Here is a 115,343-nt window from a genome sequence, read left to right on the forward strand (position 1 = left end):
ACCAAGGGGAAATAAAAATTTGCAACCAGAAAATGAAGTTATTTTGTCATCCTCGCGAAGCGATTACTCAAGGTCTGGTTTATCTTTCCGAAGACCGAAAGCAAGAAGGCCTCATCCTCCTTTTATCAGTGAGAGAAAATATCTCCCTTCCAATAATAAAGAAAATATCTCAAAATCTTTTTGTCAAGAGGAAAGAAGAGCAAAATATTGTTGATTCATTGATCGAAAAACTAAAAATTAAAGTATTTAGCCGAGATCAGGTGGTTGAAACCCTATCGGGGGGAAATCAACAAAAAGTAGTTATTTCCAAATTGCTACTCACCAATGCCCAGGTATTCATCTTTGATGAGCCTACCCGTGGTATTGATGTTGGGGCTAAATACGAGATTTACAAAATTATGAACGACTTGACTGCTGATGGGAAGGGAATAGTATTTATTTCCTCAGAACTTCCAGAAATTATAGGCATTTCGGATCGAATTTATTGTATGCGGGAAGGGTCAATTGTCAAGGAATATACTCGGGAAAAAGCAAATCCTGAGAACGTGATGTCAGCTCTTACAGGGGGTTCATCGATATGAATATGCCATTGGAGCAGAAAATACAGGAAAAACGGAGTCCACTTCGTAATTTTCGTGAGCTACCCATTTTTCTTTATATAGTTGGTATGTTAGTTGTATTTTCTATTGTTATTCCAGGATTTTTCTCGGCACGGAATTTCGTCAATATTTCTCGTCAGATAGCGGTAGTAGGAATCTTATCCATGGGTATGACTTTAGCAATTTTAACCGCTGGCATTGATCTATCGGTTGGTTCAATTTTATCCTTTGCTATAAGCATTGGAGGAATGGGAATACCCGATGGGAGATCAATTTGGGTTGTCTATCCTCTGGTTCTTGGATTGGGATTGATTCTGGGGTTAGCGAATGGATTCTTGATCACTCGGGTTGCAGTACCGGCGATTATTATCACCTTGGGGACCATGAATATTTACCGTGGAATAACCATGATCGTTACTCAGGGGAGATATATTACTCCCATACCTTCCCAGTTTTTATATATTGGCCGAGGATTAACACCATTTTTGTTTTTGCTTGGAACGGTTATTCTTTTCATTTATATCACTCTTTTTACTCGTTTTGGACGAAATATTTATGCCATTGGCGGCAGCGAACAGTCGGCGGTCTATTCGGGGGTACCGGTGCAAAAATATAAGGTCGCTGTTTATGCAATTAGTGGTATTCTTTCAGCTTTTGCTGGTTTAATTTTTGTTGGGAGAAGCGGTTTCATCCAACCTCAAGCTGGCATTGGTTACGAGATGAATGCCATAGCCGCAGTTGTTATTGGTGGTACCAGTATTACCGGTGGGGTAGGGAGTATTTTAGGGTCTTTCCTTGGATCAGTTTTAATGGGTTTAATTTTAGCTGGTTTGACCATGCTTTCAGTTGATCCATATTGGCAGGGTTTAGTTACCGGAATACTCATTATCTTAGCCATTTCTATGGACTCTTTCCGGCAACTCCGTAACGATAGGAGGACCCCATGAAACCGGGAAGTGAACAATTTCGATCGATCCTCATTCTCATTCTAGTTAATGTTGGCATCATTGTTGTTCTTTCTTTGTTGTCACCAACATTTTTAACCTATGAAAATTTACTTTCGGTTCTCAAGCGTATGAGCGAGTTGGGCATGCTCGCTATTGCTGAAACTATTGTTTTTATTAGTGGTGGTTTTGATCTATCCATTGGGACAATAATGGCTATATCCGGTTTAATTGCTGGCCAAATGTACATACTCGGACTTCCGTTTTTCCTCTGTATTTTGCTTGCTTTATTAGGAGGGATGGCTGCCGGATTGATGAACGCACTTTTTATCGTTAAATTACGGTTACAACCCTTTATCGTGACTCTGGCGACCATGTCTATCCTTCGGAGTATTGTTTATGGTGTGCTTCGAGGGAAAACTCTCAGCCATTTCCCCGAATCCTATCTAGCTTATGGTGATATGACAATTTTGGGTTTCCCTTTCCTATTTATTGTTTTAGTTATTTTTGCGGTATTCGCTACACTTTTCCTGCAAAGAACCTATGTGGGGAGGCAAATCTATGCTGTAGGTGGAAATGAACGCTCAGCATATCTTTCTGGGATATCGGTCAATCGAATAAAATATACCGTTTATATTTTAAGTGGTTTTATTTGTGCATGTGCCGGTCTTCTCTTTTCGATTCGAATACGAGCAGTTATCCCCGATGCCGGATTAAACTCACCTCTCGAAGTGGTGACTGCGGTAGTCATCGGTGGAACAGCTATTACCGGCGGTAAGGGTACAATTGCCGGTTCTCTTTTAGGTGTCCTTGCACTTTTTCTTTTAACAAATGGATTTAGCTTATTAAATTTAAATCCTTTTTGGCAGTTAGTCGTTTTAGGTTTGCTGCTCATTTATGTTGTTGGCAGGGAGGGAATATCAAAGGCATTGATTGGAAAGAGATTAAAAAAGAAATCACATCAGTCTGTTGGTATTAAATAGACTCCCATGACACTTTCGCAGCGCCAGATGATGATGAAAATAGGTATCCAGGAATCGTTTCCCCCTTTAGCAAAGGGGGTAAAGGGGATTAAATTTTTTCCTGTTCCGTCATTCAGACTGTGTCACAATTATCGGTTTTTTTGAACAAAAATAATAACTAAAAACTCAATAAAATCCTTATTCTACAAGGCATTTAGCCCATAATATGGTACAATAAAAGGGTAAGATAAAAGTATGAGAGTCAAGAAAGGATACCCCGATCATGGCATATCGATATGCGAATAGAAACCAACTCCAACTCTTCCCGTCGAGTATCGAAGACTACATTCCTCTCGATGATCCGGTCAGAGCCTATGATGCCTTTGTCGAAGCACTCGATCTTGAAAAGTTGGGATTGAACCTGGATCCCCACCAAGCCGGGAACCCCCAATACCACCCCAAGGTGATGTTGAAACTTGTGGTCTATGGCTATGCCTATGGGATCCGGAGTTCCCGAAAATTGGAACGAGCGAACCATCATAACCTCTCCTTTATCTGGCTGACCTCAGGGCTCACACCCGACCATAAGACCATTGCTGAATTCAGAAGAAAAAACCGCTCTCAGTTAGCTGACATCTTAAAACAGTGTGCGAAGATGTGTATCCAGCTCAATCTGATCGAAGGCAACACCCTCTTTGTCGATGGCAGCAAATTCAAAGCCAATGCCTCCATCAAAAAGAGCTGGGATAAGAAAAAAGCCCACAAAGTCCTCAAAGCGATCGATCAGCGGATTGCTGATATCCTCAACCAGTGTGAGACGGTCGATGAGGCTGAAAAGGGGTGTGGCTCTTTGGTCAAAATGGATCAGGAATTACAAGACCAAGACGTCTTAAAGACCAAAGTCCAGGGTATCTTAAAAGAACTGGAAACCAAAAAGCAAACATCCCTGAACACCACTGATCCGGACTGTACCCGGATCAATAGTCTTGCTGGAACTCACGCCGGCTACAGCGTCCAAAGTGTCGTTGATGAAAAGCACGGTCTGATTCTCTCCGCTGATGTCGTCAGTGAGAATAACGATCTCAATCAGTTCAGCCGACAGATCAACCAAGCCAATGCACTCTTAGAGCATAAGTGCCAGGTCGCCTGTGCTGATTCCGGTTATGCCTCGACCACGGAATTAGCGAAAATTGACCAGCAAGGGATCAAAGTCGTCGTTCCCTCCCAAAGACAGGCCTCAGAAAAAATACCGTCTCCTTTTGCCAAAGACCAGTTTAGCTATGATAAGATCCATGATTGCTATATCTGCCCCGAAGGACACACACTCACCTTTTCTTCTCTCAATAAGAATAAAAAAAACGGTCATAAACACTATCTGATCTCAGCCAAGAAAATCTGTTTAGCTTGTCCCCATTATGGGGTTTGTACTTCCTCTCAACACGGGAGGAAAGTCATCCGACTGGTCAATGAAGAACTCAGAGAAAAGTTCGAGGCCCAGTATAAAGAGCCTGAGTCCCAAGCCATCTACCGAAAAAGAAAAGCCAAAGTCGAGCTTCCCTTTGGACATATCAAACGTAACTTAGGTGTGAATGCCTTCCTCTTAAGAGGCCTGCCAGGAGTCAAAGCCGAAGCGTCACTCTTTGGGACCTGTTTTAACCTGGTTCGGATGATCACCCTCCTCGGGGTAACCACCTTAGTGAGTCTCTTGAAAGAGATAGGAGGGAAATATCCCACCTCTTTAGGGGGTATCGGATAAAAACCAACCAGAATTAGCTAAGATCGAGTCTAATACCAGCCGAGATCTATTCTTAGCTTAACTTTTATCTGAAATTTTTTGAATCTACGAAAGATTACGGCTAAATAGTGACAGATGTGACACAGCCTGATTGCGAGGAGCGTCCTTTGCGACGTGGCAATCTCATCCACTCACTCCGTAATTCTGCGGAGCGTATTATGCGACATGAGAATCTCATCCCTTATAATTATTGAATTCATTCCCCCATTGAGGGGGGGGGGTTCAGGGGGGTGTGCCTTTATCTTATTTTAATTCCTTTTTACTCATTTCTATATTTTCAGGATAGACTTTCATGCTGCTTTCGCAGCGCCAGATGATGATGAAAATAGGTATCCAGGAATCGTTTCCCCCTTTAGCAAAGGGGGTTAGGGGGATTTGAATTTATTCTTGCTCCGTCATTGCGAGGAGCGTCCTATGCGACGTGGCAATCTCATTTAGTAACTTTTTTTGAATAATTAAAAGATGAGATTCTCACTCGGGAAAGCACTAATCCGGAAGACTTTAACGTAAAACGATGTTATATTTTCAGGACAGAATTCATGTGAAAGGTTAAGATTAAAATGGTGAATGTCAAGGGTCAGTTAGTTGGAAAAAAAGCATTAATTACCGGTGCTGGAGTTGGTATTGGGAAAGCCATTGCTTTACGTTTTGTTCAAGAGGGGGCAGAAGTTGCCGTTCATGTGAACCGGAGCTGGGAAAATGGTTTGCAAGTCGTTCAGGAAATCACACAAAATGAAGGAAAGGCTATACTGGTTCAAGGAGACCTAACTAAGAAACAGGAAATTGAAGCCGTGGTTAAAAAGGCTACTTCAGAATTGGGTAGTATTGATATCTTAGTTTATAACAGTGGGGTTGGAACACAGCATTCATCTGATATGGTTCATACTATTACCGAAGAAGATTGGGATAACGTACTCTCAGTTAACCTCAAAGCTTTTGTTTTTCTCTCCCAACTTCTTCTTCCTGCTATGATGCAGGCAGGTAAGGGTTCAGTTATTACCATATCTTCTATCCGGGGTTTATTAGGGAATCCGGTATTAGCTTCTTACTGCGCTTCAAAAGGCGGGATGGTGCTTTTGACCAAACAAATGGCACTTGATTATGCAAAGTACAACATCCGGGTAAATTGTATTTGCCCTGGTTTTGTCGATACTGAGATGTTTCGATTTTATCTGGGGAAACAATCGGATCCAGAAGCTTCTCGGAGAGTTTTTGCGGGTATGGCGGCAATGAACCGGATTGGACGTCCAGAAGAAATTGCAGCTCCAACAGTCTTTTTTGCTTCCGATGTATCTTCTTTTGTAACTGGAGTCGCACTCCCTGTCGATGGAGGATATACGGCTAATGGAGTGAGGGAAATACAATGATGAAATTTGCCGATAAAAAGGTCTTTATTTCAGGAGGAGCAACTGGTATTGGGGAAGCGGCAGCATTATTATTTGCTCAACAAGGGGCTATCGTAACCATTTTCGATCGAGATATTGAAAATGGCGAGAGATGCCTCCAGAGAATCTTGAATGAAGGAGGAAGGGGAATCTTTATTTCCGGAAACCTGATTTACCCTGATGAGGTTGAAAAAGCCGTCGAGGAATCTTTAAATGCTTTCGGAGGCATCGATATTTTAATCAATAATGCCGGAGTGGAATCTCCTTATTCGGTTCATGAAATGCCTGTAGAAGAATGGGACCGGGTGATGGCAGTTAACCTGCGAGGTATGTATCTAATGGCCAAAGCCGTTATTCCTATTATGAAAAAATCCGGTGGCGGAGCTATTGTCAATACCGCTTCTATTTCTGGCCTATTAGGTTGGCCAGTCTCGGCTGCTTATTGTGTCTCCAAGGGAGGGGTTATTCAGCTCACCAAACAAATGGCGATTGATTATGCTCAGGATAACATTCGGGTAAATTGTATCGCTCCTGGGACAACGTTGACTCCATTAATCGAGCGGATTTTCCAACAAGAACCCGAACCGGAGAAGGCGAAACAACAAATTTCTCAGATGCATCCTTTGGGAAGATTTGCTCAACCAGAAGAAATCGCCCAGGCGATTCTTTTCTTAGCATCGGAGGATGCTTCCTTTATAACCGGGGCCGTACTGCCGGTTGACGGCGGATATACAGCCAAATAATTTTTAAAAGATGATTGTATTGGTTTTTTTATTGCTTCCCACCTTGATCTTTTTGCTCCTTCTCCCTTGATGGGAGAAGGTTGGGATGAGGGTGAGAACCATGTTCCGAGTCGAGGTTTAGTGTTTTTATAAATAAGCTTGATTAAAATTCCAAGCATCCCCCTCACCTTAATCCTCTCCCACCAGGGGCGAGGAAAACAAGGTAAAGTCAGAAGGTGAGGTTGAGGGTGAATATCTTGTTAAGGATGGTGAATGGATTCTGGATTTAAAGAAAAAAATCTTAGCAAGAAAACTTAGAAGAAATATTACCGAAACCGAATTATTTCTTTGGAAAAGAATTAAAGACAGACAACTCTTTGGTTTGAAATTTCGAAGACAAGTCCCAATGGGACCCTATATTGTCGATTTTGTATGTTTTGAGCAAAAAATCATTATTGAACTAGACGGTGGACAGCATCAAGAACAAATTGAAAAAGATCAAAAACGAGACCAATTTTTCCAGAATCAGGGCTATAAAGTACTTCGGTTCTGGGATAACGAGGTTTTCCAAAATATCAACGGAGTTCTCGAAGTTATTCGAATGAGTTGCAAAAATAAATCTCATGTTTCATCCTGATCTTTTTGCTCCTTCTCCCTTGATGGGAGAAGGTTGGGATGAGGGTGAGAACCAGGATTTTGATTCCAAGTTAGGTGTTTTAAATTAACCTTGAAGTTTAACCAAGCATCCCCCTCACCTTAATCCTCTCCCGCCAGGGGAGAAGAGAAAAAAGAAAAGATCTCTCCCACCAAGGGAGAGGAAATATTGAGAGTTGATTCTTCTGCCAGGGGAGGGATAAAAAGAAAATGTGGGAAAGTTAAGATAAGGGTGAAATTTTATTGTTTACTACTTGCAACTCACTCCTCACCTTATTTTCAAAATAGAAAGGAGAAATGGTTATGGAAAATCCAATATCATTTTTTAAGAACCGAAAAATCATCGATATAACCGGAGAATTAGAAAATAACCTTTGGGGTTATTATTCTTTGCCCGGCATGGAAAAGGTTGTTCCACCGGTAGAAATCAGTACCGTTGCCACAGTTGAAAACCAGGGATTTTTTGCTTCAAAAATATTGGTCAGCACTATATCGGGGACCTATTTGGAAGCCGGGTCTCATGTACTTACCAAGGGAAACAATCTTGACCGGCATTCTCTGAATCAATGCATTCTTCCTGCCAAGGTTATTCAACTCCCCAACCAGAAACCAAAAGCCCTGATCTCCGTCGATTTATTGGCTCAATTTGCTCCAGAGATAAACCCAGGTGATGCCCTGTTGATAGGCACCGGTTGGGATCACCAGTGGAATAAGCCAGGTTTTGTCCTTGACTCACCAAATTTGGAAAGAAAAGCTCTTCAATGGATTATCGATAAAAAAATTGCTTTATTGGGGGTTGATTTAACTTGTATTGAAGCTTCTTGGTCTGAAGATGATGAGGAAACCAAGGGCAGTCTTCTGAGTTCTCTCTTTGAATCAGGTGCTCTTTTGTTGGCTCCCATTGTCAATGTTCGAAGCATCTCTCAAAAAGAAGGTATTCTTCTTGCTCTTCCTATGAAGGTAAAAGGGACATCAGGGGCGCCAGTAAGAGCAATTTTCTTAGAATGAGACTGGTGTTTGTTAAAGATTAAGTCTTAAATACCGATAACAAAACTAATGAAATATTTATTCGTTCTTCACTTAACTCTGGTAGGAGGGGTTATCTTTGAGACTGGATATAAATCTATTTAGAAATTATTCTGAATTTCGCAAAATACTGGTTTACATCCTATTCTTAATTAGCGTTATACTGTCAATTATTCCCGGTCCAATCGCCCAACTCATACAAATTGCAGCCATTATTCTTTTGGGTTGGTTTATTCTTCAAATCTTCTTTGAAATTTTAAATCCACCAACCGTTTTAGAGCGCCCTCGACAGTATGATAATTTTTATAATGCCTGGCCAGATATTAAAGATTATTTAATGAATACTTTAAAAAAAGGTTCCCCTTTTACAATTTGCTGGTTAGATAGTTCGTTGGAACATGCCTCGGTTTTGATTAGCGATGTACTCAAACCAATTTTACTAGATAGCTCAAAAAACCCTCTGAAGATTGAATTGGCAATGTTAGATCCAAATTGGGCAGAAATAGATAAAATAAATCCTTCTTGGGCATCTTTGGCTAAGTCTAACTATGAGAGCTTAAAAGTCTTCTTGGATGTATACCAAGAAGAAATTCGCAAACATGAATGGTCAATCGATTTGTTACTTTATCGTTTTTTGCCTAATATTCAAGGGATATTGATAAATTTTGAACATCTTTTTATTAGTTCTTGTACTTGGAGAAATGGTCAGATGAACCACGATAATTTTTATGAGCTCTACCATTTTAATGACAACTTTGCCGGAAAAGAAAAAATCGATCAATTTAGAAGTTGGTTTGAACATTGTCAGAAGGAAAATCAAAACCTTGCTCAACCAACACCATCGAGTCAAGGTGTTACTTTTTTCATTACCACCGAGGATGATAAGAAGTAAATAAATTCTTAGTTATTAATTTAACCAATCCTGGCTTTTAATGGCGCATACAAAAACCGTTCATTTACAAAGTGATCAGTATCAGCTACTTTCAAAGATAGTGAATAATTGTAGTGATGAGTCGAAGAAAGGCTTGAGTTTTTAGAATTTTAATAGAAGTATCTATCATATTCACTTTCAAATGTGCCAATAACTTTAAAAACTGGTATATTAATGGGAGTAAATGAAGAAAAAGGATTGGATAAAAAAACAAAATTTTACTTTTATTAAAAAAATAATATAAAAATAGGGTAATTTATTGAATTATTTTCCTATCATTCTTCAGACAACAGGCATCATAGTTTTTACTTTTGGTTTGATAATATGGGACCGTAAATCACTACTCAGCAGTAACTTAGCCTTACTAGCCTTTGCTTTAGCTCTTTGGTCGATTACTGATAGTTTTTTATATGTCAGTCCTCCTCTAAAGCACAAAATCTATTGGGCAGTTATTGGATATCCTGGTTCTCAATTTTCTCCAGTCTTACTATTCTTTTTTTTCTTTAATTTTACTGGTCTGGAAAAATTACTCACTCGAAAAAGAATTATTCTTCTCTGTATATTACCGTTAATTTCAGTGGTTATGGCTGCAACCAATAGTTGGCATCATTGGCTTTGGGCTAGTATAAAAGAAACAGAAGGATGGTTTGGGTCAGGAACATTATTCGTTCACGGACCATGGTTTTGGGTGGAAGTAATTTATAGTTATACATTAATTGGGGTTGGGGTATTCCTTTATCTACGTTTTCTAATAAAATCTTCGAAAGAACTTTCTTTAAAAGCTCGACAAATTCTGACACTATCAATTTTTCCTTTCTTTGGGCACCTTTTGTATATATTTTATCCAGAGGCTTTTTCTGGGTGCGATTTGACTCCCTTAATATTTGGTGCTGTGGTCTTAATTTTTATCTGGTTTTCCTTCCGCTATCAATATATCGATCTGGTTCCAATTGCTCGATCAACTTTGATTGATAATCTTGAAGTCGGATTTTTATTTCTTGATATTTTTAATCGAATCGTTGATATTAATCCAAAAGCAAAAAATTTTTTAAATCTCACCAATTCAGTTATTGGAAAATCAGCTGAAAATTCTATTCCTATTTGGTCAAAATTGGAAAAAATATCCAATGATCCAATAATTGTTGACCTGGGGAATAATAAAAAACATATTTATCTGAGTGTTTATAGTTCTCCAGTTATAAATAAAAACAAAAGTTGTATCGGAAAAGTTATCGTTTTCAATGAAATAACTGAACAGCTGATGATCAAGGAGGCGTGGTTAAAGACTGAACAAGAAAAATCTCTCATCCTTCAAGCGATGAACGATATGGTTGCTTTTTACAACAGTCCAGACCTCACCATCAGTTGGGCAAATCCTGCGGCAGCTATTTCAGTCAATCGGAAATTAGATGAAATTACAGGACTTCATTGCTATGAAATCTGGAATCAAAGATCAGAACCTTGCGAAGGTTGTCCAGTTTTAAAAACTTTTGCTACAGGTGAAAAGCAAACTATTGAAAAAGAAACTCCGGATGGTCGAGCATGGGAGTTACGTTCTTACCCAGTTTTTGATAAACAAAAAAATATTTTAGGGGTAGTAGAATTAGGTTATGATATAACAATTCGGAAGAATTTTGAAAAAAGAATGAGATACTTCAGTTTTCATGATGCCTTAACTGGCCTCTATAATCGAGCCTATTTTGAGGAAGAGCTCAAAAGGCTTTTCGGAAGTAGAGAAATTCAGATTGGAATACTTCTTGCCGATGTGAATGGCTTAAAATTGGTTAATGATGCCTTTGGACATCAAGCAGGGGACTTGCTGTTAAAACGAGTTGCTGACATATTGAGACTAGCTTGCAGGAAAGAAGACTTAATTGCTCGATGGGGAGGAGATGAATTTATTGTTCTTCTCACGAATGTCAATATAGAAAATTTAAAAGAACTGGAAATAAGGATCCAGGAGGCATGTTTAAAAGATAATAACGAACCGGTTCCCCTGAGTATTTCAGTTGGATACGCAATCAAAGAAAAAAGAGGAACTATAGAAGAGCTTTTAAAAATCACTGAAGAAAGAATGTACCGAAAAAAGCTGGATGAGGGTCCATTCAACCGCCATAGAATTCTTGACTATTTAGAAGATGTTCTGGAAAAGATATCCAGTGAAAATGGAAAACAAATGGAGAATCTAACCAGTTTATCCAATGCTTTTGCTCAAGAACTTGGTTTATCCGAGCATGAAAAAAAGCAGTTAGATTTATTGATTCGCTTTCATGATTTAGGGAAAATAACCATTCCTCAAGATATAATTAATAAAACTATCGAGCTAACTCCCGAAGAATGGGAGAGCATTAAGAAACATTCTGAAATCGGATATCGGATTGCCAATTCATCTCCCGAATTAGCTCCAATAGCTGAAGCGATTCTTGCCCATCATGAGCATTGGAACGGTCGAGGTTATCCCCAAAACCTCGAAGGTGAAAAAATACCCTTATTAGCTCGAATTCTTGCCATTGTTGAAGCCTACGATGTGATGCTAAGGGGTAGTTCGTATAAAGCTCCGATGACCGAAATACAGGCTTGCAGAGAAATCCAAAATCAAGCGGGAAAACAGTTTGACCCTCGCTTGGTTGAGGTTTTTCTCAAATTAGTTCATCAAACTAGGCTAAAGAAGGTAGCTGAGTAATCTCAAAATGACTTTAAACCGCGCCTGTTAAAGCAAAAACGAGAGGTTAAGGGAGGGGTATATTTTATTTTTTCTCAAGTCGATAGAGAAGAAAATGTGCTAATTCAAAGACTTCGATTCGAGAAAATCCAGTTTGATCAGCCAAACGATTTATTTCATCTCTGTCAACTCGATGAGCAATCGGTGGACCAGACTCTTGGATACGGTATGGCCACTCCAGGATAGCTAACCGAAACCGAGTCACTCGATAAGCTTCTTGTAAAGCTTTAAGTCGGTTATCAGTTTCATGGAAGACTAAACCCATAAAAACTAGATCGAAGGATTCATCTGGGAAAGGAAGCGCTTCTGCCAGTCCTTCTATAAATTGAACCTGGGGTGCGATTTTTTTGGCAAGAGGGATAAATTCTGGATTAGCATCGACTCCAACAATTTCATAACCATACTGATAAAAAGCTTCGGCAAAAACCCCACTTCCAGTTCCAACATCTAAAATGCTGTGAAATAAAGTTCCTTCGGTGGCAATGTTAACCACCCGATTCAGTTCAAGGCGCTCCAGTCGTTCAGGATAGCGAAGACGATTGATATCACCTTGAAATCGGCGTTCGTGCATCTTTAGTCCCCCAATTTTGAAGAAATCACATTAGATTACTCAACGATTTTAACCGAAATAGCTGATATCTTCAAATAAATTAAAAAATATTGACAAGGTATAAATATTAAACTATTCTTAATTTATACTCATTCCAAAGATGATAAATATTCAAGTTAGTAAATCAATAAAGATAATAAGAATTTTAAAAATTCGTTTGATTTATTCCTTTTAATGAAGGGTATACTATGGATAAACCACTACAAGAAATTGTCAATGAATTAAAAAAAAGAAATATTCGACCTTCTTATCAGAGACTTAAAATCTTAGAATACCTAATGAAAGAACGATACCACCCAACTGTTGAAGATATATACTTTGACCTTCTTAAAAAAATTCCAACTCTTTCTAAATCCACCATATATAACACCTTAAAACTCTTTATTGAAAAGAAATTGATAAAAGAAGTATCCATAGAGAACAACGAAACCAGGTATGACATCATCCTCACCAATCATGGGCACTTTAAGTGTAATAAATGCGGTGTGATTATTGATTTTAAGGTAAATATCGATGATTTCATCGCCGAAAATTTAAATGATTACAAAATTCAAGAAAAGAATGTTACCTTTAAGGGCATTTGCCCCAAATGTTTTAAGGAGAAGTAAATTTTTCAACACGCTTTCTTGCTCCTTCTCCCTTGATGGGAGAAGGTTGGGTTGAGGGTGGGTGAAAAAAATTTTTAAAAGGCCAAAGGTGTTTTAGTTATAAGTGAAACTCAAAAAATCCCATTTCTAAAAATTTAGGTCGATAATAGGCAAATATTAGTAAATTAAAAGATTGGGGGGTAAAAAATGAAAGAAAAGAAAAAGAAATTAACCACTGCTGCCGGAGCTCCTGTGGTTGACAATCAAAATGTCATAACCGCTGGACCTCGAGGGCCAATGCTTATGCAGGATGTCTGGTTTTTGGAAAAAATGGCCAATTTTGACCGGGAAGTTATCCCGGAAAGACGTATGCACGCTAAAGGATCTGGTGCTTTTGGGAACTTCACGGTAACCCATGATATTACTCGATATACTAAAGCGAAAATATTCTCTGCGATTGGGAAAAAAACCGATGTTTTTGCTCGTTTTTCCACGGTTGCCGGAGAAAGGGGAGCAGCTGATGCCGAACGAGATATCCGGGGATTTGCTATTAAGTTTTATACTGAAGAAGGAAACTGGGACCTGGTGGGGAACAATACTCCGGTTTTCTTTTTACGAGATCCTTTGAAGTTTCCTGATTTAAACCATGTTGTGAAGCGAGATCCACGAACCAACTTAAGAAGTCCAAAAAATAATTGGGATTTTTGGACACTCCTTCCAGAAGCACTTCATCAGGTTACTATCACAATGAGTGATCGGGGTATACCTTTATCCTACCGACATATGCATGGCTTTGGGAGCCATACTTTTAGTATGATTAATGCGAAGAATGAACGTTTCTGGGTGAAATTTCATTTCCATACTCATCAGGGTATTAAAAACTTAACCGACCAGGAAGCCGAAGCTCTTATTGGCAAAGATCGAGAAAGCCACCAGCGAGACCTCTTAGAAAGCATTGATCGAGGTGATTTCCCTCGCTGGACCATGTTCATCCAAGTTATGCCGGAAAAGGATGCCGCAAAAATGTCCTATAATCCCTTTGACCTCACCAAAGTATGGTTTAAGAAAGACTTTCCTCTCATCGAAGTTGGAATTTTAGAGTTAAATCGAAATCCGGAGAACTATTTTGCCGATGTTGAACAAGCCGCTTTTAATCCGGCAAATGTTGTCCCAGGTATCGGTTTTTCACCAGATAAAATGTTACAAGCTCGGCTTTTCTCCTATGGAGATGCTCAGCGATATCGATTGGGCGTTAACCTCCATCAGATCCCGGTCAATGCATCCCGCTGTCCGTTTCATAGTTATCATCGTGATGGGGCAATCCGGGCGGATGGCAACTATGGAAGCACTCTGAGTTATGAACCCAACAGCTATGGAGAATGGCAGGAACAGCCGGAGTACAAAGAACCGCCTCTGACTATAGATGGTGCCGCTGACCACTGGAATTTCCGAGAGGACGACGATGATTATTATACCCAACCGGGGATTCTCTTCCGGTTAATGACACCTCAACAACAACAGGTGTTGTTTGAGAACACTGCCCGTCATATGGGTGATTGTCCAAAAGAAATAAAAATAAGACACATCGGGAATTGCTTAAAAGCTGATCCAGCCTATGGAAAAGGGGTGGCTAAAGCAATGGGGATTCCCCTCAGTGAAGTGAAATAAAAGTAACTATGAAAAGACCAGGAGGAGGAACTTTCCTCCTGGTCCATTTTTTACTTGGAGGAATCATGTGACAATGAAACCGGTGGTTCGATATTTATACATCATATTGGGGGTAATATTCCTCAGTTTAGGGGTTATTGGTGTTTTCCTGCCAATACTTCCAACTACACCATTCTTACTACTCACTTCTTTCTGCTTTCTTCGCAGTTCCAAACGACTGTATAATTGGTTGATTAATCATCGTATATTTGGAGTTTTTATTTATAATTATCTGACTTATAAGTCGGCTACCAAAAACACTAAAATAGGAACTATCATCTTTCTATGGGCTTCACTATTTATTTCATCTCTTTTTATATCTCAGTTCGCAATAAAATTAGTATTATTAGCGGTTGGCATTGGGGTCACCATTCATATCTGTACTTTAAGGACCTTTGTCCAAAAAAGAGAAACTCAATCAATTCCCCAATTCGAAACGGCCAGAAGGAATACCGGATAAATTATTTATCTTATAGAACAACGGTTTGATAAATCAAGCTTTTATAAAAGAATTAAAACTATAGGGATGCAATTTGTTGCACGCTATCTTCATATAATGTAGTGACATGCCATGGCATGTCGAATCCCGGGTTCTACCTTTATCCTATTTTTTTTCCTCTCCCCTGGTGGGAGAGGATTAAGGTGAGGGGGAAACTTAATGTTACCCTTAAATTTAAATTCGAAGTACCAAACTCTAGACCTAAATCCAAGCTTTCACCCTCATCCTCACTTTCTCCCATCCAGGGAGAAGGAACTCTGAATCGTCATTGCGAGGAACGAAGTGACGTGGCAATCTCTCATGCTCAATCTTTATTATTTTCTCTCTTTGTATAAAGGGAAATTAAGAAGGATTCAATAAGTTACTAAAAAACTCAAATCCCCCTCACTCCCTTTGCTAAAGGGGGAAACGATTCCTGGGTAAGTATTTTCATCACCATCTAGTGCTACGAAAGCAGCATGAGAGTCTATCCTGAAAATACCATCAAATGAATTCTTTAATCGGTCATCCTGAGGCTTCGTATTTAGAAGCCGTGAGGATCTCATCTTTTAATTACTTAAAGAATGGCTAAATGAGATTGCCACGTCGCCTAGGACGCTCCTCGCATTGAAGGAGCAGGAAAAAACTCAAATCCACTTTTTATCTCATTTTCATCCTTATCTTGTACAACGAAATTGGCATAAAGGTCTATTCTAATTATTGAATAAATAGGCTTAAAATTTCCTCATTGTAGTTTGATAATAAAACTGTTAGGATTATTGGTAATAAAAAAGAGGAGGAGACCTTAAATGGATCTCATAGATTTGATTAAACAATTGAATAATGACGATGTTTTAGGTCAAGTCAGTCAATCGATGGGCGTTGAGCCTCAACAGGTAAAGAAAGTTACCCAATTAGGATTGCCAACTTTAGTTGAAGCCATGAATCGAAATGCCAAAACTCAGGAAGGAGCTCGGTCTTTGGAAAGAGCTTTGGAACAACATCAGGATGATGAAGTCGATGATTTATCGAAGTATATCCGCCATGCTGATGCTCACGACGGCGAAAAAATCCTTCGCCACGTTTTTTCTGATAAAAGCGAGAGAGTTGAAAGCAAGATTGCTAAACAAACCGGATTGGATATGAGTCAGGTTATGGGAATTCTGGCTCAATTTGCACCGCTGGTCCTTGGCCTTTTGGGCAAAGAAAAGAAGGAGAAAAATATAGATTATAACGGTGTTGCCAATATGACTTCCTCTATAGCCAATCAACTGGGAGGAGAATCTGGTTCTGGACTAATGGGAATGGTGTCTCAATTTTTAGATTCCGATCAAGATGGAGACATCATGGATGATTTAGGTGGATTGTTTGGCGGTTTGTTTGGATAAATATTTTTTAAAAAAAAGGGCGCATTAAATTTGCGCCTTTTTTTTTAAATTTGGTCTTATTTGCTCCTTACGATAAGATAAAAACTAAAAAATCTCATCTATTTCAATCCCATAACATTTAACAAATGAGATCCAATTTTCTTCAAAAAGTCCTAATGATAACATTTTGGTATTCGCTACATGAGGATGGAAATTCAATCCCCCTCACCCTAATGTAATTCCTCTCTAATGCCGCAAATCTTTTGCCCCTTCTCCCTTGATGGGAGAAGGTTGGGATGAGGGTGAAACCCGAGATTCAGATCCAAGCTTGGTGTTATGAACCGAGATTAAGGTTGAAATGAATATCCATTGCTCGTTAATGCCTTTTCCCAGAAGAGACCCAGCAAATACCCATGGCATCAACAATAATGTCCGATTTTCGGGGTCGAACGATACTGGGATGCAAATCCAATGACATTGGATCAACATCGATGTGAAGAGGAGCTAACGCTTCGTCAAACTGCTCTTGAAGCGCTTTGAGTTGTTCTTGCAATTCTTCCAATCTTTCTTGAGCACGTTGAACTTCAGCTTTTTCTTTTCCAATTCTACTCATACTTTTAGCCGCGGTAGCAGCTCGGCCGACCGTCCCAACGCTGGAGCTTCTTCCTAACAAAGCTCCTAATAGTGTGGCTCCCACAGAAACATAAGTGCTGACTTTTTGTTGACTGGCTTGTGATTTTTCCCTCTCAATCCGCTCTTCGGAGACACGAATTTTGTTTTCAAGGGTTTTAAATTTTGGTGCAAATTTAGCCTTAATTTTTGCCACTTCCAAATCACGTTTTTCTCGCAAAGCTTGAGCAACTCGAGCGCGAAAATCGCCTTCACTCTCTTCTGGTTTTGAAATTAATTTCAACTCGGGATAGTTCATTAGTGTGAGTGTGTCATGCTGATACAAATGGGTTGATAATATCTTTTTCCAGCTTTCAACCACTCCTGAATTGGTTACGCCAGTTGGCAATGGAGAGAACTGTCCTTCAGCTGTTGGTTCGGAGGTCAATTCATTGGTTAAATCGCCGTGTAATTCTGCTTCTTCCCATAATGCATCACGACCATCTTCAGATAGCGGGGCAATTAAAGTACGGGTAATCCAGGTATCGACTTTAGCCCTAGCGCTCACGAAATGCATTTTGGCAACACCGATTGCAGTTGGGCGATATACTACCGATCCTGTAACTCCTTGAGGATGTAGGTAATATTCTTGAACATCGGGAGGCAGGATAGGATGTGGAACTGGAACAGCTTCATAAGCTGGTGTATCAAATCGAGATGGTGTAGGGGAAGGCGCAACTGCTGCCATTCCAGCAGAAAGAGCCTGAATTTGAGGAAGTGTTAGAGGACCACGGAGATAACTCATTACCCAACGAGTTTGAAAGACTACGGGATTTTGCTCATGAACATTCCGCATGAGAAATACCCGATTTCCTAATCCGGCAAGAATTTTTTCCATTTGTGGCCGATCAAAACCCCCAGTAGCGCTCACCGCAGCACCTTCCAACCCTTCGATTACCCGCAATTTATCACGTTCGGTTTGTAGCCGCCCGATAAACCAGGTTCCACAGTTAGCAAGTCCCTTGTAATCAAGGTCCACCGGATTTTGAGTAGCAAGGACAACTCCTAGCCCGAAGGCACGAGCTTGCTTGAGCAAAGTCAACATTGGTAGCTTCGATGGTGGATTGGCAGTAGGTGGAAAGTAACCGAATATTTCATCCATATAGAGTAAGGCACGTAGACTGCTGGTACCTGATTGGTTCCGCATCCAGGCTACTATTTCATTAAGAAGCAAGGTTACAAAAAACATTCGCTCGGGATCAGAAAGGTGGGCGATAGAGACGATAGAAACCCGGGGTTTCCCTTCTGGTGTATAGAGAAGACGTTGGATATCGAGTGGTTCGCCTTCAAGCCAAGTTGTAAATCCCGGAGAAGCTAACAAGTTATTTAGACTGATTGCCAGTTTAAACCGTTCCTTAGCTGGATAGAAGGACTCTAAATCAAAAACTCCAATTTTTTTAAAAGACGGTTTTTGAATTTCATGAATCATACCAGCAATATCCAGGCTTCTTCCATCCCTCCAAGCTTGATCGAGGATATTGGATAGAAGAATGTGATCACGACTTTGAACTGGGTCAGCATCAATTCCTAGTAGGCTAAGCAATCCAGATATAGTTGATATAATGCGGTCGCGAAGGGCTGAAGTATCCTGCAGGATACTGGCTGAGGGAGGAGCGAAAGAGCGAAGGATCTGTAAAGGCCGACCGGCAGTATTCCCTGGTGTATAAATTGTCATAGAAACAGTATCCTTCAAACGTTGAATACGCTCTGGTTCTTGTCCCCACTGTGCTAAGCCATTTTTCCAGCTTTCGGCGGTTTTTGCGGCAAAAGCATCAGGATCCATTCCCTTGCGAGCAGCTTCAGCCTCGTCGATCCAAGGTCGGAAATCTTCCGGTTGAAGACCAGGAAATTGCAAGAGGAGATTTCCTAAATCACCCTTGGGATCGATAAGAATAGAGGGGATACCATCAATGGCAGCTTCTTCAAGAAGGCCGATAGCCAAACCGGTTTTTCCACTACCAGTCATACCCACTATCATGGCGTGGGTAGTTAAATCTTTAGCATCATAAAGAATTAAGTCGTCTTTCAGCTCATTATTGGTTAAGTCATATTCTTTCCCTAAATAGAACACCCCAAGTTTTTCAAAATCCTGCATGACAATATCCCCCCAATGAGATTCGGTAATAAACAATTTCAATTTAATTCTACCGCATTACGAAGCCGTGTACAATCAAATAAAGAGTAAGGCCATTATCCAGTATATAAATCCAAAAATTGTGTCATCCGGATTGGTACTTTTCCGGGTAAGAATCTCATCTTTTTATATGTTTTTCTTTATCCTTTTCTCAGAATAATCAGTAAGAAATGGAACCCTCCCCACCGCAAAAGCAGCACCCCTCCAAGGAGGGGAATTGTTGAATTTATTCTTTCTCATTTCGTTTAAATCCCTTTTCACTTATTCCGATATTTTCAGGATAAACCTTCATGCTACTTAGCGGCACCAGATGAGGATATAAAAAAACTGAGGAGGAGAATGGGTGAGGGGGTGCGAAATTTTTAGGAAAGTATTGTGCAACGTGGCAATCTTTTTCACTCAACTGTCGTTGTGTAATTGTTTTATAAAGGTGTTGATTCGAATAAAGGTGAAAAAATGAGATCCTCACACGGGAAAGTACCGCTCAGAATGAAACTTTCGACGTCAAATGAGATTTTTACAGTTTCTAAAAGTGAAACATCAGGATGGCGTCATTTTTAATCATTAATGTATCATCAGGCAGGATAAATTATCTTTTGGAGGGGAATAAAATGAATGATTCTATTACTCGTGTTGAAATTGACAACTCAGTTTGGAAGAGTCTTTATAAAATCGCTGCTATAGCTTCCCTGACCGTGTTGTTGCTCATGTCAATCCAGATTGTTGTCTTCACATCCTCTGGCCATCACCGAACACCGTGATCGACTGGTTCAATCTTTTTCAGATTAATAAGTTTGTAGGGTTGCTCGACATGGACTTACTTCTAATTGTCGATTATGCCTTATTGGGTTTGGTGTTCCTCGCTCTCTGGGCTGCCCTTAAACGATTCAATCAATCTTTCATGGCAATTGCTTTGATCCTCGAGCTCGTCGCGATCACGACCTACTTCGCATCGACTGCAGCTTTCGAGATGCTTTCCCTGAGCAACCAATATTTGATTGCAACCACCGATGCAGAGAGATCTGTTTTATTGGCCGCAGGTCAGACCATACTTGTGATCTGGGTAGGTACAGCGTTCAATGTGAGCTATATTCTTAGTGCTATTGCCCTTTTGATCGTCTCGATTATCATGGTACGCAATCCAATCTTCAGTAAGACTACCGCTTATATGGGAATCTTGGCGAGTTTATTGATGTTCGTACCACCGACCGCCGGGTCAATGGGTGTTTTTCTTTCCCTCATATCTCTCATTCCTACGGCAATTTGGTTAATTTTGATTGCTCGAAAATTCTTCCAATTAGGTCGGAGAGAATAAAAGAAGAGATGAATAAATTATCAAATTCCTGGGAAAACTTTAAACCATTATTAGTTTTTTTAAAAAGTCGTTCATTCAGTGTTTTCAGCTACGGTATTGGAAAAACTTAATAATACCACTTAGAAATTCTTCTATAACAATTCCAAGTTGGATAGGTTCCTCAAAGATAAATAAAAGAGTAAGGTGAAAGTCAGTATTAAGGCGGATCTATGAGTTCGTTTTTTTGTTTATTAAATGAGTAAAGGGGAAAGTTAAAGAGGATTTAAAAGTTCTGAGTTTTGATACATTTAGAAAAGATAAACTACTGCGCCATAAATAAAATTGTATCAGAGAAAAATTTAGGTAAAAAAATAAATTTAAACCAATAGATTTGGTGTTTATAAATTATTTATAGACCAACTTGCATTACTATTTGACAATTAAAACGTTGATGTGTTATCGTTATCACATTATGTGATAACGATAACACATCAATTAAATACTTTTATCTTTATTGAGGGAGGAATAGGGAATGGAAAAATTTGGGACTTCTTTTTTAGATGATTTAACAAAATTACGGAATTTTAAAAGTAAAAGAATTTCCAGCTGGGATAGAACAGGCAAGAACTATGACTGGCTCCACATGAAGCCACATTCAACATATACGATTGCCGAAATTGAAGGACCAGGTTGCATCAAACATTTCTATATGATTCCATTTTCTTTAGAATTGTTTTATTACCGGAAAACTATATTAAGAATATTTTGGGACGGAGAAAGCCAGCCGAGTGTTGAAGTGCCCCTTGGAGATTTTTTTGGAATTGGGAATTGTTTACCTCGGTATTTCACATCGCTTTTATTGACGGTTAATCCAGGTGATCCCAACCTTGGTACTCAAGGAATAAATAGTTATTTTCCTATGCCTTTTAGAAAGTCAGCCCGTATTGAAATAATTAACGAATCAGACATACCCTTTGATTGTATTTGGTATCATATCGACTATCAATTGTATGAAGAGATTGATGATGTAGCATATTTCCACGCTCAATTTCGTAGAGAAAGTCCAACAATTACAAAAGGTGAAGCGGAGTTTAGTAAAAATGAACCATTATGGGAAGGGATAAATGATACAGGGAAAGATAACTATGTTTTTTTGGATACCGAGGGAAATGGGCAAATAGTCGGCGTATTTTTTAATGTTGATAATATAGCAGGAAAATGGTGGGGTGAAGGTGATGATATGATTTTTATTGACGGTGAAGTATGGCCTCCCTCATTCCACGGAACTGGAACTGAAGAGATATTTGGCGGTGGAGCCTGTCCAGCAGACGAATATGCCGGTCCATACACGGGGTTCCCACTAATTAGTAATAAAAATTTCTCCCGAAAAAGTTCCATGTATCGGTGGTATATACCCGATCCAATTCGATTCTATAAATCTATCCGTATGACAATTGAACATGGCCATGCAAATAACTACGAAAATGATTATTCAAGTGTTGTTTATTGGTATCAAGAAGAACCACACAAAAACTTTCCAACTTTCCCATCGGCAAATGAAAGGATTCCTTTTTTAATTCCAGGCGAACAAGAAGTAGCCGAAAAACACATGAATATGTGTATCGATTTTTATAAAAAAGCTAAAACTCTTCAAGGAGAACCCCAAGGAAGTTTTCCACAAAAACAATGTACGATTTACATACTTCCAAAAATTGGGATGGTTCGTGATGCCTTTTTCCAAGGGAAATATGATTATGCCCTCAAAGAATTGAAAGAGCTACATGATTATGTAAGGCAATTATAAAAATATTCATTATGAGAAGGGAGGTGTTGAGCGAATCTTTCTCGGAGCTAAATTTAATGAATATAAGTTGTCAAAAAAGAATTAATGCATATGAAAAAGGGGGATACTTCAGTGAAGCTTACTATTAAACTATTCGTAATTATTATGATGTTGATTGCAGTAATTGGTGTTAGTTATGCTCAGGAAAAGGTGACCATCGATGTTTATGGTGTTCAATGGTTGCCTGGTCATTTAGAAGAAATGCCCAAAATTATTGCTAAATTTAATGAAACCCATCCTAATATCAGAATAAATTACATCCAAGGACAGTGGGCAGCTCTTAAAACTATGATGACTACTGGAGCAGCGGCTGGAAATTTACCAGACCTTATTAACTTAGAGACTTCGACAGCTATGGAATTTGGAGAAAGAGGAGCTCTGGTTGATTTGAATGAATTTTTAACCGACGAAATAAGAGCTCAACTTCTTCCAACTGCTATTGAAGGAGGTTTGGATTTTAACGAAGAACATGTTTGGTATCTTGGTGATGAATGGGAAGTAAATAGTTTAGTTTATTACAATGCTGGTCTTCTTAAAGATTCTGGTATTGAACCACCGGCACGAGATCAAATTTGGAGTTACGAACAGGGCCGAGAAGCCATGAAAAAAGTTACAGATCCAGCCTTTGATCGTTGGGGACTTATGCAAAATGTAACTATGGATGTTCAAGAATGGTTCATTCCAGCCCTTTGGTGTTGGGGATCGGATATTTTTGTTAAGGAAGGTGACAATTGGCGAGTAAAATTTGGACAAGAGGCTGTAGATGTTTTGAAATTCTTTAATGATCTTGTTGTTGTTGATAAAAGTCTTTCTTCTGAAACTGCCGGAATATCTACTGAAGGAATGGTATCCCGATTCATTGATGGTAAACTGGGATTTGTTAGTTGGGGTCCATGGTTTTGGGATTTAGTTGACCGTGCAGCTGGTGAAGACCTTGAATGGGGTGTTATGCATCCTTGGAATGAAAAGAAAACCGTAACCCAGGTTGAAGCAACTGGATATGCTATGGCAGCCAATACTAAACATAAAAAAGAAGCTTGGGAAGTTCTTTGGTTTTTAATGACTGATGAAACCAAGAAACCATACAATAAAAAAGGCAGAATGTTCCCAACCAGTAAAGTGCTCATTGAAGACCCAATGTTCCAAACTCAAGATGATTTTATGGATGTTCAATTGTTAGCCGCACAAAGTGGGAGACAACAGACAAAACACCCAGTGTTCGAAGGTCTTCATAAAGAGGTTATGATTCCGTTTGTCGGCATGATGTTCAATGGTGAAATGACACCTGAACAAGTAGCACAAGTAATTGAAAATGAAGGGAATTATCTCATTCAAGAAATGCAAGGAAGATAACTGAAAATTAATCAAATCTGGATAGAAGAATTAGTTACTAGTTCTTCTATCCAGATTGCATGATTGAAAGGAGAAAAAATGCCTCATTATGGGAGATAAAAAAACAGTTTCTTTAGCGCAAAGTAATGTTAGATTTTGTTGGTATGCATTAACACCTGCAATGATTGTCATTTTAGCAGTGATCGCCTTTCCACTTTTATATGCACTTTATATTAGTTTTACTGACATGAATTTTATGAGAGTTGAATACAGTTGGATAGGTCTTAGCAACTATCAAAGATTATTTTTTGGGGATTTATTTTTTTGGCCCTCAGTATTTACAACTATTAAGTGGGTAATTGGTACTACATTTATTCCTTATGTTATTGGATTAGTCATCGCTCTTTTATTGAATCAGAAATTCCATGGAAATACTTTTTTTAGAGTGGTCATTATTATTCCATGGGTAGTCCCTAACGTTATTGCAGCTTATATGTGGGAAAGGCTCTATGATACTTCTTATGGCGCGGTGAATTATATTTTAAGTGTTTTTTCTGGGAAAGAGGTTACCCTTCCCTGGCTATCATCTCCAAGTTTGGCTCTTTACGCCCTTATGGGTATCATGATCTGGAGAAACATTCCCTTTATGTCAGTTATGTTATTAGCAGCCTTAAAAACTATACCAAAAGAACTCTATGAAGCATCCACAATTGATGGTGCTGGAATTTTACAACAGTTTCGCTATATTACTCTCCCCCAAATAAAAAGTGTCAGTGGTGTAAGTCTTCTTTTGATGTTAATCTGGATGTTCAATCATTTTGATATTCCATATGTTCTTTTGAAAGGGGGACCTGGAACAACTTCTAGATTATTACCCATTAATACTTATGTAACCGCACTGAATCAACTCCGGCTTGGGTATGGAAGTGCTTCAGGAGTAATTTTAATGCTCATTATCTTAGTTTTGTGCGGTTTGTATTTAAGAACAATTTTACGACAGGATGGGTGATAAAAAATGCGTAAAAGAAAATGGCTTAGGGAGTTATTAATTATTATTGCAATTAGCTTGATTTCTTTTTATATTCTCCTTCCCATAGCAGAGATGGTATCCTTATCATTTAGACCCCCTGAAGAGATGAGGTTGTATAAAGGTTTAGTAAAAATACCAGAGAATCCGACATTATCGAATTATAAATGGGTGTTTACTTATAGTATCTTCCCCCGAAATATATTTAATACGATCTTAGTGGGTGGAATTGTAGCCTTAGTTGGAATAGGAATAACGGTTTTTACTGCTTATAGCATATCTCGATTTAAGTATAAAGCTTTAGGTCCAATATCAATTTTTTTGTTGGTCCTCCAGATGTTTCCCGCTGTTTTATTACTTATCCCAATTTATCTTATTTGGTCACGGCTTCAATTAACCGATTCCTATATTGCGCTAGTTCTTACCTATTGTACTTTTGTAATTCCCTTTTGTGTTTGGATGCTCAAGTCTTATTTTCAAGGAATTCCACAAGACCTTGAAGAGGCGGCAATGATTGATGGTTGCACGAGGATGCAAGCCATTACGAAAATAATTTTACCTGTTCTTTCTCCAGGAATCATAGCAGTTGCATTATTTTCTTTTGTTCTTGCTTGGCAAGAGTTTCTTTATGCCTCAGTATTAATTCGAACCAACGAAATGGCAACGGTTGTTCCGGCAATTTATATGTATGCTGGAACCAGCCGAACAGAATGGTCGATCATTGCTGCTGAATCGGTATTAGCTATTATTCCAGTGGCAATTCTTTTTGTTTATCTTCAGAAACATTTAGTTGCCGGATTAACAGCAGGTGCTGTTAAAGGATGATAAATTTGTGTTTTTTAACTCTTAATCTTAATGGATTTAATCTATAAAAAAAGAACGATTTTGCTGTATTAAACCCAAATTTTCTAAATTGAGTTTGTTTTAGGAGGAAAAAATGCTGGGATCTTCCCTTCGTGATTTGCCAAAATTAAGGAATTGCATTAGAAAGAGAGAGTCGAGTTGGGATAGAACAGGAGGAAATGATGACCGAGTATATATAAAACCCGGCGAAAAGAAATTGATTACTGATATAACCGGTATTGGTTGCATAACTCACATTTGGATGACTGCTCAATGTGAGGAGCAATATTTCCTAAGAAAAATTTTGCTGCGAGCCTGGTGGGATCAAGAAGAGAGCCCGAGTATAGAAGTTCCACTTGGTGATTTTTTTGGAATGGGGCACGCTAAAACCAAAAATTATGTTTCTTTGCCATTGAGCATGGGGCCGCAAAATGGTAAAGCCTTTAATTGTTTTTTTCCAATGCCATTTTTCAAAGAAGCAAAAATTGAAATAGATAACGGATGTTCTCAAAATGAACTCATCCTTTATTATTTTGTTGATTATGAGATTTATTCTACTCAAGAAGAATTAGGTGAAGTTGGTTTATTTCATGCTTGTTGGCATCGAGATAATCCATGTCAAGGTATCAAGCATTCTCCAGAAACTTGGCATAAACCTGGTTTTACTGGCTATAACTTAGATGGGAAAAACAATTATATCATTCTTGATGCTGCAGGTAGGGGTCAATATGTAGGATGTAATTTAAATATAGAGAATCTTGGGAAGCCTCTCGAGTGGAATTATTACGGCGAGGGGGACGACATGATCTTTATTGACGGTGAAAAATGGCCGCCCTCTCTTCATGGTACCGGAACTGAAGATTATTTCAATCTGGCTTGGAGTCCAAATCAAGAATATTACGCTCCCAATCACGGAATATTATTAAAAGGTGGTAACAATTGGTCGGGGAAGATTACTTATTATCGATTTCATATTGAAGATCCAATTTGTTTCCAGAAATCAATTCGAGTTACGATTGAGCATGGCCATGCCAACGATCGATCTGATGATTATTCCAGTACCGCTTACTGGTATCAAACCGAACCACATCAACCTTTTTCTCCCATGTTATCAGTTGTACAAAGACTTCCGATGGAAATTGAAGAATTATAGTCAAAAAATTAGTTAAAAAATAAATAATTGGTGGTGTAATCAATGTTGAACAATCAAGTTGATACTAAGAAAGTTAAAGAAAATATTCATCCCTTCAATTTTTCAGGGGTACAACTCAAGCAAGGACGATTTAAAAAGCAGTTCGATGATATGAAAGAGTATTATCTCAATATTCCAAATGATAATATTTTAAAAGGATTTCGTGAAAGAGCAAAGATAGACGCACCAGGAGAAGATCTTGGTGGTTGGTACACAGGAGACTCAACATTTCTACGGGTACACCCTGAAATTGATAAACCATCAAATGTTTTCAGTGCTTTCGGCCAATGGTTGGGGGCATTTGCCCGCATGTATAAAGTAACTCAAGATCAAAGAATCAAATCTAAACTTGAATACTTACTTCATGAATGGGGTAAAGCAATTGCTCCAGACGGTTATTTTTATTATGGAAACAATCCGAATGGTCCTCATTATGAATTTGATAAGACTGTTGGCGGTTTAGTAGATATCTATGAATATGTAGGGTTTGATGTGGCTATGGATTATTTAAAAAAGATAACTAAATGGGCTGAAAAGGGATTAAATCGCAGAAGAATTCCACCAACACCGGATAATTTTACCGGGGGAGGATATACTGGTGGATTTGATAGTGATAACGAGTGGTACACGCTCTCTGAAAATCTTTACCGAGCCTATTTACTTACTCATGACGAATTTTATAAAAATTTCGGCGAAACATGGCATTATAATACCTATTGGAACGACCTTGCTTCAAACCAACATTGTATGACAGCTCTTCATGCTTATAGTCATGTAAATACTTTAAGCAGTGCTGCCATGGCTTACAAAGTAACCGGTAATGAACTCTTTTTAAATGCTATACTTAACGCTTATGAAATTTTTAAAAATAAGCTAACTTTTGCAACTGGTGGGTATGGACCTTGGGAACGTTTATCGAACCAATATGGTTCTCTGGGTAACTCTTTATGGTTAGAAGAAAGGTCTTTCGAAGCACCCTGTGGGTCATGGGCTGTATTTAAGATTACCAGATATTTGCTTTCTCTCACCGGAAAAGCTTTTTATGGTGACTGGACTGAAAAAATTCTATTTAACGGCATAGGCGCTTGTCTTCCCATGGCTGAAAATGGAAAAACGTTTTATTATTCAGATTACCGAGTAACTGGTGGTCTGAAAAAATATTATTCCGATACTTGGCCTTGCTGTTCTGGTACTTATCCTTTAGCAGTTACTGATTATCATAATATAATATATTTTTATGATGATGAAGGAATATATATTAATTTATTTGTTCCTTCTCAAGTAGATTGGGAGACCAAAGGCACTTCAGTTAGAGTAGTTCAGGAAACTGATTTTCCCGAACAAAATAAGATTCATTTAAAAATTCAAACTGCTAATCCTGTAGAATTTTCGATAAAATTCCGAATTCCTGGATGGATTAAGGAAGATGTCTCAATAAAGGTAAACGGTAAAGAAAGAATACATAACTTTAAAATTGGTGATTGGGGTAATATATCTCAGACATGGGAAAACGGAGATACTATTGATATTAAACTACCAATGCAGCTTGAAATGTTACCAGTTGATTCACAGCATTTACAATTAGTTGCATTATGTTATGGCCCAGTGGTTTTAGCATCAAATCAACCAGGACCCCTCAAGGCAGAGATTAAAAACCCATCGAAACGGATTCAGAGAATAGCTCAAGACAAATTAGTATTCCAAGCAAATGATAATTTAAATTTTAAACCATATTATTCTTATCAAGAAGGAGAAGTATATTATCTCTATAATTTAATTAATAAAGACTAAGAGAATTGAAATGAAGATTGATAAAAAGAACATTACCCTAAAAGATGTAGCATTACGGGCTGGTGTTTCAGTTGCGACCGCCAGCCGTTCTCTGGGTAATTATGGATATGTGGATAAAGAAACCAAAAAAAAGGTTCTGAAAGCAGCCAAAGACCTGAATTATCATTTTAATTCTATTGCAAAGGGACTAAGAACCAAAAGAACTCATACTATAGGATTTTTGCTTCCAGATATTACCAATCCTTTTTATACAAGAATTGCGAAGGGCATTCAAGATTATGCCTATGAAAAAGGGTATAGTGTAGTTATTGCTTATGATGATAGTATGAGTAATAAAACCATTAAATTTTTTGAAATGTTTTTTCAAGATCGGATGGAAGGCTTGATTTTTTCAACACCTTATAATGAAGTATTAGAAGAAATGTGCCGGAATACTTTAAAAAAAGGAATACCAGTTGTGAGTTGTTATGGAACGAAAAAAGTTCGATTTTCAGATCTAATTCAAAGCGATGCTATTGGTGGTTGTTATAAAGCAACAAAATTTTTATTTGATTCAGGTTTTCCAAATTTTTTTGTTATTAAAGTAAAAGATAGTTCTATTAGCCAAAGGCGATTTGAAGGAATTGAAAAGTTTTATGAGGAAATTGGAAAAAAATTGAATAAAGATTTTGTGTTGGAAGTGAAGGACTATTCAGATAGATGTGGATATGAAGCAGCAAAGGAAGTTTTTATTCTTGGAAAAAAGCCGACGGCAATATTTTGTTTTGGTGAGCAATTAGCTATTGGAGTTATGCGGGCAGCGAAAGATTGCAATATTTCAATTCCCGATGAGCTATCATTGGTAAGCGTTGATGATGTAATTGCATCTCAACTTACCCCATCTATAACGAGTGTATCGTTACCGGTTTATCACGCAGGACAGGTTGCTGCAAATCTAATAATTGAAAGAATAGAAGGAAAAAAACGCATTAAAAGCCGAGAAATTTACTTAGAGGAGAGATTTATTATTCGAGAATCAACAAGTTATAACCGGTTAGGAAATTGAGTTTAATTATGATGACTAAATATGACTAAATAATAGAAGGATTAAAGAGGAGAATGTCAAATATGAATAATATAACTCATTTTAATTATTCGTTATATGACGAGCTTACACGAGCAAAGAGTTTTACCAGTAAGCGTATTTCAAGCTGGGATAGATCTGGGAAAAATTATGATTGGTTACATGTTCTTCCTGGAGAAAAAGCCGTTTTAGCAGAGATAGAAGGACCGGGATGCATTCGACATATATATGCTTTGATTCTTAGTTTCGATTTGTTTTTTTATCGTAATCTAATCTTAAGAATGTATTGGGATGGAGAAACCTCACCCAGTGTTGAAGTCCCAATTGGAGATTTTTTTGGCATTGGATTGTGTAAGCCACGATTATTTAGCTCTTTGATGTTAACGGTAAATCAAGGGGATCCGTTGTGGGCAACTCAAGGTTTAAACTCTTATTTCCCTATGCCATTCTCAAAATCAGCAAGGATTGAAATTGAAAATCTATCAAATATTCCTCTGGAATCTTTTTGGTATCATATTGATTATCAGCTTTATGAAGAAATTGATGATAATGTGATGAGATTCCATGCTCAGTGGTGGAGAGAATCGCCAACTCTAGCACAAGACCAGTTAACCAAAAATATAGTTCTTTGGGACGGAATCAATGAAAAAGGTAAAGGTAACTATATGGTTATGGAAGCAGAGGGTGATGGTCAGTTAGTTGGGATTTTCCTTGAAGTTGATAATATCGTAGGTGATTGGTGGGGTGAAGGTGATGATATGGTTTTTATTGATGGTGAGACATGGCCTCCATCTTTTCATGGAACTGGAACAGAAGAAATATTTGGAGGAGGAGCTTCACCTACCCAAGAATACGCTGGTCCATATACTGGATTTCCGTTGATAAGTAGTCCAAATTATTACCGTCAATCAGCAATGTATCGTTTTTTTATCACTGATCCTATACGTTTTAAAAAATCTATTAAATATACAATAGAACATGGTCATGCAAATAACTATGAAAATGATTATTCAAGTGTTGGTTACTGGTACCAATTTGAACCTCATAAACAATTAATAGCTTCCATAAATACTCGGGATCGGATTCCAGTATTAACCGATGGTCAAAAGCAAGTTTTTCAAAAACAGACCCAGGTAGCCCTTGATCTTTATAAGAAAATTAAAAAGTTGCAAGGAGATGCAAAGGGACCTTCACAATCAGATCTCAGAGTCACACGTGAACAAATTTCTTTATTCCGTAGCCGTGCTTTGAAGGCTTATCATGAAGGAATTTATGACCTTGCTTTAAAAGAATGGGAGATGGCTGAAAAATTTATAAAAAGCTTGTAAAATTTTTCCTTTTTAAAGGAAGAACAAACAAGGAAGGATGTAGCTTTTATGAAAAATTTTGTCCCCATAGTTCCCAAAACGCTGAATTTAGAAGAACATGCTGAATTAGCTTTCAATCATTTAACCAACAATCTTGATGCTAATCGTAATTTCTTGCCATATTTTCATACAATTTTTGAAACTGATCCAGCAGAAGCTCGCCATGAAATGTTTGATTATGGTGACTTAACAGCACGGTATTTAGATGCCCTCATTTTATGTCGAAATATGTGCGGTTCTGGTCAAGGGATAAATTATGAAAATAAGCTTAAAGAATTACTATTGGGTTATTTTGATGAAAACGATGGATTATGTTATCGACCTGCTCATACCTCACTATTTTCAACAGCTGTCTTCGATGCTGATTCGGTTCATTTAAAGCTCCAAAAAGACCTTCCAGTTATGTACAATTGCCATGTTGCTGAATTATTTGATCAAAGCCGAACTCTTATTGGACTTATTACCTGGTATAAGGATAGCTGTGAGGTTGAAGTCAAAGATAAAATTGATGCTCTTATTGAAGGACTTGATCGCATTAGTATTAAAAAAGATGACTACTGTTATTTTTCTAAAACCGAATATTCTCCTGGTTATGTTCCTGCAAACGATGAGGTCCCTAACCATGCGCCAATATATTTTGGTGGAACTTTGATTTATCCTCTTTTAAAATATTATGAACTTACAAAAAGTAGAAAGGCTTTCAAACTAGCAGAAGGCTTATCAAAACATATTATTTTTCATACTAAATCCTATGAATCAAACGGCGGTTTTGCTGGAAAAGACCATAATGGACAATCTCATGGTCATATGTCGGCATTAACCGGTCTTATTTTCTATTCAATTACGATTAATAATCAAGAATTACTACAATGGAGCAAAAAAGCCTTTGATTGGTTTATTCAGAATGGGTCTTCTTTTGGATGGTTCCCTGAATTTATCGGACGTCTTGCTCCTTCTCAAGAAGGATGCGAAACTTGCACAATAAATGATGTAATTTGTTGCGCCATCCTATTAGCTCGCTCAGGTTATTATGAGTACTGGGATCATATTGAAAGATTTACCAGGAATCAGTTGGTTGAAAATCAGCTTCGGGATACAAAATGGATGAAATCCTCTTGTCGGAAGGAGGATACCTGGTTATCTAGTTTTGACAATATTCCGGAGAGAGTGAGAGGCGGGTTTGCAGGTTGGGGAGGAATCAATGATTTTATTGGCAGTAATCCAATGTTTTCTCATCGAATGATGAATTGTTGCAGTCCATCAGGAGTCCATGCTCTCTATCTTGTCTGGGAAAATATTGTAACCGAAAAAAATAGTGAAATTTATGTGAATCTTCTGCTTAATCACAGATCTAAATGGCTCAAATTATATAATTTTATGCCTTATGAGGGTAAAATATTTGTTTCTGTAGATAATGCTCATATAGTAAATATTAAAATTCCTACTTGGGTAGAATTTTCACAAATAAATTTTTCAATAAACAACGAAAACCAGGATTTTCTTGTTAGCGAGGGAGATTACATTCGAATTAAAGGCTTAAAACCAAGGGATACGATCGTAATTGAATTTCCTTTAAAAAAGGAAGTAATACCAGAAACAATTGCCGGAACTGAATACAAAATTTATTGGAGAGGGAACACAGTAATACGAGTGTTTCCCGAAGGGGAAGAGTACCCTCTTTATCAAAGAAATCATTTAGATAGTGATCAGGCAATTTACGAACAAAAAAGCTATAATTTGTCATTAAAAAGATTAAATTGGTAAAATTTTACCGGGGTCTATTATACAATTTAAAGAGGATAACGAGGCATTTTCATTACAACATGCTGTTTGAGACGGGGGTGTGGCTGTTGGGGTTCGTTATCCAGGAAACTGGATTCGCTCGGGCTCTTGAAATGCCGCCCTCGTTTTTTTTATTGCACCAAGACATCTGCTGGGATGGTGCCGTTCATATGACTATGGCTCTATGAATAGACGCAATAACGACAACTGGGGGTCTATCATACAATTTTGAGAGGATAACGAGGCATCCCCGGATAAAATATGCTATGCTATTTGAGACGGGGGTGTGGCTGTTGGGGTTCGTTATCCAGGAAACTGGGTTCACTCGACTCTGAAATGCCGCCCTCGTTTTTTTATTGTCCCGTAACATCTGCTGGGATGGTGCCGGTCGTGTGACTGTGGCTCTGTTAATAGACGCGATGTGGGACAATAAAGAATACATCCTCAATATATCAAGCTTACAAGGCTCCGCTCATGAACGAACACCTTCTGGTTGGCATCGATGTTGGATGTCATTCGCATCAGGTTGCCATTGCAGAATCAAATGGCACACATCTTTAAAGAATTTGGGATTTCTCATAATGCCAGTGGTTTTAACTCTCTTTTTTCTGAAATTAATCATTATGAATCAACTTTGAAATGTCCAGTCATAATCGGAATGGAAGGGTTTAATGGGTATGCTCGACCTCTTGATCAATTGATTCAACAGAAAGGCTATATCCTGTATAACATCAATAATTTAAAACTGGCTCGATTCAAAGAGCTGTTCTTAAGGTCCTGCAAAAACTGATGTGATTGTGCCCTAAAAGATTGTCGAGTTCATGCGGATTGCTCCTTCTTTCCAAGGAGAGCGTTGAGCCATCACTCAAAATCAAACCAGGAAACGGAGTGAATCAGACCCTCAAACGATTGACTCCGATACGTGCGACAGTTGGTGAATGAAAAGATCAGCATCCAGAATCGAATGCAAGGCTTTCCTTTCAATCAGTCGCTCCGGGGTTAGTTGATTTGGTGAAAAATGTTGATAGTCGCTGGTATCTCCATTTTCTCACCTGCCGTCCTTCACTCCGAAATCTCGCTACCATGCGGAAAGAGAGTCTCCTCAAGATTAAAGGAGTCGGGAAAAAGTATGCTGCAGTAATCGCTTCCTGGCAAAAAGAAGCTCATTTTTCTACTGATGTTGACTTGGTCAGCTCCATGATCATTGAGGATGCCAAACGCATACTAGCGCTTATGGAAGCCATTGCAACCATTGAACAGGAGCTCGAGCCTCTCTGCGAACAATCAGATCTTGCCGGAATCATCGGAAGTATTCCTGGTTTTGGACCAATTTCTTCAGCTGAACTAGCTGGTGAAATTGACGATCTCAGTCGTTTTCCGCAAGATATGAGCTTAGCTTTGTACCTAGGAATGGCACCACTTGATAATAGTTCAGGGAAAAAAGAAGGGTGTAAGGTTGCCAAATCAGTGAATACTCGAACTAAAGCAGCAATGATGGTTGCGGTGGCTCATCATTCTTGGCAAGTCGAAGAATCAAAGCGATACTATGAGAAAAAACGATTAGAAGGGAAAAAGCATAATCAGGCTATCCGATCACTGGGGAGACATCTGGTCAGGGTTATTTGGTCACTCATAAAAGAAAAGCGCTTCTATGAAATCCGAGAAGAAAACGAGAGAAATATTTTAAAAATGGCTTGAAATTTGTAGTGGGATGTTCAGGTCTTGATTCTTGAATTTTTAATGACTTTTGCTCCTTCTCCCTTGATGGGAGAAGGTTGGGATGAGGGTGAGAACCAGGATTTTGATTCTAGGTTAGGTGTTTTAAATTATCCTAGGTGTAATTTCAAGCATCCCCCTCACCTTAATCCTCTCCCACCAGGGGAGAGGAAAACAAAGCAGAGAACTCTCTAGCTAGAGGAGAGGAAAAGATAAAAAATCAAAAATATTTAGGAGGGATTAAGTATGAAAAGGTTAGCTATACTGTTTCTTTTGCTAGCTATCTTCAGTTTAGTATTACTCACTGGATGCATTGAAACCAAAGCTACTTTTACCTTTCATGATGATGGAACCTATGATTCAAAGGTGGTTTTTAAAGCCGATAAAATCATGGGTGGCGATGAGCTTACCTTCCTTGGCTGGCAAATTGAATACATTTTTCCCTTTCTCATGACTGAGTATGAGCACACTTTTCAAACCACCAAAGTTGATTATTCTGAATATCTTGAACATATCTTTGCTGCCAATGGGCTTGATATTGATACTTTTAACGTCCGACCGAATTATCAGTTTATTCAAAAGGATGATGGAACCTACACTTTTGAAAGCATCATTCCTCAACTCATTGATAAGGTTACTGAAGAATCAAAAGACAACAAAGTCATTGAAATTGAAGTGCTAATGCCTGCTCCCATCGACATGGCCAATACCACCAATGTCGTTGATAATAAAGCAACCTGGATTCTTACTCAAGCTGACTTCACCCACGAGAATAAATTGAGGATTATCACTCAGTAGAAATTTTTGTATCTTATAACAATAAGTCCTCATGCCTTTTTATACCAACAAAAAAAATGAAAACCTATAATTCGACATGCCATGGCATGTTGCTACATGAATCGGGCACGATAAATTGCGCCCCTCCATTTTATAATCTTATGTAGAGGCTTGATTGATCATGCCCGCGGGTTTTTATGATAGGCATCCACGCTACTTTACAGCACCAGATGAGGATGAAAATACCTATCTTAATCCGTCATTGCGAGAAGTCCAAACGATTTTTGATTGGACGACGTGGCAATCTCATTTAGTAAATTTTTTAAATAATGAAAGTATGAGATCCTCACGGCTTCTGAATACGAAGCCTCAGGATGACGCTTGCAACGTCAGATGAGATCCTCACGCCCTCATAAAACCACCGCTCAGGATGACGGCAATTTTAAACATTAATGGATTTTCGGGACAAATAGATCGAAACACGGAATTTTGTTTCTTAACAGATAAGATTATATGAGTTGACTTAAATTCCTTATCCTTTTATGAAAGGCAAATGATTTTAATCGAAAGACCATTTCGTAATCATATGATAACGAATATAATGAATTGGAGGGATTTGTCATATCAAGAGATATGATTCAGGAATTCCTAAAAACTTTCCGAGGTTATTTGAGAAACCACCGTTTTACAATGTGGTCACGGCAAGAAAATCAGCAAACTTTTGCAGAACTCGGAATATCGATTGGGGAGTTCAAAGAGATATTGTGCAAAATAAACCTGAATGATTATCACAGTGGTCCTTATCAAGATCAACAATATTCCTATCTCGAATGTTGGGTTTTTAAAAAGACCATAAAAGGGAAAGTATTTTACCTTCGATTGCAAGTAGATGATGAAGACCAAGTTGCGATTTGACAATCATTTCATCTTCCTAAATATTCCATGCAATAACCTCTTAAAAAGGAGGAGAATAGATGAAAAAACTGTATATTGCCTTCCTTGTCGAAAAACCGTTGAGGCTGATGTAGTAGAGAGGAAGGAAACTTATACAGTGAAAGGTGAACCAATCGAAGTTCTTGCTCAAGTAGCAGTTTGCCCTCAGTGTAACCAAGATCTCTATGATGATGAACTGGATTCACAAACCCAGCAATCAATCTTTAACCAATACCGACAAAAACATGGCCTCTTAACATCGGAAGAAATTCTGAGGATCCGTGAAAAATATAAATTAAGTCAGAAAGCATTCTCTCGGCTGCTTGGTTTTGGAGAAGTGACTATCCATCGGTATGAATTGGGTTCAATTCAAGAGAAAACGCATGACCTTTTGATTCGTCAAGCTGAAGATGCCGTTTTATTCATCGCCGGTATGAGGAAAACTCAAAAGCGATGAAACCTCATGAGAAAAAAGCCTTTGAAGAACATTTAGCCGATTTACTACAAAAGAAACAGTCTAAATTCTTATCACCCAAGGTTTCATTTTATAAGAATAGGGATATCTATACCGGTTTCCGTGAATTTGATCTGCTGAAAACCATGAATATGATTCTTTATTTTACCAAAGAGTGTTTGGTTGCTTTTTACCCGACTAAAGCGAATAAAATGCTCTGGTATGCTGATGTGCTTCATTATCGATTGTATAGCTGTTCCATCAGTGGTTCACGATACATACACCATCAGCATGGTCCGGTTCCTGAAGAATTTCAGTTATTATATCCGTTGATGGAGAAAGAAAGATTCATTGAGCTGGAGTATCGGGAAATTGATGCAGAAAAGGGAATTGTTGGTCAGGTTATTCATGCAAGACGTGATTGGGATAAAATGCTTTTCTCGGAAAGTGAAATAAAAATTATGAAATTTGTCGCTAAGCGGTTCAGGCTTCATTCAAGTCGTCAAATATCTGAAGAATCCCACGAAGAAGAGGCATATAAAGAGACACCCAAGTTTGAATTCATCCCATATTCCTATGCTAAAAAATTTTATTTATATTTCCATTAAAGATAAAATTGCAGCCCCCATAACTCCAGCATTGCTATCAAGGCAAGATAGTTTTATATCCAGATCTTTTGTTATATTAGATATTGAGTATTCTCTTATCATTCTTTTAATTGGTTCAATAATTAGGTTATCAGCGTTTTTAAGGCACCCCCCAATTACTATTGTGGGTATTCCCAATAAGTTAATTACTTGAGATAAAACAAAACCAATTTTTTCACCAGAGTTGTTAATAAGCTTATAGCAGAACTTATCACCCATTTTTGCTTCAATAATAATGTTTTCAATAGTAATATTGTTATGGTTTAATGATGTTCTAACCCCAGAAGCAATGGATTTTCTTGCATTCTGGACAATAGCTGAACAGGATGCAACAACTTCCAAACATCCTCTATTACCACAACCACAAGCTGGTCCGTGTTCGTCGGAAAGGAAATGTCCAATCTCTCCAGAAATACCCATAGTTCCTCTATATAATTCACCATTAAAAATTATAGATAAGCCTATACCTTTATCTAAATAAATGTATAAAAAATCATTTAATTGTTGAGCAACACCAAGTTTTTTTTCGGCAAAAGCAAAAGCTCTGCTTACATCGTCAATAATAACTGGTAAATTAAATTTTTTTTCTAATGCTTTTTTAATCGGAAGATTTGTCATATCTTTACGATGAGAAGAAAAAAGCGAAATACCAGTTTTATATTCGACAAGACCAGCACTAGCAATGCCAATCGATTTTATTTCAGAATTAGAATTGAGAATTCCGTATATAAAATGATTTAAAGAAGTCAAAAAATCAGGAGATATCCACATTTCGCTTATCCCACTATTAATTATATTTCCCCCAGCAGTTGTTATGATCCATTTAATGTTATCGCCTCCAATTTCTATTCCGAGTGATGGTCCATAATCAGGATTTATACTTAGTAGCCTAGCTCTTCTTCCACCAGTAGAAGTATCATGCCCAATTTCGGCAATAAGTTTCTTTTCAAGAAGATAATCAACATAGTTACCAATTGTCGATCGGCTAATATTTGTTATTCGGGAAATTTCTGTTCTTGAAATAGCTCCTCTTTTCTTTATTACATCAAAAATAATCTTTGCATTTAATTCTTTTACAGCAAGCATTTCAAATCTCCGTTCTAAGTAATAAAAAAAAAATTGCTATAATCTTATACCAATATTTTATCAGATAAATCCTATTATATTAATTAATGCAAATATTAGAATAATAACTTGACATATTTATATACTTAGTATTATATATTTACAAAGATACCATTATTTATGGTTTTTTAACGGATAATATATCAAAAGATAGAAAAGGGGACAAATTATGTTAGTCGATCTTCATTGTTGTTTAGGTGAGGATTTGGACGTTAAGTCGAGTTCTGAAGACATTATTACCTATATGGGGAAGCATAATATTTCAAAAGCTGTTCTATCGACCCTTGGAAAAGGATTCATTCACCATTTTGTAGAAGAGAATCAAAAAATTCTAAATCTTATAAATTTATTTCAGGAGAAGTTTATAGGATTTTGTAGTGTAAACCCATGGTTTGACAATTCAATAGATGAATTAAGAAAAAGAGTAGTATCCGATGGGTTTAAAGGAGTTGTGTTTAATCCTTCTTTACAAGGTTTTAAAGTATTTTCTCCTCTTATAGAACCACTTATTGATACATGTGTTTTACTGAAAATTCCAGTTTATTTTTATTCTGGAACTTCATATTATGATCTTCCGTTAGACATGGCTTTATTGGCAAAAAAATACCCTCAAGTTAATTTTGTTATAGGTCAAATGGGAACTTCTGATTTTTGGATGGATATCGAACCATCATTACAACTGGCTAAAAATTTATATATAGAAACTTCAGTTAATCCCAATACAGATTTATTAAAAGATGTTGTTTACCATTTTGGACCAGAAAGGATAATTTTTGGAACTGGTTATCCATATACTGATCCTGAATATGAATTATTGAAAATAAAATTATGTAATTTTAACAAAAAAGAAGTTGATCTTATTATGCATGAAAATGCAATGCGTTTATTAGGATATTAGGAGGATAACGAGCGTGATGATCGATGTACACGTTCATTACTATGGTAATCAACAGTCAGAACCGGGTAAAAGCGATAAAGAACTAATAGATAAAATGAATCGTTGTGGAATTTCTTTATCCATTGTGAATTCTTTAACTGGTTTAACGGATAATGATTCCTCAACGGGGAATTTAGAAGTTTTTAATTTAGTATCTTCTTATCCGAAACGACTGTTAGGTATGGCTTCGGTGAATCCCTATCATAGAATAGTGGCTGAAAATGAATTAGAAAAATGCCTGTCAGTTTATAAATTTCGAGGTTTAAAACTTCATCCTTGGATTCAAGGTTATTATGCGCATAATAAAATTTGTTTTAAAATTTTTGAAATATGTGAGCATTATAATGTTCCTATTCTTTTCCATAGTGGTACACCTCCCTATTCTCAGGTAGGACAAATTGCTTATATTGCTGAGCAATTTTCAAATGTAAAGATTATTCTTGGCCATATGGGATTAACCTACCAGTGGAGAGAAGCTATTGAGTTGGCAAGTTCATATGAAAATTTATTTTTAGATACCTGTGGAATAACCTATCCCTTTGCTTTAAAAAAAGCAATTAGTAGAGTTGGAGTCGAAAAGATACTTTTTGCAACTGATTCACCATTTTTAGAACCAGAGATGGAAACATTAAAATTAAGAAATCTTAAATTATCTTCTGAAGACTGGGAAAAAATTGCCTATAAAAATGCGAAATTATTATTTAGAATAAATGATCTTTAAATAAAAAATTAAGGATTATTCTCCTTATGGGAGGGAAATAAATTGAGTAAGCTAGCTATTAACGGGGGGAGTAAGGTTCGAGAAAAACCATTTCCTGATTGGCCGATTTTTGATGAACAGGAACTCAAATTGCTTACTGAGGTTCTAAATTCGGGTAAATGGTGGAGAGGTGCTTATAGTAGTGTTGAGTTAGGTGGAGGGATTGTAAGTGGTCGCTCTAAAGTTGAAGAATTTGAGGAAAAATTTAGTGCTCATCATAAGGCAAAATATGCTGTTGCTACATCCCATGGATCAGATGCTTTAGATATAGCTATTAAAGCGTTAGGCGTTGGTCCTGGGGATGAAGTAATTGTTCCCCCTTATACATTCGTAGCGACTGCTACATCTGTATTGCATAATAATGCTATTCCAATTTTTGTTGATATTCATCCTGATACTTACAACTTAGATCCAAATAAGATTGAAGAAGCGATAACCGATAGAACAAAGGCAATAATACCAGTTCATTTTGGCGGAGCATTAGCTGATATGGGTCGTATAAATCAAATTGCAAAGAAATACAATATTAGAGTTATAGAAGATGCAGCACATGCACATGGAGTTGAATGGGAAAATGGAAAAATGGCAGGAACATTTGGAGATATTGGAATGTTTAGTTTTCAACAATCTAAAAACATGGCCGCAGGTGAAGGTGGAATTGTTATTACTAATGATGAGGAACTTTACTCTCTTTGTTTTTCTTATCACCATTACGGGCGTGAAAAAGGTCGCCCATGGTATGAGATACATCGACTCGGTTGGAACTTTCGAATGACAGAATTTCAAGGTGCTGTATTAATTCCTCAGCTCGGTAGATTAGAAAGGCTTAATGCTAAAAGAACAGAAAATGCAAAATATCTCACTAATAAATTATCCCAAATTGATGGGTTAGTACCATTAACGGTGGATAGTCGAATTTTTAAACCAAGTTATTACCTCTATATTTTTAAATATAATAAAAATGCTTTTAAAGAAATACCAAGAGACGTATTTATTAAAGCTTTAAATTCGGAAGGCATACCAATCACACAGGGTTATGATTTCCCAATATATAAAAATCCTCTTTTTTTGACAAAGAATTTCTCAAATAATCAATGTCCGGTAAATTGCAGTTATTTTTCAAAAGACATTAATTATTCTTCTTTTGAAGAAAAATGCCCGGTTTCTGAAAAAGCTTGTAATGAAGAAGCATTATGGTTAACGCAAAATCTTTTTATAGGAAACAAAAACGATATTAATGATATTTGCGATGCTATTTGGAAAATTATAGAAAATTTAGATGAACTTTTAAAAATTTCATAGTTATTTTTTATCGGGGAGGGTTAGAAGTGATAAAATGCGGCATCATTGGTACTGGAATAATGGGAGACCTTCATGCTATAGCTTGTAAGCAATATTCAAAGTGCGAATTGGTAAGCGTATGTGATATTGACGAAAAACGAGTTTTAAGTTTTGCCAATAAGTATAATATCCCCAAAACGTACTTAGAATTTAAGGAAATGATAAAAAATGAAGATATTGATACCGTAATTATAGCAACACCAGACTACCTTCATTGTGATCCAGTTCTTGCGGCAATAAGGGCAGGAAAAAACGTGCTTGTCGAAAAGCCCATGGCCACAACCCTTAATGATGCACAATTAATTTTAAAAGCAGCAAAAGACAATAAAAATTTATTCATGGTAAATTTTTCTTCTCGATGGATCCCTACTCATCAAAATACAAAAAAAGCGATTCTAAATGGTGAGGTTGGAGATATTCGATACGGTCATATACGACTTGAAAATACTTATTATGTACCCACGAAAATGTTGAGTTGGTCTGAAAAAAGTTCACCAACTGAGTTTCTTCTTCCCCATTCTATTGATTTGATAAGGTGGTTTTTATCTTCGGAGGTCACTGAAGTTTATGCTTTAAAAACTGATGGGGTTTTAAGATCTTTAGGAATTAATACCCATGATAGCCTTCAATCTTTGGTGACTTTTTCTACTGGTGCTGTAATTAATTTTGAAACTTCGTGGATTCTTCCTGAAACTCTTCCTTACATGGTAGAGAACGCTCTGAGATTAGTAGGGTCAAAGGGCGCTATTTATACAGATTTAAGCAAACAATGTTTGCAAATATATGGTAGTCAGACTAACAGCCCTGGAAGTTTTTTAATGGAATATCTTAATGGAAAATGGTCGGGATTCTTTTTTGATTCTGTATGCCACTTTTTTGATTGTATACTTGATAACTCTCAAAAACCATTAACCAATGTTTATGATGGATATAAGAACACTGAAATAATTGTTGCAATGATAAAATCGGCAATGGAAAAAAAGAGCATACAATTGCCTCTTTAAGTAAGAATGATTTTTTCATCTAAAGATAGGAGGTGAAATGCTGTAAAAAGTGTCCAGTTGTAAATAAGAACAATTCAAAAAAATAGGAGGGTTATTTAAAAATGACAAGAAAAAATAATAACCGAATGAATATAATGTTAATTTTAACGATGCTTTTTTGTGTTTTGATACTTTCAATGTTTGCTTTTGCTGAGGATGTTGAAATAGTAACTTTAAATGCAGGCACATCTGAAGTTGAACAAAAATGGGGTTTTCAATATGTCGAAGAATGGAATAAAAATAATCCACAAATGAAGGTAAGATATGAATTAGTTCCATGGCCGGATCTTCATACAAAAGTGATGGCGTATATTGCAGCTGGGACTCCTCCAGATATGGCATGGTATTTTATGGACCAAATTAATGAATGGCATAAAATGGGTGTCCTAGAGCCCCTGGATGAATGGTTAGGAGATTCCAAAAACGAATATTTAGATGCACTCGTTAATCCAGGAAGTGATGCTTATTTTGATGGTAAAGTATATGGTGCTCCATTTAGCTTGGTAGCTTCAGGCTTAGCAGTAAGACGTGACTTGCTTGAAGAAAAGGGTTTATCTCCGGAATCTATAAAAACATGGGATGATTTTAAAAACGCAGTTAAGGTTCTCACGGATCCGCCAAATAGGTATGGTACTATGATTATTCTTGGGGAACCAAGAATGACATCTCTTGACTTAGGCTGGTGGGCAGTCTCAAATGGTTTGGGAAGTATTTCTGATTTTAATCCTGAGAAAAAGAAAAATTATATAGAACTTCTCCAATTTGTTGTTGATCTTTCTCCTTATATGGCTCCCGCACAAATTGGTTGGATCCACCGAGATTCTATGACATCATTTGCTCAAGGGCTTGTTGGTATGTACGCAACTGCATCTTACTTTTATGGGGAAATTCATCCAATTTCAGCTGATGTTATGTCTGAAGAAAAAACTGTTTTTATTCCTTTGCCATACGGGCCAAGTATGAAATCACATTCGACACCCATGTATACAGTCGGCTATGTAATGTTTAAAGATGCTCCACATAAAAAGGAGGCAGCAGAATTTCTTAAATATTGGGTTAGTGATGATGTTAGTAAAGCGTTTCCGATGAACCTTAGTCCGAAGAAAAATGTAACGATTGATGATCGTACTTCGGCTCTTGGTGAAGATGTGCGTTGGTTTGAAAATCAATGGAATAAGATTATTCGTGAAACAAACGGAGTTGGATTGAAACCAGTTGTTCCAGCTGAAGAGATATATAGGATATTCAATGAAGAAATAATAAAACTCTTCAAAGGAGAAACTACACCAGAAGAAGCATATGATTATCTTAAGGCAAATATCGAACCTTTATTGTTAGACTAGAATGAATATAGTTTTGCAGGGAGTTTTCAGAAATTCCCTGCAAAACTATATATATTGTTAAATTTATTAATAATAATTAAAAATTAGATAATTACAAAAATATATGATATCTAACTCAATCATGAAAAACTTAAAAAAAGGAAATTCATACGGTCTGATATTAACTATACCTGCACTATTAGGAATAGCAATATTCATTGCTTTACCTTTGGTCAGGAGTATATTATTGAGTTTCAATAGTTTATATCTTCTCGAAGGAATGGATTCAGGAAAGTATATCGGTTTTAAAAATTATGTAAAATTTTTCAATGATCCTAACCTATTTCTTTTTCTTAAAAACACAATAATATGGGTTTTTGGATCTGTGTTTGGGCCAGGAATTCTGGGAATGATTCTTGGATTATTACTTAACAGGCGCATTAAAGCCCGACCGCTTTGGAGGGGCTTGGCGTTAATCCCGTGGGTTATGCCTCCAGTTGTAGTTGGAATGATCTGGAGGTGGATTCTTGACGGACAATGGGGAATTTTAAACCGTCTCCTTCAGCAAATTCATATTATTGATAAACCAATTCTCTGGTTAGCCGATACAAGCTATGTAATGTTAAGTATTGTTCAAGTAGCAATCTGGAAATTTTTTCCATTTTGGTTTGTAAATATTTTAGCTGGTTTACAAGTTATTCCACAAGAAATGTACGAAGCTGCAATAATAGATGGAGCTTCCAGTTTTAATGTTTTCACAAAAATTACACTTCCTCAATTACGTCCAATATTGTTTGTTTTAGTATTGTTGCAAACGATATGGAGCTTTAATGAATTTACTATAATATGGGTATTAACTCAAGGAGGGCCAGGTAATACGTCTATGACACTTGCTCCCTTAGTATATGTTAATAGTTTTAAATATTATAGAATGGGATACGGGGCAAGTATTGGTGTTGTGATAATGATTATAACAATGATTTTTACTGCTATTTACCTTAAAAGAGAAAAGATTAACTCATAAAATTATAAAGAGGTATTCATTGAGACGTTTATACAGTGGAAAAAAGAAAAAAAGGATTGTTAATTTTTTATTAAATATTATCCTTGCTATCATTTTGGCATGGGTTGTATTCCCATATTTTTGGGCTGTAAGCTCGGCCTTAAGGCCCATATCAAAGTTATTTACTCTAATACCAGAGTGGTTGCCATCACCTTTAACTCTGGAAAATTATAAATGGGCATTTACCGATAAAAACTTTTTAATCACCCTTAAAAATTCAATTATTATTGGAATTTTAACGGCCTTATTTTCTTTGGTACTTAGTTCTCTTTCTGGTTATAGTTTAGCCCGTTTTAAGTTTAAAGGGAAAAAAACTATAGTTACTTCATTAATTGTTAGTCAAATGGTACCAGGAGTTCTTTTAATCATTCCGATATTTGTAATATTTTCACAATTACATTTAGTAAATACTTATTTAGGATTAATGCTTGCTTATTCAACGTTTTCAATACCCTTTTGTGTTTTATTACTTCGTAGCTTTTTTGCTCAGTTTCCTGAAGAATTGGAAGAAGCAGCTATGGTTGACGGTTGCTCGAGGCTTGGGTCTTTTGTTAGAATAACATTACCTCTGTCGTTTCCAGGTATTATGGCAGTCACCCTTTTTTGTTTTATCTTGGCATGGAATGATTTCCTATTTGCTTTAGTTTTAACAAGAGATACAACAGTAATGCCTGTTGCCCTACAACTTTATAATATTTCAACTGTTCAATTCGCTGCGGGAAATTGGGGAGGGATTCTTGCCCAAGGTACAATTATTACTTTGCCAGTCGCTATTTTATTTGTTCTTTTACAACAATATTTAATTCAGGGCATGACTTCAGGAGCAATCAAGGGTTAATATAAAAAACATACTGATTGATCAAAAATTTTAAGGATTAAATAATGATTCTTAAAATATATAAAGCTTTAAAATTGAAGAATCGTGGAACTGTGGAGCTGAGAAAAACTAAAGGATGAGGTCTTCACACGGGATAACATAACTCATGATGAAGTCGTTTTTATTCATTGCTGCTCTTCATGTTAGATACATTTTTTGAATAAAGTTCATTGAATCCGTGGCTCTGCTTCTTTTTTCATATTAATAATATGTTGCTCTTTTTATACAGTCATTTGACTGAAACCAGAGTATCAATACAAGGAAATTCTGGATCTCTGGTTACTAATGGTGTACTATGACGTTAAACCAAGGCAACTGCAAAAGCATTAGCATAAGAAATTGAGTGTTTAGCTTTAATACGGATAGCCTCCAGCGCTAACAATCTCTTGGATGTTCAGGTCTTGATTCTTGAATTTTTAATGTATAAGATAATTTAAATACTCAATATTTGGCAAACTAAAGTCCCAGTACTCCTTATTTAATTAATGGTTTAAACTTGAATGTTTAGAACGATAACTCTTTCCAGTTAACAGTAAAAAATGACAAAGATGGATTTTCTGGATTTAGAACATTAGGATGGTCTCGACGCTATCAAGAAAGAGTTATCTTCAAGTTATTACAATCAGCGTATTTTCATAGCTCCGATATCATGATTGGTACTTTTAGCAATTATATGAAGTGATTTCTCATTAAAACTATTAAATATTGTTTGATATGATCAATTTATAATCATTTTGAGCATCTTTTCTTTTTCTCTTTTTTCTCATCCTTGCTGTGAACAAGCAAAAGGGTAGACAATTTTACATAGTACTGGTAATGGTTGTTTTTATTTTAAAGTAACTCCCTAATTTTTTTACTTACCATTTGCTGTTTTATTTGGCTAATTGATTGTATTCATAGTGAATTCAATTTAGTTTTCTTCAGTCTTCCAAAAACCCTGTATGTAGAATATTAATATAGAAGATTTTATAGTTTTGAAAGCGCTTGGATACCATCAGAAATTCAAGTGTTTCTATTAGGGCCTATTGACAGGGAAAGTAGTTAGCTTTATTATTTAGTGGTAAAGACAATAATACCTTTTTATGTTTTGCCCAGAAGACAGGGTGTGTCTAGCTTCAATTATTAGGTTTTGGTATCAAACATTTAAAATGTGATTCCTTATCAAGATATAAATTTAATTTGTTTTAAACGTAAGACTAAAAAATGTTTTTATTAATCCACAAACTGGGACTGTATCAGCCCCGGATATAAAAGTTAAATTAATAAAATAGAAGTGCTTAATTGGTAAATCAATCCAGGTATTCAATATGGTAACCTCATTTTTTTAAGTTATGGTGAGTTGTTGAGTCGTAGAATATTTTAAGCAGGGGAGAAAATATTATAAAATGATATCTAGCATTTTTAATTCCAAAGCTCCAAAATTCCTCACAAGCATCTTACAATAAAAATGAAGATTTAACATCTTTAGCCCTGAATATGTTTTTCAGGGCTATTTTTGAATGTTTATATTGTGTTTTTTCTATCAGCATAAATTTTCAAACTCAGCATGTCAAAATTTATTTTAATTGTCATTTTTGAGACTTTTTATTAACTTTATAAGATGGATCTTCATGCTGCTTAGCATTATAAGGCAATGAAAAGCATGAGTTTCTATCCTTATCAGTTTTTTATTTTATTTATTTTTAACTTTTCAATCTTACGCTGTAGGCTGTTAAATTATGTAGCTTTCAGGATAGAAAATCGAATAGCTTAACGGTAACATATAATGATGAAAAATTAGGATTCTATTCTTTTGTTTATTATTCTTTTTAAATATTTCTATTTTGGAATGTATTCCGGAGACCCGCTGTAATTTACTGAATAAAGCCATCAATAAAAAGATCCTTGAAATATCTTTTTTTATTAATGGGTAAAAAAATTCACTTATTAAAAGTAAAACCAGTATTTTTTAGTTGCTTTTCTCAAATGCCAGATAAAAATATGAAATGAAGCAGTTTTTTATAGAAGTTTTTTAGAAAAGAGGGGGGACTTTTTAATGCGAAAAGAAGCAGCACGAGGATGGGCTTTTTTACTCCCAACAATGTTATTTCTAGTAATATTAACCATATACCCTTTCATATTTACTGTTTCAGCTAGTTTAACAAACTGGTACTTACCAGAAACAAAAAGGACATTTATTGGGATACAAAATTTTATAAATTTATTCAAAGACCCCTGGTTCTGGTCTTCGTTAAGAATCACCCTAATATTTTTGTTTGGGTGTTTATTTTTCGAACATTTTTTTGGATTTTTATTAGCTTTACTCCTCAGTCTTTTAGGAAAAGCAAAAAGCTATCTGCCATTATTTTTTATTGTTCCGATGATGTTACCGCCTATTGTTTCTGCCTTGATATGGAAATTAATGTACAGACCCTTAGGACTTATGAATTGGTTTTTAAGCCTTCTTGGAATATCGCCCATAAATTGGGTAACAGATTCGAATCAAGTTTTACCCAGTATTATGATTACTGATATCTGGCAATGGACTCCATTTGTAATGCTGATACTCTTTTCAGGCATAAATTCTATACCAGAAGAATTATTCGATGCAGTTGATATTGATGGAGGAGGACTATTTGCGAAAATTAAACATTTAATCCTCCCACTAATTAAACCACTTTTTATCATCTCGTTTCTTTTGCGTTTTATCTTTATTTTTACAACATTTGATATTATTGCTGGACTCAGTCGAGGAGGACCTGGGCATGCTTCTATGACTTTATACTACTATTCTTATTTAAAGAGCTTTGAATGGTTGAGAATGGGGGAAGGTGCATCTCTAAATATTTTTGTTTTTGCAATAACCATGGGAGTTGGTATGATTTTGCTGAATAAAATAATGAAGGGGAGTGTCGTATTATATGATTAGAATTAGCAAAAAAGGCAAGATAGTTGTATATATCGCTTTGGGTATCGCTTTGCTGTTGACTTGGATCCCCCTTCTTTGGATATTTCTTACCTCAATTCGATCTCGAGGAGAAACATTAGCTTATCCACCCGTATGGTTTTTTAAACCTACATTAAGTAGCTTTTCTTACCTGGCATCTTCTACAGATTTTTTAACTTCTTATTTTAATAGTATTTATGTAGGAGGGATATCAACAATTATTGTTATAGGGTTGGCTATACCAGCTGCTTATGCATTAGCAAGGCTAAAATTTGCAGGGAAAGACAATGTCGGTTTTTATATTATCTCAACAAAAATGACCCCTCCAATTGTCGTTTTATATGCATTTTATATTATGTTTTCTAATTTAGGACTTTTAAGAACACTTTCAGGATTAATTATCTTGCATATAGCTATAAATCTTCCCTTAGCGGTATGGTTATTAAAAGGATTTTTTGAAAGTTTACCCCAAGTAATAGAAGAAGCCGCAAAAATTGATGGTTGTAGTGATTGGAGTGTAATGTGGAAAATTACCTTCCCACTATCATTACCAGGAATTATGGTTACTGGAGTTTTATGTCTTATGTTTTCTTGGATGGAATTTATTTTTGCTTCCACAATAACCGACCCCACTACTCGAACGGTGCCAGTCCTTATATATAGCTGGATATCATATTCGCAAATATATTGGGAAAGAGTCGCTGCAGCAGGTATTTTATATATAATTCCGGTTTTCGTTCTTTCTATTGCAATAAGAAAAAATTTATTAAGAGGTATGAGTTTTGGGCTTCTCAAATAAAAAATATTTATAGACAACCATACTCCTACGCAGCAGTAAAAATTTATTAAAAATAAAGCGTTCTTTCTTAATAGTTTTTATTTTTAACTTTTCAATCTTACGTTGTTGATTGTTATCCTGTTTCGTTTATAGGATAAAAAAAAGTTTTTTAAGGAGGTGATCGCATAACTACAATAGTTAATTATTTGAGAAATCCTTATTATTAAAAAAAAAGGGGGGTTTTCATAATGAAGTTGAATGTAAAAAGTATACTAGTTACAATTTCAATTTCAATAGCACTCCTATTAGCTTGTGCAGCTATAGGATACGGACAACATAATTTAGATGAATTTGAGGAGGCCAATATTAATTGGAGACAATTTGAAGGAAGATCAATAAGTATACTTTCTATTCCGCACGCATATGGTTTGGCTATTGAACCTTTTATACCAGAATTTGAGCAATTAACTGGTATTCGTGTAAATCTTGAATTTTTAGGTGAAGATGAATTGCGTAGAAAGAGAACAATAGATTTTTCAATGGGAACTGGATTATACGATATATCGAGTGTTGGTCTCTCAATTATTCCCCAATATGCCCAAGCAGGTTGGCTTGCTGATCTTAAACCTTACATTGACAATCCAAATCTCACAGATAATGAATGGTACAATTATGAGGGCATAGGAGAACCATTTAGAAAGTGGAACTCTACAGAAGATGGAAGAGTCGTAGCAATACCCGTGAATTTTTCAGGACCGATTCTATGGTATCGATCAGATATACTTGAGAAATTTGGATTCACGCCTCCAGATACTTGGGAAGAGCTTGTAGAATTAAAAAATAATCTTCAGAAAAAATTGGATGAAGATCCAGAATATAAAAATGTCTATGCATTTTCAAGTCGGGGTTGGACTGGACCTGGTTCAAATACTTGGACCATTTGTCCAACAATATTTAGTTATGGTGGACGCATCTTTGATGAAAACATGAAAGCTGTTTTTGATTCACCAGAAGCGGCTCGTGCTTTGGAAGTTTATAGAGATGCTCAAGTTGGATACGGCAACCCTCCAGGAAGTGAAGGAATCGACATGTATACCATGGTCGACATGTTTGCTTCAGGTAATTTAGCAATGATGTACGAAGGAATTGATCATATTGTTTTCCTCGGTGATCCAGAAAAATCCACTGTTTCAGAACTATGGGATGCAACAATTCCACCTCAGGGACCAGCAGGAAGATATAGCTCACTATGGACTTGGGCGCTTGGTATGAACTTTGCTTCTCGCCAAAAAGAACCGGCTTGGTTATTCATTCAATGGGCTACTTCAAAACCAATTCAAGCAAGGTTAGGTCCTCTAGGAACGCCAACCCGTCTCCCATTATGGACAACAGAACCTTTCCAAAAATTAAAGCAAAAAGGTTGGATTGAAGCTGCTCAATGGTATGTTGAAAATGGAACAGTAACAGAACCTCTAATGCCTGAATTTAGAGAAGTTGGAGAAGCTATGTCTGTTGGATTCAGCAATGTTCTAAAAGGTGAACCAGTACAAGAATCGTTAAGCGATGCAGTTAAAAAAGTTGATGAAGTTATTGCGAAAAGGGCAATCATAATTGAAGATTAGCTATCTTGAAGCTAAGATCAATAATTGGTTGGATAAAAATAGTTTTTAATTACAAGCGGGAAGGAGGCATATGATCGGTTCATATGCCTCCTATGATAAGAAAGAAATATACTAAAAAATTGTGATTAAAAGCTATATGGTTTTTTTTGATGGAAATTATCTGCATTGGCCAATCAAGGAAGAAAAAGAATCATGAGATTATTATGCTAAGAATAAGTGGAGCTATGTTTTATGGTGTAACCAAAAAATAGAGCAGGATAGAATAGGATCTTTGTTTCCGGTTCGGTTTAAAAAGTGATCCAATCGAAGATACTCCCTCTTTTTCTATTTGTATTTCGCTTCTTTATTCAACAGTGACACTTTTGGCTAAATTTCTGGGTTGATCGATATCTGATCCCTTTTCCAGAGCAACATAATAGGCAAACAGTTGAAGGGGGATGATCAGCAATAATGGAGCGAGAAATTCGCTGGTTTCAGGAATAACCAGAAGCTTTTCAACCGGAGGAATCACTTCAAGATGTTCAGGATGGGAAATGACGATGACTTTCCCTTTTCGAGCTTTGATTTCTTCAATATTTGCAAGAGTTTTTACTCCAGTTATCCCTCTTCCCAAAAGAACTACGCTGATCACATCCGGTTCGATGAGAGCAATTGGCCCATGCTTCATTTCTCCGGCGCTTAGCCCTTCGGCATGGAGATAAGAAATTTCTTTGAGCTTCAAAGCGCCTTCCAACGCCAGTGGATAGCACACTCCCCGTCCCAAGTAAAGGAAGTCATGGTAGAGGTAATACTCTCGAGCGAGCTCGTGAATATGATCAGATATTTTCAGAAGTTCATTCATCTGGCGGGGGAGAGTAAGGAGGAATTGAACCTGGTAAAGAATACACTCATTTTCTATGGTTTTGCGTTGCTGTGCTAAATAGAGCGCGAGGAGAAACAAGACTGCCAATTGGCAGGTAAACGCTTTGGTAGAAGCGACACCGATTTCAATCCCAGCTCGGGTATAGAGAGTCCAATCGGCAATCCGGGTGAGGGAGGTTCCCATACTATTACAAATCGAAAGCACTCGAGCATGACTGTCCTTCGCGAGTCGTGCCGCTGCGAGGGTGTCGGCGGTTTCACCCGACTGGGAAATACAGATAACGAGGGTTTTTTCGTTCAAAAGAGGTTGACGATAACGAAATTCCGAAGCATATTCTACTTCTACTGGGACTTTTGCCAGATGTTCAATTGAATATTTTCCAATCATCCCAGCGTGGCAGGCAGTGCCGCAAGCGGTAATAATCACCCGTTCCACTGTTTCAAGAGAAAAGTTTTCGAGCTCGTCAAACCTTACCTGTCCGGTGATTCCATCAACTCGTCCTAAGATGGTGTCTTCCAAGGCCTGGGGCTGCTCATGAATTTCTTTGAGCATAAAGTGTTTATATCCACCTTTTTCGGCAGTGAGAGGATCCCATGGAATAGAGGTAATGGTCTTGGAGGTTTTTGATTTTCCAGAAAAATCTTTCACCTCCCAAGAAGTAGGAGTTATCCGAGCAACCTCACCATCCTCCAGGTAAATCGCCTTTCTGGTGGTATCCAAAAAGGCTGGTAAATCAGATGCTAAAAAGCATTCTCCCTCACTAATCCCCATGATAAGTGGATTGAACATCCTTACCCCATAGAGGGTATTTAATTCATCGAGGAACAGAACGCAAAGGGCATAGGACCCTTGCAGCCTTTTAACCGCCTTTTGAATGCGCTCGAAAGGTGTTCCTTCTCCCTCTAAGAGATGAGCGATGACTTCGCTATCAGTTTCAGATAAAAACACGTGTCCTGATTCTTCCAGTTCCTTTCGAAGCTGTCGATAGTTTTCAATAATACCATTATGAACTACTGCAATCCGTCGCTGACAATCAAGATGAGGATGGGCGTTTGTTTCTGAAGGAGCTCCATGAGTTGCCCAGCGGGTGTGACCAATTCCCCGGTAGGATTGTCCATGATGACCCTTACATAAGGTATCGAGCCCGGTAATTTTCCCGGTTTTTCGAAAGGTCTTCATTGTCCCATCTTCATCAACTGCAATTCCGGCTGAATCATAACCTCGGTATTCAAGATGTTTTAAACCATTTAATAAAATCGAAATAACTTCTCTTTGACCTACATATCCAATAATGCCGCACATAGAGGAATCTCCTGAGTTAATGATTTTTAATCGGTCTCTATAATAATATATAAAAGGTAAAAAAGTGAATACGAATCCAGAGGATCAAGTCTTGATTCTTGAATTTTTCTATCATTTACTTTAAGAAATAAAAAATATCCGAAGCCTATATTTTAAAGTTTTTATAGTTTTAACTGGTATATGAATGATAATTTTAGGCCAGTGATCGAGAAGTATCGGAGATAGAAAGTAAAACTATCAATGGGAAGGTGTATAATTTAATAAAAGAACGAGTGAGAAAATATAATATAGGATATGGGAGATAATAAACCCATGCTATTTTGGGATAAAGTCACAAAGCAAAAGGTTTTAAATGATGAGGAGTGGGGGAAGTTATGAATTATATGGGATGTCTCAAAAAAATTAAAGGGATTTTTTATGAAGTTAAGTACTTTTTTGAAAACTCCTATAAAGCATTTATACCGGTTACGTTGAATGCAGATAGTGCTTTTTATACTGATTACAAAAATGTTGGTTGTCCTTTTGGCGATTCAAAAAATGGTTTGAACTCATGGATAAGACTGCGTAAGAAAAGAGAAGAAAGAGAATTTTGGGCTTTTTATAAAAAGAATTCCGATTAATGGTTTATGAGATAAGGGAAAATTGGTGTAACTGAGCTTAATGAATTCTTGTTGGCTAGGGCTTTACTTTGAAATTTCTAAATATTATCATTTGAATTCAATGAATATTTCTTCTTTTTCCATTACGATAACCTTCTTTTACCTTTAGAATTGTATGTGTCAAATAATGTTCGCAATTTACTCTTAGCAAACACCGGAGACTCTTTTTAAACACAGAGATGACCTTACTTGAATGAAAAGCCATCTCTCTTTGAAAAATGACTCGATTTATTCACCTCCTTTTTATGAATATGGAAAATAAACAAAGAGAAGAATACAATCTTTCTATTTGGTCAATTCTTTCTGGTATTTTAGTGAATAACTATTCATGAGTCGTCGGGCTGTGGATCCGTGGTCAACCCGCAGGGTTGTCCATCTATCCACAGCCTCTTTTTTTCTTTTGACTTTCTTTTTTTCCTTAGGCTATCTTTAGAAGCTCTACTTGTTGCTTGGTAATGGCTTCAGAACTAATGTACTTTTTACTACTCACCCAATCTTCAGTATACTCAATGAGATAACTGGTGACCAACCGGAGATAGGAATCAGTGGTAGGAAAGATCCCTACCACTCGGGTGCGGCGACGAATCTCTTTATGAACTCGTTCGAGCGAATTGGTCGAGGAGATCTTTCGTTGGTCAAGGTGAGGGAAAGCCAGGAATTGTAACGAGTCTTCCAGTCCTTCCTCTAAAAGAGCAATGGCCTGGGGGAAACGGTCTTGGTATTCCTGGATGATTAAATGGGCATATTGCTTGGCACACTCTTGGTCAGGCTGGTACCATATTTGTTTCAGTTTCGCGGCAAAAGATTCTTTTTCTTTATGAGGGATATGGACTAATATATTTCGCATAAAGTGTACTTTACACCGTTGCCAACTTGATCCTAGGAAACATTTCTGAATGGCATTTTTCAGTCCAGTATGAGCATCGGAGATGCACAGCCAGACTGTTTCCACTCCTCGTCTTTTAAGCTGTTCAAAGAGATGAGTGTAGGTGTCTTCTGATTCAGCAAACATGGGTTCGACCGCCAGGATCTCTCGGTTTCCCTCACTTGTCAGACCCTGAACGACAGCAATGGCCATGCTGATGATGTGTCTTTCACAGCGAACCTTTTCGTAGAGGGCATCAACCCAAATGACTGGGTACTCTTTTTCCAGAGGACGGGTACGGAACCATTCCACTTGTTCATTGAGGTCTTTGGTGATTTCTGATACTTGACCAGCAGAGAGGGACTCAATCCCTAAGCTTTGAGCAAGGCGCTCCATCTTTCGGGTGGAGACACCATTGATAAAGGCTTCTTGAACCACCTGGAGGAGGGCTTGCTCCGAGCGTTTCCTTTCGGTCACAAAAAAAGGAATATAGCCTCCTTTACGGAGTTTTGGAACTAGAAGGTAGATGGTTCCTAACCTCGTATCAAATCGTCTGACTCGGGTTCCAGAGAAATGAGTGGTTCGGGTGGGACAATGTTCTCCCTTGTGAGCTCCAACTTTGTTTTCAGCTTCCAGTTTCATGAGTTCATTGGTCAGCCATTCTAACATGGCATAGAGTGGATCAGGTTCAGTCATGAAACCAATGAGCATTTTTTAAAAGATATGGTGTATGATTATTTTGAGCCATCGGATATTCCTCCTCGATGAAGTTTTGTATTATATGCAACCTTCATTTTGGAGTCTCCGGTGGCTTTTTTCAAGGTGCGAAATTGCGAACTTTAGTATACGTTATCTTAGAATTTTTTTCAAAATATAATTAGTAAAGAAATCAAGTCTTCTTTTCTTCAATTTGTTTTTTTAGTTTATTCCCTAAATAAGGTTAACTTTTCAGCCAACTCCAGCACATCGACTGGCCAGAAACATTCCGGACGAGGACGGAGTGCCTGAGGAAGTCCAGCAGCAGGTTGGCAGTTGAGCAAAGTTTTAAGCCATTGGTCAGGAATAGCATTACGGCCATAAACAGCCCCAAGTAAAGCGCCACAAATGGCAGCATTGGTATCGGTATCTCCACCCCTCATGACCGTATCTACCACGCCTTGTTCTAGATTGTGGGAATGAAGTAGTTGCCAAAGAGCATTGTGAAAAGCTATCAATACCCAACCTTGCTGAGATATATAGTCTTTTGGAGGAGATAGAGCAGCTCCATGGACAGTATCAAGTAGACTTTCATCAATTTTCATCTTTATAGACCAACCTTCGATTTGTTCATAAAGTTCTTGGTTCCCACATCCAGTACGAATAGCTTGAGAAATAGCCATGGTGAATAGTGCATTGGTTTGCTGACAGACAGGGTGAGGATGGGTGATTGTTGCATCCTGTCTTGCCCATTCAGCGACCTCTTCCAGATCATAGTTCACTCCAAAAATTCCCAAAGGGCTAATCCGCATTAAAGATCCGTTGGCTTGGCTTTCATGATTGGGATATCCTTTTAACCCGCTTGATACAGTTCTTCCGCAATCAAAGGGTTTTGACTGTAACCAATAAAGGTAGGCTATTCGAGCTTTATTAGGATCATATTTGCCTACACGGACCAGCATTCGAGCCAACATGAGAGCCATCTCTGAGTCATCGGTTGGTTGACCGGCAATAGTGTTCCAGGTGCCTCCATCAGCAAGTTCATGGATACCATTAGGATACAGGAGTTTGATTTCCTCCGGTGATTGAAACTCAACCAAGCTTCCCAAGGCATCACCAGCAAGCTGACCGAGCAAACAGCCTTGGGCACGAGCAATGAAACCCTTATCTTTTCGTCCACTATTCAATTCTTGGTGTTGAATCATTATTTTATCCTCAGCTTTTAATTCTATCCAATGCATCTGTGAATTATTCAATCTATTTATAATAGATTAGTTTGTACATTTTATTAAATCTATCCTGAAAATACCAGAATGAATGAAAATTATCCAATTAGAGATTGCCACGTCGCACAAAACGCTCCTCGCAATCAGACTGTGTCACAATTATCGGTTTTTTTGAACAAAAATAATAACTAAAAACTCAATAAAATCCTTATTCTACAAGGCATTTAGCCCATAATATGGTACAATAAAAGGGTAAGATAAAAGTATGAGAGTCAAGAAAGGATACCCCGATCATGGCATATCGATATGCGAATAGAAACCAACTCCAACTCTTCCCGTCGAGTATCGAAGACTACATTCCTCTCGATGATCCGGTCAGAGCCTATGATGCCTTTGTCGAAGCACTCGATCTTGAAAAGTTGGGATTGAACCTGGATCCCCACCAAGCCGGGAACCCCCAATACCACCCCAAGGTGATGTTGAAACTTGTGGTCTATGGCTATGCCTATGGGATCCGGAGTTCCCGAAAATTGGAACGAGCGAACCATCATAACCTCTCCTTTATCTGGCTGACCTCAGGGCTCACACCCGACCATAAGACCATTGCTGAATTCAGAAGAAAAAACCGCTCTCAGTTAGCTGACATCTTAAAACAGTGTGCGAAGATGTGTATCCAGCTCAATCTGATCGAAGGCAACACTCTCTTTGTTGATGGCAGCAAATTCAAAGCCAATGCCTCCATCAAAAAGAGCTGGGATAAGAAAAAGATTCAAAAAGTCCTCAACAACATCGATCAACGCATCGCCACTATCCTCAACCAGTGTGAGACGGTCGATGAGGCTGAAAAGGGGTGTGGCTCTTTGGTCAAAATGGATCAGGAATTACAAGACCAAGACGTCTTAAAGACCAAAGTCCAGGGTATCTTAAAAGAACTGGAAACCAAAAAGCAAACATCCCTGAACACCACTGATCCGGACTGTACCCGGATCAATAGTCTTGCTGGAACTCATGCCGGCTACAGCGTCCAAAGCGTCGTCGATGAAAAGCATGGTCTGATTCTCTCCGCTGATGTCGTCAGTGAGAATAACGACCTCAATCAGTTCAGCCAACAGATCAACCAAGCCAATGCACTCTTAGAGCATAAGTGCCAGGTCGCCTGTGCTGATTCCGGTTATGCCTCGACCACGGAATTAGCGAAAATTGACCAGCAAGGGATCAAAGTCGTCGTTCCCTCCCAAAGACAGGCCTCAGAAAAAATACCGTCTCCTTTTGCCAAAGACCAGTTTAGCTATGATAAGATCCATGATTGCTATATCTGCCCCGAAGGACACACACTCACCTTTTCTCATCTTAATAAGAATAAAAAAAACGGTCATAAACACTATCTGATCTCAGCCAAGAAAATCTGTTTAGCTTGTCCCCATTATGGGGTTTGTACTTCCTCTCAACACGGGAGGAAAGTCATCCGACTGGCGAATGAAGAACTCAGAGAAAAGTTCGAGGCCCAGTATAAAGAGCCTGAGTCCCAAGCAATTTACCGAAAAAGAAAAGCCAAAGTCGAGCTTCCCTTTGGACATATCAAACGTAACTTAGGTGTGAATGCCTTCCTCTTAAGAGGCCTGCCAGGAGTCAAAGCCGAAGCGTCACTCTTTGGGACCTGTTTTAACCTGGTTCGGATGATCACCCTCCTCGGGGTAACCACCTTAGTGAGTCTCTTGAAAGAGATAGGAGGGAAATATCCCACCTCTTTAGGGGGTATCGGATAAAAACCAACCAGAATTAGCTAAGATCGAGTCTAATACCAGCCGAGATCTATTCTTAGCTTAACTTTTATCTGAAATTTTTTGAATCTACGAAAGATTACGGCTAGATAGTGACAGATGTGACACAGCCTGAATGACGGAGCAGTAAAAAACTCAAATCCCCCTCGCCCATTCTCCCCCTTTTCCCCTCAGTTTTTTTACATCCTCATCTGGTGTCATAATGTGTTATGAAAGTTTGTGGTTTATTTATAAAAAATGAAATATTTATATGGGTCATCAATTTTTTTGTTTAAAAGATGTATTAACAAAATTTAAAATTATGGTAATAAAATTAGATTACGATATAATGAACGGAGAACTGGAAACGAACTGCTAAATACCAATTCGAGAGATTATCCTAATAATAAAATATACTTATGGAGAGAATAGAATGGCTCAGGTTGTTCTGACACCAGCAGCAGGGAAAAGATTGATAGCCAAAGCCATAGCGGCTCATCCTGATATACAATCAGCGCTTTACTCAGGTATGGTTGTGATTGTGGCTGGGACAACCAACGGATATGTTGCTGAGGAAATATTGGCGATGCTTGGGCAATCCGATGGTTTTAATCGTAAATGCTTCTATCGAGGTATTGTACTTCCACCAGCTCAATTGATGTCAGAGACAGGAAGGCGGCTGGATGAAAGTGGATTCCCAGGCGATGTGGTTATTGTTCGTGGCAAATGGTTAAAAGGGAAAACCATTTCTGATGTCATTGATGAAATGAAGCAAGGAGATGTAATTTTAAAAGGGGCAAATGCCCTTGATGTTTTGGGAAAGCGAGCAGCAGTCCTTGTTGGTCACCCAGAAGGAGGGACTGCAGTTACTGCTTTGAAGGCAGTTATTGGCAAGCGAGTGCGCTTGATTATTCCAGTTGGTTTAGAAAAACGGATTTTTGGGAATCTGGATGAAATAGTTACCAGAATGAATGCTTCCGAATCGTCAGGACCACGGATTTTAACGATCCCAGGAGAAGTTTTTACTGAAATAGATGCAATATCGCTCCTTTCGGGAGTAAAATGTGATCTGGTTGCCAGTGGAGGAGTTGGTGGGGCAGAAGGAGCCATTTGGTTAAATATCAGTGGTGACGTGGGGAAAGTGAATCATATTATAAGCCTAATTAGTTCTATTTTAAATGAGCCACCTTTTGAGCTCTAAGATCTTTCTTAATTAATAATCTCCTTAACTTTTAAAAGAATATAGTTGTCATAAGTAGGAATGATTTATTATGACTTTCACTAAAACACACTTTGTTGGATATCTGGGATTTGTCTCATTAGGCCTTGCAAACACGATAATTGGTCCGGCTATTCCCAGTTTAATAAATGAATTTGGGATGAGCTTCTCGCTTGTAGGGGCTCTTTTTTTTGTACAAGGTGTATTTTATTTTATTTCGGTTTTATCGTCTGGAGTAGCGTCAGATTTTTTTGGTAAGAAACCTTTTCTGCTTATTGGTGCGACCTTGATGGCTTCGGGCTTAATAGCTTTTATTTTGGGGAGAAATGAAATCGCGCTCTTTTTTTCAATAGCACTTATTGGAACAGGAGTGGGAGCCTTAGATGGTGGATTGAATGGTTTGTTTATCGATATATCAGGAGATCAAAAAGGAATTGGTTTAGGGTTACTCCATATGTGCTTTGGAATTGGAGCGTTGAGTGGACCGCTCATTTTTACTTTTGCTTCTGCGTCTTTATTAAATTGGAGACTGGCCTTTCTCTTTACTGCGTGTCTTCCGATTCTATTTTTCCTTTTATTATTTCCCATTCATCTATCAAAAGTGGGTAAAGAAGAAACAATGAGATTTTCAGATGTTACCATGTTATTGAAGAATAGGATTATTATCCAACTCTTATTGCTTCTTTTTGTCTATGTGGGAGCCGAACAAGTAATTGCTGGTTGGCTTCCTACCTATTTAATTAACACACGAAACGTATCTCATTCGATCGGATCGTTTACTCTTTCTTTATTTTTTATCGGTTTAACAATTGGGAGACTTTTAACCGGTTTAATCTCAGATAAGGTGGGTTACTCGAGAACTTTGGTTTTGTTGAGTTTAGGTTCGGCAGTATTTTTTGCACTTGTTTTTACCATTCAAGCAATCAATCCAGTTGTAATAATCTTTATTTTGTTAGGTTTCTTTTTATCTGGGATCTATCCAACCGTTATGGCTCAAGCCGGTTCTATTTTCCCTCAATATAGTGGCACAATCTCGGGCGTTCTAACTGCTGCAGGTGGAATTGGTGGAATGCTCATGCCTCTTGGTATGGGTTTGGTTTCTGAGTATGCCGGTTTACAAGTGGGTCTTTTCGTTCCCCTTATTTCCACAATCATCATGTTTTTCTTGTCAGTCTTATCATTTAACTATTTAAAGAAAAGAATACAGGGTTAATACTCTGGATTGGCTAGGGTTAAGCCATAAATCAGCTGCGTTAAATTGGTTTCTCGGCAGTCTATTTTTTTTACTGGGAGTTGATTTATCAAGCCCGCAGCCATTTTATATAAATTAAATATTTACGATGTATTTTTGCAGATGAGTAGGTGAGTCAGGGTGTATTCAATTTTTGCTTATGAAAACCAACCAGAACTTTGGGTAGAAGCGGCTCGGAATATCGAAAGACGCTATGGAATCACCAAGGCATTGGGCTATGTTATAGGAGAAAAGCTTTATAATCTTCTTATTACGCACAATAACTCACTTTTAAAACTTCAGCAGATTGAAGAGAAAAGAAGACGATCAGATTACAAACCACAACGAAAAGTTCATTCAGTTTTCGGTGATTATGGAATAGATCTGGATCAAGAATACCAGCGGTTAAAAAGAGTGATTGATGAAACCAATCGAGCCAAGCAGGAAATGGTCAAAAGAATTTTAAATGTTTTCGATATAAACCAAATCCATGAATATTTTCAGTCCAATCCTCGTTTAGGAAGCTCTGGTCACATTCTAACAGAGGAGCAGCAACGATTTTGGTGGAAAATGGGAATAGAAGAACACACCCTTGAAGATGAAATACACGATGCATTATTGTTTGGTGAATTGCAACGATTGTTTTTTAAAGAAACTGAATGAATGTTTATTATTGGGAGTGATGAATTTCCGCTTTCTTCTTAGAAAATAACAAATAGAGGATAGTTATTGCAAAAATAGCTATGCAGGTAATAACGGTATACATAACTGCCGGGTATTGATTAGAAAATCCGCTCATTGATGAATGTTTAATGTATATTCCCAAATAAGCCCATATCAAAACGAGACCATAGGCAATGTCTCTATTCTTGAATAAAGTAACTGATCCAATCAGCATCCCGATAATGATAACCAAAACTGCCCAAATTGACTCTGATATTCCGAATCCCTTCCAACCAAAATCAACAAGAAGAGTTGTAGCATTGGCAATAGTTGCTACAGTAATCCAGCCAAAATAAACACTGAAAGGAATCCTGATAAGTATCTTTTCTTTTGATGTAAATTTTTCTTGGCTGGTCATCTGATTAATACGGATTAGACAAATGAGAATAACTACAATCAAAAATAGTGAAAGTGGAATTAAAAAATAATGCCAAGAAAAAATCCATAATACATTGGCAATTGAAGAAACTGTAAACAATATATTTATTTTTTGCAGTAATTCGAATTTGATGGTCTTTTTATCACCTTGAAATAAGCCAATTTGATAAAGTGTGTAAAGTGCCAGCAAGACATAAATCAAACCCCAGATTGAAAAAGTGAGACCTGCTGGAGCAAAAAGATTCGGGTAGGAATCGGATACCTGACCGGTATTTACTCGGTTTATGGGCAGAATATTGGCCAGGGCGTTAGTAATGACCATGAGCAAGTAAGTGATACTTGTAATAATCTTCATTGAATTCCTACTTTGAATGGCTTCCATTTTAAACCCTCCTTACTTTATGTTTTGCTCTATTATTATTTCACATTTTATTAAAATAGGTAAGAGCTTCATGTTCTGTAAAGCATCTGATGGGGGTTAAAAAACCGAGAGGGCGAGGGGGAGAAAATGAGAAGGGAAAAGGTTTCAGGATGACCGATTAAAGGCACACCCCCCTTTATCCCCCCTCAATGGGGGAATTTATAAGATGGTATTTTCAGGATAGACCGTCATGCTGCTTTGCAGCACCAGATGAGAATGAAAATACCTATCTAAATCCGTCATTGCGAGGAGCGTCTTGTGCGACGTGGCAATCTCTACCATCCACTTAGTCATTCTGAGGAGTCCGGTGTTTTTGCCGGACGACGTAAGAATCTCATCATTTAAAGTATTTATGAAGAAAAAACTTAAAAGATGAGATCCTCACGCCCTCAAAAAGCGAGGGCTCAGGATGACCGATTAAAGGCACACCCCCCTTTAACCCCCCTCAATGGGGGAATTTATAAGATGGTATTTACAGGATAGACCTTCATGATGCTTTCGCAGCACCAGATCACAATGAAAAAATTGTATGTCGATCAATTTCCCCCTTTAGAAAAGGGGGTTAGGGGGATCTGATTTTTTTACTGCTCCGTCATTGCGAGGAATCTAACCGTCTTTTGGTTAGACGACGTGGCAATCTCATTTAGTAATAACCAAAAGATGAGATCCTCACGCGGAAATGCACCGCTCAGGATGACGCCTGCAGCATCAGATGAGATCCTTACGCCCTCGAAAAACGAGGGTTCAGAATGGTACCTGCGATTTCAGATGAGGATCAAAGCCCAAGATTCGATATGCCATGGCATATCGCTACATTATATAAACATAGGGTACAATACATTGTACCCTATGTTTATATAATCTTTTGTAGGGGCTTGATTTATCATGCCCGCATGAAATTTTTAAGTTTGATAAAATGAATGTTTTACGAATTCCAACCAAGATCAGTAATAAATTGGAATGAAAAATAATTTCCTGCCTGAAGAGTAAATTCAGCTTTTTAACTCGAGTTTTTAAAGCCTTTCGTTTTTAAGCAAGCATGAAGGTATATAACATAATCCAAAAATATTGAAAATTAAAGCATTTATTGAGCGAAAGTATCAAACACTACGATTTTTTTTGCAGTAGCTTGAACCGGATAGGATTCTAAAACAGGCCCTGTGAATGTCACTTCAACAATCATCCCAGTTTGCAGTTCAATAAATGGAATAGGAATGAATTGACTACTAGAAGAAAGTAGATTGTCAATTTTAAAAATTTGGGTTGAAGAGGTGATTGATATATAAGCTTTATCGTAAGAAGTATCTTCATAGAGAGGGCCTTCCACATATATAGTTCCTAAAATATCAGATTTAACTTGAGTAGGAACAATATTGAGAATAGTTCCACGAATATCAACTTGGTCATCTGAATTGGGTGGGAATTGTTGGTTTGGACAACAACCGGTAAAAAGGAAAATAGAAAAAAATAGTATAATATAAAGAGCAATATGTTTTTTAGAGTTCATAACAAATCCTCCTTAATATTAGCTATGATGGGTTGAAACCCTAAGTTAATTTATTTATCTTTAAGCTATTGCAATGGTTTAAACATACAAATTGATGAATCATTTAAAAAAATATAAGATAATATAAAATTTTGATTAATACTTTGAGCTTTATAGAGCTTGTTATTTAACTTTAACAAATTTCCCCTACAAAGTCTAATCTATTAACTGTGTGTTATTAAATGTTGAAAGAATCTTAGTAAATCTTCTCCTATTTTAATAATTTAGTACTTACTAAAACATATGTTTCTTAACCCTATTGACTAAAAAGTTAAAGAAAGTTATTTTATAAAAAAAGGAGGGAGAATATCATATGGCAAGTTATACCATACGAGAAGCTGCAAAAGCTACTGGTGTATCGGAAGGAACAGTAAGACGCTTAATAAAAATTGGAAAGCTATCGGCTGAAAAAGAAAAGGGTGTATATCGTATTCCCGTAGAGGCTGTACAGAGTTACCTGGCTGATAAGGGTAAAAGCGAGACGAAGGCAGAAGCTCCTAAAGTTATCAAACCAAAACCAGTGGATGACAAGCTATATCAGGAAATGAAAGACCGAATTTCATTTTTAGAAGAAGAATTGAAAAACTGCCGAAGTTTGGTTGAGAAATTAACTTCCAAAGCTTTTCCTGAGGATAAACCACCAGATAATCGTGGTGCCGTAAAAAGGATGGTTGAATGGTTTGTAGGGAAAAAAGAATGAATTGATTTTTTATCCTATTCTAAATAATCCAATCATCGAAAAGAAGTTTCATTTGTTAAACAGAGACAGTTGAATGAATTTTATGGCAATCCACTAGCAGCTATGATTTCCAGGTTTGGAGAGTTAGCGGTTGTGAATTCCATATTATAATCGATTTTGACTCCATACACATATCGTACCGCTGCTACCATTATTTCTGGAATTACACAGGTTGATGCTGTGTATCCCATAATATCATTGTCGCCAATGGTATGGTTATCAAAACCAATTACATGGCCGAATTCATGCAGGTAAACGTTAAATTTGTTGTATAACAAATTTGGATTGGAATTGATGATAACTTTGGTTTCGCGGTTCCAACCATTGATGCAATTTTGGTCAATGGTTAACGCACATACTTCTTCACCTTCATAAAACACTCCGTTTTGATTCAATATATGGACTGGGCTATTAGGATTTTCACTTAGTTGAAAAATAGTCGAACCCCCAATTACTTCGTTCCAAACCTGCAGTACATCCGGTATCCTTTTATAGTTAGTTTCATCGTAAACATCAATGTAGCCATCATTCCACCTGGTTATTTGACCGCAATTATAAAAGTGTTTTTTAACATATTCCAATATTTCTGGCGAAGCATTTTGGGTATTTGGCGGGAACCCAAAGTAGTAAACTGAACAACTGGATAGAGTTGTCAAGAGGGATAATGCCATGATGATAATTAAAATGCACTTGTTTTTCATAAGAACACAACCTTAATAAAGTTTGGATGCTTTTTCCAGAGTGATTATAAAGGTTGATTTAAAGCATTAAGAGAGTTTTGTATGCTGAGAATAGTTAGTAAAAACTTTTTTGTCATAGCCTTCTCCTACCAAGGGAGAAGGAGTATGAAGACATCATTGCAAGGAGCCTCGTGATGTTTCAATCTCATGGGTTATCATCCTGAGGCTTCGTTTTTTGAAACCATGAGGATCTCATCTGACACCACATTCGTCATCCTGAGCGGTGCTTTTCCGCGTGAGGATCTCATTTTTTTCTTTTTTTAATTCAATATTCTTTTTAAGAATGAGACCTTTAGGTCTTTCAGAAAAGAAACACCAGATTGTCGTTTTTATCATCACTTGTTTTTTCTTTTGTTCGACTTACATCTCACTTCTAACGACTCATTGATTAAGATAACTATCTACTCTATTTTATAAAGTAAAGAGAGTATTTTAATAGGACTTTTAGATTGTTTTGATGAGCTTTAAAACCCAAATGATTTTTGTAAAGTCCCAGATTGAAGACTGTAAAAAATGAACCTTAATTAAGTTGATTAGAATTGGTAAAAGTGCTGAAGACGTTTAATGGCATTGGTAATTTCCTGATTACCTAAACGAGATTGTTCAACTGCCCGCTTCATTATTTCTATGGAACGATCATAATTAGGGCGATCAACGGGATAGGGATAACCATCTTTCCCTCCATGGGCAAAGCTGTACCGTGCCGGATCACGGGTACTAATTGGCGTACCATAGAGAAGTTCGGCGATGAGTGCCAAAGCTCGAATAGTTTTGGGTCCAACGCCTTCAATTTCCAATAAACTTTGGAAGTTTTTTGGTTGACGCTCGTAGGTTTTAAGAAGTATTTTATGAAAATAGCGAGGGTTAAGATCTCCAAGAGTAACTGGATGCCGGCGAGTCAAATTACATTCAATTATGTTTTTGGCTTCAGCTTCAATTTTTTCAGGTTTTTCCTTAGAAAGATGAGCAACTGCTCGACGATTCGACTCGGCTTCGCCAGCAACCATATTCAGAAGAATGTTTCCACGGTGGTCAGCACAAACAGCCGCGTGTGGATCGTTAATAAAGGATGAGAGGGTAGGTGAATACCAATGATAGCGACGAGCCCAACCGTTGGTATCATTCATTCCCTGTTGGACGACTGTCCAGTCGCCTTCTTGGTTGAAAAGAAAGGTGTGATGGTATAGCTGGTAGCCGTCTTGTACTGCGGTATTGTCAACTTTTGCTGACAATTTGCTATTATATACTAATATTTCAGCATCGGAAATCAGAGATATTATTTCAGCTGATTGACGAATATCATCAGGAGTACGGCGTGATGCAGCCCCTTTCCCTCCGGCTACTACTAATTTGAGTTCCGATTGGAGTCCTCGTAGCCCCTCTTTAACCGCTCCGCAAACCGTGGTTGTAACACCTGAACTATGCCAGTCAAAGCCCAAAACACAACCGAGGGCTTGAAACCAATAAGGATCGGAAAATTTTTTTAAAGTTTCACGAGTTCCGAATTCATATACCATGAGAGTGATGATTTCCCGAGAAAGTTTCACCATTCTTTGAAATAGCCAGGCTGGGGCTTTCCCTGAGTGAAGCGGTAAATTGGCTACCCCGGTTCGCATAATTTATATAATCTCCCTTCAAAATCCTTGAACTAAAACCTGGAACTAGTAATTATTATATCTTCCTCCTTGCCTCCTCACGTCAAGAGAAAAGAACAATCCAAACTCTTAATAATTATAATCTCAAAATGGTTGAGGGGAGGAATCTGATCCCTTCTCCCTCACTACTATTTGACAGGAAAAGACAAGAAGGAAATATTACCTTTATTACTATTTAATAATTAATTAGTTTTCGAGGCGAGCATTAAGAGTAATTTTGATGTTAGAGAGTAAAACGCTCACCGGGCATCCTTTTTTTGCATCTTCGGCGATAGCCATGAATTTTTCCTGACTTATGTTTGGAACTTTTGCAATACAATCGAGGTGACTAGCGGTGATTTTGAAACCGTCATCAACTTTTTCCAAACTCACTTTTGCTGTAGCCGAAACCCGTTCAGGGGTAAATCCAGCTTCGGCCAGCATATGGGATAAAGCCATGGCGAAACATCCGGAATGGGCAGCAGCAATTAATTCTTCAGGATTGGTGCCTTTGCCATTTTCAAAACGAGAGGCAAAAGAATAATTTCCTTTGAAAGCGCCTCCTCCGAATTCCATGGTTCCCCGTCCATCTTTAAGGTTTCCTTCCCAGATTGCTTGAGCTGTTCTATTTAACATTTTGATCACTCCTTAACTTTAGGTTTTATTAGGTTAAACACTAAAAACTGATGATTATTTCACTCTTTGAAGCTGAAATGAATTTCCAAATTTTATTCATATGAAAATCATTAAAAAAGAAATTTTTTGAAAAAATGAGATAAACAGTAATATTTAGCGATATTCCAAGATCAACTTGTCTAAAACCTGATCATTCTCACCAACATATTTTTGGAATATTTGAGTTAGTCCAGCATTTTCTTGAACTCGCATATTGGTATTATGAGCAGGGTCATCATCATTTTCCCAGGCCTCATTCCACCAGGAAAAACCAATCACTGCTGGCCAGCGATTCAGGCAAAGGTTTTCCAAAGCACCTTTTGTCCATTGAGCTTGGTTACCATGGGGATGCCCAGAAGTCATAGCAAATTCAAGAATTACAATCGGTTTATCTGGAGCAAGTTCAACCAATCGCGGATAGACCGCATCCAATGCTTTTTGAAATATTGGCCAATCATCGGACAGGGGTGTTTGAGCTCCATATATACTTACACCAATCCAATCAATGTAATCATTACCAGGATAATATTTTTCCAAACGATTCCATTCCTCATCAGGTAAGTCTAAGTTGTTGACGTGGTAAACCCAGGTTATGTTGTAGGCTTTTTCATTTCTCATTACGTCGATAATATGACGATAGGCTTGCTTAAATTTCTCAGCTCCCTTCTTTTTTCCATACCATTTAGCATTCCAGGGGAACCACTCACCATTTATTTCGGTTCCATATTCGACGATTAGTGGATCCTGATAATTAAGAGCAGCAATAGCCCAAGCTTGCAGAGTTTCATCAAAGTCCCCTTGAATTATTTTATCGAGGGTATAAACTCTTTCTTTGATATTTTGTTGTGGTTTATAACGAAGCATGAGTCGTATAAAGGGAACCGATCCGTGTTCTTGAATCCAGGAAATAGTATCAACGGGGAAATCCTCACCTTGAGACCATTCGTGAGAAAAATATATCCAGGCCGCTTTTTTCCTCACCGCTGTTTCGTAAAGCTCCAAACTTTTCAGTGTAATAAGATTTTCTTCTCCACTTAAGTCCTCGGGGCCGGGATAGACACCATGATATAAATAGCCTGAAGGGGGAAGACTAATTTTTGCTGGTTTTTGAGCAAATCCTTCGTTAGCGAAGTTGAAGAAAAGAAAAGTAATCAAAAGGAATCCAAGCAAACGGGAATGTTTATAAATCAATCCCATATTTTTGCCCTCCTTTTAAATATGCTCTCACCTTATTCTACTCCCATTAAGAGGAAAAAGACCAAGCGGCTCTATTAAGTATTATTAAACTTTTAATTGAATGAACTCTCATGCCGTAAAACGGCACCAATTGAGGACGAAAAGACCGAGGGGGCGAGGGGAAGAAGGTGAAAAAATCAAAGGAAAATATTAAAGGATGAGATCCTCACGCGGAAAAGCACCGCTCAGGATGACGCCGGCAGCGTCAGATGAGATCTTCACGGCTTCACCAGGTGAAGCCTTAGAATGACTACGGCGGTGTCAGATGAGCATCAAAACCCAGGATTCGACATACTATGGCATATCGCTACATTAGTCGGGTGTAATTTATTACGCCCCTACAGAAAAAAATACTAAAGTAGGGATTTGATTTAATTAGCTCTTGTTTTTGGAAGATAAGAAAAGTGTTTAAGCGGGATTTTTTAGAAGGATGTTTTTTTGTGATACAAGAAAGCACTAAGGGTTAAAAAATACACTCTGATATCTGACTCATTATCTCAATAATGAATATTTACGCAAAGTTTGTGAGCCTTGAATCTCAGTTTATTAATAAGTTGAGAGGTAAAAAATCAGTTCTTCAAAGCTTAATGGATTTAATGAAGGATGAAAAATCTCTTAAATTGATTTATAAATATTCAAAGTTATAGCTATTAATGGAGTAGTCATTTTGAAAAAAATCAATACGATAAACTATCTTCCCGGTATTGTCTCGATCTGGAATCACTTCAAAATCAATGAGATTCATTGCAATAGCATTCGATAAGGCTTCCCCTTTGGTTTTAAAAACCTTATTTTCCAATTTCATTGTCTCTCCCCTCCTTATAATATAGATTAACTGAATGAAATAATATTTCTATAGGAAAGAATTCCCATTTTTTGCTCCTAAGAGACTATTTTTTGAAGTCGAATATGAGGAATAAGACCTAAAAAATAATGGAAAAATGTAGGTTTAGTATATATTTTGTTATTCTAATCTGGAAAATAGAGTGAGAAGTGAGTGGTGAGAGCTTATAATTACCCCTCACCTTCTCCCATCAAGGTATGATCCGGACACATAGGTAACAGAAAGTTCCTGACACATAGGTAACACTTTGTATACTACTGGCATAAGGAGGAATGCCTTATGCCATGGACGGAGGTACACAAAGTGGATCTCAGACAAGAATTGATTTATCGTTATCTCAACAAGGAAAAGGTGACAGATTTGTGTCGAGAATATGGAATCTCTCGAAAAACCGCCTATAAGTTTATTCATCGTTTTCAAGCCTTTGGTTTGGATGGACTTAAAGATCAATCCCGACGTCCTCATCACCTGGCGGGTCAAACTGATGCCCTGACCGAGCAAATGATTCTGGATACCAAATTCAAGCATCCCAGTTGGGGAGCTAAAAAGCTCAAGCCCGCCTTGGAAAGACAGTATCCCGATATTGTCTTTCCAGCAATCAGTACCATCAGTGCCATCTTATCTCGCCATGGACTGGTGAGATCACACCCTCGTCGATTGAGAAGAAGTGTGCCAACCAGTCAACTTCGAACCAGCCATGAACCCAATGAGATCTGGTGTGTCGACTTTAAAGGACAATTTCGAACCCAAGATCGGAAATACTGTTATCCTTTAACCATCACCGATCACTATAGCCGGTATCTCCTTGCCTGTGAAGCTCTTTCCTCTCCCAGCATTCAAGAATCCCTTCCGGTCTTCAAAGAGTGCTTTTCCACATATGGTCTTCCCCAGGTGATCCGCAGTGATAACGGGAGTCCCTTTGCTTCTCTTCACTCTCCCTTTGGACTCACTCAACTCTCGGTGTGGTTAGTGAAACTCGGCATCATCTTAGAGCGCATTGATCCGGGACATCCAGAACAAAATAGCCGTCATGAACGGATGCACCGCACCTTAAAAGAAGAGGCCTGTCAAAAACCAGCCACCAATCTTTTCACCCAACAAGACCGCTTTGAAACCTTTAAAACCATCTATAACACCGTACGACCCCATGAAGCAATCAACCAAGAAACCCCAGCTTCCTGGTACCACAAAAGTGACCGGCCCTATCCAAAAACCTTAAGTGATTGTGAATATCCTCATCATACGCTCACTCGTAAAGTCGATTCCTCAGGACGGATTTCTCTTTATGGCAACCGTCTGATCAGAATCAGTAAAGTCTTTGCTGGTGAACTTCTCGGATTCAAAGACTATACTCATTCCTGGTTAGTTAGTTTCTCTACCTATGATATTGGTATAATTGATAAAAAGACCCTTACTTTTGAATCAACGGAGATTCAAGATGATTAAAAAGTGTTACCTATGTCCTTAGACTAAAGTGTAACCTATGTCCCCGTTCGTACACAAGAGAGAAGGATCTAAGCACCGTCGTGGCGAGGAGTGGAACGACCTGGCAATCTCTTCAATTCAACCAATAAAAAATTTCCTCATTAAGGTTAAATAGATTAAGGAGTAATTGAGGAAACCGGTTTTATATTTCCAGAAATGGTAATTTTAGAAGAGCATAGACCGTTTGCCCCAAGAAATTCTATTGTTAAGTCAATAGGTGTTTCTTCATTTACTTCAGGAGCGATAAAAGAAATTGTAACTTGTCCTGAGATATTGGTTATTGCTGATGATTCGTTCAAATTATCGATATTTGAAGACCAATAAAGGGTTCTGTCGCTGATTGGGTTACCGCAAGTATCCTGAAGGGTTACTGTAAATTGAATATTTTCTCTAGGTTGAGAAGAAAAACTCGAAGGGCTTACAATGATTTCAGTAGAACGAGTCCTACTTGTAATATTCACTATTGCTTTCGCGCTTGTAGGCGGTATTCCAGCATGACCAGGTGAAAAAGCCGTTATGACAGCGGTTTTTATTTGGCTTGATTCGGGAGCTTGGTAAGTGACCTTAGCTTTGCCGTTATTATCTGTTAGATTGGATTTGGTATTCAGCGTTCCATAGTCGGTTGACCAATCCACAGGGCTATTTTGAACAGGTTGACCGTTGTGAAAGGTAAGTTGGGCGGTTATGTCATAGCAAGAACCTGGTTCAATGATAAATTGAGAAGGTTCAAGAGTTATATTTGGGGCTCGTGGATTCCGATCGGCAACATTGAAATGGGTATGGTTTACGAATGAAAGAGGAAAATATCGGTTACTCTGGTGAGGTGATTCGATAAATACTTTTAATTCATTTTCCCCAACTGGTTTTGGGGTGAAAAGGATTATCAATCGTTCAATACCCGTTGGTCCTTTAACTTTTCTATTCAATATTAAATTCGAACCGGCAATGATTTCCTGGTTTTTTACTAACAATAAAACACTTCCATCGGGAGAGTAATCAAAAATATTAATATAACCAGTTTTTCTTGCTCCATAGCGAATTATGATTGGATCATCAATAAAATAAGTTGAATCTTGTCCTCGATCAATCGAAATATTCACCGAATGAGATCGGGGAATAGAAAGATATATATCGGAATTTAAATTAAATTTTGTTTGGGCAAAAATTGATTGAGTGGTTAATAAACAAACCACTAAAGCTACAACCAAAATTCCAGTGAGTAAAATTTTTCTTCTACTCATTGGTACCTCCTTGCTCTTCAAAATTGGATTATAATAAACAGTGATATATAAGCATCCTCATGTTTTTCTATTAAAAGATTACCTCTATCGAAAAAATATCATTATATAAATATACTATAAGTCGTTTTCTTACTTAAAGATCTTTCCCTCCATTATTTTAACTCAATAGCTTAACAATATAAAATTCCTTTTCTCAGAAGCTGGCTTATGGTTTTGGGAAAAAAAGGGAGTAATCCGTACAATTTCTCTTCAGTCAATTTATTCACAGGTTTTAAAATTAGAGTTTAATACGTTTTAGCAATTGAGCATTAATTGAAACTATCACAGTACTCAACGACATGAGTACTGCACCAATTGCCGGAGCCAGGATAATCCCAGCCCAGGCTAAAACTCCTGCAGCAAGCGGAATGGCAATAATGTTATATCCTGCCGCCCACCAAAGGTTTTGGTTCATCTTCCGGTAGGATGCTTTACTGAGGGTTACAATTCGTGGGACATCACGAGGATCAGAGCGAACCAGTACCACGTCACCGGCTTCGACGGCAACGTCAGTTCCAGCACCGATAGCGATTCCGACATCAGCGGTTACCAAAGCTGGCGCATCATTTACGCCATCTCCCACCATGGCAACTCTTTTCCCTTGTTTTTGTAAGTCTTGGACTTTCTTGGCTTTGTCTTCGGGAAGAACTTGGGCAAAAACCAGGTTAATATCTAATTCCTTGGCCACTGTTTCAGCAACCGCCTCGGAATCTCCGGTTAACATCGCTGATTGAATACCCAACTGGTGTAGATTGTGAATAGCCTCATACGATTCGGGACGAATGGCGTCGGCTATGGCAAATACCGCAAGAATTTTTTCTCCTTCAACCAAGTAAATTGCCGCTTGCCCAGATTCACCGAAATGAATAGCTGCCTCATTGAATTCTTTCGGAATATTCAAATTATTATTCTTTAAAAGTGATGGTCCTCCAACCTGAATTTCGCGGCCTTCTACTTGAGCTTGCACCCCCTGTCCTGGAATGGCTCGAAAGTTTTGAGAACGAGGAATTTCAACCCCAATTGCTTCGGCACTTTTTTGAAGAGCTCTGGCAATAGGGTGTTCGGAATCTCTCTCGACTGCTGCCGCAAGGCGCAGAGCTTCTTCGTTGCCTATACTTTTATCGGTTACGGTTTGGACTACCCGATGCTCACCCATTGTTAAAGTACCGGTTTTGTCGAATACCACAATGTCAAGATTTCTGGCTTCTTCTAATCCTCGACGGTCACGAACCAAAAGACCATTGCGAGCTCCCAGAGTTGTGGAAATGGCAATCACCAGTGGGATCGCTAATCCCAGAGCGTGGGGACAAGCAATAACTAACACAGTCACCACGCGAGTAATCGTAAAATCGAGGCTGGTTCCAGAGAGTAGCCAGCCAATGAGGGTGATCAAACCTGATCCAATTGCCACTAAAGTGAGATAAAAAGCTGCCCGATCAGCTAACGCTTGAGCACGAGAACGGGAAGATTGCGCCTGTTCAACAAGCCGCATGATTCCAGCGAGAGTTGTCTTTTCGCCAATTCCAACAACCTTCACCCGAAGAGAGCCTTCACCGTTTACCGTACCGGCGATGACCTTATCGCCTTCCTTTTTTCCGACCGGTTTCGATTCACCGGTAATCATGGCTTCATTGACTGAGCTCTTACCGCTATGTACCATCCCGTCGACAGGGATGCTCGCTCCAGGGCGAATTAATATGAAGTCTCCTTCTTGTAATTGTTCAACTGGTACTTCTTGAGTCGATTCATCATCAGTGAGAAGAACCGCGGTATCCGGTAATAGTTTGGCTAATTCTTGGAGTGCCCCCTGAGCTTGAGAGATTGACCTCATTTCAATCCAGTGCCCGAGAAGCATAATCGTGACCAGGGTTGCCAACTCCCACCAGAGAGTATGCCCTTTCAAACCCAACATCACCGCTATACTGTAAAAAAACGCAACATTGAGAGCCAGCGCAATAAGGGTCATCATTCCCGGGGTCTTCCTTGAGAGCTCACCAAACGCTCCCTGGAGGAACACCCAGCCACCATAGATAAAGACGATGGTTCCAAAAAGAGCAGGAATAAAAGTGGAACCAGGAAAAGAGGGTGATTGATATTTAAACCATTGTTGGATCATTGGATCCCATAGAAGTGCTGGTATGGAAATGATTAGACTTACCCAAAATTTATTCCGAAACATTTTCACATCATGACCAGCATGCTGATTGTGGTTGGTGTGATGAGTAGGAGACGATTGGCTAAATTTTTTATTATTTGGCCATTCTGTTGAAGAAAGATGGTGATTTCTATGGTTCATAGTTAACTCACCTCCAATCACTCATGGTGTGAGATACATCCAGTAGAACTATTTAAATTAAATAACCCAAAATGAGCAGCATTATTCTGATAAAAGTTATAAGCAATTGTTAAATTATATTTTTTTTTACAATATTACATTTAAAAAGTCTTTTGGTTTCATGCTTTTCTTATTAAATGTAATAATGGTTTCGTGATATATATCTCCATTGTTGAAAAACCTTTGTATTGATTAGTGAAAATGGAGTTGGCAATTTTTATCGCCTTAGCAGTTGGTGTTTGTTTAGAACTCATTCTCATGCGCTTACTCCGCTATGGGATGGGTTTGAAAAACATTCCTGGTCAAGTGATGATGGTGATTATTGGAGTTATACTATTTTGAATATTTATGAATCCTGACTTTCTTGCCTCTTGAAAAAAGCCGAAATAGGTAAGTAAAATCCAAGTATAATTAGGGAATTCTATCCTGAAAACCAACGGGCATGATAAATCAGGCCCCTATAAATAATTATAAAATATAGGGGCACAATGAATTGTGCCCATTCTTTAATTAATGTAGCGAGATGCCATGGCATGTCGAGTCTTGGTTTTCATCCTCATCTAATACCACACAACTGGCATGAGGGTCTATCCTGAAAATACCATCTTATAAATTCCCCCATTGAGGGGGGATAAAGGGGGGTGTGCCTTTAATCGGTCATCCTGAGCCCTCGCTTTTTGAGGGCGTGAGGATCTCATCTTTTAAGCTTTTTCTTCATAAATACTTTAAATGATGAGATTCTTACGTCGTCCGGCAAAAACACCGGACTCCTCAGAATGACTAAGTGGATGGTAGAGATTGCCACGTCGCACAAGACGCTCCTCGCAATGACGGATTTAGATAGGTATTTTCATCCTCATCTGGTGCTGCTAGGCAGCATGAGGGTCTATCCTGAAAATACCAGAATGATTTTTTATAGGTAACTCATATTAAGTAACTCACCAGGATCTTATCCTGGGCTCTCACCCTCATCCTCATCTTCTCTCATTTAGGGAGAAGGAACTCTGAATCGTCATTGCGAGGAACGAAGTGACGTGGCAATCTCTCATGCTCAATCTTAGTTAATCCTCTCCCTTTGGATAAAGGGAAATTAAGAGGGATTCAATTAGTTACTAAAAAATTCAAATCCCCCTCACCCCCTTTTCTAAAGGGGGAAACGATTTCTGGGTAAGTATTTTCATCCTCATCTGGTGCTGCTAGGCAGCATGAGGGTCTATCCTGAAAATACCAGAATGATTTTTTATAGGTAACTCATATTAAGTAACTCACCAGGATCTTATCCTGGGCTCTCACCCTCATCCTCATCTTCTCTCATTTAGGGAGAAGGAACTCTGAATCGTCATTGCGAGGAACGAAGTGACGTGGCAATCTCTCATGCTCAATCTTAGTTAATCCTCTCCCTTTGGATAAAGGGGGAGAAGTTGGTTTCTGAGTTTATATTTCTATCCTCATTTGGTGCAAACGAATGGCATGGAAACCTAGAAAAATTCAATTGGAGTATAAACCACTTTTGATTTAAGGTTTCAATTTTTACTGATATAATATTCGATAGAATTGCTTCAATATCTTGGAATAATCAATAATATCGAAGCTTAACCATTGGTCTGTTTCTTTAGCTTTAAAAGCCACGGTTTTTTACCCGGTCATCAAACCAAATAGATAATATCTTCGGATATTGAAAAATATCCATGGACAAAGAAATTAACCAAATTGATGAACTAAATATCTTAATCCAGAAGGTTTCCGAGTAAAGAGAAGTTAGAGCCGTAATACCTTCATCAAGAACTTCTGAAAATATTAGCCCGGATTCACCGTGATAATCCTAATGGGTCAGGTTTAAAGTCAAAATAGTGGTGAATTTACTGATTCATCAATATAGAAATCAGAAGAGGAGAATTCGAAGACTAAGAAGAAGATAAAAATATAAAAAATAATAATATTTTTGACAAGGTAACTATTATTATCTATTGAATTACCAAAGCTTTTTTATTCACTAATTTATAGTTATAAGAATAACTATTTTCTTTTTTCTCTTATTAATTAATTTAAAGGAGGTGATCAGGATGCTCACCGGGATGATGAACGAAATGGAAGAATTGCAACAGAAGATAAATGAGCTATTGGAGCAGAAGAATTTTTTCGAAATAAAAGGCCTTATTAACGATCTCCATCCAGCAGACGTGGCAGAGTTAATGACTTTTTTTGATCGGGATGACCAGGTCGTTCTCTTCCGCTTATTAAAAAAAGATGTGGCAATTGCTGTTTTCGAGCAATTGGACTTTGAGCATCAAGAAAACCTCCTTAATAGTTTCACTGATGATAAAGTTTCTGAAATTTTAAATGTAATGTCACCCGATGACCGAACGGAACTTTTTGATGAGTTGCCGGCTAAGGTGGTCAGAAAATTGCTTTTTCTTTTAAATTCCGATCAACGAGAAATGGCGAGTATTCTCCTCGGTTACCGGGAAAATTCAGCCGGCCGAATTATGAACCCGGGGTATATCGACTTAAAAGAACATTATACAATTGACCAAGCTTTAGAGCGGATACGAAAACTCTCCCCCCCTGAAGATATGATTTATACCGCATACGTGACCGATTATCAGCGACATCTCATTGGTAGTGTTACCCTTCGAGACCTGGTTCTTTCTCCACCAGAGAAAGTGGTGGATGATATCATGGATACCGATATCATTTTTGTGAAAACTGATGATGATCAGGAACTGGTTGCTCGGACCATCCAAAAATATGATTTATTATCTCTGCCGGTGGTTGACCATGAGCAACGTTTAGTGGGAGCTGTTACTGTAGATGATGCTATTGATATCATTGAAGAAGAAGCCACTGAAGATATCCATCGTTTGGCTGCAATTCAAACTCCTGAAGATGAGTATCTCCATTCCAGTGTCGTGCAAAAAGTTCGGGACCGATTATTCTGGTTGGTTGCTTTGCTTCTAGGAGGGATGGTAACCAGCTTTGTTATTCAAAATCAATCGGTACTCATTCAGACAGTCGTATCACTCTCTTTTTTCATACCAGCATTAATTGATACCGGAGGAAATGTTGGAAGTCAATCCACCACAATAATGGTTCGGGGAATTGCTCTCAACGAGGTTGATTCTAGGAATATTTTTAAAATAATCATAATGGAATCGTTAATTGGTAGTCTTTTGGGTGGTATGCTCGGATTAGTTGGCTTTTTTAGAGTAGTTCTTCTACGTGAACCAGTTTTAATTGGTATTATTGTGGGACTGGCAATTTGGGTGGTAGTTTTTATTTCGAACTTATTAGGAATGATTCTTCCTCTTTTACTTAAAAAATTAAAATTTGATCCCGCTTTATCTGCAACACCAGTGATTACTACCATTGTGGATGTAATTGGAGTTTTTCTCTATTTTCAAATCGCTCGAATATTCATGAAGTTTTAACCAGAATAGGTTCTCAAGTTATTAAGGAGCACCAGACGAGGATGAAATTTATTGATCACCTTACATTTATCACAGTATTTTTAAAGTAGTCCTGAACTATAGTTATAGGAGAAAGTCATATTTTGTAAAAAAGAAGTTTTCCAATTCTGGAATATTTATACTTCATTTAGCGTTATTTCATAATATGAAATTTTTTGTGCTAATGAAATTCCCTTTTTTTAGATTTCAATTTCAAATATTATAGAAAGGAGATGAATATTATGGATTTTATAAAAAAGACGAAAGATACCGTTACTGACAAGGCTAAAGACGTAAAAGATGCTGTTAGTGGTGCTGCCAAAGACGCAAAGGATAAAGTTACCGATACCGCTAAAGACGCAAAGGACAAAGTTACTGATGCCGCCAAAGACGCGAAAGATAAAGCGACCGATACGGCCAAAGATGTAAAAGATGCAGTCACTGACAAAGCCAAAGACATCAAGAAAAAACTGCTGTAAGGAATAAAGCAACATTTTTTTAAGAACCAAAAGCACGAACGGACACCTAACGACTGGCTTTTTAAGGTTGATGGCTGGAGAATGAAAAACTTTTTGAACTTACTTAAAAAAACTTAAAATACTCTAATTTAAATTGGAGACGAATGGCCAAGGTGTCCGAGTTTACTACAAAAAGAAATCATCATTGGAAATTATCTTTATGAAATTTTAGTTAATAAAAGCCGCTTGAACTTAAATTTGTAATTCTGCTGTGTACTATTGCCGCTCGAGCATGGAGCATATTAGCCCAATAAGGAGGGATACGATGAAAGTGACCAAACAAAAGATCGTTCCACACCTGTGGTTTGACAGAGAAGCGAAAGAAGCTGCTAAATTCTACTGTTCTGTCTTTCCCGATTCAAAAATAACCAGCATCACGACGCTGCATAACACACCCTCGGGAAACACCGATATCGTGTTGTTTGAATTCTGGGGGTACAAGTTTCAAGCTATTAATGCCGGGCCGCTTTTTAAATTCAACCCCTCGATTTCTTTTATGATTAATTTTGATCCATCACAGGACAAAGAAGCAAGGCAACGTATAGATAAAGTCTGGGCTAGCCTTATGGAAGGCGGCAAAGCATTCATGCCGCTTGATAAATATCCATTCAGTGAACGTTATGGGTGGGTGCAGGACAGATATGGACTTTCCTGGCAGCTTATCTATACCAATCCCGAAGGTGAGGAGCGGCCATTGATCATCCCCTCGCTTTTGTTTGTTGGAGACAGCTATGGCAAGGCTGAAGAGGCATCAGATTTTTATCTTTCAGTATTTAAAAATACCAAGCGCGGCACAATTGCCCGTTATCCTGCTGGCATGGAACCAGACCAAGAAGGAATGGTTATGTTTACTGATTTTAAACTTGAAGGACAATGGTTTGCTGCTATGGATAGCGCACGCGAGCACGGTTATAATTTTAATGAAGCAATTTCGTTTATGGTGTTCTGTGAAGACCAAGAAGAGATTGATTACTATTGGGATAAACTTTCCGCTGTTCCAGAGGCCGAGCAATGTGGCTGGCTTAAAGACAAGTATGGTCTCTCATGGCAGATCGTACCGGCTGTCATGGATAAAATGATGCAAGATCAGGACCCTGAAAAAATTAACCGAGTTACTCAAGCATTTCTCAAGATGAAGAAATTCGATCTCGCTACCCTGCAAAGGGCATATGATGGTAACTAATCAAGAGAAAAGTTATCATGGTTAACAACAACATACAGCGGGCGGAGCTGCTTGCCACCGTTAATGATGAGCGTTAGAAATACCGAGGAAATTTTAGCGATGAGTGGAATAGTTGAATTAGAACAATTGCTATTTTCAATGAACCCCAAACTCATGGACGAAGAGTTCGTGTTTTGTACGGTATCGAATGATGTTTCTGATTATATCGAGCTAAATCCATTAGCAACATTTCGAGAAAACGAAGGTTTAACCTTAGTTTTAACCAAAGAAGCAGCAATTGATGCTGGCTTGTCGTTTGAAAACACCTTCAAACAAATTACTTTGACAGTGCATTCAAGTCTTGATGCAGTAGGTTTAACCGCAGCGGTTGCTTCAAAGTTGGCTTCAAAAGGCATTAGTGCAAATATAATAGCAGCCTATTATCATGATCATATTTTCGTACCAACAGAAAAGGCAGCTCATGCCTTATCTGCTTTAAAAGAGTTCATCAGTGCTTAACTGCTTAACGTGTGATTATTTCTAACAAACTACTCAAGTAGACTGCCAACACCTGCTATTCTTAGTATTTGGCAGTTTGTTGATTTGATGACTTTCCCAAAATTCGTCATGCCATGGCATGCCACTACAATAAATAAAGATCGGGTGCAATTCATTGCACCCCTTCGGTTTTTTAAATATTTTTGTAAGAGCTTGATTTATCATGCCCGTAGGTTTTCAGGATAGACCCTCATGCTGCTTTGCAGCACCAGATGAGGATGAAAATACCTATCTAAATCCGTCATTGCGAGGAATCTAACCGTCTTTTGGTTAGATGACGTGGCAATCTCATTTAGTAATTTTTTTAAAAAATAATTAAAAAACGAGATCCTTCTTCCACAACTTATGTGATTCCCCTTAGCACTTTTTCTTAAATTTACTTTTGCTTTTTAAATGGTACATACTCCCTTCGGGGATCAAGGTTATTTCTTATTGATATTTATACTTCATTTGAAGATATTATCTCTTTTTTTATTTGACTTCCTATGCCTTTTGAGTAGATATTCATAGTACATGCTATGTATATGTATAACCAAACTATCAAACACAACCAAAAAGATGATAACCAAAAGTTATCTTTGTGAGATTCAAGAGTAAAGAACAAAAGGGTAGAACCTATAGGCGAGATAAATCCCAATTTATCAAGAGAAATTCAAAGCAGCCTTCCTAATTTTTCAATATGAATTGTCCAGTTACATATTGCCGGATCAACATTGCAATATGAGTCTGGTATGGAATACCGGATTCAATTGATTTGGCTTTTAATCGAATCAAGTCACTATCTGAAATACGAATATTAATTCTCTTATTCTTTTTCAAAGGGTTTTTTGCCTGCTTGGCATAGTATTTTTTCTAACTATCAAATTCTTTTGCCAAGGTCCATTCTCCATCCTCATAGGATTGAAAAATATCTTCTTCGTATTTTTCCAAATGATCCATGTTTTACCCTCTTTTTAAATAGAATTTGGTTGCCTTCTCTTTTTTAAGTTTTTTAAGACCACAAAATAGTGTGAAGCATGACAATGAAAGAACAATTCGGGTAAATCCATGACTTTTCCTTTGCGAAGATGGTGATAAATCAATTCCTGCCTAAGATCCACTTTATATGCCACCACCCACGGCATACAGAGCATCCCTCCTATCTGAGTCTCATACAAAGTGTTACCTATGAGTCTGGAACTTTTTGTTACCTATGTTTCCAGTTCGTCCCCCCAAGATTAATTTGAGATATAATGCTCGCTATCGAAGAGGTATTCCTGATGAGTATCTCGTGTTCGGTCAGAAATTCCTGGAAATGAGAAAAGCTTGATGGAACATACCGATCTGCATTTTACAGGGTAACGATAGGAGTTTATCAAGATTTTACGTGATTCAATTCGAATGATGGTTTTTAATAGAGGGCATGGGGTATAATAAATTTGGAGGTGCTGGATGTGAGAACTTACCCTGTTATTATTGAGCAGGATGACACTGGCTATGTTGTATCATGTCCTTCTTTTCATGGATGTTATTCTCAAGGAGATACGATAGATGAAGCCCTGAAAAACATAAAAGAAGCAATTGAATTATGCCTTGACGATGAAGAAATTCCAATTGGCAGTGTTATAGTTGGTAATGTGGTGTTAGAAAGATGACTCCTAAGCTCCCGGTAATTTCTGGTAGGGACTGTGTTAAAGCTCTTGAAAAAATTGGTTATAAAGTGGTAAGACAAAGAGGCAGTCATTTAAGACTAAAGGATACGAACGGGAAGCTGCTTCCAGTAACAGTGCCAGACCACAAAGAACTACGTCCGGGGTTAGTTAAAAAGATATTAAACGATGCAAACCTAACTGTGGAAGAATTAATTAAATTATTGTAAGAATTGTAAAAAACCGACTCCGAAGATGATAACTCAAGTTTAATCAAATTATGTTTTGGTTTGCATTCTCAGTGATTTCCTAAAATAACTTTGGGATGAGGCGAACATAACATAGGCTACATGGTACGAACTCCCTTTTGAAAGTTTCCTGAAGCCAGTGATTGCTTTTGCCAAAATGCTCAAAAATTATGCTTATGGTATTTACAATCATTGTCTTTATCCGCTCCATACCAGTCGATTGGAAGGGATCAATAACAAGATTAAGGTGATAAAACGAAGAGTATTTGGTTATCATGATCTTGGATATTTCTCCTTAATCATTCAAGACTCCTTTTCCAGATGCAATTAAATTGGAGAAGAACCTTATTTTTAAAAAAAGGACCAAATCGATCAATCCGTCATTCAGAAGCAACAAAAATTGAGAAAAGAGTTACAATAAGCATTGAAACATTTTGCTGTGGCGCGCCTGGAGGGAATCGAACCCCCAACCTACGGATTAGAAGTCCGTTGCTCTATCCTATTGAGCTACAGGCGCGAGGATGAAACTTTCATTAAGCCAAATTTCCCTCTCTTCATTTTCCCTAACCTCTCCTTTGCCCTCCCAAGAGCAGCGGACTCATGAATTTTTAAGTTGAAAGCAACGGACTCATTTTAAGCCCTTTTCTTCTTTACAAATAATTTCATTTATAGGGTTAACATTAATTGTATGAGCTTCCCTTTTTCTCTGTTGGGCTTTGTTAAATTTGTTTCTTTCCTTAGTCCGTAAGTATCGGCAATTAGGGCAAAATGGTGACCGTTCTCTCCTCTCTGTAGCTATATCATAAGGGGAGAAAAATTCCCCACACATTGGGCATAATTTTAAATCCCCTTTGCTTATAAGATACCAAGCTATGGTTAAATTATCTGGGCAATCAATATAAATAATTCCCCTAGAATTCATTTGAGGATTGGCTCTCCTTAAATATTTATTGGCTAAATCCGGGAGTTTTTTCTTTTTTCCTTCATAACCCTTACGAGCTTTTATGGCCTCATAAAGTTCAAAAAGAATCTTGAAATATTCCATCTCCGACATCCCCCCAGGACGATATTGCAAAAGTTCCTGTGCTTGAGGACTCACTAAGAACAATCTCCGGGGGTTATTCACCATTACCTTTTTTATAAGACTTTTAGCCGCTTTTTCTTCAACCAGCGGAGCATTTGGAGGAGATGGGGCAGGCTCGAAGAGTTTATACAACCTTGATAGACAACAGAAGGTAGCTTCCCGCTCTGTAAGGTAACCCCGGATAGGTTGTATTGCTTCATACATTTCATTTCCCCATCTATTCAATAAGGGTGCAATCCTTCCAAGTGCCTGGGCAAAAGATGAAGTAGAATCCTGGACTTTTTTATAAAAGTCTATTTCATCACTTATCATTCTGGGAATTGTTGAAGGGAAAGAAAATTTTTGAAGATTTTTTTCAACTTTTTCTGATGTCACCATTTTGTCACCGAGTTTAATTTATCTCATTTGCTATTCTACGTCAAGACTTAGAATTGGAAAGGGGGAATATGCTTTGTTGACCGTTTTAAAGCGTAAGAGATTGGCAAGAGGATTGAAAAATATGGATGTTGCGGTAAAAGTTGGCGTAAGCGAAACGTATTATTCAAAAATTGAAAATCTAACGACCCAACCAAATACACAAGTGATTAAGCGGCTTGAAAAGCTTTTTGCTACATCAGCGGATGAGTTGTTTAAAATTGAGGAGTAAAAATGGAAAAACAACAAGAAAATTCCTGGCAGTCACTTTCCCAGCCAAGAGAAGCGGTGGCTACCAGGAAACCAAAAGGAGATTGAAAAATGCAAAACACTCTCAAACCCCAATATGGCTATAGAATTATAGAAAATGGTGATGTTTTATTCAAGCGGTGTTTCGAGTCCCGTCATTTTTTGAGAATACCTGAAGCTATAGCCGTTGACGCTGAAATTTTAAATGAAGCCATAGCCCAGGGAGTTAAATATGTCCAGATTTTTGGAAAGGAATCACAAATGTATTTCACAACATCTATAAAAACATTTAAAGCCCATTGCCTTGAGTTGGATAGAAAATTTGGCTTACAATATGCTCTCATTTTTCGCTACTGGACAAATTCAAGGGATAAAAAGATTCCTCGAAAATTAACTATCATTCAGAATTCTCTCCCTTTTTTCAGTGTGGCAAAATGATATTCAGAGTAGCGAAAAGCCGAGAAATCCCCTATGTGATGTTGAACAAATGTGCCATATATGATAACTCCCTTAGTTTTAAGGCTAAGGGAGTATTGGTGTATCTCCTAAGTCGGCCTGATGACTGGCAAATATATGAAAGCGAGATTGTGAAACATTCAACCGATGGCAAGGCCTCAGTTAGGGCAGGAATCAAGGAATTAATCACTCATGGTTATGTAATACGTCAAAGGAGAAGGACTGAGAAAGGAAAATTTCAGGGTTACATTTACAATGTCTATGAAGTACCTCCTCAAGCCTTGGAAGCAATGGAAGAAAGAAAATATACGAATGATTCAGCCTTGGAAAACAGCGAATATTTTAGTTTTGAAGAAATAAAAGAAATAGCGGAACATTATTGCAAAGCATATCAAGAAAAATTCGGGGAACCTCATCCACCTATTGATGATGAATGGAAAAAAAGATGGGTGAATGAACTGGGCAATTTTTCTGAATTGTGCTCATTATCAGTTGTTGATGTTTTACAAATGATTGATGAGCATTTTGCCCGGGAACTTGGCGAAGGTTATGATTACAACATCCGGCATTTTGCATCAACAGGAATATTGAAAAATTTGGCCTTTCAAATTGGAGTAGATTCGTTCCTAATGGATGTTATTTAATTCGAATACTGTTCAAGGATAGTATCTATGACGATAATATTTCATATTTTTCTTATAATAGAGCGATTTTCACCGAAGTCCGATTTTCCGAAAACGGTTTTTCCGAAAACGGATAATCGGACACTACTAAATAATGATTTAACTAATTATTGAAGGAACTAAATATTTAAAAGGAATGGTGCGCCATTAAAAAGCTGGCGCACTTCCCCCTTTATTTTAAAAACAATATAAAAATTTTTATGGTTTTTAAAAGCAACTATATTGATGATGACGTAAAGATAATGACCCTTCAAAATATCCAAATTGGAAACGAAAATAACCCGGCCATTAATCTGGGCGGGTTTAGTGAGAGTAGCCGAGGGGGAGAACCCGGGATTTTCCATTTATTGGAATTTTTTAAAGATAAAAATGAAAGCGAGTGAAAATAAATGGAACCGAAAAGCGGAAAATTGAACCGAAAAATGGAAACGGCCATTGTGGCCCTCCTCAACCAACCTACCATCACCCTGGCTGCTGAGGACGCCGGAATATCGGAAACCACCCTTTGGCGGTGGTTGCAACGTGGGGATTTTGCCAAAGCCTATAGAGAAGCCCGGAAACAAGCGGTCAACCAGGCCATAGCCCATATTCAAAGAATATCAGGTGAAGCGGTGGACACCCTCCGGGAAGTGATGAACGATGGAAAGAAGGAAACAGCCCGAGTGACAGCAGCCCGGGCCATCTTAGAACTTACCCTCAAGGCTTATGAAATTGAGGACCTCGAGGAACGCTTAGAAGCCCTGGAAGAAAGGATGAGGAACAATGAACACCATTGAGCGAAGACTCAAAAATTTGGAATCTCAAATTCCAATACCCAGAATGAAGAGAGATGATGATTTTGCTGAGGTTATATCCTCAGACCCGGTTTTTCTTGAAATGGCATTTAAAATACGGGAATTTATCCGGAAGAACCCGGGGAAGAAAATTCCTGATGAACTCCCCCAAGACCTTATTGAGGCCTGGGAAAGGGAAACATCAAAAGTATTGATTACTCTCCCAGAGGAAAAAATCAAAGCCCTGGAAGAGGGAGTAGACTAGGAATTATAAGCTTAGAGTGAAGCAGTTAGAAAAAAGAATCAAGTTAAACCAAATTTGCAATCCGGAAATGCTGATATCAGATAACTACCCGGATATTGAAAGTTATAAACAGAAAATTAAAGACCTAAAAGAGCAAAGATAATCCCCAGTTGTGGCGGTTCAATTTATTGACTCTAAGGAAGATGTGAGATAAATCGGATTAATTCCCGAAGCGAAGCCCGATATTTCTTTTGACGCTTTCTATGTTCGGCTAACAGTTTCTGCATATATACCGGAAACACAATTCGCCTTTTGTTGTCGGTGGTTTTCGTTGTTTGACGTACAAACTGCTCGTTATATGCTACAAGGGCGTTGATTATGATATTAGCGGGTAGACTCATTCGAGGGGGGACAAGAACGACATAACGATATATGCGAAAAAGAGAGTGTGAGGTATATATAATGATACCTTGCACTATCAACTATATATCAAGCAATAATCACGATATTATAACCTTTTTTTGATATTTTTACTTACGTTTTGGTATAATAATATAGGTTATTTGTAACATGGTGCAGGAGGTTAGCGAAGTGGCTATAAGCTATAACAAACTATGGAAATTGTTAATAGATAAAGGTATCAAAAAAACAGAACTAAAAACGCTGGCGGGAGTCAGCACAAACGTAATCGCCAAGTTGGGCAAGAACAACCCTGTTTCAATGGAAACGCTGGCTAAAATTTGTACCGCCTTAAATTGCGATATATCCGACATCGTAGAAATGACGGGTGACACAGGAAACGGGGGTAAATGACGTGGCAGGTAACAGCAACTTGAACGATTCCGCAAGGAACAAACAGGACGAGTTTTATACTCAATTATCGCTTATTGAGAGTGAACTAAAATATTACAAGGGACATTTCAAGGGCAAAGTCGTTTTGTGTAATTGTGATGACCCCTTTGAAAGTAACTATTTCAAATATTTTGCAATGAACTTTAATTCGTTAGGATTGAAAAAGCTGATTGCGACTTGTTATGCAACGTCGCCGATTATCTATACACAGCTGGATATATTCGATACTGAAACTGTTGCCGGTAAAGAAAGTAGCAAGAGAAAACCATACAAGATTGAAATCACAGAGGTTACAGACGAAAACCAAGACGGGCGTGTTGACCTTTCCGACGTAGAATACCTTTTAAGAAATCATAAAAACGTCCTTACCCTATTGGAGAGTGACGGTGATTTTCGTTCCCCTGAATGTGTCGAACTTTTGAAGCAATCTGATATTATTGTAACTAACCCGCCCTTTTCGCTGTTCCGCGACTATATAGCACAACTAATGGAACATGGAAAAGAGTTTTTAATAATCGGCAATTTGAACGCCGTTAAATACAAAGAGATTCTGCCTTTGTTTATGACTGACAAAATATGGCTTGGCAATAATAGCGGGCATTACTGGTTTAGGGTTCCCGACACATACGAAGAAAAGGCGACAGATTTTAAGATTGATGAAACAGGGCAAAAATGGCGCAGAATGGGTAATATCTGTTGGTTTACTAACCTTGATATGGAAAAACGTCACGAAGATATGACCCTTTTTAGGACGTATTCTCCCGATATTTACCCGAAATATGATAATTACGACGCAATAGAGGTTAGCAGAACTGCCGATATACCTTGCGATTATCACGGTGTTATAGGTGTGCCAATTACATTTATGACAAGGCATAATCCGGCACAATTTTCTATTGTCGGAGTGTTAAATAGCGGTAGTGGCAATGAGTATGATTATGCGAAAGCGATACTAAACGGCAAACAACTATATGCAAGAATTCTAATTCGCAGAAAGCAGGGGGAAATATGAAAATCAAATTACATGAAATACCCGTTAGCGAAGTTGTTGAGGGTTACATAGACAGCGCGGAAAATGGCGTAGTCGGTTACAACGGCCGCTTAAATATTCGCCCTGCATTTCAGCGTGAGTTTATCTATAAGGACAAGCAACGTGATGAAGTCATTCGCTCGGTGAAAAAAAACTTTCCGCTCAATGTTATGTATTGGGTAAAGAGCGACGACGGTAATTTTGAGCTTCTTGACGGGCAACAGCGCACAATGAGCCTTTGCCAATATGTGAATGGCGATTATTCCATAGACCATATGGGCTTTGATAACCTGACACAGACGGAAAGACAACAGATTTTAGACTATCGCCTAATGATTTATATTTGTGAGGGGACGGACAAGGAAAAATTAGACTGGTACACAATCATAAACATAGCGGGCGAGCGGTTGACTGCGCAGGAGTTACGCAACGCCATTTATACCGGGGAGTGGCTCACAGAAGCAAAGAAATATTTCAGTAAAACAGCCTGCCCTGCATACGCCATAGCAAGTGATTATTTGAACGGTTCGCCAATCCGTCAAGATTACCTTGAAACGGCTATCCGCTGGCTTGCGTCGCGCGACGGCAAGGAAATTGAAGATTATATGGCAGAACACCAGCACGACACTAATTGTAATGAACTATGGCTTTATTTCCAGGCTGTCATAAATTGGGTAAAAGCAACTTTCACCGAATACCGAAGCAAGGAAATGAAAGGGCTTGAATGGGGTATTTTCTACAACAAATACAAAGATGATAAGTACGACCCGAAACAACTTGAAGCTCGAATTGTTGAACTTATGGATGATGAAGATGTAACAAAGTATTCCGGCATATATGAATATCTGCTTGACGGGGACGAACGACATTTAAGCATAAGAGCGTTTACCCCGAAAATGGCACGGGTAGCATATGAGCGGCAAAAAGGTATTTGCCCGAAGTGCAAAAAGCACTTTGAAATTGCCGATATGCAGGCAGACCACATAACCCCATGGAGCAAGGGCGGCAAAACAATAGTTGAAAACTGTCAAATGCTATGCGCTGATTGTAACAGACGCAAAAGCAACGTCTAATGCGATTATCGCGGGTTATCTTCAAGTATCCTTTTATGGATATAAGCGACAAACAAGGAACTAGCAAACAATAGATGATAAACCCTGTAATATCAAGTTTTATCGCCTGTTATATATTTTCTTCTCGGAAGATACCACAACCAAAACCTGCTTTTCTTCTCGAACCAATTTATACCATCACACGCTATATGATGATATCAGTTTAAATGGCCAATGTTAAGTTATACACGCAATAGGAAGCCCTACAAGCCCTCATATAATGGTGAGCGGTGGTTTTATATGCCTTTGAAAAATGAGGGTAGCTTATGCAGCCTTAAAATGAAAGATAATAAGTAGATGGTTCATGTAGGTTTATACAAGAGAGGAAAAACTATATAGGTTCCTAAAGTAGAGAATAACCCTCCATTTTTTTCCTCCACAAATTTAAAATATTACAAAACTATGAAAATACTTATCAAAAGTATGGTAAAACAGCATAATTTAAGAGCATTATTCACTGTTAAATGTGTTAATAAATATAATTTTCTACCACCTAAAATATAGCTATATATCAATATAAATTATATCCTCTCATTAATGAAATGCTAAAAAGTGGATGGTATTTATTTTACATTGGTTCCTATAACCGACATTATGTAAAGAAAAAGAAGGTGGTGGTGGGGAAAAAGAAGAATATCTATAAGTTTTAGAACGCTATGATAAAATAATTATAACATATTTTAAGTGATATGGGGTGAGGGTATGCCAAAAGTTGTATTTGGGAAAGAGTATTATAACATCAAGGAAATATCAGAAATGCTTGGTATTACAGATGTCACTATCCGGAGTTATTATTCATCCGGGAGAATGAAAGGGGTTAAATTGGGGAATGCTTGGTATTCCACCCAGGAAGATATCGAGGATTTCTTAAACACCAGGACCAAACCGAGGAATAAAAGAAAAAAGTGAGAAATCAAGGGAGATTTTTTGTTTTTTTTATAAATACTAAACAAGATTGGTTACTTGAAATTATATGAAAAAACCAGATTACCTTGTTTTGAACAAACCACAAAAATACCCATGGAATATAGCCTCTGGATATTGGGGTAATTACTTAATTGAAAATGAGCTCGATGATTTTCAAAAACAAAGAAGAGATGAATGGCTAAAAAATATTTTTAGACTCTCAAGAACAAAATTAAATGAATTTATAAGTAATAATTTTAGAAATTCTGAGGATAAAACACTAATAAAAAATCTCCTTAAAGAGCATGGTATTTTTGTTGAAACTTTTTTTATTAAATCAATAAAAGATAGGATTATAAGTGAATGTGGGAAACATGACTTTGCCGTATCGGAATTTCAGAATATTTTGTCTGAAGCCTGGGGATATGATGTAAAAGTTAGAGATAAATTTGATATGGTTTATCGAATCTCATACCATATTTATGAGCAAGAGGTATTAATTAGTTTATGTGATTCACAAATATTTCACGATTTATTAAATTGGTATGAAAATTATAAAGAATATGTATTATGCAAACTTTGTAGAAGCAATTTTCGAATTATAGATTTACCAGAATGGGTTTATTTAGGTTCAAATGGATGTAAGGAATGTTGTTTTTGTTGTAAGGTTTTGATGTCTCCAAACAAGAAGGAATTATATGAATTAATACCATTATTTATATCTAAATGTGGATTTATACCTGATTCAAAAGCAAGTCCAGTAAATATTTCTTTTACTTCAAGAATACAAAAAGGCAAGTTGATTGATGTATTTCGAGCTTACGCAAACATGGGAGGCATAAAGCATGTTAAAAGTAAATTTGGTTCATGGTTTAAAGCTTTAGTCATTACAAAAACTTTACCCAATGGAGTTTTAATCACTCCCAGGGGTATTAGATGTATAGCATCTGATGGCCACGTTTGTCATTCCATCGAGGAACAATATATAGATAATTGGTTAACCAATCATAAAATAAAACACGAACGTGAACCATTTTACCCAAAGCACTTTATATACAATCCATCTGGGAAAAGAAGAGCGGATTGGATAATAAATGGTAAATATATTGAATATTTCGGATTATCAGGGGACAAAATATATGACAGAAAAGTTGAAGAGAAACTGCTTTTATTAGCAGAAAACAAGATTGATTATATTGCTATTTATCCAGCCAACCTAAGCGGATTATCGACTGTATTTAAAGATTTTTTATAATTTTAAAAACATCTTAACAAAAAATTATCTAAAAAATAAAATGGCTAGGAGCTCATTTGGAGGTCTTATGATTTAGCAGAACAAAAAAACTTCCGAGTTCCCAGCCAAAACTATTTTACCATAGAACTTTTGATAAATTCTTGTAAATCAGATTCTGAAATTCTATACTCACCACCAAATTTATAAGCCCGCAACCTTTTTTCTTTAATTCTCCTTTTTATTGTAAATTCTGATACATTTAGTTTTTGAGCCACTTCTTTGACCGTCAAAAAATCTTTATCCATATGTATCATCTCCTTTATTTATTATAAAAAGTATTCATAAATAAGTCAAAGTATTATAACATAACTATTGACAAAGCAATATATAGCAAATATAATAAATTCATAGTTGAGTAATATTTTGGGATAGACCCACTCGTATACTCAAAAAGGTCCACCATGAGTATCAAATAGGCCCACCTTGGTCATGGAGCGATCCACCTGACATATAATGAGGAAATACACTGTAAAGTGTAAATCTTCATTAGGAGGCTGATCAAATAAATGATCAAGTATCGAGAAATTCTTCGGCTTCACAGCCAAGGTGTGAGTCAACGTGGCATTGCTGCCAGTTGCCAGTGCTCATGGACCACAATCCGTAATGTGGTTGAACGGGCAGAAAGGCATGAGATTTCATGGCCTTTCGATAAAAACATGTCGGATGCAGATCTTCAGGAACTCCTTTTTCCGGAAAAAAGGAGTCAGTCCAATCGAAAAATACCGGATTGCGAATATGTTCATAAAGAAATGGCCAAAAGTGGTGTCACCTTAAGTTTGTTGTGGCATGAGTACCATGAACAATGCCGCTTCAATGGTGAAATCCCACTCATGTACAGCCAATTCTGTCGGTATTATCATAAGTATGCCAATACCACCAAAGCCACTATGCGCATTAAGCGCAAACCCGGTGAAATGCTGGAAGTGGACTGGGCTGGAAAGACTGGTTTTATTGTTGATAATCTAACCGGTGAACTTATTCCAGCCTATATCTTCGTAGCGAGCCTATCTTGCAGCCAGTATGCCTATGTAGAAGCCTTCCTGTCAATGGATATGGAAAGCTGGGTCAATGCTCATGTTCATGCGTTCAAATACTTTGGTGGAGTGGCCAGAATCCTCGTGCCAGACAATTTAAAAACCAGTGTAGATAAAGCCTCTCGACCAGATCCCAAGATTAATAGAACCTATCAAGAAATGGCCGAGCATTACGGGACAGCAGTCATTCCAGCCCGAGTCAGGCGCCCCAAAGACAAGCCCCATGCCGAAAGTACGGTGGGTATTATTTCCACCTGGATCATTGCCTCTTTGCGAAACCAACAGTTCTTTTCATTACACGAACTGAATAGCGCCATCCGTCTTAAGCTGGAAGAATTCAACCAGAAACCTTTTCAAAAGAAGCCGGGAAGCAGGAAAAGCGCCTTCCTAGAAGAGGAAAAAGCACTGCTTTTGCCTTTGCCTACTTCCCCATACGAGCTTGCCACCTGGTCAACGGCGTCCGTACAGTACGATTATCACATAATTGTGGATAAAAATCACTACTCAGTGCCCTATGAGTACATCCGGCATCAAGTGGAGGTACGTATAACCAGCAAAACTGTTGAAGTTTTTTACCACAATCATCGCATTGCTTCCCATATTCGGATTCGCGGTCAGGAAGGCCAGATTGTCACGGTACCGGATCACATGCCAGAGAAACATAAACAGTACCTGGCTGTAAATGCTGATCATTTTAGGAATTGGGCTGCTTCCATTGGACCTCATGCCGTCATTGTGGTGAATGCTCTTTTGTCAGCATCAAGAGTTGAGAAACAAGGTTACCGTTCTTGTACATCGCTTATGAAACTCGCTGACAAGTATTCTTTATCCCGCTTTGAAGAAGCGTGCCAGCGGGCACTTTGTTACACGCCCAGTCCGAGTTTCAAAATCATCCAGACCATCCTCAAAACCGGTCAGGATAGAATATCAGTCCAATCAGATCGACAAAAAGCGACAAAAGACAATCCCAACATCTACGGATTTGTCCGGGGTGCCGGCTACTATGGAGGAAAAGACAATGATTAATTCTACGACCATGAACAAGCTGCATGACATGCGACTCTCCGCTATGGCGGATGCTTTCAAACGCCAACTGTCTGATGAGAAATATCAGGAGCTATCGTTTGAAGAACGGGTTGGTATTCTTGTTGATGTGGAATGGGCTAAACGCAGAAGCAATAAACTGCTCCATCTCATTAAAAAAGCAGATTTCCGCTATCCTCAGGCTAGCATTGAAGATATTGAATACCATGCCGACAGGAAACTAGATAAGGCACAAATCCTACGGCTATCTGGGTGCGCTTACATCCAGGAGAAACGCAACCTCATCATCATGGGTGCCTCTGGAAACGGGAAATCTTATGTTGCCTGTGCTTTTGGTATGGCGGCTTGTCGCAACTATTATACCGTTAAGTATATCCGACTACCGGATCTTCTGGATGAACTGTCAGTGGCTCGAGGTGAAGGTGTCTATCAGGTGGTGATGAAGAAGTACAAAAAGGTTGGCTTACTCATTTTGGATGAATGGCTCTTAACTCCACTTAAAGACACCCAGGCAATGGATCTCCTTGAGATCGTTGAAGCAAGACATCAGAATGCTTCTACTATTTTTTGCACCCAATTTGCTCCACGTGGGTGGCATGAAAAGATCGGCGAAGATACACTAGCAGATGCCATTCTTGATCGTATTGTCCATGATTCCTATACCATCCTTATTGACGGCAAAGTGTCAATGAGGGAACGACATGGGATTAAAAATTGAGCCAGAACTAAGTAATTAAGAGTGTATTTATGTCTGCCGGTTAAAGAGGCTGATGGATAGTACCGACCTCTTGTGGACAACCCTCCGACCAAAACATGTTGTTCACGCTCTCCACAGCCTCGGCATCTGGTGTTCTATAGAAATCTTAATCTTGTTCCTTCAAACTACCCATCAAAGAGTACTATTCTCAGAACAGTAAAACTCATGATTCGGAAAAGTGGGCTTATAGCTATTGTGGTTCATTTAAACCGTCATATATAGCTATGGAGTTAACGTATGCACCTAGTGGATTTATTTGGTGCACTCGATGGGTCTAAAACATCATACTACTGGGTTTATCATAAGACAATAAACACATAGCAGAACAAATTAACAAAGGGAGGTCTTCCACATGTTAAAAGCAATGCTCAACACCACTACCGAGGACCGGGTAGAAAAAGCTCTGTTCGGCCTTCTCCATCAGGACTACAAAGTTAAGTTTATCAATAACCACCTAGCCCGGATTAAGAATCACAAAGGGTCATATCTGGTGGACTACGTTGAAGGCGTGTGCAGCTGCCCGGACAGCATTTATCACGGCCAGGTTTGTAAACACGTGGTCCAAGCGAGAATCATGGCCGAAATGCACAAGCTCATTATCCAACACCAAGGCGTTTTGGCCAAAGTAAAAGAGCCGGCCGAAGTAAAAACCGAAAATCCACAGGTTTATTTAATGAAAGGCCTGAAGTAATCCGGGCCCTTCCCTTTTAAGGAGGAAAGAAAATGATGAGCCTTAATGAAATCCTCAATCAAATAGCCTTGGAACGGATACCGGGAAAAAAGGGATGCTATGGCAAGGAATATGACGGACTTCAAGGGAAAGAGCACATTCTTTCAGAAAAGCTAAAAAATAATCTCCCCAAAGAATCCGTTCAGTTGTTTAACGAAATTTCCAACACCAGCTGTGACATGGGAGCCATTATGGAAGAAGTAAGTTACAAGTTGGGATTTGCCGATGGGATACGGTTTTTACTTGTAACGGTAATTGAGTGGATGCCCAGGGGATAAATTAAAATTTTTAAGAAATAGTAGTAGAGTTTGTACTATAAAAAATATAAGGTCAGGGTTCATCTCCCTGGCCTTTTTCATTAGAGAAATAATCATTAAGCGTGAATAATTCAGCATATATTTGGTTATAAAATTATAATGTTCATTTAGAAATTATATTAAATTCTTTGGAAATGAATTACCCCAGAATAACCACACACCATGACAATTCTTAATTAACTTACTTCCACCTTTACAAAACTGAAATGTTTTATTTCGTCAAAGAAAAATTCCTCGAGCAAAGATTGAGATAGGTTAATCTATCTTTGGAAGAATATATAAGAATTACCCTAATGGAAGGAATGTGATATCTTCATTTTATCGCTATTCCTTCCAGGATGGGAATTTTAATAGAGGAGGGAGAATCATGTTATTTGTTGTGTTGTGTAACGCCAAAGGTGGGACGAGCAAAGAAAGAACCGAGCGTCGGATGACCTGGAAAGCTCCGGAAGGAACAAAGTTAATCGGTGAATATTGGCTCACGAATGAATACCCCAATGTGGTCCAGATTATTGAAGCCGATAACGTGCAGTTAATGTTAAATGCCATTTCAGATTGGGATGATTTTTTTGATATCAGTATTTATCCTGCAATTACTGCGGAAGAAGGGATGAAAAATATCCAGGAGATGATGAAATAAGCATGTAAATAATAAATAGTTACTAACTCAACTTTCGCACTAAAATAAATGCTGAAAAACCTTGATTTTAAAGGGTTTTTTAATGAAAACACCCCTCCTTTCTGGTAGAATTGACTTAAGGAAAAAAACCAATCACCACAAAGAGAGAGGTGTCTTCATGACTATCCTACCAGAAAATTTGAAAAATGAAAGGACCTTGTTACCCATGTTTTCCTCCTTTATGAAGGAGTTTAAAGTGAACCAACTGTTTCGAAAATGCCATATGAACAAAAAGAAAGGGTTCCCAGTCAAAGACGTCTTTCAGATGATCTTTCTCCTAGTCTTTACTCAGAAAAACGTTGCTGGTCTTCTCCAATCTCGACATCCCCTTTTCCAAGGAAAGAAAGACACTCTTTACCGTTTCCTCCACAAGACCAGTGGGAGCTGGCGAAAATTGCTCTTTCTTTTGAGTACCAAAGTAGTCTCTGAAGCGCTCCTTCCTTTTACCAGTTTGAAACGCTACACCTGGGTGGTGGATGATTCCCCCTATGAACGGCCTCGGAGCTTGAAAGTTGAAGGGCTCTCTCGATTCTATGATCACGCCCAAGGACGGTTCAGTCGGGGTTTCAGAATGCTCACTTTAGGACTCACCGATGGTGCTACATTCATTCCCTTTGCTTTTTCATTGTTAAGTTCTCACCAAAAAGAAAACCAGCTCTGTCCCATGGATGCCTCCGTTGATGGACGAAACAAAAGAGCTCGTCTTCGGAAAGAATCCCAAGAAAAAGCTCCAGATGTCTTCTTCAACCTCCTGGATGGAGCCTTGAAACACTGTCCTTTGGTCTCAACTATTCTCTTTGATAGTTGGTTCAGTTTTCCAGCCCTCATCCGCAAATGTGCTCTTCGCGGATTATCAGTGGTGTGCATGCTCAAAAACACCCCAAAAATTTACTATTCTTTTGGTGGAAAAGTTCTTTCTCTTTCCTCTCTTTTCACCAGAATTCAGAAAAGACCACACGGCAATATCATTGGATCGGGTGTCGTGAATCTCAATCTCACTGGGAAACCACTTTTAGCTCGGATTGTCTTTGTCCGAAGTGAAAAACAAAAATCTCAATGGTTGGCACTGCTTTCAACTGATCTGTCTCTTTCTGAAGACGAGATCGTCACCCTCTATGGGAAACGCTGGGATATCGAGGTTTTCTTCAAGATGGTGAAATCGGTCTTGAAACTCACTCGGGAATTTCAGGTTCGATCCTATGATGCTCTGGTATCCCATACCAGTATCGTCTTTATCCGCTATATCATGCTCGCGGTTATTGCCCGGAGAAACACCGATCCCCGAACCTTTGGCGAGCTTTTCTATGCCTGCTATGATGAAATTCAGGATATCACTCTTATGGAAGCACTCACTCTTCTTCTTGAGCTCCTGAAGACGACCATCAAACAGATTCTTGTCCTTTCAGAAGAAAAAGTCAAAGAGCTACTCATCTATTTTGTAAATAGTCTTCCAGCATGGTTGAGAGAAAAAGTGCTATTATTGAACTGCGAAAGTTGAGTTACTAATAATTACCTCCCGGGACAGAGAAATCGTTCCGGGGGATATTTTCGTTTCAACCCTTTTGAAGTGAAGCCAATTTTTTATAATTCATTATAATTATCTGATTATTTCTATAATTATCTGATTGAATTTAAAATGAAAATAATCTATTATTTATATGAGGGGGGTGTTTAAATGGTTAGTGTGTTTGATGTAGCTGCTTTTATTATTGACCAATTGGGACCAATAACTGCAATGAAGCTTCAAAAACTTGTCTACTATTGCCAAGCTTGGTCTCTGGTGTGGGACGATACTCCTCTATTTGAAGAAAGAATTGAGGCCTGGTCAAACGGTCCGGTGGTACCTGCACTTTTTGAATTTCACAAGGGACAATATATTGTTGATTCAATACCGAATGGGGACCCAGAAAAACTTAATAAAAATCAAAAAGAAACAGTAGAGGCTGTATTAGTTTATTATGGAAAAAAGTCTTCCCGATGGTTAAGCGATTTAACTCACATGGAAGACCCTTGGAAAAATACCCGAGCTGGTATTTCTAATGACGAAAGAAGCAATAGAGAAATAACTCTTGAATCAATGGCAGAGTATTATAGTAGCTTGTCACCAGATTTTTAAAAAATCGTTTCTATGAGAAAAAAACCATCAAGAAAATTTAACCCTCCTGAAGGAAAATCACCAAGGAACGAACAAGAACCAGAAAGTATTATTAGTAAGTTGATAACTTGGCATATTAGAACTATGGATAAAGAAGGTCTTTGGCATTGGAAAAATATTAGTTTAGATATTTTTTGGGATAAGGTCCATAAGATTTTGTCATGTTATGAAATGATGACATGGGGAGAAGTTTTAAATAACAGAAATAACCATTTCATACCTGTAAATAATTTATGTAAAAAGGCTCAGCAAAGGTTACAGGTATTAAAACAAGACGACATTGATGAAGTGGTTTCTTTTCATATAAACGGTAAAGGCCGCATTTGGGGAATTCAAGACCGGTACATCTTTAAAATATTGTGGTGGGACCCTAACCATCAGGTCTGTCCTTCACATAAAAAACATACTTAACTGTTACTCCTTTCTCTTTTTTTCCGTGTAAATATATTAAAAGGTTTGCCTCTTTACTCACCTTCTTTGTATTTTCCCTTATAAGCACCCAATACCTTTTTTGAGATTTATAATATCCTGCTCGTAGTTGAAAAAAATATTTGATATTTTTTCTATTCGATTCTAATCATGAATGAAATTATTCAATTAGAAAGTAATTAATTGAGAAATATAGCAATTTAATTATAATCTATAGTAAATTAAGAATTTTTTTCAAATTTTAAGAATGAGGATAAGTATGGAAGAAAAAAAGGGAAATCAATGTCCAATATGCGGAAGACCTTCCTTGTATACTTCAACAGAGGGAAAATGTATCTTTCATGCAAAAGCAGAGGAAAAAGACGAAGATGAATTTAAGGAAGAATTAAGGCTATTGCTTAAAGATAAGAACTTTGATTTTAATTTTAATGGATTTGTCTTTATAGGTGATATAGATTTTAATAGAGATTACAATATTAAGAAATTTATAAATGCTTCATTTGAAAAAGCAGTTTTTAATGGAAAAATGACCTTTTATGATATTCAGTTTAATGAATCAACTTCTTTTGACGATACTGTCTTTTATGGAGAATCTTATTTCATTGGGAGTCATTTTAATGGATACACTGCTTTTTTTGGAATTATATTCAGCAAAAAAACATCTTTTGACGGAACAAAATTTAATGAAAAAGTAGATTTCTATTTTGTATATTTTTATGGAGAAACAATATTCACAGAAGTAAGATTTGAGAAAGGAGCAATTTTTGACAATGTTGAATTTAATCAATATGGTAACTTTTTTGATACTCATTTCTCTGAAGGTACAAACTTTTCAAATATCTTTTTTCAAGGCAATATAAACTTTACATATGCTTATTTAGAAAATGTCAATATGAGTGGGATATTTTTAAGCGATAATACTCAGGTCTGTTTTAATGGAACCAGATTAAGAAATACATGGATTATAAAGGGAAACATTGAAAAACATATTCAAGCTGAAAATGAAAAAAAATATGGTGAAGCGAGAGAAACTTATTTACTGCTCAAGAATAATTTTCATTCAATAGGAAGATATGAAGACGAGAGTTGGGCATTTAAAAAAGAAAAGGACATGGAAAGGAAAGACTTCTGGGAAAAATTTTGTAAAGGCAAAAACTACGAGCAGGAAGAGATTAAACAAGCAACAGAGGAGTCAAAAACTACAGGAAAAAAGAATAAACGAGAATGGAAGTACTTTAAAAATTGGCTTTGTTCCTGGTTTATCAATCTACTTTATGGATATGGAGAAAGACCCGGTAATGTGATTATAGTTTCAGGAGGAATAATCTTACTTTTTACGTTTCTTTATACCTATTTTGGTATTGTAGATAACTTGATAAATAATGGAACCAGTAAAAATATTTTCAATTGCCTTTATTTCAGCATTGTTACATTTACCACTCTAGGGTTTGGTGACCTTTCCCCTCAACCAATTCCAACACTTAGGTTATTAACCAGTATTGAAGCATTTATTGGAGCATTTATGATGGCTTTGTTTATTTACACATTTGCCCGAAGAACTGGAGGAAGGTAATCTCTTCTATTTAGTAATAAATTCGTTATCTAACTATTATATATTCTTCACTCTCTTCTTATTAAACAGATTTACCGGTGATGCGGTTTTATGCTCCCTCTTCAAATCCTCCCCATTTAACGCCAAATACCGTTTGGTCATATTTAAATCAGCATGGCCCATGGTTCTTTGTAATGTAAACACATTTCCACCATTGCGAAGGTATAGAAGAGCAAAAGAATGGCGCAAGGAATACGGAGTAATAGAATGGCCAAGTTGATGGCTATATTGTTTTAACCGATGGGCCCAAGAAGTTTCATGAAGAGGTCTTCCTTCATAGGAACAAAAAACCGGTATATTATCATTCCAGGTGGAAAGGCGGACCTTTAATAATTTCTGAATATAGGTAGCGGTCAAGGGTGAAATGGGAACGGTCCGAGTGGCTTTGGTCTTGGCTATTTCCTTTCTGATGGTGACTTCAAGGCCGGGAAGGTTAAAATCTTGAGGAAGCAGCGATAACCCTTCCTGGGGACGTATTCCGGTATCCAAGGTTAAGAGAATAATGCAGTAATCCCGGAGGCCGGCAAAGGTTTTCTTATCGGGGAGTTTTAAAAGCTCAATTAAAACATCCTGGGAAACATTCCGAGCCTTCCCCTCATCCTTTCTCTTGGAGAAGTCAATGGGGTTTTTAGGAAGAACTCCAATTTTTACCAGGTAGGAAAAGAAGGACTTGAGGTAAGCCCTCCGGATGTTAAAAGTAGAGGGGGCGATATTAGAAGTTGAAAAATATTCCTTAACCTTATTGCAAATTGAATGGTAATCGTCAACATCCCCCTGAAAATTCCTAAAGAAGTAAGAAACGTGAAGCCGATAATCCTTGATAGTTCTTTCCCGGCACCCCTGGACCTTCTTTTCCGTGAGAAACTCAGAGAGATATTCCATCCAGGATAAGATGATGAGCAATTTTAGCGTTTTTCCCATTTTAAAACCCCTTTCTAACAGCAGCGGACTCAGAGGTTTTTAATGGAAAAATGAAGAATTTTGAAAATGGATTTTTGGCTTTACGAAGCTTTTGGCGCGCCTGGAGGGAATCGAACCCCCAACCTACGGATTAGAAGTCCGTTGCTCTATCCTATTGAGCTACAGGCGCGAGGATGAATTGCGAAATTATTCTAAAGCCTTATGAGCTGCGCGTCAAGTTTCAAATGAGATAAACTTTTCAGCTGGATAAGAAATAGTATAATAGAACGAAGATATTATTGAGTAAGGGGGATAATGGTTTGGATAGAAGACTTTACCGTTCGCGAACTGATAAAATTTTAGGTGGAGTATGTTCTGGAATAGCCAAATATTTTGAAGTCGATCCGACAATCATTCGATTAGTTGCTGTTGCTCTCATTTTTGCCGGTGGATCAGGAATATTAGCGTATATTATTGCCTGGATAATCGTTCCCGAAGAGCCATCAGGTGAGGTAGAGCAGGATGATAAAACTATTGAGGTGACTCCGGAAAAAAAAGAGGAAGATGAGAAAAAGCGAGCAAAAAATCTCGAGCTTCTTGCCTGGGTTTTAATTGTGATTGGGATCATCTGGGTGGCACGCTATGCCTTTTCTTGGTGGTTCCCAATTTTCCCCTGGTTTGGTAAGGTAGCTTTTCCAGTCATTTTAATTTTCTTGGGTATTTTGCTGGTCATTACTTTAAGGAAAAAATCTTAGCGGATAGGTTACCTTGTTACTTTGCAGCATTAAATGATAATGAAGCCAATTATTTAGGAAAAATTTCCCCCTCACCTTAATCCTCTCCCACCAGGGGAGAGGAAAGGAAAGAAGGAAATCTCTCCAACCAGGAGAGAGGGAAAAAAAAGAAAAAATGGGAGAAGAGAAGATGAGGGTGAAAACAAAGATTCGATATGTCATGACATGTTGCTAGATTAAATAAGGAACGGGCGCAATAAATTGCGCCCCTACAAAAGGCTTGTCGTTTAGATTCTCATTTTACAAATTCGAGAATGCCAAAGAATGATGGTGCGTGAAAGGTCCCAGGTGTTGGTGACCACCCGCTAAATTCCCCCAGAATGATATCGGTTCGATTGAAGTTGATTCTCCACCGATCTCCCGGTTGAGGAGTTGAGATTTCCAATTCGGAAAAAGGAATTGCAATTTCTACTGTCCAGCCGTTGGTTTTTTCCTGTGCGGCGACTTCCCAGTTAGCATTCCAGGAAGGTCCAGATCGAGAAAAACTATCATATTGAGTTCCGATTGAGTTCAGGGATAAATGGTAGTAAAAGCTGCTGCTAAACCAGGGATCAATAAAAACCTCAACCGAATCATCATAAAAAACTGGTCCATCCTTTTGGTAAATAGTGATTTTGCGATTTTGAGAAGGAGAATCATCTATCTGGAAAGCGACATAAAGATGAGTAGATGAAAAAAGACAAGCTACGGTGGTTTGGCTTCTGGCCAACCCTTCTCCGGTGATAAGGGAAAATTCATTTTGAAAATCAGCATTTTCCCATGATTTTTCAAGAAGTAATCCATCGACCTGGATTTCTTCTTGAATGAGTTGAGCTTTTATGGTTCGGGGATTGGGGTGAGAATATCGAACGACTTGGACTTTCTCAGCTGGAACCAGAGAATTGAGGTGTTTTCGGGATGGAGCTTCGGCTTTTTCTTGGAAGGGTCCTTGTTTTAAGGAATCGAGTATTTCGCTGTTTAGATAGGGGTATGCAAAGATGACTGAACCTTGAAATTGAGCCAAACGTGAGAATTCGACCATTTGGGAAAGGTTTTCAATATCGGGAAGGTTAAAGGCTTGGATCCCGGCAAAAGCCGGTAGATTTCCTAATAAAAAAGTATTGACCCAAAAGGTTAATCCTTTCATCTCATTCACCCTTGAGCTGTAAGTCATAGGGATCAATACATCCAAGTAATGATTTTCTGCCCAGGAAGGCCAGTTTTGCAGAAATCCGGGATTGAGCTCGATTGGCATCCCTCGGGGTTGAACGGCTACTGAAAGGATGATGTTCGGTTTAATTTGGTGAACTCTGGTATTTATTTCTGCTAGGAGGTTAGTGACCGATTGGGCTCGGTAATTATTCCAGAGACGATAGATATCCGGTTGGGTGAAAGGATCGATTGCAATTGGGTCTATACCGTATTGTGATAAAAAATGCTCCCGATGTTCCTGAGCGTAACAGGTATCGGCAATGGTTGTATCCGGGAATCGCAGATAATCAAGATGAATTCCATCTAAATTATAATTTTGGAGAACGTCGATAAGAAGTTCGGTATAAAATTCTTTGACTCCCTGGTGGAGAGGACATACCCAATAAAAGTGATTTTTCCCCTGTTTATATCCAACCGTTCCATTGCGCTGAATGGATTGCCAAGCAGGAAACTTTTCCAGAAGTTCTCCGGGTTGGTTAAGACCGACATAAAACATGTCAAACCAGGCATGCACCTGCACATTGTAACGGTGAGCCGATTCGATAAAGACTGCAAGAGGATCAAGATTAGATTTTTCATATACTTCCATTTGACGGGCGAGCCCCTGTTGAGCTAAAAAATCTGAAGGATAAATGGTTTTACCCAGATAAAAAGATTCAACCAGAATAGCATTGAAATGAGCTGATGCCAATTCTTTGACCATGGCTTCAATACCATCGCGGGTATTGGGGATGCTTCTCACATCGATCCATACCCCGCGAAATTCAGGGAGAGCATGGGTCAAGGTTGAAGTAGACAGGATAGTAAAAAGGATCAATAAAATACAAAATAGAAGGCCTTTTTTTGGCATGGGAGCGTTCTCCTTCAGCTTGAATTGGAATTTTATTCATTATTCCAAAGCCATAACTGAAATGCAATAGTTTGAGAAAATAGAGTAAGGGGACGAGAAAAGACTGAGGGGGAGGGAGAGAGGAGGAGTTAAAGCAGAAGGGAAGAAGGCTCAGTATGGCTGATTAAAGGCACACCCCCCTGTTTCCCCCCTCAATGGGGGAATTAATAAGATGGGATTTTCCGTTTAGATATTGACATATTTTGTATTTATTAGTTAAAATGGTAACGGTTACGTATTCGTTTACAATTATTCATTTTTGAAAGAAAAGAGGGTAAAAGATGGATATTTCAGTTGTCATTGGAGTAGATACCGAAACTGATATAGGAAGTTTTACACCTTTTTATAATGGAGTCAAAAAAGGAACACCGCTTTTGATGGATTTGTTTGAAAAAAAAGGAATACCTGCAACTTTTTTTATGGTTGCCGAAGCAGCACAAAAATTCCCGGAACTCACTCGTGAAATTAAACAAAGAGGTTTTGAAGTCGGTTGCCACACTATTCATCACGAGACGATTGGTGATCCGCTTTTTGAGATTCCGTTGGTCAAACCGATTTTACCCGAAGAAGTGCCCCATCGACTTGAAGTGGCTACGGCAATGATTGCTGAAGTTATTGGAGAAACTCCCCAATCTTTTCGAGCCCCCAGGCTTTGGGGAAGTACTATTATGGTGAATACCTTAGAAAAATTGGGCTATCTCGCCGATGCTACTTATCCGCTTTATTACTTTCAAAAAAGAGTTACTCCTTATTATCCATCAGCGAAAGATTGGACTCAGGAGGGAAACCTTTCCATTCTTGAAATACCAAATTTTGCTGATCTCACCATAGAAAGCCATGATCAATATGGAAGGGATCGAGATCAATGGCCTCTTTTCCGAACCGAAGGTGCTGAATCATTGATGAAGCATGTCAATAATATGATTACTTACTGTGACGAAAGAGATAAACCGGCGGTATTTTGTTTCTACATACATCCCTGGGAATTTATTGAAATGCCTTCTCGCCTTTCATATGGAGAGGCCACCGTTGAGCCGCTTCCTTTTATAATCCAAAACTGTGGACCTCGAGCCTTGACTGAACTATCTAGTGTTATTGATGCATTTAAAAATAAAGGTGCAGCTTTTTATTCAGCAGCAGGGCTGGCTCGACAGTGGAGAGAAAGAGTGAAGAAAAGCTGAAAACGGTTACAAAAATAAGTCTAAAGGAGAGACTATGCCACCAACCATTCGAGATGTAGCACGAGAAGCTGGTGTAAGTGTTGCAACGGTTTCTCGGGTAATTAATGGCTCTGAAGCCGTCAGTGATGAAATCAAAGACCGGGTTTTGAAGGCAATCAACCTTTTAAACTATCAACCCAATCTGTCCGCTCGGTTTTTAAGCCAGAAAAAGCATCCCTTTTCCGATAATACCAAATATGTTGGTGTGCTTTTTGGTGAATACGTTCATTCTGATCATTATTTTTTTTCCAGTGTTATTTCTGGGATTGAAAAAACCATGTTTGAAAAACGGCTTAATGTAGTGATTTCTTCAGTTTCCCAACGTGACAATTACACCCCTCTCGATCTTCCCCTTTTTATCGCTGAAAAAAGTTTGAAATACCTGATCGTTATTGGAGAAACCGATCCAAAATTTCTTTTTTATTTGAAAGAAAACGGTTTTATTGTGGTAATGGTAGATGATATCGGTCCAACTGGCTTTGATTGTGTTCTTTGTGATTATAAAAGGGGAGCTCTTGAAGCAGTCGAATATCTGGTAAATTTAGGTCATAAAAATATTGGCTTGATAGCCGGCGCGGAACATCATTATTTTTCTCGAGCTCTTGAAAACAGCTACCTAAAAGCTTTGCAATCAAACGGTATTCCAATTCGCCGTGAATATATTGTTTACAATGAGGATTTTAATGTTGATGGAGGGGCACGGAGCATGGAAAAACTTTTTTCGCTTTCCCATCCACCTACTGCCATTTTGACCAATGATGAAATGGCAGTTGGGGTATTACAAAAAGCAAGTGAAATGAATATAGTTATTCCAGAAAAACTTTCGGTTATGGGATTTGATGATATTGAGATGGCGCGGTTTTTTCACCCTCCGCTTACTACTATGAAAATCCCAGGATCAGAAATGGGACGTTTAGCGGCTAAACTAGTTATTGATAAGATGCAGGAAGGCGAATCCCTTCCTGCTCAAAGAATTGAGTTGTCTCCTATCCTTGTTGAGAGAAAGTCATGTATTTCCTTCAAATAAAAAATATTATTTAAAAGGAGAGAAATGAATATGCTATTACCGGAATATGAAATGAAATCTCGCTTAAAAAAAGTACAAGATCTTCTTGTCGCAAAAGACCTTCCTGGGACTTTAGTATATTACGATGAACTCAACATAGCTAATGGGTGGTATCTATCCGGTTGGTGTCCACAATTTGAAAGCGGCTGTCTGTTTGTTCCTCGTCAAGGTGAGCCGATGATTTTGGGAGGCCCAGAATCAGAACCTTTTGCCAAGACCGACTCAGCGATTAAAAAGACCAAAAATATACCGGTTTTTATGGTTCCCGAAGAAGAATACCCGAACGCTACCATATCTTCTTTTGCCGAAGTTTTTGATGAAATTGGCATTAAAGGGAAAAACCAAAAGCTGGGTGTGGTTGGACTGGATAAGATGCCCTTCGGAGTCTATCAGCTACTCAAAAAAGATTTATTGGGAATTGGCCTGATTGATATTACCACTGAATATGAACAATTTCGCAAGATTAAATCACCATGGGAACAAGAACAAGTCAGAAAAGCCTTTGCCATCGCTGACCAAGCTTTCCAAATGATGAAACCTCTGGTTCGAGAAGGTATCTCGGAGATCGAAATTGCTGGTGCTGGAGAAGGGAAGGCTCGTTCCTTAGGAGCAAATTGGTTTGCTTTTAAAGCGATCGTTGCTAGCGGGGAACGAACCAGTGGAGTAGTTCCTACTGCATCGGATAAAAAATTGCAAATCGGTGAGACGGTGATGATGGGACTTAGCCCTCGATATAATGGTTATGCAGGGGTATTTGGCTATACCATGGTAGTTGGAGGGAAACCAAGCGAAGCACAACGCCACTGCATCAATGATATGGTTGAAGCCTATCGGATTACTAAATCCAATTTGAAGCCGGGGATGATTGGAAAAGATATTAATGCTGTAACCCATGAATTTGTAACCAAACAAGGATATGGAAAAAATATCGTTTGCCCTTTTGCTCATACCATAGGACTTATGGAGGCTGAAGCTCCCTTTTTTGGACCAAATAGCAACGATGTTTTACGGCCCGGAATGACAGTCTGTGTGGATGTGAGTGTCTTTTCAGTCCCGGATGTAAATGGAGTTCGGTTCGAAAGCGCTTTTCTCATTACCGATAAAGGTCCTGAGCCTCTTTCGCCCTATATGGATCAACTGATATTGAATACCAAAGTTTAGTATTTAAGTTTGGTGAAAGTTTTTCTTTCTAAGGGGGTGATATTAAAACTGATCAAAATGATATTTTAAATAACTAAAGGATACATTTTATAAAGGAGGAGTAAGCTGTGAAAAAAAGATTAGTATTTTGCATTTCAATTTTGGTGATTGCTTTTATTCTTTCGGTAGGATTTTATGCTGGAGCCCAAGATAAGTTAGTAATAGGCCAAGTATTTTGGGGTTTGCACGATTCCTACCAACAAGCTCATCAGGTGGCAGCGAAAGCCTATTGCGAATCCTTAGGAATTGAGTATATCTCGATGGATGGGCAAATGAAGCCAGAAGTCCAAGCGGCAGCGATGGAGGATCTCATCGCTCGTCAGGTTGATGGAATCATTTGCCAAGCCTACGATCAGGCAGCTATGGAAGTGTCGATTGATGCTGCTCAACAAGCTGGGATTCCAGTGGTTTCATTCGTAAATGTGAGCTCGGGAAACGTGAAATATCCAACTATGCAAATCGATGAAAAACAGGGAGCTATTGCTATGGGAGAATTGGCAGCTAAGAAGATTATGGAATATTTCCCTGGGAAAAAGATAAAAGTTGCCACTATTAGCGATGCCTCCATCGAATGGGCTCATGAGCAGAGAACCAAAGCTTTTATTCAAGGAGTGCAAAATGTTGCTCCAGATATGGAATGGGTATTCAATGGTGGGAAGAGTAATCGAGAAATCGCTTATAGCACTGCAGAAGATATACTCCAGAGTTTCCCTGATGTCAATATTATGTTTGGTTATGATGCAGAAAATGTCTTGGGATCATTAGCGGCTTTTGAAGCGGCAGGGCGGGGAAACGCCAAGGATAGAATTCCAGTATCAGAGATTTTTGCCGGTGTGGATGGTTCGGTTCCCGAATTGGTAAAAGTTGCTGATCCAAACTCAGCTTTTAAACTCACTCTGGCTTTGCAACCAAAGAGCAACGCCAAAAAATGTATTGATATGCTGCTTAAAATAATTAATGGGGAATTGGATATGCATGCAACTGATAAAAACGAAGCCGTAGTATCTTTTGTTGTTAATGGATGGGATATGAGCAAGGAAGAAATCGAACAATTCGTGAAAGATGAATGGGCATTGGAAGTTGATTTAGCTAAGGAAATAGGAGAATAGAAATGAAGTCTTAGGGAGACGGGAGAAGGTACGCTCCCATCTCCCTACTTTAGGAGAATTAATCCTATGGAAGAAATCATTCTTGAGGTTCGTGAACTTTCTAAGAATTATCCTGGAGTTGCTGCATTAAAAGGAATCAATTTGAATATAGGTCGCAATACCGTTCATTGTATCGTTGGGGAGAATGGAGCGGGGAAGTCAACCTTCATTAAGATATTGACTTGCGCTGAAACCAGAAGTTCAGGGGAAATTATTTTTAATGGAAAAGAATTTAAGCCTCGATCGATACGTGAAGCGATGGATTTGGGGATTAGTACATTATTTCAAGAACTCAACGTAGTAAACCAACTCACCGTTGAAGAGAATCTTATTTTAGGAAGAGAACCAAATCGATGTGGTGTCATTCAAAGAAGTGATCCCTCCGAAAGAGTTTTCCAGCTCATGAAAGAGTTTGCTCCCGATATTCCACTCAAGAAAAAAGTTGCTCAGCTTAGTTTTGCTGAAAAACAAGTCATTGAAATTGTCAAAGCTATTGCCGTGGATGCAAGCCTGTTAATTATGGATGAACCAACTGCTGCGGTTTCAGAGAATGAAACCAAACGTTTATTTGATATTATTCGTTTCTTGAAGGAAAAAAATATCACGGTAATTTATATCAGCCACATATTAGATGATATTTTTACTATAGGAGATGTGGTTACGGTGTTTCGCGATGGTGAAATTGTTGGAACAAAAAATGTGGTGGACATTGATCGGGATGAATTGATCCGAATGATGATTGGTAAAGTAACCGTGGATAAATATGTACCACGAACGGTTGAATATCAAAACAAGGTTTTGGAAGTAAATAATCTGACAACTCACAAGCTTAAAAATGTGAGCTTTCATCTGTATAAGGGTGAGATATTGGGGTTTTATGGTTTAAGAGGAGCGGGAAAAACTGAAATTGCCTTGGCTCTTTTTGGGTTAGACCGAGCATTGAATGGGGATATCCGGATTGAAGGAAAAAGTGTTTTATTTGATATTCCTCAAGACGCCATGATGAACGGTATATCCATGGTACCGGAAGAACGGCTAACTGAAGGATTAATTATGAAGCTTCCAGTGCGACCAAATATATCGATTACCAATCTAAGAGCTCTTTCCAATTTTGGAGTCATCCATAGCCAGGAAGATCGTAAAGTAGCGAGAAATTATGTTGATGCAATGAATATCAAGGTAAAACATATTGAGCAAAAAGTAGCGACTCTCAGCGGTGGAAACCAACAGAAGGTTGTGGTTTCAAAATACCTGCATGCCGGTTCTAATATTCTATTGATGGATGAACCCACCCGGGGAGTGGACATTGGTGCCAAGGAAGAAATTCATCGTATTATAAGAAGTTTAGCCGAGAAGAGAAAGTCAATCATCGTTTTTTCTTCAGAATATCCGGAGATTTTTAATCTCTGTGATCGCATTTATTTACTCCGAGATGGTCAAATTGTGAAGGAAGTAAAAAATCAAGAGGCGAATCCTGAAGAAATTTTACATATTATCACCCGCGGGAAGAGGGTTCATTATGAATATCAAGCTGAGTAGCGGCTTTATGCAAAAAATGGTTATTGTTGGGGTTTTGTTACTGATTATTATTGTTCTTTCTTTTCTTTCTAAATCGTTTCTAACCGTGACCAATTTTAACAATGTTACCCGGCAGGTCGCTTTTGTGGTCATCACCGGTTGTGCCATCACGCCTCTGATGATTTCGGGTAACTTTGATTTATCGATAGGAAGCGTATTGGGTCTTACAGGAATGCTCTCAGCCCTCTTTGTTACTCAATCGATTCCCCTATGGTTTTCAATTATTCTTTCAACACTAGTGGGAAGCGCAATCGGCCTTTTAAACGGACTGATGGTGGTCAAATTGAAAATCCCTTCTATTATCGCTACCTTGGGAACCATGTATGCAGCTCGGGGGTTGGCATTAGTCATCAGCGGTGGGAATAGTATCCACATGGGGTTAGGAAAGAGTTTTACTGTCTTGGGGCGAGGATATCTTGGTGGGATACCCATTATTTTCATCATCATGTTTTTAACCATTTTCCTTTTTTATTTTATCGAAAGCAAAACCATTTTAGGTCGTTATACGTTTGCCATTGGTGGGAATAAAAGAACTGCGCTCCTTTCGGGAATCAACGTTGGTTCAATTATTATCTTGCTTTATTTCCTGGTTGGAACTTTGACCGGGTTTTCGGGTACTTTAATGGCTTCCCGCTTGGGAGTTGGCCAAGCAATGGTCGGATCCGGCTTTGAGTTTGATGTTATCGTGGCTGTGGTGTTAGGCGGAACCAGTATCGAAGGAGGAGAAGGATCAATATTTGGTATGTTGATTGGGGCTTTTATTGTTGGTTTTATTGCCAATGGTCTCAATTTGATGGGAATTCATTCTTTTTATCAAAGTATTGTCAAGGGTGTGGTTTTGGTAGGAGCGGTTCTTTTGGATCAAAAATTGAAAGGAAGAATCGCTGATTAAAATATTGATTGTTTTTTAAAATGAAAAGTATTGACGGGGTAGGGATATGAGTAAAAAATCATTTCAAAATCGGATTGCTTTTGGGGTTTGGCTAAATGATTTTCGCAGCACACCGATATTGGATGATACGTGGCCAAGCGTATTGATTGATCAGCAAATCATAAGCGATTTTCAAAAAACCATGGATTTTTTAAAGAAAGCTGGTTATACCGATATCGATTTGTTTGGTCTGCTTACCAATCGAGATTGGCCATTGGATATCGAGAGTGTTTTAACCATTGAGAGAAAAAATCAAGTCGATCACCTTATTCATATCATTCAGTCCAGCGATTTGCAACTCATATACGGTTTAGGAGTCTATAGCTGGGGTTTTGACACGATTATTCAAAACAATCCAGAAGTTCGAGGGACCAACTCTTCAGCTTTATGTGGTTCGCAAGGTAAGTCTCAAGAACTGATGGAGAAAGTGATTGATTTTATCGGGAGAAACTTTGCTGTGGATGGATATCATTTAGAAGCTGCTGACCAAGGTCGTTGTCGCTGTGAAAAATGCATTCAGGAAGGTGATGTTGATTATTATAACCGCTTAAACCGACAAACGGCTGCTTACATACGAAACCGTTGGCCGGGAAAGAAACTACTAGTGAATACTTCCGGGTATCTTCCCTGGGGAGACTGGATGAACGAAGCAGAACGTCGTTCGGTTTTGGATTTAGGGAAGAATATTGATATTTTTATCGATGGCGGTAATCATGGACAGTTTATTCATGAAAATGATCGAGCGGTTTTTATTGATAGATTACCCTGTGACTATGGGACTTCAGGTGGGTTTTGGATTTATCCACCCCAACGTTTTGATCGAAACCGCTGGTTTCTTCCCTATATTTTGCGATCAACCACTCATCTTCGCAATCTATATCGAGATGGGAGCCGATCCTGTGAATTGTATTTGGGACCCCTGATCAATCCCAGTACCGAGATGAATATCTTCTGTTTAGGACGTTTTCTTCAGGATGTCGATCAAAATCCTCTCGATATTATTGAGGAAGGAGTCGAAGAGTTATACCATATTAAAGACCCAGCGCAAAGAAGCAACTTCGTCGAACTATTTCACAATGCCGAGTCAGCTTTTTTTAATAACTGGTCTCCCCATCGCCTGACTAATATTCCAGAGTTTTATTCCGACGGGATCGATTCTCTCTTTCAATGGTCAAAATTACATCGAGATCGAGCGATACCAGGTGAGCTCTTTCTTGATTCTCTTACCGGTCAATATCCTCCTTTTCCAGTTTATCTTACCGTACACCTGGATAAAGAGAGAAGAGAAAGTTACCAAAGAGAATTGATGGATCTTTTACCATTGGTGAAAAGTTTATTAAAAGTCAATGGTGGAAACCACCACAAGATAGAGACTATTCATCTTTGTATTCAAAACACCATTCAAGATATTGAGATGGTCAAAAATCTTCAGGAACTGAACCAATAAAAACGCCTTTAACCATGAAGGAGGTCATTCTATGGCAATTGGGAAAAAAGTATGGGTTATTCCAGATGGTGAGCTTCCCCGAAAAGAACTAGGAAGGTGGGATTCTCATGAAGCGATCATGATTCTTAATACCAATCCTTTTGAGGTAAAAATACGAGTCACGGTCTATTTTAAGGATCAAGAGCCGGTAGAGGGGATCATACTCAAATTAGGGGCTAAGCGAATGTTTGATTTCCGAGTTGATCGACCTGAGGAATTTGGCGGATATGCCATGCCAGCCGGGAAAGCATATTCTTTGGTTCTTAGCTGTGATCATCCCATAGTCGTGGAATATTCCCGCTTGCTCTCCCTTGGTGAATGTTTCGGAATGTTTACTACCATTCCTTATTTTGAAGAGGAAATTAATTAAATCTTGGAAATGAATGAAGGAGGTGAGGAAACCAGTATTCACTTTGAATCGTGTTGTTAAAAAAAGTTAGGTTGCTTAGTAAAAAATATTTACAGGAGGGTTTATATGAGAAAAAGATCGGTATTTTCTATCCGTTGTATGGTTATGCTAATTATGTTGGTTTTTTTAGTAGGAACGGCAATGGCCCAGGAACAAGTATTAATGGAAACCAGAGGTCCCCAAGGAGAAGAACCCACTTGGTATAGTGATGTCACCTTAACTCCAGAAGAAATGCAAAAAGTAAAAGAAGGAAACTACAAAGCAGCTTATTTGATGCATACTTCATCTGATTTTGCTAATGCTCTCATGGCGGGTGCCAAAGATCTTTTTAATGAACTGGGAATTGAATTAGTGGTAACGACGGATGCTGCCATGGATCCAACCAAGCAAAAAACCGATGTGGAAACTGCCCTGGCCCTTAAGCCTGACATTATTCTAACCTTGGTTATCGATCCAGTTGCTGGTGCTGAAGCCTTCCGGCCTGCAGTAGAAGCTGGAGTGAAGTTGGTATTTATGAGCAACCTTCCTGATGGATATGTTCAGGGAAAAGATTATGTTGGAATTGTTACTGACGACCTTTTTGGTATGGGGAAAGTTGCTGCTGAGATGTTGGCTGATGCTTTAGGTGGGAAGGGGAAGATTGCCTGGCTGTTCCATGATGCCAGTTATTATGTCACCAATCAGCGAGACAACGCTTTTAAAACCGTGATCCAACAAAACTATCCCGATATTGAAATTGTAGCTGAACAGGGCATTGCCAATCCAGCTGACTCTGAAACGATTGCTTCAGCGCTCATAACCCAGCACCCGGAAATCACTGGATTTTATGTTCCTTGGGATACGCCGGCTGAAGGAGTTGTCGCTGCCTGTCGCGCAGCAAAAAGACCAGATATTAAAATTGTCACCTTAGATCTGGGTGCCAACAATGCTCTCGATATGGCACAAGAAGGCAATGTTGTCGGTATCGCTGCTGACTTGGCTTACATGCTCGGTTATACCAAGGCGATGTTGGGAGTCTATGGAGTACTGGAAAAACCAGCACCACCATTTGTGATTGTTCCTGCTATTAAAGTAACCAAAGAAAATTTGGTAGAAGGTTGGAGAGAATCGCTTCATCAAGATCCACCTCCTGAAATAATGGACATGTATAATTAAAACCAATAATTATCCTATGGAGCTAAAGATACAAACGCAGAATGAGAACCATTATCTTACAGTACTTTTTTTCTAAAAAAGTTTTCGAGGAGCATGGTTTTTCAAGCCTGTAAGTGGGTTTCCAAGTAGGAAAATAAACTAAAGTGGGGAGTAAAAAATTACTCCCCACTTTGATGAGAAAGGATTTTTTTATGTCAACGCCGGTTTTAGAATGCCGTCAAATCTGTAAATCTTTTGGTGGGGTACCCGTTTTAAACAATGTAGATTTTATTCTTGAGAAAGGTGAAATACACGCATTAGTTGGTCAGAATGGCGCCGGCAAATCAACTTTAATGAAAATTATTAACGGAGTCTATAACCGGGATAGTGGTGATATTTTAATCGAAGGGGAAGAACAGGTTTATAAATCTGCTCAAGAAGCGCGCAAGGCTGGAATTAGCATGGTGTTCCAAGATTTTAGCTTGGTGCCTACTCTGACAGTTGCCCAAAATATTTTTTTAGCTCGAGAATTATCAGGTGGACGTGTCGTATTAGACGATCGAAGAATGGAGGAGATAACCCAAAAACTTCTTGATTCGATCGGAATCGATATTTCCATTCATCCCCGGGAAAATGTTGAAAATTTGAGCGTCGGCTCAAAACAATTAGTTGAAATAGCGAAAGCTCTTTCAACCGATTCAAAAATACTAATCTTCGATGAGCCCACAGCATCTCTCTCCCAAGCTGAAATATCTTCATTGTTTAGCGTTATTCAAAATTTAAAAAAGAAAGGGATTTCGATCATTTACATTTCCCATTATTTAAAAGATATTTTTAAGTTATGTGATTCGGTAACTGTTTTACGAGATGGAGTCAACGTTTTATCCCAACCGATTTCAGAAACATCATTAGAAAAAGTTATTGATGCCATGGTTGGGAAGAAAGTTGGAAATAGGATTAGTTGGGAAAGAAGCCAGCGA

The 115,343-nt window shown here is 38.1% G+C and carries 104 protein-coding genes, 2 tRNA genes and 2 pseudogenes (2 of these 108 running past the window's edge); 86 read left to right on the top strand and 22 right to left on the bottom strand.

Features of this window, described 5'->3' with window-relative positions:
* From RT761_RS06605 to RT761_RS06650, 10 genes are all read left to right on the top strand, one after another.
* A protein-coding gene (locus RT761_RS06605; RefSeq protein ID WP_218113282.1) for a sugar ABC transporter ATP-binding protein crosses the window boundary here: on the top strand, positions 1 to 581 show its 3' portion. 907 nt of this gene lie to the left of the window's left edge; only the last 581 of its 1,488 coding nucleotides appear in the window; its start codon lies beyond the left edge, outside the window; its stop codon occupies positions 579 to 581.
* Positions 578 to 1,546: an ABC transporter permease gene (locus tag RT761_RS06610; protein ID WP_218113283.1), complete on the top strand. Its 969-nt coding sequence runs from the start codon at positions 578 to 580 to the stop codon at positions 1,544 to 1,546. Before RT761_RS06605 ends, RT761_RS06610 begins: the two co-directional genes overlap by 4 nt.
* Positions 1,543 to 2,526 carry an ABC transporter permease gene (locus RT761_RS06615; protein ID WP_218113284.1) on the top strand — a complete coding sequence of 328 codons (984 nt, stop codon included), beginning with the start codon at positions 1,543 to 1,545 and terminating at the stop codon, positions 2,524 to 2,526. Before RT761_RS06610 ends, RT761_RS06615 begins: the two co-directional genes overlap by 4 nt.
* Before the next feature lie 262 nt (positions 2,527 to 2,788).
* Entirely contained in the window at positions 2,789 to 4,261 is a 1,473-nt protein-coding gene (locus tag RT761_RS06620) for an IS1182 family transposase (protein ID WP_218113285.1), read from the top strand.
* Between the two features lie 599 nt (positions 4,262 to 4,860).
* Positions 4,861 to 5,667 carry an SDR family NAD(P)-dependent oxidoreductase gene (locus tag RT761_RS06625; RefSeq protein ID WP_218113286.1) on the top strand — a complete coding sequence of 269 codons (807 nt, stop codon included), beginning with the start codon at positions 4,861 to 4,863 and terminating at the stop codon, positions 5,665 to 5,667.
* Entirely contained in the window at positions 5,664 to 6,428 is a 765-nt protein-coding gene (locus tag RT761_RS06630; protein WP_218113287.1) for an SDR family NAD(P)-dependent oxidoreductase, read from the top strand. The genes RT761_RS06625 and RT761_RS06630 overlap by 4 nt, the downstream gene beginning before the upstream one ends.
* 277 nt (positions 6,429 to 6,705) lie before the next feature.
* Complete coding sequence (locus RT761_RS06635; protein ID WP_281388060.1) at positions 6,706 to 7,044, top strand: endonuclease domain-containing protein; 339 nt, start codon at positions 6,706 to 6,708, stop codon at positions 7,042 to 7,044.
* Positions 7,045 to 7,364: 320 nt separating this feature from the next.
* On the top strand, positions 7,365 to 8,069 hold the full coding sequence (locus tag RT761_RS06640; protein ID WP_218113288.1) for a cyclase family protein: 705 nt from the start codon (positions 7,365 to 7,367) through the stop codon (positions 8,067 to 8,069).
* A 97-nt stretch (positions 8,070 to 8,166) separates the two neighbouring features.
* Entirely contained in the window at positions 8,167 to 8,979 is an 813-nt protein-coding gene (locus RT761_RS06645; RefSeq protein ID WP_218113289.1) for a hypothetical protein, read from the top strand.
* A gap of 298 nt (positions 8,980 to 9,277) precedes the next feature.
* Positions 9,278 to 11,701 carry a histidine kinase N-terminal 7TM domain-containing protein gene (locus tag RT761_RS06650; protein ID WP_218113290.1) on the top strand — a complete coding sequence of 808 codons (2,424 nt, stop codon included), beginning with the start codon at positions 9,278 to 9,280 and terminating at the stop codon, positions 11,699 to 11,701.
* Positions 11,702 to 11,765: 64 nt separating this feature from the next.
* On the opposite strand, the gene RT761_RS06655 is transcribed toward RT761_RS06650, so the two are convergent.
* On the bottom strand, positions 11,766 to 12,311 hold the full coding sequence (locus RT761_RS06655; protein WP_218113291.1) for a class I SAM-dependent methyltransferase: 546 nt from the start codon (positions 12,309 to 12,311) through the stop codon (positions 11,766 to 11,768).
* Between the two features lie 227 nt (positions 12,312 to 12,538).
* On the opposite strand from RT761_RS06655, the gene RT761_RS06660 reads away from it, so the two are divergent.
* From RT761_RS06660 to RT761_RS06675, 4 genes are all read left to right on the top strand, one after another.
* A complete protein-coding gene (locus tag RT761_RS06660; RefSeq protein ID WP_218113292.1) occupies positions 12,539 to 12,958 on the top strand; it encodes a Fur family transcriptional regulator in 420 nt (139 codons plus the stop codon).
* 186 nt (positions 12,959 to 13,144) lie between these two features.
* Positions 13,145 to 14,605 carry a catalase gene (locus tag RT761_RS06665; RefSeq protein WP_218113293.1) on the top strand — a complete coding sequence of 487 codons (1,461 nt, stop codon included), beginning with the start codon at positions 13,145 to 13,147 and terminating at the stop codon, positions 14,603 to 14,605.
* 73 nt (positions 14,606 to 14,678) lie between these two features.
* Positions 14,679 to 15,104, top strand: a complete 426-nt coding sequence (locus RT761_RS06670; protein WP_246465325.1) for a YbaN family protein — start codon at positions 14,679 to 14,681, stop codon at positions 15,102 to 15,104.
* 827 nt (positions 15,105 to 15,931) lie between these two features.
* The gene (locus tag RT761_RS06675; RefSeq protein WP_218113295.1) at positions 15,932 to 16,510 is read left to right on the top strand and encodes a DUF937 domain-containing protein; all 579 of its coding nucleotides are present in this window, start codon (positions 15,932 to 15,934) and stop codon (positions 16,508 to 16,510) included.
* Between the two features lie 355 nt (positions 16,511 to 16,865).
* Here the strand turns inward: RT761_RS06675 and RT761_RS06680 are convergent, their stop codons facing one another.
* On the bottom strand, positions 16,866 to 19,253 hold the full coding sequence (locus RT761_RS06680) for a helicase HerA domain-containing protein (protein WP_218113296.1): 2,388 nt from the start codon (positions 19,251 to 19,253) through the stop codon (positions 16,866 to 16,868).
* A 650-nt stretch (positions 19,254 to 19,903) separates the two neighbouring features.
* On the opposite strand from RT761_RS06680, the gene RT761_RS06685 reads away from it, so the two are divergent.
* The 17 genes from RT761_RS06685 to RT761_RS06765 all read left to right on the top strand — a co-directional run bounded on the left by RT761_RS06685 (position 19,904) and on the right by RT761_RS06765 (position 37,314).
* Positions 19,904 to 20,053: a hypothetical protein gene (locus RT761_RS06685; RefSeq protein ID WP_218113297.1), complete on the top strand. Its 150-nt coding sequence runs from the start codon at positions 19,904 to 19,906 to the stop codon at positions 20,051 to 20,053.
* Between the two features lie 50 nt (positions 20,054 to 20,103).
* A complete protein-coding gene (locus RT761_RS06690; RefSeq protein ID WP_218113298.1) occupies positions 20,104 to 20,607 on the top strand; it encodes a hypothetical protein in 504 nt (167 codons plus the stop codon).
* Between the two features lie 511 nt (positions 20,608 to 21,118).
* Complete coding sequence (locus RT761_RS06695; RefSeq protein WP_218113299.1) at positions 21,119 to 22,390, top strand: glycoside hydrolase family 172 protein; 1,272 nt, start codon at positions 21,119 to 21,121, stop codon at positions 22,388 to 22,390.
* 111 nt (positions 22,391 to 22,501) lie between these two features.
* On the top strand, positions 22,502 to 23,782 hold the full coding sequence (locus RT761_RS06700) for an extracellular solute-binding protein (protein WP_218113300.1): 1,281 nt from the start codon (positions 22,502 to 22,504) through the stop codon (positions 23,780 to 23,782).
* Positions 23,783 to 23,870: 88 nt separating this feature from the next.
* Positions 23,871 to 24,770, top strand: a complete 900-nt coding sequence (locus RT761_RS06705) for a carbohydrate ABC transporter permease (RefSeq protein ID WP_218113301.1) — start codon at positions 23,871 to 23,873, stop codon at positions 24,768 to 24,770.
* Between the two features lie 6 nt (positions 24,771 to 24,776).
* Complete coding sequence (locus RT761_RS06710; RefSeq protein ID WP_218113302.1) at positions 24,777 to 25,613, top strand: carbohydrate ABC transporter permease; 837 nt, start codon at positions 24,777 to 24,779, stop codon at positions 25,611 to 25,613.
* Positions 25,614 to 25,725: 112 nt separating this feature from the next.
* The gene (locus tag RT761_RS06715) at positions 25,726 to 26,784 is read left to right on the top strand and encodes a glycoside hydrolase family 172 protein (protein ID WP_218113303.1); all 1,059 of its coding nucleotides are present in this window, start codon (positions 25,726 to 25,728) and stop codon (positions 26,782 to 26,784) included.
* Between the two features lie 42 nt (positions 26,785 to 26,826).
* A complete protein-coding gene (locus RT761_RS06720) occupies positions 26,827 to 28,614 on the top strand; it encodes a beta-L-arabinofuranosidase domain-containing protein (RefSeq protein ID WP_218113304.1) in 1,788 nt (595 codons plus the stop codon).
* A gap of 10 nt (positions 28,615 to 28,624) precedes the next feature.
* Positions 28,625 to 29,659 (top strand): LacI family DNA-binding transcriptional regulator, encoded by a 1,035-nt coding sequence (locus RT761_RS06725; RefSeq protein WP_218113305.1) that lies wholly within the window; start codon positions 28,625 to 28,627, stop codon positions 29,657 to 29,659.
* Positions 29,660 to 29,721: 62 nt separating this feature from the next.
* Positions 29,722 to 31,005: a glycoside hydrolase family 172 protein gene (locus RT761_RS06730; protein WP_218113306.1), complete on the top strand. Its 1,284-nt coding sequence runs from the start codon at positions 29,722 to 29,724 to the stop codon at positions 31,003 to 31,005.
* A 48-nt stretch (positions 31,006 to 31,053) separates the two neighbouring features.
* Entirely contained in the window at positions 31,054 to 32,808 is a 1,755-nt protein-coding gene (locus RT761_RS06735; RefSeq protein WP_218113307.1) for a glycoside hydrolase family 127 protein, read from the top strand.
* Between the two features lie 562 nt (positions 32,809 to 33,370).
* On the top strand, positions 33,371 to 33,616 hold the full coding sequence (locus tag RT761_RS06740; protein WP_218110911.1) for a hypothetical protein: 246 nt from the start codon (positions 33,371 to 33,373) through the stop codon (positions 33,614 to 33,616).
* Positions 33,617 to 33,837: 221 nt separating this feature from the next.
* Positions 33,838 to 34,524: a transposase gene (locus tag RT761_RS06745; protein WP_246465327.1), complete on the top strand. Its 687-nt coding sequence runs from the start codon at positions 33,838 to 33,840 to the stop codon at positions 34,522 to 34,524.
* Between the two features lie 264 nt (positions 34,525 to 34,788).
* Positions 34,789 to 35,340, top strand: coding sequence for a hypothetical protein (locus tag RT761_RS06750; protein ID WP_218113309.1), 552 nt, complete (start codon positions 34,789 to 34,791; stop codon positions 35,338 to 35,340).
* Between the two features lie 669 nt (positions 35,341 to 36,009).
* Complete coding sequence (locus RT761_RS06755) at positions 36,010 to 36,234, top strand: hypothetical protein (RefSeq protein WP_218113310.1); 225 nt, start codon at positions 36,010 to 36,012, stop codon at positions 36,232 to 36,234.
* Between the two features lie 136 nt (positions 36,235 to 36,370).
* Positions 36,371 to 36,709 (top strand): type II TA system antitoxin MqsA family protein, encoded by a 339-nt coding sequence (locus tag RT761_RS06760; RefSeq protein WP_246465249.1) that lies wholly within the window; start codon positions 36,371 to 36,373, stop codon positions 36,707 to 36,709.
* Entirely contained in the window at positions 36,706 to 37,314 is a 609-nt protein-coding gene (locus RT761_RS06765; RefSeq protein ID WP_218113312.1) for a Panacea domain-containing protein, read from the top strand. Before RT761_RS06760 ends, RT761_RS06765 begins: the two co-directional genes overlap by 4 nt.
* Here RT761_RS06765 and RT761_RS06770 read toward each other — a convergent pair.
* Positions 37,300 to 38,439 carry an ROK family protein gene (locus RT761_RS06770; protein ID WP_218113313.1) on the bottom strand — a complete coding sequence of 380 codons (1,140 nt, stop codon included), beginning with the start codon at positions 38,437 to 38,439 and terminating at the stop codon, positions 37,300 to 37,302. The two genes, RT761_RS06765 and RT761_RS06770, sit on opposite strands and share 15 nt — an antisense overlap.
* A gap of 208 nt (positions 38,440 to 38,647) precedes the next feature.
* Between RT761_RS06770 and RT761_RS06775 the strand changes: the two genes are divergently transcribed.
* The 10 genes from RT761_RS06775 to RT761_RS06820 all read left to right on the top strand — a co-directional run bounded on the left by RT761_RS06775 (position 38,648) and on the right by RT761_RS06820 (position 51,147).
* Positions 38,648 to 39,376, top strand: a complete 729-nt coding sequence (locus RT761_RS06775) for an amidohydrolase family protein (RefSeq protein ID WP_218113314.1) — start codon at positions 38,648 to 38,650, stop codon at positions 39,374 to 39,376.
* A gap of 16 nt (positions 39,377 to 39,392) precedes the next feature.
* Entirely contained in the window at positions 39,393 to 40,136 is a 744-nt protein-coding gene (locus RT761_RS06780; protein ID WP_246465329.1) for an amidohydrolase family protein, read from the top strand.
* A gap of 42 nt (positions 40,137 to 40,178) precedes the next feature.
* The gene (locus tag RT761_RS06785) at positions 40,179 to 41,477 is read left to right on the top strand and encodes a DegT/DnrJ/EryC1/StrS family aminotransferase (protein WP_218113316.1); all 1,299 of its coding nucleotides are present in this window, start codon (positions 40,179 to 40,181) and stop codon (positions 41,475 to 41,477) included.
* A 26-nt stretch (positions 41,478 to 41,503) separates the two neighbouring features.
* The gene (locus tag RT761_RS06790) at positions 41,504 to 42,520 is read left to right on the top strand and encodes a Gfo/Idh/MocA family protein (RefSeq protein ID WP_218113317.1); all 1,017 of its coding nucleotides are present in this window, start codon (positions 41,504 to 41,506) and stop codon (positions 42,518 to 42,520) included.
* Positions 42,521 to 42,621: 101 nt separating this feature from the next.
* On the top strand, positions 42,622 to 43,902 hold the full coding sequence (locus RT761_RS06795; RefSeq protein WP_218113318.1) for an ABC transporter substrate-binding protein: 1,281 nt from the start codon (positions 42,622 to 42,624) through the stop codon (positions 43,900 to 43,902).
* 121 nt (positions 43,903 to 44,023) lie between these two features.
* Positions 44,024 to 44,905: a carbohydrate ABC transporter permease gene (locus tag RT761_RS06800; protein WP_218113319.1), complete on the top strand. Its 882-nt coding sequence runs from the start codon at positions 44,024 to 44,026 to the stop codon at positions 44,903 to 44,905.
* Positions 44,906 to 44,924: 19 nt separating this feature from the next.
* Positions 44,925 to 45,782, top strand: a complete 858-nt coding sequence (locus RT761_RS06805; RefSeq protein ID WP_218113320.1) for a carbohydrate ABC transporter permease — start codon at positions 44,925 to 44,927, stop codon at positions 45,780 to 45,782.
* A gap of 2,074 nt (positions 45,783 to 47,856) precedes the next feature.
* A complete protein-coding gene (locus RT761_RS06810; RefSeq protein ID WP_218113321.1) occupies positions 47,857 to 48,729 on the top strand; it encodes a carbohydrate ABC transporter permease in 873 nt (290 codons plus the stop codon).
* Positions 48,722 to 49,546: a carbohydrate ABC transporter permease gene (locus tag RT761_RS06815; RefSeq protein ID WP_218113322.1), complete on the top strand. Its 825-nt coding sequence runs from the start codon at positions 48,722 to 48,724 to the stop codon at positions 49,544 to 49,546. Before RT761_RS06810 ends, RT761_RS06815 begins: the two co-directional genes overlap by 8 nt.
* 227 nt (positions 49,547 to 49,773) lie before the next feature.
* Positions 49,774 to 51,147 carry an ABC transporter substrate-binding protein gene (locus tag RT761_RS06820; RefSeq protein WP_218113323.1) on the top strand — a complete coding sequence of 458 codons (1,374 nt, stop codon included), beginning with the start codon at positions 49,774 to 49,776 and terminating at the stop codon, positions 51,145 to 51,147.
* Between the two features lie 343 nt (positions 51,148 to 51,490).
* Here RT761_RS06820 and glmS read toward each other — a convergent pair whose 3' ends face one another.
* A complete protein-coding gene (glmS, locus tag RT761_RS06825) occupies positions 51,491 to 53,311 on the bottom strand; it encodes a glutamine--fructose-6-phosphate transaminase (isomerizing) (RefSeq protein ID WP_218113324.1) in 1,821 nt (606 codons plus the stop codon).
* Positions 53,312 to 53,685: 374 nt separating this feature from the next.
* Between glmS and RT761_RS06830 the strand changes: the two genes are divergently transcribed.
* Positions 53,686 to 53,931: a hypothetical protein gene (locus tag RT761_RS06830; protein WP_218113325.1), complete on the top strand. Its 246-nt coding sequence runs from the start codon at positions 53,686 to 53,688 to the stop codon at positions 53,929 to 53,931.
* Positions 53,932 to 54,388: 457 nt separating this feature from the next.
* Here RT761_RS06830 and RT761_RS06835 read toward each other — a convergent pair whose 3' ends face one another.
* Positions 54,389 to 55,546, bottom strand: a complete 1,158-nt coding sequence (locus tag RT761_RS06835; protein ID WP_218113326.1) for an IS256 family transposase — start codon at positions 55,544 to 55,546, stop codon at positions 54,389 to 54,391.
* 212 nt (positions 55,547 to 55,758) lie between these two features.
* The gene (locus tag RT761_RS06840; RefSeq protein WP_218113327.1) at positions 55,759 to 56,736 is read right to left on the bottom strand and encodes an ADP-ribosylglycohydrolase family protein; all 978 of its coding nucleotides are present in this window, start codon (positions 56,734 to 56,736) and stop codon (positions 55,759 to 55,761) included.
* A 314-nt stretch (positions 56,737 to 57,050) separates the two neighbouring features.
* Here RT761_RS06840 and RT761_RS06845 point away from each other — a divergent pair, with 314 nt between their 5' ends.
* The 4 genes from RT761_RS06845 (at position 57,051) to RT761_RS06860 (ending at position 61,630) form a co-directional block, all read left to right on the top strand.
* Entirely contained in the window at positions 57,051 to 58,523 is a 1,473-nt protein-coding gene (locus tag RT761_RS06845) for an IS1182 family transposase (protein WP_218113073.1), read from the top strand.
* Between the two features lie 427 nt (positions 58,524 to 58,950).
* Positions 58,951 to 59,718, top strand: coding sequence for a hypothetical protein (locus tag RT761_RS06850; protein WP_218113328.1), 768 nt, complete (start codon positions 58,951 to 58,953; stop codon positions 59,716 to 59,718).
* A gap of 70 nt (positions 59,719 to 59,788) precedes the next feature.
* Positions 59,789 to 60,949 (top strand): MFS transporter, encoded by a 1,161-nt coding sequence (locus RT761_RS06855; RefSeq protein WP_218113329.1) that lies wholly within the window; start codon positions 59,789 to 59,791, stop codon positions 60,947 to 60,949.
* 159 nt (positions 60,950 to 61,108) lie between these two features.
* Positions 61,109 to 61,630 (top strand): hypothetical protein, encoded by a 522-nt coding sequence (locus RT761_RS06860; protein ID WP_218113330.1) that lies wholly within the window; start codon positions 61,109 to 61,111, stop codon positions 61,628 to 61,630.
* Positions 61,631 to 61,637: 7 nt separating this feature from the next.
* On the opposite strand, the gene RT761_RS06865 is transcribed toward RT761_RS06860, so the two are convergent.
* Together RT761_RS06865 and RT761_RS06870 are read right to left on the bottom strand one after the other, a co-directional pair.
* Positions 61,638 to 62,450: a hypothetical protein gene (locus tag RT761_RS06865; protein WP_218113331.1), complete on the bottom strand. Its 813-nt coding sequence runs from the start codon at positions 62,448 to 62,450 to the stop codon at positions 61,638 to 61,640.
* A gap of 1,123 nt (positions 62,451 to 63,573) precedes the next feature.
* Positions 63,574 to 63,996, bottom strand: a complete 423-nt coding sequence (locus tag RT761_RS06870) for a DUF3221 domain-containing protein (protein ID WP_218113332.1) — start codon at positions 63,994 to 63,996, stop codon at positions 63,574 to 63,576.
* A gap of 352 nt (positions 63,997 to 64,348) precedes the next feature.
* Between RT761_RS06870 and RT761_RS06875 the strand changes: the two genes are divergently transcribed.
* The gene (locus RT761_RS06875; protein ID WP_218113333.1) at positions 64,349 to 64,735 is read left to right on the top strand and encodes a helix-turn-helix domain-containing protein; all 387 of its coding nucleotides are present in this window, start codon (positions 64,349 to 64,351) and stop codon (positions 64,733 to 64,735) included.
* Between the two features lie 80 nt (positions 64,736 to 64,815).
* On the opposite strand, the gene RT761_RS06880 is transcribed toward RT761_RS06875, so the two are convergent.
* From RT761_RS06880 to RT761_RS06900, 5 genes and pseudogenes are all read right to left on the bottom strand, one after another.
* Positions 64,816 to 65,475, bottom strand: a complete 660-nt coding sequence (locus RT761_RS06880; protein ID WP_218113334.1) for a zinc metalloprotease — start codon at positions 65,473 to 65,475, stop codon at positions 64,816 to 64,818.
* A 572-nt stretch (positions 65,476 to 66,047) separates the two neighbouring features.
* A pseudogene (locus RT761_RS06885) lies at positions 66,048 to 67,109 on the bottom strand (DUF763 domain-containing protein); the annotation flags it as partial.
* A gap of 246 nt (positions 67,110 to 67,355) precedes the next feature.
* On the bottom strand, positions 67,356 to 67,784 hold the full coding sequence (locus tag RT761_RS06890) for an OsmC family protein (protein ID WP_218113336.1): 429 nt from the start codon (positions 67,782 to 67,784) through the stop codon (positions 67,356 to 67,358).
* A 153-nt stretch (positions 67,785 to 67,937) separates the two neighbouring features.
* Positions 67,938 to 69,020, bottom strand: coding sequence for a glycoside hydrolase family 26 protein (locus RT761_RS06895; protein ID WP_218113337.1), 1,083 nt, complete (start codon positions 69,018 to 69,020; stop codon positions 67,938 to 67,940).
* Positions 69,021 to 69,684: 664 nt separating this feature from the next.
* Positions 69,685 to 69,864, bottom strand: coding sequence for a hypothetical protein (locus RT761_RS06900; RefSeq protein ID WP_218113338.1), 180 nt, complete (start codon positions 69,862 to 69,864; stop codon positions 69,685 to 69,687).
* Positions 69,865 to 70,182: 318 nt separating this feature from the next.
* Here RT761_RS06900 and RT761_RS06905 point away from each other — a divergent pair, with 318 nt between their 5' ends.
* Entirely contained in the window at positions 70,183 to 71,349 is a 1,167-nt protein-coding gene (locus tag RT761_RS06905) for an IS481 family transposase (RefSeq protein ID WP_218110800.1), read from the top strand.
* 155 nt (positions 71,350 to 71,504) lie between these two features.
* Here RT761_RS06905 and RT761_RS06910 read toward each other — a convergent pair whose 3' ends face one another.
* Together RT761_RS06910 and RT761_RS06915 are read right to left on the bottom strand one after the other, a co-directional pair.
* A complete protein-coding gene (locus tag RT761_RS06910; protein WP_218113339.1) occupies positions 71,505 to 72,629 on the bottom strand; it encodes an Ig-like domain-containing protein in 1,125 nt (374 codons plus the stop codon).
* A gap of 277 nt (positions 72,630 to 72,906) precedes the next feature.
* Complete coding sequence (locus RT761_RS06915) at positions 72,907 to 74,964, bottom strand: heavy metal translocating P-type ATPase (RefSeq protein WP_218113340.1); 2,058 nt, start codon at positions 74,962 to 74,964, stop codon at positions 72,907 to 72,909.
* 240 nt (positions 74,965 to 75,204) lie between these two features.
* On the opposite strand from RT761_RS06915, the gene RT761_RS06920 reads away from it, so the two are divergent.
* The 5 genes from RT761_RS06920 (at position 75,205) to RT761_RS06940 (ending at position 80,648) form a co-directional block, all read left to right on the top strand.
* Entirely contained in the window at positions 75,205 to 75,345 is a 141-nt protein-coding gene (locus RT761_RS06920) for a hypothetical protein (protein WP_218113341.1), read from the top strand.
* 1,721 nt (positions 75,346 to 77,066) lie between these two features.
* A complete protein-coding gene (gene mgtE / locus RT761_RS06925; RefSeq protein WP_218113342.1) occupies positions 77,067 to 78,431 on the top strand; it encodes a magnesium transporter in 1,365 nt (454 codons plus the stop codon).
* A 260-nt stretch (positions 78,432 to 78,691) separates the two neighbouring features.
* Positions 78,692 to 78,928, top strand: coding sequence for a hypothetical protein (locus tag RT761_RS06930; RefSeq protein WP_218113343.1), 237 nt, complete (start codon positions 78,692 to 78,694; stop codon positions 78,926 to 78,928).
* Between the two features lie 304 nt (positions 78,929 to 79,232).
* Entirely contained in the window at positions 79,233 to 80,150 is a 918-nt protein-coding gene (locus RT761_RS06935) for a VOC family protein (RefSeq protein ID WP_218113344.1), read from the top strand.
* A 99-nt stretch (positions 80,151 to 80,249) separates the two neighbouring features.
* A complete protein-coding gene (locus RT761_RS06940; protein WP_343073776.1) occupies positions 80,250 to 80,648 on the top strand; it encodes an ACT domain-containing protein in 399 nt (132 codons plus the stop codon).
* Positions 80,649 to 81,353: 705 nt separating this feature from the next.
* Here RT761_RS06940 and RT761_RS06945 read toward each other — a convergent pair.
* On the bottom strand, positions 81,354 to 81,506 hold the full coding sequence (locus tag RT761_RS06945) for a hypothetical protein (RefSeq protein WP_218113346.1): 153 nt from the start codon (positions 81,504 to 81,506) through the stop codon (positions 81,354 to 81,356).
* Positions 81,507 to 82,120: 614 nt separating this feature from the next.
* Here RT761_RS06945 and RT761_RS06950 point away from each other — a divergent pair.
* The 3 genes and pseudogenes from RT761_RS06950 to RT761_RS06960 form a co-directional block, all read left to right on the top strand.
* Complete coding sequence (locus tag RT761_RS06950) at positions 82,121 to 82,321, top strand: type II toxin-antitoxin system HicB family antitoxin (protein ID WP_218113347.1); 201 nt, start codon at positions 82,121 to 82,123, stop codon at positions 82,319 to 82,321.
* Positions 82,318 to 82,545, top strand: a complete 228-nt coding sequence (locus RT761_RS06955; protein ID WP_218113348.1) for a type II toxin-antitoxin system HicA family toxin — start codon at positions 82,318 to 82,320, stop codon at positions 82,543 to 82,545. The genes RT761_RS06950 and RT761_RS06955 overlap by 4 nt, the downstream gene beginning before the upstream one ends.
* A gap of 130 nt (positions 82,546 to 82,675) precedes the next feature.
* A pseudogene (locus RT761_RS06960) lies at positions 82,676 to 82,894 on the top strand (transposase); the annotation flags it as partial.
* 109 nt (positions 82,895 to 83,003) lie between these two features.
* Here RT761_RS06960 and RT761_RS06965 read toward each other — a convergent pair.
* Together RT761_RS06965 and RT761_RS06970 are read right to left on the bottom strand one after the other, a co-directional pair.
* A tRNA-Arg gene (locus RT761_RS06965) sits at positions 83,004 to 83,080 on the bottom strand.
* A 111-nt stretch (positions 83,081 to 83,191) separates the two neighbouring features.
* Positions 83,192 to 84,025 carry a hypothetical protein gene (locus tag RT761_RS06970; protein WP_218113350.1) on the bottom strand — a complete coding sequence of 278 codons (834 nt, stop codon included), beginning with the start codon at positions 84,023 to 84,025 and terminating at the stop codon, positions 83,192 to 83,194.
* Between the two features lie 73 nt (positions 84,026 to 84,098).
* On the opposite strand from RT761_RS06970, the gene RT761_RS06975 reads away from it, so the two are divergent.
* The 10 genes from RT761_RS06975 (at position 84,099) to RT761_RS07020 (ending at position 91,621) form a co-directional block, all read left to right on the top strand.
* Positions 84,099 to 84,293 (top strand): helix-turn-helix domain-containing protein, encoded by a 195-nt coding sequence (locus RT761_RS06975; protein WP_218113351.1) that lies wholly within the window; start codon positions 84,099 to 84,101, stop codon positions 84,291 to 84,293.
* Positions 84,294 to 84,382: 89 nt separating this feature from the next.
* On the top strand, positions 84,383 to 84,748 hold the full coding sequence (locus tag RT761_RS06980) for a hypothetical protein (RefSeq protein WP_218113352.1): 366 nt from the start codon (positions 84,383 to 84,385) through the stop codon (positions 84,746 to 84,748).
* A complete protein-coding gene (locus RT761_RS06985; protein WP_218113353.1) occupies positions 84,745 to 85,410 on the top strand; it encodes a helix-turn-helix domain-containing protein in 666 nt (221 codons plus the stop codon). Before RT761_RS06980 ends, RT761_RS06985 begins: the two co-directional genes overlap by 4 nt.
* A 428-nt stretch (positions 85,411 to 85,838) precedes the next feature.
* Positions 85,839 to 86,225, top strand: a complete 387-nt coding sequence (locus RT761_RS06990; RefSeq protein WP_218113354.1) for a transposase family protein — start codon at positions 85,839 to 85,841, stop codon at positions 86,223 to 86,225.
* Entirely contained in the window at positions 86,212 to 86,487 is a 276-nt protein-coding gene (locus tag RT761_RS06995; protein WP_218113355.1) for a hypothetical protein, read from the top strand. Before RT761_RS06990 ends, RT761_RS06995 begins: the two co-directional genes overlap by 14 nt.
* A 570-nt stretch (positions 86,488 to 87,057) precedes the next feature.
* Positions 87,058 to 87,279 (top strand): helix-turn-helix domain-containing protein, encoded by a 222-nt coding sequence (locus RT761_RS07000; RefSeq protein WP_246465252.1) that lies wholly within the window; start codon positions 87,058 to 87,060, stop codon positions 87,277 to 87,279.
* A gap of 1 nt (position 87,280) precedes the next feature.
* On the top strand, positions 87,281 to 88,330 hold the full coding sequence (locus tag RT761_RS07005) for an adenine-specific methyltransferase EcoRI family protein (protein WP_218113357.1): 1,050 nt from the start codon (positions 87,281 to 87,283) through the stop codon (positions 88,328 to 88,330).
* On the top strand, positions 88,327 to 89,421 hold the full coding sequence (locus RT761_RS07010) for an HNH endonuclease family protein (protein WP_218113358.1): 1,095 nt from the start codon (positions 88,327 to 88,329) through the stop codon (positions 89,419 to 89,421). Before RT761_RS07005 ends, RT761_RS07010 begins: the two co-directional genes overlap by 4 nt.
* Before the next feature lie 741 nt (positions 89,422 to 90,162).
* Complete coding sequence (locus RT761_RS07015; RefSeq protein ID WP_218113359.1) at positions 90,163 to 90,369, top strand: helix-turn-helix domain-containing protein; 207 nt, start codon at positions 90,163 to 90,165, stop codon at positions 90,367 to 90,369.
* Between the two features lie 64 nt (positions 90,370 to 90,433).
* A complete protein-coding gene (locus tag RT761_RS07020; protein WP_218113360.1) occupies positions 90,434 to 91,621 on the top strand; it encodes a hypothetical protein in 1,188 nt (395 codons plus the stop codon).
* Positions 91,622 to 91,731: 110 nt separating this feature from the next.
* On the opposite strand, the gene RT761_RS07025 is transcribed toward RT761_RS07020, so the two are convergent.
* Entirely contained in the window at positions 91,732 to 91,905 is a 174-nt protein-coding gene (locus RT761_RS07025; protein ID WP_218113361.1) for a helix-turn-helix domain-containing protein, read from the bottom strand.
* Between the two features lie 261 nt (positions 91,906 to 92,166).
* Here RT761_RS07025 and istA point away from each other — a divergent pair, with 261 nt between their 5' ends.
* From istA to RT761_RS07070, 9 genes are all read left to right on the top strand, one after another.
* Complete coding sequence (istA, locus tag RT761_RS07030) at positions 92,167 to 93,720, top strand: IS21 family transposase (RefSeq protein ID WP_218113362.1); 1,554 nt, start codon at positions 92,167 to 92,169, stop codon at positions 93,718 to 93,720.
* A complete protein-coding gene (gene istB, locus RT761_RS07035) occupies positions 93,713 to 94,456 on the top strand; it encodes an IS21-like element helper ATPase IstB (RefSeq protein WP_218113363.1) in 744 nt (247 codons plus the stop codon). Before istA ends, istB begins: the two co-directional genes overlap by 8 nt.
* Before the next feature lie 391 nt (positions 94,457 to 94,847).
* Positions 94,848 to 95,186, top strand: a complete 339-nt coding sequence (locus RT761_RS07040; RefSeq protein WP_218113364.1) for a hypothetical protein — start codon at positions 94,848 to 94,850, stop codon at positions 95,184 to 95,186.
* Between the two features lie 32 nt (positions 95,187 to 95,218).
* Positions 95,219 to 95,503: a hypothetical protein gene (locus RT761_RS07045; RefSeq protein WP_218113365.1), complete on the top strand. Its 285-nt coding sequence runs from the start codon at positions 95,219 to 95,221 to the stop codon at positions 95,501 to 95,503.
* 406 nt (positions 95,504 to 95,909) lie between these two features.
* On the top strand, positions 95,910 to 96,182 hold the full coding sequence (locus RT761_RS07050; RefSeq protein ID WP_218113366.1) for a DUF3303 domain-containing protein: 273 nt from the start codon (positions 95,910 to 95,912) through the stop codon (positions 96,180 to 96,182).
* A gap of 82 nt (positions 96,183 to 96,264) precedes the next feature.
* Positions 96,265 to 97,719, top strand: coding sequence for an IS4 family transposase (locus tag RT761_RS07055; RefSeq protein WP_218111299.1), 1,455 nt, complete (start codon positions 96,265 to 96,267; stop codon positions 97,717 to 97,719).
* A gap of 177 nt (positions 97,720 to 97,896) precedes the next feature.
* Complete coding sequence (locus tag RT761_RS07060; RefSeq protein WP_218113367.1) at positions 97,897 to 98,337, top strand: Panacea domain-containing protein; 441 nt, start codon at positions 97,897 to 97,899, stop codon at positions 98,335 to 98,337.
* A gap of 12 nt (positions 98,338 to 98,349) precedes the next feature.
* Positions 98,350 to 98,787 carry a hypothetical protein gene (locus RT761_RS07065; protein WP_218113368.1) on the top strand — a complete coding sequence of 146 codons (438 nt, stop codon included), beginning with the start codon at positions 98,350 to 98,352 and terminating at the stop codon, positions 98,785 to 98,787.
* A 277-nt stretch (positions 98,788 to 99,064) separates the two neighbouring features.
* Entirely contained in the window at positions 99,065 to 100,378 is a 1,314-nt protein-coding gene (locus RT761_RS07070) for a potassium channel family protein (RefSeq protein WP_218113369.1), read from the top strand.
* Positions 100,379 to 100,414: 36 nt separating this feature from the next.
* Here RT761_RS07070 and RT761_RS07075 read toward each other — a convergent pair whose 3' ends face one another.
* Complete coding sequence (locus RT761_RS07075) at positions 100,415 to 101,338, bottom strand: tyrosine-type recombinase/integrase (protein ID WP_218113370.1); 924 nt, start codon at positions 101,336 to 101,338, stop codon at positions 100,415 to 100,417.
* 92 nt (positions 101,339 to 101,430) lie between these two features.
* Positions 101,431 to 101,507: transfer RNA gene (locus RT761_RS07080), tRNA-Arg, on the bottom strand.
* A 130-nt stretch (positions 101,508 to 101,637) separates the two neighbouring features.
* On the opposite strand from RT761_RS07080, the gene RT761_RS07085 reads away from it, so the two are divergent.
* A complete protein-coding gene (locus RT761_RS07085) occupies positions 101,638 to 102,072 on the top strand; it encodes a PspC domain-containing protein (protein WP_218113371.1) in 435 nt (144 codons plus the stop codon).
* Between the two features lie 274 nt (positions 102,073 to 102,346).
* Here RT761_RS07085 and RT761_RS07090 read toward each other — a convergent pair whose 3' ends face one another.
* Positions 102,347 to 104,152, bottom strand: a complete 1,806-nt coding sequence (locus RT761_RS07090; RefSeq protein WP_218113372.1) for a family 10 glycosylhydrolase — start codon at positions 104,150 to 104,152, stop codon at positions 102,347 to 102,349.
* A 320-nt stretch (positions 104,153 to 104,472) separates the two neighbouring features.
* Between RT761_RS07090 and RT761_RS07095 the strand changes: the two genes are divergently transcribed.
* The 10 genes from RT761_RS07095 to RT761_RS07140 all read left to right on the top strand — a co-directional run.
* Complete coding sequence (locus tag RT761_RS07095; protein ID WP_218113373.1) at positions 104,473 to 105,372, top strand: polysaccharide deacetylase family protein; 900 nt, start codon at positions 104,473 to 104,475, stop codon at positions 105,370 to 105,372.
* A 34-nt stretch (positions 105,373 to 105,406) separates the two neighbouring features.
* Positions 105,407 to 106,438: a LacI family DNA-binding transcriptional regulator gene (locus tag RT761_RS07100; RefSeq protein ID WP_218113374.1), complete on the top strand. Its 1,032-nt coding sequence runs from the start codon at positions 105,407 to 105,409 to the stop codon at positions 106,436 to 106,438.
* A gap of 30 nt (positions 106,439 to 106,468) precedes the next feature.
* The gene (locus RT761_RS07105) at positions 106,469 to 107,638 is read left to right on the top strand and encodes a M24 family metallopeptidase (protein ID WP_218113375.1); all 1,170 of its coding nucleotides are present in this window, start codon (positions 106,469 to 106,471) and stop codon (positions 107,636 to 107,638) included.
* 107 nt (positions 107,639 to 107,745) lie between these two features.
* Positions 107,746 to 108,786 (top strand): sugar ABC transporter substrate-binding protein, encoded by a 1,041-nt coding sequence (locus tag RT761_RS07110; protein ID WP_218113376.1) that lies wholly within the window; start codon positions 107,746 to 107,748, stop codon positions 108,784 to 108,786.
* 66 nt (positions 108,787 to 108,852) lie between these two features.
* A complete protein-coding gene (locus RT761_RS07115; RefSeq protein WP_218110733.1) occupies positions 108,853 to 110,364 on the top strand; it encodes a sugar ABC transporter ATP-binding protein in 1,512 nt (503 codons plus the stop codon).
* Positions 110,345 to 111,295, top strand: coding sequence for an ABC transporter permease (locus RT761_RS07120; RefSeq protein WP_218110734.1), 951 nt, complete (start codon positions 110,345 to 110,347; stop codon positions 111,293 to 111,295). The genes RT761_RS07115 and RT761_RS07120 overlap by 20 nt, the downstream gene beginning before the upstream one ends.
* Positions 111,296 to 111,341: 46 nt before the next feature.
* Complete coding sequence (locus RT761_RS07125; RefSeq protein ID WP_218110735.1) at positions 111,342 to 112,781, top strand: hypothetical protein; 1,440 nt, start codon at positions 111,342 to 111,344, stop codon at positions 112,779 to 112,781.
* Between the two features lie 31 nt (positions 112,782 to 112,812).
* Positions 112,813 to 113,190: a sensory rhodopsin transducer gene (locus RT761_RS07130; RefSeq protein WP_218110736.1), complete on the top strand. Its 378-nt coding sequence runs from the start codon at positions 112,813 to 112,815 to the stop codon at positions 113,188 to 113,190.
* Between the two features lie 105 nt (positions 113,191 to 113,295).
* Entirely contained in the window at positions 113,296 to 114,384 is a 1,089-nt protein-coding gene (locus RT761_RS07135; RefSeq protein ID WP_218110737.1) for a substrate-binding domain-containing protein, read from the top strand.
* A gap of 191 nt (positions 114,385 to 114,575) precedes the next feature.
* Positions 114,576 to 115,343: the 5' portion of a sugar ABC transporter ATP-binding protein gene (locus tag RT761_RS07140; protein WP_218110738.1), read on the top strand. The gene runs 735 nt beyond the window's last position; 768 of the gene's 1,503 nt are visible here — the first part of the coding sequence; its start codon is at positions 114,576 to 114,578; its stop codon lies off the right edge, out of view.

The organism is Atribacter laminatus, from assembly GCF_015775515.1.
Taxonomy (GTDB): Bacteria; Atribacterota; Atribacteria; order Atribacterales; family Atribacteraceae; genus Atribacter; species Atribacter laminatus.

What these genes read in the sequence shown, in the direction of transcription:
- RT761_RS06610 (WP_218113283.1), top strand. Translation starts at nt 578, where the DNA reads ATGAATATGCCATTGGAGCAGAAAATACAGGAAAAACGGAGTCCACTT.
- RT761_RS06615 (WP_218113284.1), top strand. Translation starts at nt 1,543, where the DNA reads ATGAAACCGGGAAGTGAACAATTTCGATCGATCCTCATTCTCATTCTA.
- RT761_RS06620 (WP_218113285.1), top strand. Translation starts at nt 2,789, where the DNA reads ATGGCATATCGATATGCGAATAGAAACCAACTCCAACTCTTCCCGTCG.
- RT761_RS06625 (WP_218113286.1), top strand. Translation starts at nt 4,861, where the DNA reads ATGGTGAATGTCAAGGGTCAGTTAGTTGGAAAAAAAGCATTAATTACC.
- RT761_RS06630 (WP_218113287.1), top strand. Translation starts at nt 5,664, where the DNA reads ATGATGAAATTTGCCGATAAAAAGGTCTTTATTTCAGGAGGAGCAACT.
- RT761_RS06640 (WP_218113288.1), top strand. Translation starts at nt 7,365, where the DNA reads ATGGAAAATCCAATATCATTTTTTAAGAACCGAAAAATCATCGATATA.
- RT761_RS06655 (WP_218113291.1), bottom strand. Translation starts at nt 12,311, where the DNA reads ATGCACGAACGCCGATTTCAAGGTGATATCAATCGTCTTCGCTATCCT.
- RT761_RS06660 (WP_218113292.1), top strand. Translation starts at nt 12,539, where the DNA reads ATGGATAAACCACTACAAGAAATTGTCAATGAATTAAAAAAAAGAAAT.
- RT761_RS06665 (WP_218113293.1), top strand. Translation starts at nt 13,145, where the DNA reads ATGAAAGAAAAGAAAAAGAAATTAACCACTGCTGCCGGAGCTCCTGTG.
- RT761_RS06670 (WP_246465325.1), top strand. Translation starts at nt 14,679, where the DNA reads ATGAAACCGGTGGTTCGATATTTATACATCATATTGGGGGTAATATTC.
- RT761_RS06675 (WP_218113295.1), top strand. Translation starts at nt 15,932, where the DNA reads ATGGATCTCATAGATTTGATTAAACAATTGAATAATGACGATGTTTTA.
- RT761_RS06680 (WP_218113296.1), bottom strand. Translation starts at nt 19,253, where the DNA reads ATGCAGGATTTTGAAAAACTTGGGGTGTTCTATTTAGGGAAAGAATAT.
- RT761_RS06685 (WP_218113297.1), top strand. Translation starts at nt 19,904, where the DNA reads ATGAATGATTCTATTACTCGTGTTGAAATTGACAACTCAGTTTGGAAG.
- RT761_RS06690 (WP_218113298.1), top strand. Translation starts at nt 20,104, where the DNA reads ATGGACTTACTTCTAATTGTCGATTATGCCTTATTGGGTTTGGTGTTC.
- RT761_RS06695 (WP_218113299.1), top strand. Translation starts at nt 21,119, where the DNA reads ATGGAAAAATTTGGGACTTCTTTTTTAGATGATTTAACAAAATTACGG.
- RT761_RS06705 (WP_218113301.1), top strand. Translation starts at nt 23,871, where the DNA reads ATGGGAGATAAAAAAACAGTTTCTTTAGCGCAAAGTAATGTTAGATTT.
- RT761_RS06710 (WP_218113302.1), top strand. Translation starts at nt 24,777, where the DNA reads ATGCGTAAAAGAAAATGGCTTAGGGAGTTATTAATTATTATTGCAATT.
- RT761_RS06715 (WP_218113303.1), top strand. Translation starts at nt 25,726, where the DNA reads ATGCTGGGATCTTCCCTTCGTGATTTGCCAAAATTAAGGAATTGCATT.
- RT761_RS06720 (WP_218113304.1), top strand. Translation starts at nt 26,827, where the DNA reads ATGTTGAACAATCAAGTTGATACTAAGAAAGTTAAAGAAAATATTCAT.
- RT761_RS06725 (WP_218113305.1), top strand. Translation starts at nt 28,625, where the DNA reads ATGAAGATTGATAAAAAGAACATTACCCTAAAAGATGTAGCATTACGG.
- RT761_RS06730 (WP_218113306.1), top strand. Translation starts at nt 29,722, where the DNA reads ATGAATAATATAACTCATTTTAATTATTCGTTATATGACGAGCTTACA.
- RT761_RS06735 (WP_218113307.1), top strand. Translation starts at nt 31,054, where the DNA reads ATGAAAAATTTTGTCCCCATAGTTCCCAAAACGCTGAATTTAGAAGAA.
- RT761_RS06740 (WP_218110911.1), top strand. Translation starts at nt 33,371, where the DNA reads ATGGCACACATCTTTAAAGAATTTGGGATTTCTCATAATGCCAGTGGT.
- RT761_RS06750 (WP_218113309.1), top strand. Translation starts at nt 34,789, where the DNA reads ATGAAAAGGTTAGCTATACTGTTTCTTTTGCTAGCTATCTTCAGTTTA.
- RT761_RS06755 (WP_218113310.1), top strand. Translation starts at nt 36,010, where the DNA reads ATGTGGTCACGGCAAGAAAATCAGCAAACTTTTGCAGAACTCGGAATA.
- RT761_RS06765 (WP_218113312.1), top strand. Translation starts at nt 36,706, where the DNA reads ATGAAACCTCATGAGAAAAAAGCCTTTGAAGAACATTTAGCCGATTTA.
- RT761_RS06770 (WP_218113313.1), bottom strand. Translation starts at nt 38,439, where the DNA reads ATGCTTGCTGTAAAAGAATTAAATGCAAAGATTATTTTTGATGTAATA.
- RT761_RS06775 (WP_218113314.1), top strand. Translation starts at nt 38,648, where the DNA reads ATGTTAGTCGATCTTCATTGTTGTTTAGGTGAGGATTTGGACGTTAAG.
- RT761_RS06780 (WP_246465329.1), top strand. Translation starts at nt 39,393, where the DNA reads ATGATCGATGTACACGTTCATTACTATGGTAATCAACAGTCAGAACCG.
- RT761_RS06795 (WP_218113318.1), top strand. Translation starts at nt 42,622, where the DNA reads ATGACAAGAAAAAATAATAACCGAATGAATATAATGTTAATTTTAACG.
- RT761_RS06800 (WP_218113319.1), top strand. Translation starts at nt 44,024, where the DNA reads ATGAAAAACTTAAAAAAAGGAAATTCATACGGTCTGATATTAACTATA.
- RT761_RS06810 (WP_218113321.1), top strand. Translation starts at nt 47,857, where the DNA reads ATGCGAAAAGAAGCAGCACGAGGATGGGCTTTTTTACTCCCAACAATG.
- RT761_RS06815 (WP_218113322.1), top strand. Translation starts at nt 48,722, where the DNA reads ATGATTAGAATTAGCAAAAAAGGCAAGATAGTTGTATATATCGCTTTG.
- RT761_RS06820 (WP_218113323.1), top strand. Translation starts at nt 49,774, where the DNA reads ATGAAGTTGAATGTAAAAAGTATACTAGTTACAATTTCAATTTCAATA.
- glmS (WP_218113324.1), bottom strand. Translation starts at nt 53,311, where the DNA reads ATGTGCGGCATTATTGGATATGTAGGTCAAAGAGAAGTTATTTCGATT.
- RT761_RS06830 (WP_218113325.1), top strand. Translation starts at nt 53,686, where the DNA reads ATGAATTATATGGGATGTCTCAAAAAAATTAAAGGGATTTTTTATGAA.
- RT761_RS06835 (WP_218113326.1), bottom strand. Translation starts at nt 55,546, where the DNA reads ATGCTCATTGGTTTCATGACTGAACCTGATCCACTCTATGCCATGTTA.
- RT761_RS06840 (WP_218113327.1), bottom strand. Translation starts at nt 56,736, where the DNA reads ATGATTCAACACCAAGAATTGAATAGTGGACGAAAAGATAAGGGTTTC.
- RT761_RS06845 (WP_218113073.1), top strand. Translation starts at nt 57,051, where the DNA reads ATGGCATATCGATATGCGAATAGAAACCAACTCCAACTCTTCCCGTCG.
- RT761_RS06850 (WP_218113328.1), top strand. Translation starts at nt 58,951, where the DNA reads ATGGCTCAGGTTGTTCTGACACCAGCAGCAGGGAAAAGATTGATAGCC.
- RT761_RS06855 (WP_218113329.1), top strand. Translation starts at nt 59,789, where the DNA reads ATGACTTTCACTAAAACACACTTTGTTGGATATCTGGGATTTGTCTCA.
- RT761_RS06865 (WP_218113331.1), bottom strand. Translation starts at nt 62,450, where the DNA reads ATGGAAGCCATTCAAAGTAGGAATTCAATGAAGATTATTACAAGTATC.
- RT761_RS06870 (WP_218113332.1), bottom strand. Translation starts at nt 63,996, where the DNA reads ATGAACTCTAAAAAACATATTGCTCTTTATATTATACTATTTTTTTCT.
- RT761_RS06875 (WP_218113333.1), top strand. Translation starts at nt 64,349, where the DNA reads ATGGCAAGTTATACCATACGAGAAGCTGCAAAAGCTACTGGTGTATCG.
- RT761_RS06880 (WP_218113334.1), bottom strand. Translation starts at nt 65,475, where the DNA reads ATGAAAAACAAGTGCATTTTAATTATCATCATGGCATTATCCCTCTTG.
- RT761_RS06890 (WP_218113336.1), bottom strand. Translation starts at nt 67,784, where the DNA reads ATGTTAAATAGAACAGCTCAAGCAATCTGGGAAGGAAACCTTAAAGAT.
- RT761_RS06895 (WP_218113337.1), bottom strand. Translation starts at nt 69,020, where the DNA reads ATGGGATTGATTTATAAACATTCCCGTTTGCTTGGATTCCTTTTGATT.
- RT761_RS06900 (WP_218113338.1), bottom strand. Translation starts at nt 69,864, where the DNA reads ATGAAATTGGAAAATAAGGTTTTTAAAACCAAAGGGGAAGCCTTATCG.
- RT761_RS06905 (WP_218110800.1), top strand. Translation starts at nt 70,183, where the DNA reads ATGCCATGGACGGAGGTACACAAAGTGGATCTCAGACAAGAATTGATT.
- RT761_RS06910 (WP_218113339.1), bottom strand. Translation starts at nt 72,629, where the DNA reads ATGAGTAGAAGAAAAATTTTACTCACTGGAATTTTGGTTGTAGCTTTA.
- RT761_RS06915 (WP_218113340.1), bottom strand. Translation starts at nt 74,964, where the DNA reads ATGAACCATAGAAATCACCATCTTTCTTCAACAGAATGGCCAAATAAT.
- RT761_RS06920 (WP_218113341.1), top strand. Translation starts at nt 75,205, where the DNA reads ATGGAGTTGGCAATTTTTATCGCCTTAGCAGTTGGTGTTTGTTTAGAA.
- mgtE (WP_218113342.1), top strand. Translation starts at nt 77,067, where the DNA reads ATGCTCACCGGGATGATGAACGAAATGGAAGAATTGCAACAGAAGATA.
- RT761_RS06930 (WP_218113343.1), top strand. Translation starts at nt 78,692, where the DNA reads ATGGATTTTATAAAAAAGACGAAAGATACCGTTACTGACAAGGCTAAA.
- RT761_RS06935 (WP_218113344.1), top strand. Translation starts at nt 79,233, where the DNA reads ATGAAAGTGACCAAACAAAAGATCGTTCCACACCTGTGGTTTGACAGA.
- RT761_RS06940 (WP_343073776.1), top strand. Translation starts at nt 80,250, where the DNA reads ATGAGTGGAATAGTTGAATTAGAACAATTGCTATTTTCAATGAACCCC.
- RT761_RS06955 (WP_218113348.1), top strand. Translation starts at nt 82,318, where the DNA reads ATGACTCCTAAGCTCCCGGTAATTTCTGGTAGGGACTGTGTTAAAGCT.
- RT761_RS06970 (WP_218113350.1), bottom strand. Translation starts at nt 84,025, where the DNA reads ATGGTGACATCAGAAAAAGTTGAAAAAAATCTTCAAAAATTTTCTTTC.
- RT761_RS06980 (WP_218113352.1), top strand. Translation starts at nt 84,383, where the DNA reads ATGCAAAACACTCTCAAACCCCAATATGGCTATAGAATTATAGAAAAT.
- RT761_RS06985 (WP_218113353.1), top strand. Translation starts at nt 84,745, where the DNA reads ATGATATTCAGAGTAGCGAAAAGCCGAGAAATCCCCTATGTGATGTTG.
- RT761_RS06990 (WP_218113354.1), top strand. Translation starts at nt 85,839, where the DNA reads ATGGAACCGAAAAGCGGAAAATTGAACCGAAAAATGGAAACGGCCATT.
- RT761_RS06995 (WP_218113355.1), top strand. Translation starts at nt 86,212, where the DNA reads ATGAACACCATTGAGCGAAGACTCAAAAATTTGGAATCTCAAATTCCA.
- RT761_RS07010 (WP_218113358.1), top strand. Translation starts at nt 88,327, where the DNA reads ATGAAAATCAAATTACATGAAATACCCGTTAGCGAAGTTGTTGAGGGT.
- RT761_RS07015 (WP_218113359.1), top strand. Translation starts at nt 90,163, where the DNA reads ATGCCAAAAGTTGTATTTGGGAAAGAGTATTATAACATCAAGGAAATA.
- RT761_RS07020 (WP_218113360.1), top strand. Translation starts at nt 90,434, where the DNA reads ATGAAAAAACCAGATTACCTTGTTTTGAACAAACCACAAAAATACCCA.
- RT761_RS07025 (WP_218113361.1), bottom strand. Translation starts at nt 91,905, where the DNA reads ATGGATAAAGATTTTTTGACGGTCAAAGAAGTGGCTCAAAAACTAAAT.
- istA (WP_218113362.1), top strand. Translation starts at nt 92,167, where the DNA reads ATGATCAAGTATCGAGAAATTCTTCGGCTTCACAGCCAAGGTGTGAGT.
- istB (WP_218113363.1), top strand. Translation starts at nt 93,713, where the DNA reads ATGATTAATTCTACGACCATGAACAAGCTGCATGACATGCGACTCTCC.
- RT761_RS07040 (WP_218113364.1), top strand. Translation starts at nt 94,848, where the DNA reads ATGTTAAAAGCAATGCTCAACACCACTACCGAGGACCGGGTAGAAAAA.
- RT761_RS07045 (WP_218113365.1), top strand. Translation starts at nt 95,219, where the DNA reads ATGATGAGCCTTAATGAAATCCTCAATCAAATAGCCTTGGAACGGATA.
- RT761_RS07050 (WP_218113366.1), top strand. Translation starts at nt 95,910, where the DNA reads ATGTTATTTGTTGTGTTGTGTAACGCCAAAGGTGGGACGAGCAAAGAA.
- RT761_RS07055 (WP_218111299.1), top strand. Translation starts at nt 96,265, where the DNA reads ATGAAAACACCCCTCCTTTCTGGTAGAATTGACTTAAGGAAAAAAACC.
- RT761_RS07060 (WP_218113367.1), top strand. Translation starts at nt 97,897, where the DNA reads ATGGTTAGTGTGTTTGATGTAGCTGCTTTTATTATTGACCAATTGGGA.
- RT761_RS07065 (WP_218113368.1), top strand. Translation starts at nt 98,350, where the DNA reads ATGAGAAAAAAACCATCAAGAAAATTTAACCCTCCTGAAGGAAAATCA.
- RT761_RS07070 (WP_218113369.1), top strand. Translation starts at nt 99,065, where the DNA reads ATGGAAGAAAAAAAGGGAAATCAATGTCCAATATGCGGAAGACCTTCC.
- RT761_RS07075 (WP_218113370.1), bottom strand. Translation starts at nt 101,338, where the DNA reads ATGGGAAAAACGCTAAAATTGCTCATCATCTTATCCTGGATGGAATAT.
- RT761_RS07090 (WP_218113372.1), bottom strand. Translation starts at nt 104,152, where the DNA reads ATGCCAAAAAAAGGCCTTCTATTTTGTATTTTATTGATCCTTTTTACT.
- RT761_RS07095 (WP_218113373.1), top strand. Translation starts at nt 104,473, where the DNA reads ATGGATATTTCAGTTGTCATTGGAGTAGATACCGAAACTGATATAGGA.
- RT761_RS07100 (WP_218113374.1), top strand. Translation starts at nt 105,407, where the DNA reads ATGCCACCAACCATTCGAGATGTAGCACGAGAAGCTGGTGTAAGTGTT.
- RT761_RS07105 (WP_218113375.1), top strand. Translation starts at nt 106,469, where the DNA reads ATGCTATTACCGGAATATGAAATGAAATCTCGCTTAAAAAAAGTACAA.
- RT761_RS07115 (WP_218110733.1), top strand. Translation starts at nt 108,853, where the DNA reads ATGGAAGAAATCATTCTTGAGGTTCGTGAACTTTCTAAGAATTATCCT.
- RT761_RS07120 (WP_218110734.1), top strand. Translation starts at nt 110,345, where the DNA reads ATGAATATCAAGCTGAGTAGCGGCTTTATGCAAAAAATGGTTATTGTT.
- RT761_RS07125 (WP_218110735.1), top strand. Translation starts at nt 111,342, where the DNA reads ATGAGTAAAAAATCATTTCAAAATCGGATTGCTTTTGGGGTTTGGCTA.
- RT761_RS07130 (WP_218110736.1), top strand. Translation starts at nt 112,813, where the DNA reads ATGGCAATTGGGAAAAAAGTATGGGTTATTCCAGATGGTGAGCTTCCC.
- RT761_RS07135 (WP_218110737.1), top strand. Translation starts at nt 113,296, where the DNA reads ATGAGAAAAAGATCGGTATTTTCTATCCGTTGTATGGTTATGCTAATT.